General features: G+C 41.1%; 76 protein-coding genes, 1 tRNA gene and 2 pseudogenes (2 of these 79 only partly in view). 27 read left to right on the top strand and 52 right to left on the bottom strand.

Annotated elements, in window-relative coordinates:
• Positions 1-1,292, bottom strand: partial view of a sulfatase family protein gene (locus AC0L6N_RS02105; protein ID WP_473478459.1) — the 5' portion only. The gene continues 274 nt to the left of window position 1, outside the view; only the first 1,292 of its 1,566 coding nucleotides appear in the window; its start codon is at positions 1,290-1,292; the stop codon falls past the left edge of the window.
• Positions 1,293-1,617: 325 nt separating this feature from the next.
• On the opposite strand from AC0L6N_RS02105, the gene AC0L6N_RS02100 reads away from it, so the two are divergent.
• From AC0L6N_RS02100 to AC0L6N_RS02090, 3 genes are all read left to right on the top strand, one after another.
• Positions 1,618-3,195 (top strand): sulfatase family protein, encoded by a 1,578-nt coding sequence (locus tag AC0L6N_RS02100; protein ID WP_473478456.1) that lies wholly within the window; start codon positions 1,618-1,620, stop codon positions 3,193-3,195.
• Between the two features lie 67 nt (positions 3,196-3,262).
• Positions 3,263-4,738, top strand: coding sequence for a sulfatase family protein (locus tag AC0L6N_RS02095; RefSeq protein ID WP_473478454.1), 1,476 nt, complete (start codon positions 3,263-3,265; stop codon positions 4,736-4,738).
• A 145-nt stretch (positions 4,739-4,883) separates the two neighbouring features.
• Positions 4,884-5,786, top strand: coding sequence for a sialate O-acetylesterase (locus tag AC0L6N_RS02090; protein WP_473478452.1), 903 nt, complete (start codon positions 4,884-4,886; stop codon positions 5,784-5,786).
• Positions 5,787-6,208: 422 nt separating this feature from the next.
• Here the strand turns inward: AC0L6N_RS02090 and AC0L6N_RS02085 are convergent, their stop codons facing one another.
• The 3 genes from AC0L6N_RS02085 to AC0L6N_RS02075 all read right to left on the bottom strand — a co-directional run bounded on the left by AC0L6N_RS02085 (position 6,209) and on the right by AC0L6N_RS02075 (position 12,064).
• On the bottom strand, positions 6,209-7,840 hold the full coding sequence (locus AC0L6N_RS02085) for a sulfatase family protein (protein WP_473478450.1): 1,632 nt from the start codon (positions 7,838-7,840) through the stop codon (positions 6,209-6,211).
• 3 nt (positions 7,841-7,843) lie between these two features.
• Entirely contained in the window at positions 7,844-9,415 is a 1,572-nt protein-coding gene (locus AC0L6N_RS02080) for a sodium/sugar symporter (RefSeq protein ID WP_473478448.1), read from the bottom strand.
• 135 nt (positions 9,416-9,550) lie between these two features.
• Entirely contained in the window at positions 9,551-12,064 is a 2,514-nt protein-coding gene (locus tag AC0L6N_RS02075) for a glycoside hydrolase family 2 TIM barrel-domain containing protein (protein WP_473478446.1), read from the bottom strand.
• A 410-nt stretch (positions 12,065-12,474) separates the two neighbouring features.
• Between AC0L6N_RS02075 and AC0L6N_RS02070 the strand changes: the two genes are divergently transcribed.
• Positions 12,475-16,095, top strand: coding sequence for a TonB-dependent receptor (locus AC0L6N_RS02070; protein WP_473478445.1), 3,621 nt, complete (start codon positions 12,475-12,477; stop codon positions 16,093-16,095).
• A gap of 919 nt (positions 16,096-17,014) precedes the next feature.
• Here AC0L6N_RS02070 and AC0L6N_RS02065 read toward each other — a convergent pair.
• Positions 17,015-18,862 (bottom strand): alpha-1,3-galactosidase-related protein, encoded by a 1,848-nt coding sequence (locus tag AC0L6N_RS02065; protein WP_473478443.1) that lies wholly within the window; start codon positions 18,860-18,862, stop codon positions 17,015-17,017.
• Between the two features lie 378 nt (positions 18,863-19,240).
• Between AC0L6N_RS02065 and AC0L6N_RS02060 the strand changes: the two genes are divergently transcribed.
• Positions 19,241-22,072 (top strand): hypothetical protein, encoded by a 2,832-nt coding sequence (locus tag AC0L6N_RS02060; protein ID WP_473478441.1) that lies wholly within the window; start codon positions 19,241-19,243, stop codon positions 22,070-22,072.
• A 110-nt stretch (positions 22,073-22,182) separates the two neighbouring features.
• On the opposite strand, the gene AC0L6N_RS02055 is transcribed toward AC0L6N_RS02060, so the two are convergent.
• From AC0L6N_RS02055 to AC0L6N_RS02015, 9 genes and pseudogenes are all read right to left on the bottom strand, one after another.
• The gene (locus AC0L6N_RS02055) at positions 22,183-23,217 is read right to left on the bottom strand and encodes a LacI family DNA-binding transcriptional regulator (protein ID WP_473478439.1); all 1,035 of its coding nucleotides are present in this window, start codon (positions 23,215-23,217) and stop codon (positions 22,183-22,185) included.
• 145 nt (positions 23,218-23,362) lie between these two features.
• Positions 23,363-24,709 (bottom strand): MFS transporter, encoded by a 1,347-nt coding sequence (locus AC0L6N_RS02050; RefSeq protein ID WP_473478437.1) that lies wholly within the window; start codon positions 24,707-24,709, stop codon positions 23,363-23,365.
• Between the two features lie 485 nt (positions 24,710-25,194).
• On the bottom strand, positions 25,195-27,153 hold the full coding sequence (locus AC0L6N_RS02045; protein ID WP_473478434.1) for a sulfatase-like hydrolase/transferase: 1,959 nt from the start codon (positions 27,151-27,153) through the stop codon (positions 25,195-25,197).
• A gap of 9 nt (positions 27,154-27,162) precedes the next feature.
• Entirely contained in the window at positions 27,163-28,962 is a 1,800-nt protein-coding gene (locus AC0L6N_RS02040) for an alpha-1,3-galactosidase-related protein (RefSeq protein ID WP_473478432.1), read from the bottom strand.
• 489 nt (positions 28,963-29,451) lie between these two features.
• Complete coding sequence (locus tag AC0L6N_RS02035) at positions 29,452-30,855, bottom strand: sulfatase (RefSeq protein ID WP_473478429.1); 1,404 nt, start codon at positions 30,853-30,855, stop codon at positions 29,452-29,454.
• Positions 30,856-31,371: 516 nt separating this feature from the next.
• Positions 31,372-31,719 (bottom strand): annotated as a pseudogene (locus AC0L6N_RS02030) (DUF6538 domain-containing protein); the annotation flags it as partial.
• A gap of 343 nt (positions 31,720-32,062) precedes the next feature.
• Complete coding sequence (locus tag AC0L6N_RS02025) at positions 32,063-32,398, bottom strand: hypothetical protein (RefSeq protein WP_473478427.1); 336 nt, start codon at positions 32,396-32,398, stop codon at positions 32,063-32,065.
• Between the two features lie 172 nt (positions 32,399-32,570).
• A complete protein-coding gene (locus AC0L6N_RS02020) occupies positions 32,571-32,750 on the bottom strand; it encodes a peptidase dimerization domain-containing protein (RefSeq protein WP_473481223.1) in 180 nt (59 codons plus the stop codon).
• A 377-nt stretch (positions 32,751-33,127) separates the two neighbouring features.
• Complete coding sequence (locus AC0L6N_RS02015) at positions 33,128-34,528, bottom strand: sugar porter family MFS transporter (protein WP_473478425.1); 1,401 nt, start codon at positions 34,526-34,528, stop codon at positions 33,128-33,130.
• Between the two features lie 735 nt (positions 34,529-35,263).
• Here AC0L6N_RS02015 and AC0L6N_RS02010 point away from each other — a divergent pair.
• On the top strand, positions 35,264-37,036 hold the full coding sequence (locus AC0L6N_RS02010) for a ThuA domain-containing protein (RefSeq protein ID WP_473478422.1): 1,773 nt from the start codon (positions 35,264-35,266) through the stop codon (positions 37,034-37,036).
• A gap of 684 nt (positions 37,037-37,720) precedes the next feature.
• Here the strand turns inward: AC0L6N_RS02010 and AC0L6N_RS02005 are convergent.
• On the bottom strand, positions 37,721-38,617 hold the full coding sequence (locus AC0L6N_RS02005) for a hypothetical protein (RefSeq protein ID WP_473478419.1): 897 nt from the start codon (positions 38,615-38,617) through the stop codon (positions 37,721-37,723).
• Between the two features lie 185 nt (positions 38,618-38,802).
• Here AC0L6N_RS02005 and AC0L6N_RS02000 point away from each other — a divergent pair, with 185 nt between their 5' ends.
• Together AC0L6N_RS02000 and AC0L6N_RS01995 are read left to right on the top strand one after the other, a co-directional pair.
• Positions 38,803-40,590: a glycoside hydrolase family 43 protein gene (locus tag AC0L6N_RS02000; protein ID WP_473478417.1), complete on the top strand. Its 1,788-nt coding sequence runs from the start codon at positions 38,803-38,805 to the stop codon at positions 40,588-40,590.
• Between the two features lie 1,021 nt (positions 40,591-41,611).
• The gene (locus AC0L6N_RS01995) at positions 41,612-44,551 is read left to right on the top strand and encodes a TonB-dependent receptor (RefSeq protein WP_473478415.1); all 2,940 of its coding nucleotides are present in this window, start codon (positions 41,612-41,614) and stop codon (positions 44,549-44,551) included.
• Between the two features lie 1,002 nt (positions 44,552-45,553).
• Here AC0L6N_RS01995 and AC0L6N_RS01990 read toward each other — a convergent pair.
• The 6 genes from AC0L6N_RS01990 to AC0L6N_RS01965 form a co-directional block, all read right to left on the bottom strand.
• Positions 45,554-47,314 (bottom strand): sulfatase-like hydrolase/transferase, encoded by a 1,761-nt coding sequence (locus AC0L6N_RS01990; protein ID WP_473478413.1) that lies wholly within the window; start codon positions 47,312-47,314, stop codon positions 45,554-45,556.
• Between the two features lie 361 nt (positions 47,315-47,675).
• The gene (locus tag AC0L6N_RS01985; RefSeq protein WP_473478410.1) at positions 47,676-49,043 is read right to left on the bottom strand and encodes a TrkH family potassium uptake protein; all 1,368 of its coding nucleotides are present in this window, start codon (positions 49,041-49,043) and stop codon (positions 47,676-47,678) included.
• Entirely contained in the window at positions 49,040-49,699 is a 660-nt protein-coding gene (locus AC0L6N_RS01980; protein ID WP_473478407.1) for a potassium channel family protein, read from the bottom strand. Before AC0L6N_RS01980 ends, AC0L6N_RS01985 begins: the two co-directional genes overlap by 4 nt.
• A 387-nt stretch (positions 49,700-50,086) precedes the next feature.
• Positions 50,087-50,770, bottom strand: a complete 684-nt coding sequence (locus tag AC0L6N_RS01975) for a LutC/YkgG family protein (RefSeq protein WP_473478404.1) — start codon at positions 50,768-50,770, stop codon at positions 50,087-50,089.
• Between the two features lies 1 nt (position 50,771).
• Positions 50,772-52,235 (bottom strand): LutB/LldF family L-lactate oxidation iron-sulfur protein, encoded by a 1,464-nt coding sequence (locus tag AC0L6N_RS01970; protein ID WP_473478401.1) that lies wholly within the window; start codon positions 52,233-52,235, stop codon positions 50,772-50,774.
• A complete protein-coding gene (locus tag AC0L6N_RS01965) occupies positions 52,232-53,017 on the bottom strand; it encodes a (Fe-S)-binding protein (protein ID WP_473478398.1) in 786 nt (261 codons plus the stop codon). Before AC0L6N_RS01965 ends, AC0L6N_RS01970 begins: the two co-directional genes overlap by 4 nt.
• Before the next feature lie 118 nt (positions 53,018-53,135).
• Here AC0L6N_RS01965 and AC0L6N_RS01960 point away from each other — a divergent pair, with 118 nt between their 5' ends.
• Positions 53,136-54,062, top strand: coding sequence for a LysR family transcriptional regulator (locus tag AC0L6N_RS01960; protein ID WP_473478395.1), 927 nt, complete (start codon positions 53,136-53,138; stop codon positions 54,060-54,062).
• Between the two features lie 115 nt (positions 54,063-54,177).
• Here AC0L6N_RS01960 and AC0L6N_RS01955 read toward each other — a convergent pair whose 3' ends face one another.
• Positions 54,178-56,832 (bottom strand): family 78 glycoside hydrolase catalytic domain, encoded by a 2,655-nt coding sequence (locus AC0L6N_RS01955; RefSeq protein ID WP_473478393.1) that lies wholly within the window; start codon positions 56,830-56,832, stop codon positions 54,178-54,180.
• A 269-nt stretch (positions 56,833-57,101) separates the two neighbouring features.
• Positions 57,102-58,556 carry a sulfatase family protein gene (locus AC0L6N_RS01950; RefSeq protein ID WP_473478390.1) on the bottom strand — a complete coding sequence of 485 codons (1,455 nt, stop codon included), beginning with the start codon at positions 58,554-58,556 and terminating at the stop codon, positions 57,102-57,104.
• A 554-nt stretch (positions 58,557-59,110) separates the two neighbouring features.
• On the opposite strand from AC0L6N_RS01950, the gene AC0L6N_RS01945 reads away from it, so the two are divergent.
• A complete protein-coding gene (locus tag AC0L6N_RS01945) occupies positions 59,111-60,517 on the top strand; it encodes a sulfatase-like hydrolase/transferase (RefSeq protein ID WP_473478388.1) in 1,407 nt (468 codons plus the stop codon).
• A gap of 277 nt (positions 60,518-60,794) precedes the next feature.
• On the opposite strand, the gene rhaM is transcribed toward AC0L6N_RS01945, so the two are convergent.
• Complete coding sequence (rhaM, locus tag AC0L6N_RS01940) at positions 60,795-61,109, bottom strand: L-rhamnose mutarotase (protein WP_473478386.1); 315 nt, start codon at positions 61,107-61,109, stop codon at positions 60,795-60,797.
• A gap of 276 nt (positions 61,110-61,385) precedes the next feature.
• Between rhaM and AC0L6N_RS01935 the strand changes: the two genes are divergently transcribed.
• Positions 61,386-62,783: an FGGY-family carbohydrate kinase gene (locus tag AC0L6N_RS01935; protein ID WP_473478385.1), complete on the top strand. Its 1,398-nt coding sequence runs from the start codon at positions 61,386-61,388 to the stop codon at positions 62,781-62,783.
• A gap of 192 nt (positions 62,784-62,975) precedes the next feature.
• On the opposite strand, the gene AC0L6N_RS01930 is transcribed toward AC0L6N_RS01935, so the two are convergent.
• The 8 genes from AC0L6N_RS01930 to AC0L6N_RS01895 form a co-directional block, all read right to left on the bottom strand.
• Positions 62,976-63,767, bottom strand: coding sequence for a DeoR/GlpR family DNA-binding transcription regulator (locus tag AC0L6N_RS01930; protein ID WP_473478383.1), 792 nt, complete (start codon positions 63,765-63,767; stop codon positions 62,976-62,978).
• 708 nt (positions 63,768-64,475) lie between these two features.
• Positions 64,476-66,176, bottom strand: coding sequence for a purine-cytosine permease family protein (locus AC0L6N_RS01925; protein ID WP_473478381.1), 1,701 nt, complete (start codon positions 66,174-66,176; stop codon positions 64,476-64,478).
• 136 nt (positions 66,177-66,312) lie between these two features.
• Positions 66,313-67,605, bottom strand: coding sequence for an L-rhamnose catabolism isomerase (gene rhaI / locus AC0L6N_RS01920; RefSeq protein WP_473478379.1), 1,293 nt, complete (start codon positions 67,603-67,605; stop codon positions 66,313-66,315).
• Between the two features lie 23 nt (positions 67,606-67,628).
• Entirely contained in the window at positions 67,629-69,821 is a 2,193-nt protein-coding gene (locus AC0L6N_RS01915; protein WP_473478376.1) for a bifunctional rhamnulose-1-phosphate aldolase/short-chain dehydrogenase, read from the bottom strand.
• 649 nt (positions 69,822-70,470) lie between these two features.
• Positions 70,471-71,154 (bottom strand): SDR family oxidoreductase, encoded by a 684-nt coding sequence (locus tag AC0L6N_RS01910; RefSeq protein ID WP_473478374.1) that lies wholly within the window; start codon positions 71,152-71,154, stop codon positions 70,471-70,473.
• 412 nt (positions 71,155-71,566) lie between these two features.
• Positions 71,567-71,887 (bottom strand): aldehyde dehydrogenase family protein, encoded by a 321-nt coding sequence (locus tag AC0L6N_RS01905; RefSeq protein WP_473478373.1) that lies wholly within the window; start codon positions 71,885-71,887, stop codon positions 71,567-71,569.
• A gap of 17 nt (positions 71,888-71,904) precedes the next feature.
• Complete coding sequence (locus AC0L6N_RS01900) at positions 71,905-72,198, bottom strand: hypothetical protein (RefSeq protein WP_473478370.1); 294 nt, start codon at positions 72,196-72,198, stop codon at positions 71,905-71,907.
• Positions 72,129-73,085, bottom strand: a complete 957-nt coding sequence (locus AC0L6N_RS01895) for an outer membrane protein assembly factor BamB family protein (protein ID WP_473478367.1) — start codon at positions 73,083-73,085, stop codon at positions 72,129-72,131. The genes AC0L6N_RS01900 and AC0L6N_RS01895 overlap by 70 nt, the downstream gene beginning before the upstream one ends.
• A 160-nt stretch (positions 73,086-73,245) precedes the next feature.
• On the opposite strand from AC0L6N_RS01895, the gene AC0L6N_RS01890 reads away from it, so the two are divergent.
• Together AC0L6N_RS01890 and AC0L6N_RS01885 are read left to right on the top strand one after the other, a co-directional pair.
• Positions 73,246-74,226, top strand: coding sequence for an AraC family transcriptional regulator (locus AC0L6N_RS01890; RefSeq protein ID WP_473478365.1), 981 nt, complete (start codon positions 73,246-73,248; stop codon positions 74,224-74,226).
• Between the two features lie 1,781 nt (positions 74,227-76,007).
• Positions 76,008-77,480 (top strand): tryptophan halogenase family protein, encoded by a 1,473-nt coding sequence (locus AC0L6N_RS01885; protein WP_473478364.1) that lies wholly within the window; start codon positions 76,008-76,010, stop codon positions 77,478-77,480.
• A 101-nt stretch (positions 77,481-77,581) separates the two neighbouring features.
• On the opposite strand, the gene AC0L6N_RS01880 is transcribed toward AC0L6N_RS01885, so the two are convergent.
• Positions 77,582-80,632, bottom strand: coding sequence for a TonB-dependent receptor (locus AC0L6N_RS01880; protein WP_473478362.1), 3,051 nt, complete (start codon positions 80,630-80,632; stop codon positions 77,582-77,584).
• A gap of 752 nt (positions 80,633-81,384) precedes the next feature.
• On the opposite strand from AC0L6N_RS01880, the gene AC0L6N_RS01875 reads away from it, so the two are divergent.
• The 3 genes from AC0L6N_RS01875 (at position 81,385) to AC0L6N_RS01865 (ending at position 84,403) form a co-directional block, all read left to right on the top strand.
• Positions 81,385-82,005: an MFS transporter gene (locus AC0L6N_RS01875; RefSeq protein WP_473478359.1), complete on the top strand. Its 621-nt coding sequence runs from the start codon at positions 81,385-81,387 to the stop codon at positions 82,003-82,005.
• A gap of 154 nt (positions 82,006-82,159) precedes the next feature.
• Positions 82,160-83,125, top strand: coding sequence for a sugar phosphate isomerase/epimerase family protein (locus tag AC0L6N_RS01870; RefSeq protein ID WP_473478356.1), 966 nt, complete (start codon positions 82,160-82,162; stop codon positions 83,123-83,125).
• A gap of 279 nt (positions 83,126-83,404) precedes the next feature.
• Entirely contained in the window at positions 83,405-84,403 is a 999-nt protein-coding gene (locus AC0L6N_RS01865; RefSeq protein ID WP_473478354.1) for a LacI family DNA-binding transcriptional regulator, read from the top strand.
• Between the two features lie 85 nt (positions 84,404-84,488).
• Here AC0L6N_RS01865 and AC0L6N_RS01860 read toward each other — a convergent pair whose 3' ends face one another.
• From AC0L6N_RS01860 to AC0L6N_RS01825, 8 genes are all read right to left on the bottom strand, one after another.
• Positions 84,489-86,285: a sulfatase-like hydrolase/transferase gene (locus tag AC0L6N_RS01860; RefSeq protein WP_473478352.1), complete on the bottom strand. Its 1,797-nt coding sequence runs from the start codon at positions 86,283-86,285 to the stop codon at positions 84,489-84,491.
• A 112-nt stretch (positions 86,286-86,397) separates the two neighbouring features.
• On the bottom strand, positions 86,398-87,267 hold the full coding sequence (locus AC0L6N_RS01855) for a sugar phosphate isomerase/epimerase family protein (RefSeq protein ID WP_473478349.1): 870 nt from the start codon (positions 87,265-87,267) through the stop codon (positions 86,398-86,400).
• A gap of 16 nt (positions 87,268-87,283) precedes the next feature.
• Complete coding sequence (locus AC0L6N_RS01850) at positions 87,284-89,014, bottom strand: GMC oxidoreductase (RefSeq protein ID WP_473478348.1); 1,731 nt, start codon at positions 89,012-89,014, stop codon at positions 87,284-87,286.
• Between the two features lie 69 nt (positions 89,015-89,083).
• Positions 89,084-89,719 (bottom strand): gluconate 2-dehydrogenase subunit 3 family protein, encoded by a 636-nt coding sequence (locus tag AC0L6N_RS01845; protein WP_473478347.1) that lies wholly within the window; start codon positions 89,717-89,719, stop codon positions 89,084-89,086.
• A gap of 357 nt (positions 89,720-90,076) precedes the next feature.
• Positions 90,077-91,561: a beta-mannanase man5E gene (locus AC0L6N_RS01840; protein ID WP_473478342.1), complete on the bottom strand. Its 1,485-nt coding sequence runs from the start codon at positions 91,559-91,561 to the stop codon at positions 90,077-90,079.
• Positions 91,562-91,597: 36 nt separating this feature from the next.
• Complete coding sequence (locus AC0L6N_RS01835) at positions 91,598-92,815, bottom strand: AGE family epimerase/isomerase (RefSeq protein ID WP_473478340.1); 1,218 nt, start codon at positions 92,813-92,815, stop codon at positions 91,598-91,600.
• The gene (locus tag AC0L6N_RS01830) at positions 92,815-93,990 is read right to left on the bottom strand and encodes a glycoside hydrolase family 130 protein (protein ID WP_473478337.1); all 1,176 of its coding nucleotides are present in this window, start codon (positions 93,988-93,990) and stop codon (positions 92,815-92,817) included. The genes AC0L6N_RS01835 and AC0L6N_RS01830 overlap by 1 nt, the downstream gene beginning before the upstream one ends.
• 78 nt (positions 93,991-94,068) lie before the next feature.
• The gene (locus tag AC0L6N_RS01825; protein ID WP_473478334.1) at positions 94,069-95,883 is read right to left on the bottom strand and encodes a sodium:solute symporter family protein; all 1,815 of its coding nucleotides are present in this window, start codon (positions 95,881-95,883) and stop codon (positions 94,069-94,071) included.
• A gap of 262 nt (positions 95,884-96,145) precedes the next feature.
• Between AC0L6N_RS01825 and AC0L6N_RS01820 the strand changes: the two genes are divergently transcribed.
• The 3 genes from AC0L6N_RS01820 (at position 96,146) to AC0L6N_RS01810 (ending at position 99,174) form a co-directional block, all read left to right on the top strand.
• Positions 96,146-97,150: a LacI family DNA-binding transcriptional regulator gene (locus AC0L6N_RS01820; protein WP_473478331.1), complete on the top strand. Its 1,005-nt coding sequence runs from the start codon at positions 96,146-96,148 to the stop codon at positions 97,148-97,150.
• A gap of 81 nt (positions 97,151-97,231) precedes the next feature.
• Complete coding sequence (locus AC0L6N_RS01815) at positions 97,232-98,449, top strand: AGE family epimerase/isomerase (protein ID WP_473478329.1); 1,218 nt, start codon at positions 97,232-97,234, stop codon at positions 98,447-98,449.
• A 185-nt stretch (positions 98,450-98,634) separates the two neighbouring features.
• Positions 98,635-99,174, top strand: coding sequence for an NUDIX hydrolase (locus AC0L6N_RS01810; RefSeq protein WP_473478326.1), 540 nt, complete (start codon positions 98,635-98,637; stop codon positions 99,172-99,174).
• Between the two features lie 183 nt (positions 99,175-99,357).
• Here AC0L6N_RS01810 and AC0L6N_RS01805 read toward each other — a convergent pair whose 3' ends face one another.
• From AC0L6N_RS01805 to AC0L6N_RS01785, 5 genes and pseudogenes are all read right to left on the bottom strand, one after another.
• Positions 99,358-99,483, bottom strand: coding sequence for a transposase domain-containing protein (locus AC0L6N_RS01805; protein ID WP_473481221.1), 126 nt, complete (start codon positions 99,481-99,483; stop codon positions 99,358-99,360).
• A gap of 51 nt (positions 99,484-99,534) precedes the next feature.
• Positions 99,535-100,179, bottom strand: a pseudogene (locus AC0L6N_RS01800) (IS66 family transposase).
• A gap of 485 nt (positions 100,180-100,664) precedes the next feature.
• Complete coding sequence (locus AC0L6N_RS01795) at positions 100,665-101,114, bottom strand: hypothetical protein (protein ID WP_473478323.1); 450 nt, start codon at positions 101,112-101,114, stop codon at positions 100,665-100,667.
• Between the two features lie 99 nt (positions 101,115-101,213).
• Positions 101,214-101,726 carry a hypothetical protein gene (locus tag AC0L6N_RS01790; RefSeq protein ID WP_473478320.1) on the bottom strand — a complete coding sequence of 171 codons (513 nt, stop codon included), beginning with the start codon at positions 101,724-101,726 and terminating at the stop codon, positions 101,214-101,216.
• Positions 101,726-102,094, bottom strand: a complete 369-nt coding sequence (locus AC0L6N_RS01785; protein WP_473478318.1) for a hypothetical protein — start codon at positions 102,092-102,094, stop codon at positions 101,726-101,728. Before AC0L6N_RS01785 ends, AC0L6N_RS01790 begins: the two co-directional genes overlap by 1 nt.
• A 152-nt stretch (positions 102,095-102,246) precedes the next feature.
• Between AC0L6N_RS01785 and AC0L6N_RS01780 the strand changes: the two genes are divergently transcribed.
• The 3 genes from AC0L6N_RS01780 to AC0L6N_RS01770 all read left to right on the top strand — a co-directional run bounded on the left by AC0L6N_RS01780 (position 102,247) and on the right by AC0L6N_RS01770 (position 104,690).
• The gene (locus AC0L6N_RS01780) at positions 102,247-102,444 is read left to right on the top strand and encodes a helix-turn-helix domain-containing protein (RefSeq protein ID WP_033186933.1); all 198 of its coding nucleotides are present in this window, start codon (positions 102,247-102,249) and stop codon (positions 102,442-102,444) included.
• Between the two features lie 531 nt (positions 102,445-102,975).
• Positions 102,976-103,353 carry a helix-turn-helix domain-containing protein gene (locus AC0L6N_RS01775; protein WP_473478315.1) on the top strand — a complete coding sequence of 126 codons (378 nt, stop codon included), beginning with the start codon at positions 102,976-102,978 and terminating at the stop codon, positions 103,351-103,353.
• The gene (locus AC0L6N_RS01770; protein WP_473478313.1) at positions 103,353-104,690 is read left to right on the top strand and encodes a type II toxin-antitoxin system HipA family toxin; all 1,338 of its coding nucleotides are present in this window, start codon (positions 103,353-103,355) and stop codon (positions 104,688-104,690) included. Before AC0L6N_RS01775 ends, AC0L6N_RS01770 begins: the two co-directional genes overlap by 1 nt.
• A gap of 87 nt (positions 104,691-104,777) precedes the next feature.
• On the opposite strand, the gene AC0L6N_RS01765 is transcribed toward AC0L6N_RS01770, so the two are convergent.
• The 6 genes from AC0L6N_RS01765 to nlpI all read right to left on the bottom strand — a co-directional run bounded on the left by AC0L6N_RS01765 (position 104,778) and on the right by nlpI (position 111,201).
• Positions 104,778-106,559 (bottom strand): tyrosine-type recombinase/integrase, encoded by a 1,782-nt coding sequence (locus AC0L6N_RS01765; protein ID WP_473478311.1) that lies wholly within the window; start codon positions 106,557-106,559, stop codon positions 104,778-104,780.
• 98 nt (positions 106,560-106,657) lie between these two features.
• A tRNA-Ser gene (locus AC0L6N_RS01760) sits at positions 106,658-106,747 on the bottom strand.
• A gap of 322 nt (positions 106,748-107,069) precedes the next feature.
• The gene (locus AC0L6N_RS01755; RefSeq protein ID WP_473478308.1) at positions 107,070-107,663 is read right to left on the bottom strand and encodes a beta-phosphoglucomutase family hydrolase; all 594 of its coding nucleotides are present in this window, start codon (positions 107,661-107,663) and stop codon (positions 107,070-107,072) included.
• Positions 107,664-107,775: 112 nt separating this feature from the next.
• The gene (gene nadA, locus AC0L6N_RS01750; RefSeq protein WP_473478306.1) at positions 107,776-108,834 is read right to left on the bottom strand and encodes a quinolinate synthase NadA; all 1,059 of its coding nucleotides are present in this window, start codon (positions 108,832-108,834) and stop codon (positions 107,776-107,778) included.
• Between the two features lie 99 nt (positions 108,835-108,933).
• Complete coding sequence (locus AC0L6N_RS01745) at positions 108,934-110,277, bottom strand: sel1 repeat family protein (protein ID WP_473478304.1); 1,344 nt, start codon at positions 110,275-110,277, stop codon at positions 108,934-108,936.
• A 24-nt stretch (positions 110,278-110,301) separates the two neighbouring features.
• On the bottom strand, positions 110,302-111,201 hold the full coding sequence (gene nlpI / locus AC0L6N_RS01740; protein ID WP_473478301.1) for a lipoprotein NlpI: 900 nt from the start codon (positions 111,199-111,201) through the stop codon (positions 110,302-110,304).
• A gap of 213 nt (positions 111,202-111,414) precedes the next feature.
• Between nlpI and AC0L6N_RS01735 the strand changes: the two genes are divergently transcribed.
• The 5 genes from AC0L6N_RS01735 to AC0L6N_RS01715 form a co-directional block, all read left to right on the top strand.
• Positions 111,415-111,813, top strand: coding sequence for a cytidine deaminase (locus tag AC0L6N_RS01735; RefSeq protein ID WP_473478299.1), 399 nt, complete (start codon positions 111,415-111,417; stop codon positions 111,811-111,813).
• A 278-nt stretch (positions 111,814-112,091) separates the two neighbouring features.
• Positions 112,092-112,934 (top strand): PEP-CTERM sorting domain-containing protein, encoded by an 843-nt coding sequence (locus AC0L6N_RS01730; RefSeq protein ID WP_011573678.1) that lies wholly within the window; start codon positions 112,092-112,094, stop codon positions 112,932-112,934.
• 375 nt (positions 112,935-113,309) lie between these two features.
• The gene (locus AC0L6N_RS01725; protein ID WP_473478297.1) at positions 113,310-114,152 is read left to right on the top strand and encodes an Npun_F0296 family exosortase-dependent surface protein; all 843 of its coding nucleotides are present in this window, start codon (positions 113,310-113,312) and stop codon (positions 114,150-114,152) included.
• 242 nt (positions 114,153-114,394) lie between these two features.
• A complete protein-coding gene (locus AC0L6N_RS01720) occupies positions 114,395-115,069 on the top strand; it encodes an RNA polymerase sigma factor (protein ID WP_473478294.1) in 675 nt (224 codons plus the stop codon).
• On the top strand, positions 115,066-115,343 hold the start of the coding sequence (locus AC0L6N_RS01715; protein WP_473478291.1) for a FecR family protein. 856 nt of this gene lie beyond the right edge of the window; 278 of the gene's 1,134 nt are visible here — the first part of the coding sequence; its start codon is at positions 115,066-115,068; its stop codon lies off the right edge, out of view. Before AC0L6N_RS01720 ends, AC0L6N_RS01715 begins: the two co-directional genes overlap by 4 nt.

Below are 115,343 nucleotides of genomic sequence, written 5' to 3'. Positions count from 1 at the left end.
GCCGGTAGTACGTTAACACTGTCAGATGCTCCGTCTTTTTCTAACTTTGCGCCAATTAACTCAGCAAATGAGGCATATAAATCAATATGACTGAGCAACGCATCGCTTTCACCATTTTGAATTAAACCGTTTGGATAAGTCACAATCATAGGTACACGCGTGCCCGCTTCATAAGCACTGTATTTGCCACCTTTAAATCCGCCAGCAGGATCATGATCGCCCCGCAACTCTTCGGCTTGGTCATTGTAGCCGTCATCCATTACTGGGCCATTATCACTTGAGAATACTATCAAGGTGTTATCGTACAAACCCTGTTTTTTAAGTTCGTCAACAATACGCCCTGTCATCCAATCCATTTGTAAAATCGCGTCGCCTCTTGGTCCCATACCGGATTTACCGGCAAACATTTTGTTTGGCACTCGAGGAACATGGATATCATGAAACGGAAAGTACAACATAAAGGGCTGATCTTTATTTTCCTGAATAAACGAAATAGCTTTATCAGTAAAAACCAGCGGAATATCTTCATCAACCCACTCGGCCGATTTACCTCCGGCCATCCAACCGATACGGCTGATACCGTTCACAACGGTTGCACTATGTTGCAGATCAGCGGTTTGCTTTAGAGTCTCAGGTGATTCCGTTCCAACAGGCCTATGTCCGATTCTTTTTTCATAGCTGACTGTTATGGGGTCGTTGGGATCTAAGTTAACGACGTTATGATTTTCTAGAAATACGGTAGGTACCCGGTCGCCCGTAGCAGGCATCAAAAAGCTGTAATCAAACCCTAATTCAATTGGCCCCGGCTTAACATCTTTGTTCCAATCAACAAAACCATCGCCAAGTCCTAGGTGCCACTTACCTACCACGCCTGTAGTATAACCGGCTCGCTGAAACATTTTAGGCAGCGTTGGCTTAGTATGGTCAATAATAAGGGGGGCGTCACCGGGTAAAATAGCCGCATTGTTTCTAAAAGCATACTGCCCCGTCAACATTGAATATCTTGAGGGCGTGCATGTGGCAGCAGTACTATGAGCATCCGTAAACTTTATGCCCTCAGCAGCTAAGGCGTCCACATTAGGTGTTTCTATGGCAGTCATACCATAACTGCTTATATCGCCATACCCTAGGTCATCTACATAGAAAATAACGACATTTGGGCGCTTTTCACTCATCACATCATCCATCTGAGTGTGAGTCGATATTTCTCTATCAGGATTTGAACAACTTGATAACCCCATTACAGACGCAATTAATGCGCCACTAACCAATAAAATTTGTTTTATGTTCATAATTCCTCTTTAACGAATTGCGGACGAGTCTGGTTTACAGGTAAAGGACAACGATACCCCTAAATATCACATAAAAAATACAATACCGCTAGTTTAAACACCAACATTATTAACAAACCATTATTAATCGTTCTAAAACGCAAATAAAAAAATAATAAAATCAGTAGATTAAGTTATTTATTTGAAAAACATGATGTAAATAAATGCAACAAAAAATAAGGACAACGATTTACCAATAATAAAAGTAATGGTAATGTGAATGAATAAATATATTTCGCCTTGGTCACCAACAAAACTGGTGAATTAACTGGATTGAATTATCGAAATGAAAAAATTATTTTTTATCCTATCTTGCATTGCAGTGCTAAGCGTTTGCTCAAACGCACTTGCAGATACCCCGAAGCCCAGTGAGCGAGTAACCAAACCAAACATCATCATATTTTATGTTGATGATCTAGGCTATGGAGACTTAAGCGCCTATGGGGCAGAAAGTGTTACCACTGCACATGTCGACAAGTTAGCCGCGAATGGGATCAAGTTTACAGATGCCCATAGTTCAGCAGCGACTTGCACACCTTCTAGATACTCGTTGTTAACAGGTGAGCATGCCTTTAGAAAAAACATACGAATATTAAAAGGCGACGCCGCTATGGTCATTTCGCCCGAACAGCCGACTTTGCCCAAGTTATTAAAAAAAGCAGGCTATACAACGGGCGTAGTGGGTAAGTGGCATCTTGGTTTAGGCGCCGATACGGCCCCTGTGAATTGGAACGACGACGTTAAACCCGGTCCGTTAGAAATTGGCTTTGACTACAGCTTTTTAATCCCTGCAACAGGTGACCGCGTACCTTCGATATATCTGGAAAATCATAACGTCGTGAACCTAGATAAGAATGATCCTCTTTATGTTGATTACAACAAAAAAATCGGTAACAGGCCGACCGGCTATGAGCGCCCTGACTTATTACGTCAGCAAGCAGATAGTCAGCATAGTCAAAGTATTATTAATGGTGTGAGTCGAATAGGTTGGATGGCCGGCGGAAAGTCAGCTGAATGGGTAGATGAAGACTTTTCTACAGTGACCACTGAAAAAGCCAATACTTTTATTTCGGATAACAAAAACACCCCCTTTTTCTTATTCTTTTCATTTCATGACATTCATGTTCCTCGCTTACCGAATGACAGATTTAAAGGCGCGACGACTATGGGCGTGCGGGGTGATGCCATTGTGCAAATGGATTGGATTACTGGCCAAGTTGTTGAACATTTAAAGGCCAATAACCTATTAAACAATACCCTTATTATATTCACCTCTGATAACGGTGCAGTACTGACAGATGGCTACGACGATGACGCTTTAACATTAATCGGTGAACATAAAGCCAATGGTCCTTTTAAAGGTGGTAAATACAGTGCATATGAAGCCGGAACTCGCGTTCCGTTCATCGTACATTATCCCTCTAAGGTCAACGCGGGAGTAAGTGATTCACTAATAAGCCAAATCGATATTTATGCTTCTGTCGCCGACCTACTCGGTTTACCGCTTGATGAAAAAGAAGCCATTGATAGCGAAAACTATTTGCCCGCACTTTTTAATCCGAACTTACCCGCGAGAAAGACGCTAATAGAAGAAACCCCTCATATCCTTTCACTGCGCAGCGGAAGTTATAAATACATACGAGCGACAGATAAAAATGCCAGCTTCGTCGTAAAAAAGAAGAATATTGATCCCGGTACAATGAACACGCCTCAATTATTTAACTTAGTATCTGATATTCATGAAGAGACGAACCTTGCCAAGAAACTGCCGCAAAAGGTGAACGAAATGGAGCTAATAATGCAAAGCATAGAAGCACGCCAGACCCGCTTAGAATCAGGAGCAGCAACACGTGAAATCAACTAAATACGTTCTTATTCTATTATCTTTACTGATCTCAAATACTGCTTCGGCAACCGAAGGAGCCTCTAAGATGAAGTCGACTCATCCGTCGGCTAAGCAACCGAATATCATCTGGGTGGTACTAGAAGATATTTCATTAGATTTAGCCTACAACGGTACCCCTGAAGTAAAAACCCCCAACCTAGATACAATAGCCAGTGAGGGCGTTCGCTATAGCAACGCCTTCGCCACCGCCGCTGTTTGCTCTACCGCACGCTCAGCGATTTTTACGGGTATGCATGCCACTAGTATTGGCGCACAGCACCATAGAAGTCACTTAAGCGATGACTACACTTTGCCAAAAGATGTGAGAATGGTATCCGAATATATGCGTGACGCAGGTTATGTGAGCTTGTTAATGGGACCAAAGCAAAAAACAGATTTTAATTTCACACCTACAGTGAATGCATTTGATGCCCAAGACGGTGAGATAAAATATTCGGGAGGAGCTTATACTCACGCTCCCATTGACACTAAAATTTTAGATAAACCAGCCTGGAAAACCTACCAAGAGAAATATGCTGATAAACCTTTTTTTGCCCAAATTAATTATAGTGAGACTCATCGTACATTTATAGCCGACCCAGATGATCCCATCAATCCAAAAGACGTTAAATTACCAAGCTACTACCCTGATCACGAGATAACACGGCGTGATTGGGCACTTTATTTGGAAACTGTGCAAACGGTCGATAAAAAAGTAGGTCTGTTATTTGATGAACTAGAAGAAGCCGGTGTTCTTGATAACAGCATAGTATTCATTTTTGGCGATCATGGAAGAGCTATGCTGCGCGATAAACAATGGTTATATGATGGTGGTTTACGCGTACCACTTATCGTGTGGGGTAAAGGAATACCAGCAAATCAGAGTAACGATACGTTAGTGAGCCTCATCGATATAATGCCTACCAGTATGGACCTGGCGGGAATAAAGGTGCCCCAATATATCGAAGGAAAAGTGATGTTTGGGCCACACAAAGAAACCAGAGACTATGTATATGCTCATAAAGATAGGTGCGATGAGACAGATGATCGGGTAAGAGCTGTGCGCGATAATCAATTCAAATATATAAAGAATTTCTATCCTGAAAAGCCTTACACAGACTTTAATGCTTATAAAAATCTACAGTATCCAGTAATGGCTCTGATGAATAAGCTCCATGCCCAAGGCAAACTGACCCCGCAACAAGCCTTATTTATGGCGGATTCTCGCCCACCGGAAGAGCTTTACGATACGGTTAACGATCCAGATGAGGTCAATAATTTAGCGACTGATCCGGCATATAAAACGCAACTCATCCGACTTAGAAATCAACTTAGTTTGTGGCAAACACAAACCGGTGACATGGGCATGGTCGATGAAAACCCTAAAGAGATCCAATATTGGGATGATTTTTTCGCCAAGCATTATAAAAAAACCATGCTAGAGAGAGGACTAGCGCCTGATATTAGTCCCGACGATTATCTAATCTGGTGGGATAAATTCTTAACGAAACTAGGTAAATAACCCCCTCGCCAGCATCGTTACACAGCATATATCAGAGTATGCTGTGTAACGAAATATTCAGACAATAGTCCCGAGACCTTCCCATCTATGAAAAGAAATAGGCTTTATTATTCAAAGCAACTCGGAACCACTAATAGGAAAAAAGATGTCTCACAGATTGACGAAAATATTAGGTGTGTTGCTAGTTGTGACGTTTTCACTTGAAACTGCGGGGGCACCTCAAGCCGCAGGACATCCCATTCATGTCGTGCTACTCGCTGGTCAATCTAATATGGGTGGCGCAGGAAACTATGAAGAGCTTGCGTCATCCGTCATCGAGCGTATACAAAAGGTATCCTCACGCGTTAACGTCAGTTTAGGTGGCAGAAAGCCGCGGCCTTTGTCATATGAAGTATCTAAGTTTCATCAGGATAAATATGGCATTGGCAGAAAATTTGGCCCCGAGTTATTCGTAGGATTAACCCTTGCCGAAAAATATCCGGATCGAGAGTATCTGTTGATCAAGACGGTACAAGGTGGAACGTCGCTCTACGGTGCATGGAATCCTCAATGGACAGCCGAAAAGGCTAAGCGCGTAGAGCGTGGAAGCGTTAAGCAAAACTTGCAGCTTTACCCCCTTCATCTTACCAATGTGCGAAGTAATTTGGCGCGTTTAGAGCAAGACGCAAGGCTTTACAACATAACAGGAATGCTTTGGATGCAAGGTGAAAACGATGCGGCAACAGAAGTGGCTGCACATAGCTACAAAGCTAACTTACTCAGACTCATTGACGGATACCGAAGTGAACTGGAAGTGATTACGATGCCTTTCGTTATTGGACAAATTAATTCAACTTATGGACGCTACCCCAGCGGGCCAGATATGGTCAGGGCGGCGATGGCCGACGTGACTAATATGCTTCCCAGCACTGCTCTTATCAGCACATCGACGGATAGATCGTGGCATGACTATCCCAAACACTCAGATAACGTTCACTACAACACTCTAGGACAAACTCGCCTAGGCATAGCGTTTGCCGAGACATTAGATTCGCTGACCAACCCCTAATTAGATACATCAAATAAATAGCTATGGTTTGTTATATGTTGCCCGAAAAATAGCTTCTAACATGTCATTGTTTGCCAGGCTTAGAAAGTGCCCTAACGCATTGAACTCGAACGCTTGCTGCATAGACAGCGCAATACTCAAGACCAGCGTATCATTCTGCGATTAATACCCAGAGAAAAATAACAACTCAATGATGACATGTACCCATGGTTGCCTAATAGATGAGTGAGCACCGATTGGCATTAGTGAATGCACCCTACCTTTAATAATATAAAATAATCTTGCGAGGTAGCGAAGTTACGCCTTGGCGAGGGGAAACGGAGTGAGCATAAGAAAGAATTTACGATACGTTGATTCATTGCAGGATCGTACATTGATACATTTTCACCTTACAGATCCTGTAAGGTGAAATTCAGCGCATACTATTGAAAACTTTTACGATAAAGCTGTTCGATTTTGTCGTAATAGGGTTTGTTAGGCTTTGGCATATAGTCAGGCCAAGGCATTTTGTCGTAATAATCATCTCCTTTCACACCCTCTGCATCAGGGTGGCGTTTTCTGAAACTTTCACACTGCCAGCTGACACACTTTTTCCCCCAAAGATCGATAGTCTCTTTAATCGCTCGGTCTGACTCAGGGTACGCCCCTTTGTCGTCTGTTTTTGCTATCCAATCTAACAATACTTGGCGATGCTCCTTGAGCACTTTAGAGTAGTCAGGATTACCGACTAAGTTGCTAATTTGATGCGGATCGTTCGCAATATCGTACAATTCTTCAGCCGGTTTTGTGGCTGAAAAATACTCAGCTTGCACCGGCGTCAATGTGCCCGCTTCAAATGCTTGTTTGAACTCTATGCTGAAAGGTTTCTTATCTCTAAATTGAGGCTGCGAACGAGGAATTTCAGGGTGGAAATTACGTATATAACGAAAGTTTTCTGAGCGCACTGTGCGGCCTCTATCGAAACTAAAATCCATACGATCTTTGGCTGAAATAACATATTTACGTGGCGTAAGTTTAGCTGCAAACAAATCTTGACCATCGTAACTATCTGGCACGTCAATACCTGCCAATGCAAGACTGGTTGCAGGAATGTCTAATCCACTGACGAGATCTGCTCTGACCTTGCCATGTTGGTTTAGACGTTGCTCACCTGCAGGCCAATTGACGATAAGCGGTACATTCAAGCCCCCGTCATACAAATCTTGCTTATGTCTCAACATGCCCATTCCATGGTCAGAGAACCAGAAAATGGCGGTGTTTTCTAACAAGTTGTTGGCTTTGAGCGTGTCAATAATCTCAGCTAATTCGATATCCGACACAACCTGGGTTTTATAATGTTTAGCCCACTCTTTTCGCGTTGCTGGCGCGTCCACATAATAAGGCGGCAAGGTCATTTCATTTGGATCAACTTCTGGGATATTTTTTCCCTCAAAATGCGTATGTTTACCACCTTTCAATTGCAACTGGCCAAAGAAAGGTTTGTTTTTTAACTTACTCGCCCAATTAAAATCACTGCCATCTTGTGCACCTTGAAAGCCAGCAATACCATCATGAGCATTGTATAAGCGCGAACGGTCATAACTAAAGTTATAATCATCCTTGCCAATATTAAAGGTCTGATAACCGGCTTCAACAAACAGTTCAGGTACCGTTTTATAACCTTCAGGTAAAAACTGCTTATTATACCCAGAGCGAAACGAGCGATGATCTTGCAAGTTTAAAGTTGTCTGGTACTGGCCTGTGACTAAGGCAGAGCGACTTGCTGAGCACACTGGCGCTGGCTGATAGACTTGGGTGAACATCACACCTGAATCTGCTAACTTTTGAATATTCGGGGTATCGACAGTGTCATCTCCCCAAGCGTTATTCCAGGGATTCTGGTCTTCCATATAGATCCACAGAATATTTGGAGGGCTTTTGACCTCACTCTGGCTGTTATCAATTGCCACCTGTTCACTACTACTACAGCCACTTAATAAACTACCTGAAATCATGATAACTAGACTCAGTTTAGAGATGACGCGTTTATTAATGAACGATCTAATTTCCTTCATTGTTTACCCCCAAGCACTATAGAATGCCGTTAAAATTGCGATGATTCCCGCCGCTAAAATATTATATGAAACCGTCGTTTCAAAATTAACATCGCCTAGCGAGACGGTCTGAGATTCATGTTCACTGTTTTGTGTTTTTGTCACCAGCGAACACACCACTGCGATTGCCATGCAGCATAAAAATACGACCCCCACTCTGTCCATGAATGGCAATTCGGGGAAGGCCGCACGAAATAAAAACGAGAGTGCGGCAGAGCTAAGGGCAGCCGAAATAGCCCCGACAGAATTCATTTGCTTCCAAAACATACCCAGTAGAAAAATAACCACTATTCCTGGTGTGAAAAAGCCGGTGAATTCTTGAATATATTGGAATGCTTGGTCAAAATTTCCGAGTAAAGGTTTGGCACTGATCATAGCGATAATAAGCGCTAATACACTTACGATCCGGCCCACCTTTACATAATGAGTTTGGCTCCTATTCTTTTTGATATGTGAATAAATATCCATCGTAAAAATCGTCGATACGCTATTACACATAGAAGCCAAAGACGAAACGATAGCGGCTATGAGTGCGGCGAATATTAGCCCTTTTAGCCCTACAGGCATCAATGTCATCAAGCTAGGATAAGCTTCATCCGCACGGTTTAAGTCAGGGAAAAGAACAACGGCGGCAATGCCTGGCAACACGACGAAAAACGGCACTAAAATCTTAAGATAAGCAGCAAATGCAATACCTTTTTGGGCTTCTTTTAAATCCTTAGCGGCAAGGGCTCGCTGAATAATATACTGATTGAATCCCCAGTAACTTATATTCATGACCCACATTCCCCCAACAAGCACAGAAATACCGGGTAAGTCAGCATAATGGGGGTTATCAGAGCTGAAAATCATGTCAAACCTACCAGGCAAATCCTCAGTGAGCACTGCGAACCCAGCGAACATGCCATTGCCTTGTGAAACTAAATCTAGGCTTATGTAAGTCAACATTAGGCCACCAAAGATCAACAAAACAACCTGAATAATATCCGTGTAGGCGACGGCTTTAAGGCCACCATATGACGAGTAGGCAAGTGAAAATAACCCCAGAAAAATCATGCCCGTTGCTAGATCAACACCTGAAATAGTATTGATGGCTAATCCGCCTAACCACAACACTGCGGTCAAATTTACAAACACATAAACTGCTAACCAGAAGACCGCCATAATCGTTTTAACGCGCTTATCAAATCGTTGCTCTAGGTACTGGGGCATGGTGTAAATATTGTTTTTCAAAAAAATGGGCAGAAAATATTTACCGACAATAATAAGAGTAATCGCCGCCATCCATTCGTAGGACGCAATAGCTAAACCCAAGACATATCCCGAACCTGACATACCAATGATTTGTTCTGCCGATATGTTTGAGGCAATTAATGATGCACCAATTGCCCACCAAGGCAATGATTTACCTGCAAGAAAATAATCTTCTGTATTACGTTCGTGCTTATTTTCATTGCGAGAAATGTAAAGCGCCAGCGCCAGCAACGCCACGGCATAGATAACAAAAATGCTGATATCAATAGTCGAGAGATTCATGATGAGTTTTTCCGTGTTTCTTAGATTTAATCGATTGAACAGCTAAAGAACTGTGTCTTTCGTTGGGAGCCAACGCCAAGTAAAAAATTTCCTTTACTTGGCACGTCTCAGAACATCGCGATGCTCACCGCAGCATTACTGACTAATCACTTCGGTAGTTCCATCACGCAACTGATCTGAATAAGCTCTAATTTTGATGTTTCCTGGTTCACCGGTTTTACTTTGAATAATTAGCATCGCTTTACCGCTGAAAAGCCGTCTATAGCTAGCCTTGAATGGTTCCACAGTGGAAGAGTCACCATTTCCAACACCCGCAATGGTTGCCGGCCCATCAACAAAAAATTGTATTTTGTTATCTGCATTTGGTACTGGATTACCATTTTTATCTTTTACGATGACAGTGACATAAGACAAGTCGACACCGTCTGCTTTAATATCAGTACGATCAGGCGTCAATTCGATACTGTAAGGTGCGAATGCTGTTTTAATGATTTTAGTCGCCACCACTTTTCCGGCATTATAAGCCACGACTTTTAGCTCACCGGGTTGATATGCTTCATCCCAGCGCAAGCGGTATTTAGATTCGAACGATTTAGTCTCTTTATCTTCTCGAAGATCTACCGGTAAAGTAACGGTGTCGATACCTTTCACCTTACGGCCTTTAGATTCACCATTAATAAACAATTCGACCTCTTGGGCATTGGTATAAACAAAAATAGGAACAACGTCACCAACCTTATTTTCCCAATTCCAATGAGGTAGTACATGCACCATAGGCGTTGCAGTCCACTCACTTTGATACAAATAGAATCTATCCTTGGGAAAACCAACTAAATCTACGGCACCAAACGACGAACTTCTCGCAGGCCAATCTTGATTCCAATAGGCTTTGTTTCCATGATCCCGCCCCCCATAAGGTGTCGGTTCGCCCAAATAATCAAATCCAGTCCAAACAAACTCCCCCATCACATTTGGATTATTTTTTAAATTCTCGAATTCAAGATCGGGTATGTAAGCCCAAGGTGGCGTTACTAGATCGTAGCTAGTCACATAATTTGATTCATGTTTGCGGTATTTTTCTAACGGAAAGTGGTAAATACCTCGGGTACTAACAACTGAAGATGTTTCAGTCCCTAAAATCAACCAATCACTATTTCTTTTGGTGACTTCACCATACTTGTAGGCTTTGTAGTTCAAACCCACAATATCAAGCTCATCGGCTAGGCCATTATCCAGTGCATCGGGGTACATGCTTAGCCCAGCAGTTACTGGGCGCGTTTTATCTTCATTTTTTACGATATCGGTAAGCTGTTTCGTTACTTTCCAACCATCTTTCTCTTTTTGCTCCATGATTTCATTACCGGTACTCCACATTATGATCGATGGGTTATTGCGGTTTTGGATCACCATGTCGCGTAAATCTTGCTCATGCCACTGATCGAAGTACTTATTGTAGCCGTTGATAATCGTGGGCTTTTCAATCTTCCACATGTCAAATGCTTCAACTTGCAGCAAAATCCCCATTTCGTTGGCTAGCTCGACCAATTCAGGTGATGGTGGATTATGTGATGTACGCACCGCATTGGCGCCCATCTCTTGCATAATCTCCAATTTTCGTTGAATTGCTCTGCGATTAGCGACCGCGCCTAAAGGACCATTATCATGGTGTAAACATACCCCTTTGATTTGTACACGCCTGCCATTTAACCAAAAACCATCATCCACTTTAAATTCAATTGAACGAACTCCCAGCGGCGTAGAGTATTCGTCGACAAGCCGGTTATTTTTCCAAACCTCACTTTTAATGGAATAAAGATGAGGATTGTCGATGTCCCATAAAATAGGATTAACGATGTCAAACTGGCTACTCGGCGTAATAGTTGATTGTGCATCCATACGATATTCGCCAGAGGATTGAGCAACTAGATTTCCCTTGGCATCCTTAATGTAATGGATCACTTTGGCAGTATTAGCATTGTCGCTAACGTTAACTAAGGTTGTTTTTAGTTCAACTTTAGCCAACTCTTGAGTGACAACAGGTGTGGTGACAAAAGTGCCCCACGGCTTGATATGCAGAGGATCATTGATTTCTATCCACGTATTTCGATACAGGCCTGCCCCCGAATACCATCTTGCGGAAAAATTTTCTGGGGACAATTTAACCGCGATAGTATTTTCGTCACCTGGCGGCTTAAGAAGCTCAGTAATGTCATAGTTAAACGCGACGTATCCAAACGGTCTTTTACCCACTTCATGCCCATTTACATACACAGTAGAGTTATCCATTGCACCATCAAAAGTGACTGAAACACGCTTATTCTTTGCATCATTGTTCAGTACAAAATGCTTTCGATACCAGGCAGTCCCAAAAATGGGTAACCCACCATTTCGCGCATTGTATTTTTTGTCAAATGGACCACTTATCGCCCAATCGTGAGGCAGTGTGACAGGCTCCCACGACTGATCATTATTTGTTACCTGCTCAGCACCCACTTTGTCGCCTTTATAAAAGTGCCAATCCTCATTAAATAATTTTTTGGTTCCTATACCACTGTGAGCAAGTCCATTTACCGAGTAAAAAATTATACACAAGCCGACAATCAAGCTTGTCTTCGTTTTACTACTTATTAGTTTTAAAGCAGGAATCATTTCATATCACCTAAGAAAGAATAGCTGTAAGTACGAGCCTTACTTTTTGTTATCAACCCGAAAATATTGCTGCTAAGATTACACCCACCAAAACAATTAGGCAAACGATGCCACAGATATAATTTATAAATAATATTGATTATTTTGTCTGTTAGTTCACCTTGAAAATAAAATAAAATTATAATTACCGTTAAAAATCAATAATTTATACCAAAAAATAAATTTAAAACCTTTAATCCCTCTTATGTAAAATGATTGTAAACAAAAAGTATTGGCTTTATCTAAAGAAATAAACTAGCATTATTTAGGACAACGCGGTCCCAATTAAACAAATTTTAGTTAACATGCATGAAAAGTTACTCTCTATGTGTGCTAACCACATAGTTATGCATAAGAGCCGGAGAAGCCCAATGACACACAATTTGAAATTAAATGTCATCTCAGCTGCCGTTATTGCCTCGCTATCCTTAGCGGTCGCATACCCAAGAGCAGCCATTGCCCAAGATGATCAACAGCAAAACAGTCAGCCCGCACAGAAAAGTAACGGCGATTCAACTGACGAAGATATTGAAGTAATAGAGGTGGGCGGGTTTCGCTCCAGCTTAACGAAATCAATAAATTCCAAACGTTTCTCAAACGGAGTTGTTGATTCGATACACGCTGAGGACGTTGGCAAGTCTACTGATCAAAACATTGCAGATGCTCTCTCTAGAGTTACCGGGGTGACAGTTCAAGAAACAGATGGGGAAGGCACCAAAATTTCTGTCCGTGGCGCAGGCTCCGCATTGAACCAAATTTCAATAAACGGTGTGGCTGTGACAAGTGGTTTAAGCGGTGATGGTGCTAACGCCACTTCCGATCAAAGTGTTGATTTAAGCTCTTTTTCATCAGATATTTTGTCGTCAATTGATGTACAAAAAACATCTGCAGCAGACCAAGACGAAGGTTCTCTTGGGGCAAATATCGTCTTGCGAACAGTTCGGCCTCTGAATTTAAAGAAACCGAGAAAAACAATTGAAGTACAAGGACGCTACAACGACTATTCTGGCGACTTCAATAGAAAGCTGTCTGCGAGCTTCGCTGACAAGTATGTTGATGATACTTTAGGTGTTATTTTCACTATCTCTGATGAAACTCAGAGTACACGAGTCGATGAGCTTTCGCTTGATTGGGATTCTCAAGTTTATACTGCTCCAGCAGGGCGTGCGAGAGACTCAGTCACCGGTGAAATAATAACCGAAGACGTCCAATTTATTACACCGGGCAGCGGAGAATATAGTCTGTCTACGAACCAAAGAGATAGGTTGACTGCCACCGCGGGGATTCAATATATTCCGTTCGACGGCACGGAATTACAGCTGGACTTAAATTATTCAAAACAAGATATAGACATCGATAATCAGCGATATAACCTGCAGTTAGGTCTAACCGATCCAAATTTAGATACTGATCCCCAGGAAGATTGGTGGATTGTAAATCAACAAACAAACACATTGGAAAAGCGCTTAATGCGTCGTTCCAGAGCTCGTCTTTTTAGACAAATCGATGGTCAAGAAGTCGAAAACAACATCGCTTCATTGAATATTAAACAAATCATTACCGACAACTTTAGCGCTGACTTTACCTTGGGTTACTCGAGAACAACCAGCGATGCTAAACCCAATGCGACGATACTACTGACACCAGCAGCCAACACTAACAGTGTACCACTAGTATCCAATTCTCCAAACGTACCAAGCTTGGAACCTTCAGGCCTTGACTGCTCTTCTGGCTCTTGCCATTTGGTTGTGGGAACAGGGTTCGCAATCGGCCCGCCAGGAGCAATAGATCCCAATGATATATTAGCACCGAGTCTCTCCAATCCATTAGACACAGATCTATTTACGGTTCAAAATATTAACCAAGACATAGAGTCAAATTCGGATACCAACAAATCTGCATTCTTAGATTTTGACTGGGAAGTAGACTACTTGGGCGTTACTCGCGTAGAGTTTGGTGGAAAATACACCAATCGAGTAAAAGATGTTTCTTCACTGCGTAACATCATTACTGATGGTCAAGTTATTCTCGATGAGAATGGCGATTCATTTAGCGTTAATGGATTATCAAGCGTTACATTAGCAGATGTGTTGACCACGAAAAGTTTCCCAGTTGATGATTTTATGGAAAGTATCATTAGTGACAGAGCACCATTTCTCTCAGGTTGGGGTGATATCGATCCGTTCAAAGCACTAGAAATAGTCAACCCCAGCAATGGCAGCGAAGGGAAAGATATTCGCTCTCGTCAAGACCCATCTGGTTCAAGAAAAATTGAACAAGAAGTCAATGCATTTTACACCAAGGTAAATTTTGAATATTTCGACGGCTTTATCACAGGTAACCTAGGCATGCGTTACGTTAAAACAAAAACAGATGCCGAAGCTTACAGCGAATTTAGATACCTAGGAAATAGCAACTTTTATGATGTTTACGATTTAGTCTATAACCGACAATTAGCCAATACTGATTTGCCTGAATGTGGCTTTAATAATTCTGATAATGCCCCCGCCTACCCCAATGGTGATCAAAATCAAACCCCCACCAACTTGCCCGCTTCCGGCACGTGCCATGACCCCTTATTGATTTATAACTATCACAGATCCGACTTAGTTGATGGCCAAGTGCCGCCAGAACTGCAAACACCAGAAAATCAAATTTTACAAGTGCAATACGATGAGCAAGGTCAGGTTGTGGCCATCTTGGCCAACGGTTCTAACCCGAACGGTAGAAACGGTCGCTTCCCTTTTGGGAGCAGTGCGATAAAGGCTTGGGCTGATCGCTCAACAGGAATTAACAATATCGTTAATGGAGAAGAACTAGGCTCTGTCGCCGCCCAACGAAGTGTCCTAAATCATGATTCAGCAAGTAATAGTTTATGGTTGCCCAGCTTAAATTTAAATTTCAAGTTTGACGATGACCTTATTGGTAGATTCGCTATATCTAAAACGATGGCTCGTCCTAATTTTGACGACACTCGCCCCAGCGGACGTATAGTAGAAAGTCAATTCAATGCTTTTGGTTCAGGGAATATTAATAATGTTGGGTTGAAGCCTCTCGAGTCGAAGAACTTAGATGTTTCTTTGGAATGGTACTTTAATCCTACGGGCTTATTGTCTGTCGCTCTGTTCCGTAAAGATATGACCAACTTTACCGAAAGCATTGCTGAGACTTATCTATGGGCTGACTTAAGAACTAATTATGACCTCGATGGGGTGGAAAGTCTGGACGACGTGCTTATTGTTCCAGAACCTGTTATTGATCCATCGACTGGTGAGCAGGCCAAAGATGAATTTACAGGCTTACCTATGTGGACCCAGACCGTGGGCAACACACCTGAAGGGGGTATGCAGTGTATGCCTGATAGAGTGGTGCATGTTGGCTTACCTAGTGCTCTAACATTCAATTGTCACACACTGATATTAGATGTAAAAAGAAATGGTAAGGGGGCTGTAACGCAAGGCCTTGAGTTTAACTATACGCAAAGTTATGACTTCTTACCTGGTATGTTGTCCGGTTTAGGTGCGAGTCTCAATTACACGTTTGCAGACTCAAAATCAGATGAAGAGATATCTTCCACTACAGGTATTGTGGTTAGTCCGCTTCCTCAACCCTACACCCCGAGACATTCTGCGAACGCCACGATCTTTTGGGAAAAGGATGACATCATGATGCGCCTCGCTGCGCGTTATACCTCGGTACAACTAATCAATCGGAATACCGCGTCAGGCTTTGGAGCCTCTTGGTTAGAGGCGACTACTCGATTAGATTTTAGTTCTAGTTACTCTTTCAATGAAAACATCCAGTTTACCTTTCAAGCCCTAAACCTTACTGATGTTACGAATCGTAGTTTCTTAACCAGTACTGCTTTTGAAATCAATGGTGAACGCTTAGATGAAGGAAATGCCATGATTGACACCGTGACCACTAGCCGACTCTTATCTGAATATAAAACCGGCCGCCAATTCAGGTTTGGTATTCGCGGTACATTCTAAATCATCAATGATTAAGACGTGCCCAGGCAATCTGTAATTTTCCTGGGCGCCCGTATCGGCCCCATTAATATTTATTTAATGATTTTACAATAACAATTGAAACTGAATAAAACAGGTCCTGTAATACCGTGCTACTAAAATGTACCACTCTGCTTTTTGTGTGGTTCGGTATTGAGCGAAGTGAAAGAGGATAACCTTCTTTCACTTCGCTTTTTTATGTCAGCAAATTTTCACTTTAGGTACAAAATACGCGTTCTCTAACAACAACATTACTAATCGAATATGATGGCTCTACAACATGATTGCACTTAGCTTATTGCCGCCTAGAAATTGAATTATTCCCTGAGTACCGCAGATACATTTAGTCGTACATGCAAATTTAATCGCTCAGGTAGCACTGTGTAATTGCTCATAATATAGACAGCTTTCAACTAAGCCAGCCAACAAAAATAGACTTGATATGCAACGTAATAGAACGAGTCTTTAATGCTACGCGGTTAAGCTGTATAACGTCATTGCAAGTATGTAGTCCCCTTGCGTGTTGGCTTTGTTCTGTTGCACTACATTAAGCCCAAGGCATCTGCACGCAGGGGTTAATATTCGTTTTTATAGCAGAGACGTCCAGCGCACAAATAGAGCCCTGGATGTATCTCTAGAGGGTAATGGAACGTTGGGAAAATAGAACGGCTCAATAATTTAGCAACTAAATTTTGTTTACAGCGGAATATAACTATCGTGGAAATTTAACGGTTCAAAGTGTTCAAGTAACGCTTAATTGCATTGGTTAGCAATCAGTACAAACACACTGGCTTGAAGTGCCCTGATCAGAAGACGATTAACACGTGTTGATATGGGGCGACATCATCTGATTAACGTGCTCCCATACAATTTAAAGTTCGTACACCAAGGGTCATCAGCCCTAATCAAAGCCAAAAAACTGATTATCTTCGATAACGACATCTTCACTGAATCGCGTTCTAAAAAACTCAGGCGTTTTTAATGTCCTAGCAGGGAAGAAGTCTGATTTATTTATCTTATTATTCTTAAACGTGACATGACTGACAGAAAACAAATCTAACAGTAATCCTTTGTCGTAAACATGGAATATATTGTCCTCTATCACGATATTTTTGTTGTAACGTGACACCTCCTGGAATTCTTTATCAATTCCTGCGGCAACTGCGATTATAGCCTTTCCCCAAACACTAAAATGACTATTATCAAATGTGTTACCTCGAATAGTGACATCCCTTACCCCCCCCTGTTCGAACCAATTTATTGCATCGCCCTCAAACAATATTGCGGCACCAGGTACATGAAAATAATTGTCCTCAACCACGGTTTTTCCGCGACTATTTAACAACATCCCCCTAGCTCGGTTGCGTCTTATGATGTTGCCTTTGATTAATACATTGGCGTAGTCTCTTACTTCTGCGATTGAGTCGCCCACCATCATTTTAGGGTCAATTGGATCACCAAAGGTCACTTCATAAATTTCTGTATTGAGTTTTTTGACCTTAGTGACGGTATTGGTTCCATAGGTGATCAAACTCTTGCTTTGCACCAACTCCATGGTATCTCCGGCATCAATGAAATCGAATCCCCATTGTTGCGGGTGCTGTATTTTGATAAGCGCGGTATTAGGAGATTTGAGTTCAAGAAACATGGCATAAATGCCGTGGATATTCGTTGCATCATCTTGCTGATTTTCAAACAAGTTGTTAATGAGTTTAATATTCCCTTGGCAATTATTAAAATGCGTTGCATCCGCTGTTGCACTGATTATTCGTCCTTTCGACGGGGTTACCTTACTATTTTGAATAGTAACGTTGCGACACCGCTGGCCTAAAACACCCATTCCACCTGCATGAAATATCGTCACATTATCCAATAAAATATCATCGCTATCAGAGATAACAATGGCAGGATATTTTCGGTATTTTGCTGAAAAGGTCATAATGTTACCCACCGTTCCTTGCAGCTCGGAGTGGTAAATACGTATGTTATTTTTGCCCCCAAGCTGCTGTGCCCGTAACCAAGATCCGGTTTGTATATCAGACGCCATATAGGCGGTTGCTCGTGTATTTACATCGTACTCTAGTAGTCGCTTAAAGCGATAATCATAAGCATGAAGGGCATCTTTTCGACGCTCCAACTTCTCATTTATGGGATAGTATGACGGATATTCTCTTAGCCCCTTAAACTCTAAAATACCAGCACTATTAATACTGTATGGGAAGGCGTCAGGAATATGTATGTCCATAAAGCCATTTCCCACAGCGAGTATAATTCCTTCACTGTGAAATGCTCTGTTGAAGTCAATACTGAGATTTTTAATTGATATATTATTGGCGTCTTGAAGAATGAATGGGTTGATACCACCGTGCATCGTAAATGCAGAGCCTTGGCCATCAATAGTCAGGTTGCTGATATTCTTCAAATAGATTGCAATACGTTTAAGTCCCTGATCATTGTTACTAATAAACGCATAGTCTTCAGTCGCGAGCCCAGGATAAAAGTGATATTCACCAGTGGCGAAAGTAACTTTCGTAATATTGTGGTCTTTTATATACGTTAAAAGCGCTGCAACTTTGGCAGTATTGTCATGGCGCCCAGGTTTCACACCAAAGGTAGCTGCATTTAGCTCGTTATCAAGTAGCAAGGTTTCTGCATTTGCTTCAAATACGATGAGACAGGACGACAAAAAGCAATAGAAATATGCCGTTATAAAGGCAGTATTGGCAATGGAACTCAGACTCTTTTTCATACCGTTTTTTCTCTTCTAAATAAATCCAAGCGCATAATTTTATTGCTGTAACTTGGCATAGACATGGACTCGCTTACCTGCCATGTAAATAATATGTTGCGTTTTAACATTACGTGCATTTAAAATCAATTAAATGGCTACGATATCCTCAATGAAAATTTCATTTAACAATATGTGTTATGAACTACACAATGAGAAAATATTACAATTAAAATATTTAAAATCAGTTAGTTAATTAAATTAAAATGAGTAAATACAAGTAAGAAATTTACATGTAATTAAACGTAAAGAAATGCAAAGTCGATTAATATTGCAGCGGAAAACTTGAAAAAACACAAAACAAGGGATAACGTTTTACTAAATTTTTAACGGCACATTATGATGATTAAAAGCAATACCTACAGATTGATTTTTAACCGATTTTTTATTTTCTTCTTGGGCCTGTTCTCAATGTCGAGCTTAGCGTTAGACCGAGCAATAGTGAGCTTTGATACTGGCTACACAATCACTAACGTACGCTCTGTGGTAAATGAAAAAGAGCCACTAGTATTCGCTTCTACCTATGAAGGTACCCTGCTCGTCGTAACGCAAAGTGGTGAGATCAAATGGAAAAATACACTTTCAGGCTTCATGAATCATGATATTTGGGCGCAAGATATTAATAATGACGGCGCAAGCGAATATTTCGCTGCAAATGCCGACGGTGCAGTGTATGCGCTCGATCATCAAGGGCATATAATGTGGCGTTTCGCCCCTACTGAAGCGCCTATGAACGCAGTAACTGTCATTACGGATGGAAAGGCTCCTGTGGTGGTTGCTGGGGGCTACGACAACAGCTTTTATTATATCGATGTGAAAGGACATCTGATTTCTGAAGTTAAATCGGCAGATTATTCCATCAGCAAACCAAAATATAAACACACCAGCTCATTTGACGAAGAGGGCGCCCGAGAGCCGAAGCCTGAAAGACACGCAATCAACTTCCTAAGGCCTATTAACAGCAGCGATGGAACTCAATCGCTTGTTGTTCAAACCGCCATCAATTCGATGCAAACCTCTGGCAGTCTATATTTATTCGATTATCTCGCCGAAAAACCAAGCTACGGCCAAGACATTAGTGCCACGAACACACCGATAGGTGATTTAAAAGTAGTCGACATCGATAATGACGGTAATGACGACATATTGATGGGCAGTACAAAAATAAAGCAAAATGGTTTAACCATTTTTCAACCTAGCAACCAGAAACAGTACATTTTCACCCTCGAAAAAATCAGTAAAAAGCTTAAAGAGTTTGGTTATCGTGTGGCACAACCTGAAGTTGTTGACTATCAAGGTAAAAAAAGTTTCTTTCTTTTGTATGGCAACAGGCTTGCGATATTTCCTGTGGATAGCACAATCCATGACGTGACAATATTTACCAGCCACTACTCATTCAATGACATGTGGCGAATAGAAAATACCAATAAAATCATTCTGGCCAGCGTGCAATCTGGCGGTAGTGAAATCCATGTTATCGATTTAGACAATAATCAATGGAGTGAGGCATTTGAAGCGCTTGAGCCTAGTGGCAAAATGCAAACCGTTAATCAAAACGTACAAACGCTAAAAGAACAGGTAAGCGCATACCTACCATATTATCAGAATAAGCCTGTTTACCTTATGTCTGACAACCGCAAGGCTTCCCCTGATGTCATCGAACATATTCGCGAACATTATCGGAGCCCCGTATTCTTGAACTACGGAAACTTAGGTTCCGAAAACTATGATCGCAGCATCATAAAAAATACAGCCTATAGACTCAAAAAGGACAAGAGACAAAAGTACAATTTATCTCAGAAAGAGATCTTAGCAAAAGCCAAAAAGCTATTTGAAGACCGGGATGGCGTGTCTTTTTGGGGGGGGCATGGCAACGATCCTCACTTTCGAAGTTTAGATACTCACAAGAAGACTTTAGATTTAGCCAACGGCGCAAAAACAGTGATGATCTTCCCTGAAATTGCACATTACAATCGCGATTTCGTCGAAATGCTGGACGACTTTTTCTATCCTCTCGCAGAGTATACCCAGCAAAAAAATGGAATAATTTTCCTCAGAAACAAACATACTTTTTGGCAGTCTCAAGTATATCGTGCTGGCTGGTCCCGCTTACTGTCAGGAGAGTTTGCTGATGTATTTGTTCCCGCAATGGAAGAAACAACAGACAAATCGATGGAACTGAGTTTGTCAGCGCGCATGGGCTTATGGGCATCGGGCTCTGTTAATGCATGGGGTACGCGTTTTTCACGAGACAACACCAGTTTTGACCGTTTGCGTCAACGCTCGCACCAAATGGTGCCCAACCATGCTCTTCGCCAATTTGTTTACCATCTCGCGAGTGGAGCTACCTATATTAATAACTTTGCTTATGACTCACAGTACATGGAAGTACTCTGGGAAATGATTGCAAAGGGCATCATTTATGTGCCCAGTATAAGTGATATTGTCAGCTTTTCCCCAGTGCACCTCAGTATGTTACCTCCTGACGGGCATTACACAGATGAAGGAAACAATGTTAAATGGCTCAATATGTTCGATGCCAAAGTAGAGGAAGAAAACAAATCTGTATTTAGTCGACTTAATGGAACTTGGCCGGGGGCACCCGTTACCAATTACGATTTTTCCCGTTATGCTGCGGGGGTGAAAGACAGAAGATTGAACTTTTTACCGCCATACAGCGATGGCCTAGTCTTAATGACTCCGCCACAAGAAGGGCCTCACGCGGACAAAGAAGTAAATCGCCCCCCATTGAAAGCTAGTCTTAATCCTTTGTATGCAGATATTTTGCAAGAGTTTTATACCGATGGACGAAATTACTACTCAAAAGATGGCAAACACGTTTTTGCAGCCGACCAGTATTACACCGTCATAGAGCAAGCAATTAAGCAGGCCGCAAACGCATTACCGATAAGGGTAACAGGGGCAGTGGCTAGCGTAACGGCACAAATGAGCCCGGAAAAACTGAGATTAACCCTTATCGATAGCGGCTATATTAATCCGTCAGACAGATCCGTTACGCTTCATTTCAATGACAAGTTACAGATAGACTCGGTGGTGGACGTACTCACTGGCGAGAAAATAAAGGTAGGGTACAAAAAAACTACGCTCGTTGTTCCTGCCGGCTTGTTTAGGTTTATTGACATTAATCTGAAACCAAAGAAAGGTGAATAAGTTCAGTAACACGTTAACGTGATCACTCTCGGCCCTAGGCTAAATCATTTTTTAGCCTAGAACGGATGGATGGATTCATCTAACCCTGACTAGCATTGCCTATATACATTTTATACGTTGACCATATCCAAAACTGAATCTCGTTCTACGAGTGTTGGCATGAAAAGGTGTGTTCTGTTGCCTACGGCCTCTTTTTGGGTGGTCAGCTGTACTGACAGCTCAGTAGCATAAAATGCCATATCATGAACAGGATAGAGCATGGTCGTTAAGTTAGGTCGACATATTTGAGCGAGCAGAGAGTCGTCAAACCCAATAATGGATACATCTTCAGGTATTTTGTAGCCTAAATCCTGCAATGCATTACTTGCGCCGATTGCCATTACATCGTTGTAGGCAATAAGCGCGGTGAATTCGACTCCTGCTTTCACTAACGCTTCAGCGGCTTTATATCCGTTCGCTAAACTGGGGCGCACCGTCATAATATTTTCAGCCGGTATATTTATATTTGCGCGAGCCATTGCTTTTTGAATGCCGAACAACCTATCCTCAGCATCCTGGTTATCTCTATCACATGCGATGACAGCAAATTTAGTATGACCTTTTTTCAATAGATGCTCTGCGGACATTCTGCCACCTGCAACATTATCTAACCAAACACATCGCTCCGCGAGAGAGTCGACCTGACGATTGATGATGACCAAACCATCGATATTTGCAGCTAGATTTTCTAACGTTTCTTCAGAGGATAATTTGCTATGTAAAATTATGTTTGAGCAACCGTGCTCTCTAAGCGAATTTATTGCTTCAATTTCAGTATCAACGTCACCCAATGAGTTGCTCATCATGACTTTATAATTAGCAGCTTTTGCAGCAGCAGCTACGCCTGATGCAATACTTCCAAAAAATGGACTAGCAAAATTTGGTGTCACAATACCGACCATTTCGGCCTTTTGGCTAACAAGCGCACGGGCGTTGACGTTAGGATAGTAGCCCATTTCAACAATAACACTCTGCACATGAGCTCGGCACTTTTTACCTACTTTTCCCGCTCCGCGTACAACCCTAGAAACGGTTGAAGGTGAAACCCCAGCAACCTTAGCTACGTCTTTAATCGTCACCATTTTATCTGTGTACCCAATGTTCATATTTCATATCTTTGCGACTATTTTGCTAGTATTTTTTATCTAAGTTAACCAATGATATAGTATATCACCACACCAAAAATAAACTGTTAAAATACTGCACGTTAGCGTTTTATTGCATGCATATTTATTACAAGCACCTCAAACATTAAAGTTTGCGTAGCCTGCTGTTAAATAACAAGAAAAGAATCAATAACGCAATAAACGCGGTACCAAAACTTAATGTTATCCTCATCATGTAAAGCGTATCGTCGCTTTGCATAGAGCCTAGGTTGGCGTCAAAATCGATGGCATTCAAAATGATACCCAAAGCGAGTAGCGCCATCGCTTTGCTGATGTAATTCACCCAAGAGTGCATAGAGATAAAAATTCCTTTGATATCGTAGTGACACTGCTTTTCATGTTTTGCGCAAAGATCTGCAATTAATGAAGGGATTATTAGCGCATTACCCGTCCAAACGAAGTTCGAAAACACTGCGTCTAAAACAATCCACCAGCCAATCGATGGAACAAATAAAAACCACTTCACTAAGCCACTCATGGCAGCTATCAAAAAAATGAGTTTCAGTGCATTTAGCTTTCCCATTTTACGCGTCATATATAATACTACCGGTATATATAAGATACCGAGAAACGCATACGCGCTCGATAGCGCGCCCTTTAAAACCGCTCCTTGGGCTATGTCTCCTTCGCTAACGAAATACACCAACAAGTAGTAGTCCATCGACACTGAGCAACCTATTCCCAAGACGATAAGCGTAACAAGCAGCATCAAATAGAGGAAATCAGGATTACGCGAAACCGTTTTAATCTTGGTGACAAGGCTTACTTCTGTTACGACTTGGGTCACCGGTTTTTCCTTGAGGAAAAAAACGGGTATTACGCCCATCGTCACAATCAGCAATAATCCAATTGCCCAGCCAACGATTTTAACACCAGCAAAGATTGAACCAAATATCGCCAGTTGCGTCAGCGGAAAAGCCCACTGATAAGTCATACCACAGACTCGGCTAAATATATTAGTAACCGCAAAAATACGCGTTCTCTGATAACTACTATCACTCGCCTCGAAGGCCATGCATTTCAGGGGGATACTATAAAAAGAGCCTGCAATATGAAAGAGTAACGAAAAGCCACCTAGATACAAGAATTTGTGATTATCACTCCACTCTAACGGCACACTCCAGAGCACACCATACAGGCAGCCACTCGCAATTGCTGCACAAAACAAAAAGGGCTTTCGTCGACCAAATCTTGAGTTAAATCCGTCCGATAAATGTCCTATCCAAGGTTTTAATGTCGTCGCAATAACCATAGGGATCACCGAACATAAACTCAGCAAAAATGGGTCAAGGCCCAGTGTCATCTGATAAAACGGAATAGCAAAAAGCAAAAAGCCTTGATTGCTATAGAACATGGAGACATGTCCAAAACCCAGTGCAAGCAATGTTTTATTTTTTACAGTGCCAGGCTCTGCAGATTCGGCAGTCGACATTTTTGATGCTCTAACGTTGGTAATAGATTGATTGCTCACGGATTTAATTAACAGTCTGCAAAGTAAGCAACCAGTGTAATGCAATTATTAACGTTTTATCCACGGCTAATTCATCATCCGACAGGCTGAGTTTGCTAGCGCCAACGCCAGATATAGACTTAAGCACACGCTACACAAACGGATAAGGAAAGGTGATTATAAACCGAGAGATAAAGCTAAAATCTGATTTAATAAGTCACTCCATGTTTATAATCTAAATAGCCAGTTGCCGATGGTCAAATTAGCTATGCCACGACATTCAATCGAACAAACAAGGTCGAGAGCATCAAGGCAGATTAACCTGACTATCACTTGGGCATTTCAGGGCGAAACGACCTTAATTGTTTTTGTGAACGTATTTTAGAAGTAACATGATGCGAAACTTTCTTCAGCAAGAGGCGGTTTACATTAATCAAAAATGTAACCGAATCAAATGCTTAAAAATACTAATTTTCAGTACTAATGTACTTCCATCTAGCGGTTAACCAAGTGTCCATCATGCGGTAGCCAAGCGCTCTAACAGACAATGTTTTACGTCTTTCTGGCATGAGTGTTTCAGGGAAAATCCATCCTCCCGACTCATGAAAATAAGTCGCTATATTTAGCAACTCTAGTAACGCAATATCACTTGGCGCCTCTGCAAACATTTTACCCAGCGTGACAACGGGGTCAATTTTGCCCACAATTCCTAGAAACTCTGCCGCTCTGCCTCTAACCAAGAGATTATCGTCATATTCTAGCAACTTACTGGCAGATTGAATAAATACATCCGCTTCGTGACCAAATGAACTCAGCACGATTAAGGCCCAATAGCGTTTCCACGGGTTTGTCGATTTCAACAATGCTGCAAGCTGCTTTTCGACCACATCAAACGACTGCAACTGTAGATTAGCAATATCAATCAATTCTGTAATTTCACCCTTGTGTTGTTGTCCAAAAGCAACTGGGTTATTCGTCGCATTCTCGAGTAAATAAGCTTCAGGATAAAAACTTAAGTCAGGCATGGATTTAAGTTGCTTATTTAGCATTGCCCGCAGTTTAACAAGCTCGTCGTGATACTGAGGGTCATCGGCTAAGTTGTGTAATTCATCTGGGTCTGATGCGATATCATAAAGACGTTCTGGCGATTTAGCGCGGAAAAATGCCGATTGAGTATTTGCTAGCTTACCGTTGCGATACAACTCTTTCCATTCACGATAAGCGGCTTGCCTATATCGATACTCGGCGAACATGCCATCAGGATAATAAGGCTGGTAACTACGAATGTATTTGAAGTTTCCTTTTCTAATCGCGCGAAGTAGATCGTATTTTTCATCAAAACGATCAGCATATGAAAAGCTATAATCTCGGGTTGCCAATGATTTTTTACTGACGTCATTTCCTAGAAAAGCACGTCCGTCATGTTGGGGGGATGGTTTAATACCGGCCAATTTTAATAATGTAGGCGCAAAGTCGATAAAGTTTACAAAACCGTCAAGTCTTGTGTTTTGTGCATCTTGCATGTCGTCAGCGAGTAAATATTTGAAATGTTCAGGAATACGAACCACTAAAGGCACATGTAAGCCCCTTTCAAATAGATAGCCTTTACTCGCCGGCATGACACCTCCATGGTCCCCAAAATAAAAGATAAACGTATCTTCTAATAGGCCCTCGTCCGCTAACTTATTAACCAGCTGGCCGAGTTTATTATCGATGATAACGTGGTTATCTAAATATCGCTCTAAGGTGTACCTAAATAAAGCCGTGTCAGGATAAATTGGAAATCTATCCATATTTTTGATGCTGTGGTCATTCGTGTGAGTTGTTAGGTCCTCAATAGGAAAATGCAGCGTATGCTCATGGGTATCTTTCCAGGTCTGCATATGAAAAAACGGCTGATCGGCTTTACGACCGTTCCAAGAAGAAGTTTTACTGGTATCGTTCCACACGGTTGTTTTAGTTTTTTCGGTAAAATTAAAATCGTTTTTAGCATTATTAGAGGTGTAATAACCCGCCTCTTGCATCAGCTGGCCAATAGATTTTACGTCATCGGGCAGCGTAGCAAGTTTATAGGGTCGATGAAATTCTGTGCCAATACGAGGCCCATAAGCACCGGTCGCTAGAGTCGTTCTGGCCGTAGAACACACGGGGGCATTTGAAAAAGCGCTATTGAAGATAAGTCCCTTGGCCGCTAATTTTTCAACATTGGGCATACTGACGCCAAAGCCATCAGGATTATCAGGGTTATACAGTTTTAGGAATTCAGCAGAGTTATCCTCAGAGACAATCCACACAAAATTCGGACGTTTTTGATTAGAAGTTTTAGGGCTGCTGTATGCCATGTTAACACCTAAAAGCAAGAATCCAGCGAACAAAGCCAAGGTGTTAGTGAGTGATTTCTTAAATGTATTAAATTGACTATTCACAAAATAACCTTATTTTATCGATTTGTCGTTTTGCAATGTTTTAGCTGACATTGAGTCTACTTTAACAGCTGTTTTATAGTCGCCCTGATAGCGATTATTCTTGAGCGTAACGTTCCGGCTATGCATAAATTCGAAAACTGGCGCATTTGGATACAACTGCTCTTTATCGATATTTTTATCAATAATGTTGTTTTCGATCAGCAACCCATCAACCCTGTCAGCCCAAACAATTCGTCCCCCATGAGTGTCTATTTTGTTATCCACAAAACGTATGTTTCGATCATAGAGTTGCTTTTGATTAAAGCTTTTACCCAATTTAGGGGTAACATATAGCACTGCTTGTTCACCACCAAAGTAAGAATTGTATTCAAAATGGTTATTACGAATTAACACATCACCGACAGCCCCGGCTTCAAACCACACAAACGTTTCACCACGAAATAGGATTGATGCCATCATGGAAGAAAAGTAGTTATCTTCGATCACCGTTTTCAATGGCGTTTTTATAACGACATTTCTCGCCCGATGATTTTTAATACTGGTGCCTCGCATGGTGAAAGTCGGATACCATGTTTTGTTTTCTATCATATCCCCTGGCTTCAAATCCTTGGGTAACACATTCGAGAAAGTGAGCTCAGAGTAAGTTTGGTTAATAACATTTACGTTAGTAACAGTATTGACTTGCTGACGGTCGGTATTTGGTTGTTGAATAAACCACACCTCATCTCCCCTATCAGCAAATTCGTAACCTAATTGCTCCCTGTGTCCAAACTTAAATCTAACCGTTTTATCGCTAATAACTTTGTCAACAATGACGTAAGTACCACGAAGATTGGTGCCATCATCAAGCATATTTTCAAAACGGCTATCTTCTATCAACACATGACCTTTACAATTGGCAAAATGTGTAGCATCGGCAATAGTCGATATCACGCGGTCACTGCCATCGCTCAAATACACACCCGCTTTATGTAAGGTTATATTTTCAGTGCGCTCAAATAAAAATCCCATTCCTAATGCGTGATGAACCACTACATTGTTTAATTCAACATTTTTTGAGTTTTTCACATGAAACGCAGGTGCATACCTGTGTAGGTCGCGATCCCCTTTCGAACTAACTAGACTGCCAACGGGTGGAAAGGCTTTTAATTTCTCATGTATACGTAGCAAGCCATTATCTAATTTCTCTACCTTATTAGGTCGACTCTTTGCATCCTTGATACCAGGATAAACACGCTTAGTATCTGGCTCCCAAGCCAATGAACTACCCAGTTCAGAAAACGAGAAACCATCTACGTTAGGAAAGGTTATTTGTCCATTTTTAATCGCCCACTGATGACTGCCGTTGATTGGCTTCACATCACGCCAAGCCTCTTTTTCATTTACAGCTACAATTTTAGCTAAAAATGTAAAAGGAATATCCCAGTCAATAGACACGTTTTTTATCGTGACATTCTGGCTATGATAAATCTGAAAAGGCGCTACCCGACCATGAAATATGAAGTCGGAACCGTTGCCGTCAATTTCTACAGATTTAAAGTCATCTAAGGGAAATACGACTTTCTTTAAGCCATTACCATGATTGGTAATTGTACTAAAACGCTCAGTGGCAAAGTCCGGCAGAAATCGATACTCGCCTTTCTCGAACACAATCTTAATATTTTTATCGTCTGTGGCGTTAAGCGCTTTTAATAGAACAGGGGTCATATCGCTCGCAGAGGGGGATAATCGTATCTCAGTGGTTGCTTGAGCATTCGCCGTGAACGCTATTACCAGACAACCTACAATCAATGCCATCGTCTTCTTCATATTACCTGCCTACCGTAAAAGTGATTAAATTTACATTCGTTGTTTAGTAAATTGATAGCGCACATGGTGCCATTAATTTCAAAACAGGGACTACGTTATCCCTAATACTAACTAAAATATTTTAAATAAGCACTAAAACAACAAAATAAACACCTCAGACTCACACTTGCTTTACATCTATACCGATTAACAAGAACGAGAGGAATACGTCCTCTGATATCAACCCGCGACAAATAACATTTTAGCGAACATAGCCTAATGTAGGCTCGCCCAGTCGCTAAATGGAAGGTAGAAACATAGAGTGTGTAATCGTAGAGGAGCTAGTTTTTTATATTTTCCTAGCTTGAAATGAGAATAGACGATGTGCTGATACTGTGGCTTACATTAGTGATTATGCTTCCATGCAAAAGCAGCAAAACACATTAATGCTCGCTGCCATGTCCTGGCAATCTTCAACTCAGAGCATATTATCAGTTGTACTAGAACAGATTACTTGACGCCAGAATACTGCTCTACTCCCATCTCTTGTTCCCACAGTTGAAGTTTCTGTTTTAAACGAGCAACTTTTTCAGGGTGCTTGTCAGCTAAATCCGTAGCCTCACTAACATCATCGGGAATGTTATAAAGTTTGAGCGTCCCACTACGATAGACGATCAATTTCCACTCTTTTTCACGCACTGACGCATATAAATCCTGATACGCACGATATCCATAGATGGCATCCCCACGCGTTAATTCAGTGTTATTTTTAATGGTACTCACAAGTGATACACCGTCCAAATCTTCAAAGTTGCCAGGCTCTAAGCCTGCGAATTCAACGATGGTGGGGAAAAGATCCGTCGATTGAACAATACTGTTATTCACAACTCCTTCTTTAATGACACCCGGCCAACTAACGATAAAGGGGACTCTCGCTCCCCCTTCATAAAGGGTATCAATACGTTTTGTCCCACGAAGTGGGGAGTTATCAAATAAGCCACCTTGATCCGACAGCAACATGATGATGGTTTCTTTTTCTAATCCCTTAGCACTAAGTGCTTGACGTACCTTGCCAACTGATTCATCGATAGCACTGATCATTGAAGCATATTGAGCATCCTCTTCAGACATGCCTTTTAACTTGAAATGAGCGACTAAATCTTTACGACCAACAACAGGGGAATGTATTCCGTAATACCAGAGCGACAACATGAATGGTTGTTCTTTATCATAATCACCAATGAAATCGACTGCTTCGCGAGTAAGTCTATCAGTCAAATACTCATCTTTTCCGTCTGCTAGCGTACTAGAAAATTTGAAATAAGGAGGATAATAACTTGATGGGTGACCGAAGTTGGAAGTACCAATTTGCTGATCAAAACCTTGATCAATAGGGTGATATCCTTCGTGGCCTAAATGCCACTTACCAACAAATGCGCTATAATAACCAGCCTGCTTTAATGCCTCTGCATAGGTGATATATTTTGTGTCAAGCCAGTTGGTACTTGGCATTTTAGCCGGATCTTTTTCCCACAAATGTGTTTTTTGCTTAGTACGTCCATATTTATCAAAACCATATTGAGGCTTTTGCGGAATATGCCTCACCATCTTTAGCCTAGCTGGATGCAATCCAGTGAGGAGCGTCGCACGACTAGGGCTGCAAGTCGGCGTTGCAATATGCATGCTATCGAACTCCATACCTTTAGCCGCTAGTTGAGTGATATTAGGTGTTTCGTATTTTGGCGTTCTACTTTCGGTTGCCATCCACCCCATATCATCAACGAACAACATAACAATGTTTGGTTTTTTTACATCTTGCGCTTCAACAACTTGATCGGCATAACAAAATGATAAAATTGAACTGGCAATATACAAAACGGCAATACATGGAAGCTTTCTATTGTCTGAAATCATACTCTATCCTTAATTTACACTCTTTGGATCCTCAACTACCGACGGTTCAGAAAGCGTTCTTCATTCGCTTTCAACCAATAGCCACTCACTTAGCAAGTAAAAACTAGGTAGTCGTCAAAGTAAAAATGTCGGAGTAACATGTCTTCCCTCATCGGATCAATAAAAGCTATTGAAACGCGTTTAAATTGGACTTTTAATTAACTTTCATTCGGAAAGTTGCTAGCGACCTAAAAAAAAGGATAACGATGTCCCTACAGCTTGTAAATAAAAAGTTTTATTTGTGGATTTTCCTAGGTTTCCTTAACTACTGTTGGTTCAATATAAAAACCACCTTTCATCGTTAATACGCTTAAAGGCCTATTAGAGTTATTTGTATTGAGTCACTTAATAGTATTGCGAATGACCCCTGAAGCAATTATTAGCGTTAGAACAGACATGGCAATGCCTGCCATTACAAGGCGCCTTTAAAATAGGGGCTTATTGGATTTCAAGACTTTTGAACATTAGCATTTCAGATCAAACGAAACAGTTGGGATAGATATCCCCATCTCTAAAGTCTCTACCATTAGGGTTCCAATGAAGGTTTTCATTTTCCTTATTGTGGTACACAAGGAAGTCTTCATAGTTATCTAAAGCTTCAATCTTGTCTCTTGTATGAACATACCAACGGTTAGCTATGATCTGACAGTCTCTTAGACTTAGCTCGTTGCAGTTATCACCTTTGAGTTGCAGGTCTGCTAGTCGTATTTGGCTATCAGCATCTGCAAGTAAGGGGATGATTAGACTTTTGGCTTCAGTTAAATCTTTAGTATTAAGTGATTGCTTAAATACAGCTTTCCCAATGATAGGGACTAGACGTTTTGGTACGCCTTTTCTGAGCTAATAAATGCCGGATTTTGGATGTTTGAAAGGAGAACTCATTATACTCATTTGTACCAACCTTTTGTACCAGTTGGCACGCAAGGTCAATCCGCTAAACCCTAGAAACAACAAGGCCCTGCGTTATGCAAGGCCTTGATGGTATATGGCGGAGAGAGAGGGAATCCCCGCCATACCGCTAGAGGCCACAGAACTCGTACTGTTGAGTTCGCATAAAGTAAATGTGACAGAGTTTTGTGGCAGAGTAAAGTGGATAATTAAACTGAATTTAAAAGCGCACACACCATCAAACTCTGAGTAATTGTCATACCAGTACTTCATAATGAATCTATCGGCTCAATCGATAAATCAAGATCGCTGCTCTTTTGACTGCTGCTGGTAACGACGATAAATCCAAGCGCTCGCTAGATGAGTGACTACCGTCGCCATAACCTCCTAAGCCTGCCAACGAGTCCGTGTAAGGCGCAACAAACGAGATGTCGGATGCACCTCGGCGTAACGGGTCCAGCACCGACATTGCCTCATAACCCAAAGATTGATTGATCTCTGAGGGCATGCTGTGAAGGTAGAAGTTACTCTCTGTTGACGCCATCGCAGGGTCGCCCGAATCAAACGTCAATGTTGCCTTGATTTGTGGTAAGTGCTGCTCGACAATTGCTTGCATGGCGAGTGTTACTCGCTCGGTCTGGTCTACCGAAAGTGTGCGAATCCCCCTTAACCACAACTGTGTTGGGGATCACATTTGGCTTGCCAAAAATAACGCTGTTCGGATCATCACAACGAGTATCTATTTTAGTTCCACCAGCTATGGTACCGGCGTTGAACGTCAAGTACTGCTAGCCCCGCACTGTTTCATAGAAACCATGCAGAATTCTAGCCGCCTCAAAGATGGCACCGGCACCAAACTCTTTGTTAAATATCAGCGAAGAATGGCCTTGCTTGCCGGTAACCTCTAGGCACCATCCGTTATAGCCTCGCCTTGAGACGGTCGCCCACTCTCCTTGGGAATCCCTGATACCAGCCTCGAACTCCAGCGCAACTGCCTCTTCTTTGAATTCCTTTGGGTACTGCTTATAACTACGTTTCTACGTCATGTTCACGCCTTAATATTTGACGGTTAATTGTCTCTTGTTAAAGCCTCCGATGCTATTTAATCAGAACAACAAACAAGACGCATTGAAATAAATCAAATGAGTATCCTGCTAACACGCAATCAACGTATTTACATGGGTATAAATATGATAGGAAGTGGTGGCGCGAGATATCCCAGGTGATCCCTCCTAAATCTATAGGCGTTTATTACTAGACCTCTTATTCAGAAAGAGTACGAGGTCTAATAAGTTAAATGATTAACACTATTTTAAGGGCGTTAAATACCGAGAATACCCCTTAGCTATCCCTGCATTTCCTCTAGTGTTTTTCCTTTGGTTTCGTAAATATATTTAACAACAAAGAAGATAGAAAGCAATGCACACATCGAGTAGAATCCGTATGCGCCAGCAAGCCCAACGCCTGCAAGTAAAATTGGAAATGTCATCGTTATAATAAAATTAGCGCCCCACTGTGCTAGTCCGGCGATAGCAAGCCCCGAGCCACGAATTTGGTTAGGAAACATTTCCCCTAACATGACCCACATGACGGGTCCCCATGAAAGGTTAAAGAAAAACACATAAGCATTAGCGGCGATCAGGGCTAAAGTACCATAGCCCCCCATATCTAAATCACCCGACGGTAGAACATCTGAATTTAAAAATGCATACACCATCAAACTTAAAGTAATTGTCATACCAACGGACCCAGTTAACAAAAAGGGTTTACGACCCCACTTATCAATCATAACCATTACGATAAGGCATGCGGCAATACTTACAGCGCCACTAATAATATTGATAAGCAAAGCGTCTCCTTCTGAAAAGCCGACGGCTTGCCACAATACGGAGCCATAATAAAACACGACGTTGATTCCGACCATTTGTTGAAATACCGCGAGCCCTATACCCACCCAAACGATAGGTCTGACTTTAGAGGTTGCCTTGTCTATTAGATCCGATAGCTTTGGTTCGTGCATATTTTCTGATAATGACGTCTTGATTTGATTTAGTGTTTGTTCACCCCCTTCCCTTCCATACAATTTACGCAGGATCTTTAGTGATTTTTCTCCTTTTTTATTTAGCATCAAGTATCTAGGGCTCTCAGGTATGGTCATGAGCAGTAGCAAGAATAAAGTCGCTGGAATAAGTTCAATCCAGAACATCCAGCGCCAAGCCTCAAACCCCCACCAAAATTCAGCTGTTGATGCTCCTGCTACCTTTGCTAAAAAAAAGTTACTAATAAAAGCACAAAACAACCCAAATATAATAGCGACCTGTTGAATTGAAGATAATCTGCCACGCAAATGGGCTGGTGCAATTTCACTAATGTACGCGGGAGCCATTATTGAGGCAGCCCCTACCGCTAACCCACCTAAAATTCGATAAAAAATAAAACAACTCGATGACTCAGCAATCCCCGATCCCCAAGCACTAATAATAAAAAATGCAGCAGATATAAGAAGCAAAGATTTACGACCAAATTTGTCCGCAAGTCGTCCTGCTGTAAAAGCCCCGACAGCACATCCTAGTAGCATACTTGCAACATTAAACCCCGTGCCGACGCTGTCTGATTCGAAAGCTAATCTAAGGCCATCAACTGTCCCATTAATGACACCACTATCAAAACCAAATAAAAAGCCACCTATAGTGGCAACACAGCTAACCAATACAATGAACAGAATATTATTCTTGTTATCACTCATTTTCATTTCCTCGAATTCAATTAGCTTAATCAACAGACAATGGATGAATGCGATTTATTGCCTTTCAGCCGTCATGTTGCTATACAAAACATCAATATTTCTAATTCACTTCCCACACGAATGTGATGTACTAAGCGCCATGTGCACAAGGTATGATCAGTATCAATCGCAATTAGTAAGTGACTTTACGCAATAAGCTTCAGTAACTGACGGAGAAGCGTTGCTTCATAAACATTTTTTACTCCACTTTTTCAGATAAGGGATTGTGATGACTTAAGTGTCTTGCCCTTCGTCCAATCGAACCAAATATTTGGTAGGCCCACGATGACACAATACGACTAATTTTGATTGATTAAGCTTATTGCATGTTAATTTTTAGTTCAAGCATGTTTAATAATAGTTAAAAACTTCTTTAGCCACACCCTGGATTTGGATAGAGCCTTACGCTAAAGTGCAAGACTATTAATATAAAAGAAAGATAAAGCATTGATTTTATTAAAGAAATAAACAAAAATGCTGATTTATACTTATGAATTCTGCTCTGAGTTTAGTGACTAGATTTTCAGAGTTGACAAAACACCCCACCCATCAATAACAATCACAATAAATCAAAAAGCATTGTAACTTACTTTTAGTTAGTTATTATGAGGCTTACTCCTTTCCTTTGTTTAATACATGAGCTCATAAGGTTTAACTTGAGATCTGAGGCTATATAGACACCATGATGGTAAAGATATGTACAATATTTCTATGCTCCCTAGCAAAATAAAACAAACAACTATGTTCTTAGGCTTAATGTGTTTAAGCCACTTAGTAAGCGCAATACCTGATAAAGGTATTTCTGTGCTTCTCGTAACTGGCCAATCCAACATTGCGCACAACTGGCGAGTCAGCCATAAAGTTTTAGCTGCGCAATTACACGACGCCAAAATATTTTCGGTAAACATTCAATCTGCATATTCATTAGAGAAAACAGTCGAAAGTTTCTCACCAAATTGGTCTGATTATGATGTTGTATTGTTAGATTACGAGGGCCCAGAATGGTCTAAAGAAACAGAGATAGCATTTGAAACCTATATAGAAGCTGGCGGCGGTCTAGTGCTTGTTCATGCCGCAGACAATGCGTTTCCGCACTGGCCAGCCTTTAACAACATGATTGGCGTAGGCGGTTGGGGAAATGCGAATTTACACGAACCGAAGCTATATCCAAACCAGCCCAACAAGCAAAAAGGTCGCGACGAGACCTCCGGTCCTAGAATATACTGGGAAAACGGTCACGTAGTTAGAGACGACAGTAGTGGCGGAGCTTTTCATCCCACCAAGCACGATTTTTTGGTTAGCGTTCGCGCCCCAAATCATCCAATAACTAAGGGGTTACCAGATAGTTGGTTACAAGGAGCCGACGAATTGTATTCTAATCTCAGAGGACCTATTGGTAATCTCAAAGTTCTGGCTACCGGCATTGCTAATCCCAAATTTGCAAAAGCCGATCGAAAACACGAACCTGTGGTAATGGTTTCAAATTATGGAAAAGGACGAATATTTCACATGACATTGGGCCATGTAGGGAAAGCGGACGATGAAAATACTTTATCAATGCGCAATGCAAGTTTTACGACCTTGTTAAGCAGAGGAACGGAATGGGCAGCAACGGGCTCAGTTACTCAACTTGTTCCAGATGACTTCCCTAACGCATACGCAACGTCTTATCGTCCAAGCGCCATTGCAGGCTGGGACGACTTACTTGATGCTAAACTCAGTAAGTTTGAAAAATTCATTGGTATTCCGCATACAACGGTTAAAGATTTATCTCTAAATACGTTTCAGGCTGAAGATGTGCGTACAGGTATACCTCTGGGGTTAAATAATGATCCTAAAGCTGTATTTTCTACCTACCAAGAGAATGGCAAAACCATTTTAGCTGTCAGTGGCGAGATATACGGCAGTCTAACCACCACAAAAAATTATGAGAACTACCATTTTCAAGCTAAATACCGTTGGTTAAATAAAAAGTGGGAACCTCGATTACAAAAGCCAAGAGACAACGGCATTCTGTTTCATAGCTATGGTAAACACGGAGACTTTTGGCACGTCTGGAAAAAAAGCTTAGAGTTCCAAATTCAGGAAAATGACAATGGAGATTTTATTACTATAGGTGGTACGTCTGCAAAAGTCCCTTATCAGTCAAAAAGTGGTCAACGAGGCATTTACGATCCATACAAACCCTATCTCGAATTCCAAGGCTACTTGAGCGCTTACCCAGAGCCCGATCGCCCCAATGGAAATTGGAACACGATTGATTTATACACTTTTGGAGATAAAGCAATCTATGTGGTCAACGATAAAGTGGTTATGTCTTTAAAGGATGCGAAAAACCATCTAGGAGAAGCACTTCGTAGAGGTCAAATTCAAATTCAGTCAGAAGCTGCGGAAATAGAATATAAGGACGTACGTATACGTGATATTGATGAACTGCCGCCCTTGCTCGAGCTAAAGTCTAAACTATAGGACTGCCTCATTAAGCCCTAAATACCACAACCCTTTCTGAACTAATTCACTACATAGAACGCATTTACGGGTTAGTTAGAATTGGTAGTCCCACACATGAAGATTAGATATTAATCACCGGAGTGCCCGAGTATCGTATTAATTTAAGCTGGGTGCACTTGCGGGCAAATCTGAAGTATATTTAAAAATTTAATATCTAAACAAGCTAGCGTTGGTAAACATAAGAGACCAAATTGTGGCCTTCTATGAATAGATATTTTTCTTTCGTTAAATACAGTTCAATTATGTATCACAATGCCTTCTACCATAACTGTTCAGAATTTTACGGCTTGGATGTGGCAATTCTGATGTCATCGATACAGCCTATTTCATCATGGGTTTAGCCAACTGGAAGGTACGGTTGACTAGTTTAATTTTTCTAATTGGTCATATAGGTTGTGAAAATAGATTTTTGATATGATACGCCGGCTTCATGGCGAGGTTATAAGTTGATTAATACCAATGCTAATTCTCGGGCTAAGTATCTAGAGCGCGAATTAAGAAAAGCTGCTGATGAGAATTAATTTTTTTCGAAAAGCTCTTAGCTCAAAACTGAACTAACATCGCCATTTTTAAAAGGCTGACTGTCAGGTCTTAGCAGTCAAACTACAACTAAGCATTAGTCTCTGTTGCCTAGCTCGCTTACTAATTCTTTCGCAATAACAATGGTTTTAAGTCACTTGGTGTCGCAGCTTTAGCGCCACCTTTATCAGCACCTGTTAACCACCAATAAACCATACCGGCATCTGAACAATCAAATTTACCCGTCTGAAAAGGCACGACACCATCTTGTTCGGCATACGAAAGCATTTCCCAAATGAAAGATAAACCATGTTCGCTATTATTTTTTGCCCAATCCCACGCTTCGATAGGGGTCTGTAAACCAACGTTTTGGTCGCCGATTTGATACTCCTCAATTCCAAAATCTAATATTTGCTGCCACGTAAAATAGTCTCCACTATTGTCATTAGCAGGGTGGTGAGATACAACCTTCACATGTTTGCGTTTTTCATTCTTGGCTTTTGCTAGGGCATAGCCTATTAAGTCTGGCTCACCAGCTTCTACTATCCAAAGAGGAGAATCTTGTGATGTCCTGTTAATAGCATTTACTAAGTCCTCGATTGCAGTTTCCTGCTCTTTTCTGCAGTTATATAAGTGTACAACACTGTCAAATGGGCCAAAAAGATTGAGTGACTCGTTAATTGAGCTTCCCAGAACCCGCTGGCGCCGGCTTTCATTTTCAGAGTTAATTTGGTATGTCGCTTTGTTTCTAAAAGGATCGAGATCACAAGAATGCGATATATGAACTAAGCGATTTGCAGCTCCTGCACTTTGCAATAGCTTAAGCATCACAGGCGTCGCTCCGATGTCATCGGGATCTGGCGAATTACCATCAATCACTATTGCAAGATGGCCTTTTGGTATTTTAACTTCAGTAGAATAGTTAAATTTTTCATATTGCTTGTCTGTTTGGCTTTCAAGTGGGGAGCTACAGGCAGTAATTAATAAAGTCGTAATTAATATCAAAATTAGTGCTTTCATGCTTTCTTCCTAAGAATTCCATACGTATGTCGCACAAATAGTATTGTGCAGCGGGAAAGGGCCAAATAGCTAAATGCATCAAAATGATCAGTTGTGACCAAATAGTTGCCAATAGTAATCATAATGTGTCACGATGTAAATCTTGTTAATTAAATAAGTCCTGCTTTTAGGGTGCGTACAACGATATGATGAAATTGAAAGTTATGAATTATAAATCAGTTGGCTTTACTGCCATTTTGGTCTCTGTTTTGACTGCTTGTCAGACTCAAACCAGTTCCGTAGTCACGAATGAAATAGACAAGGACCCACAATCTCAAACGGGTAGTTTTGGGGATCAGGGAGACGGCACGTACATAAATCCTATATTGAATGCAGATTACCCTGACTCAGATATTGAGCAGGTGGGTGACACTTACTACATGATCACCTCAAAGCAGCACATGTCACCTGGTATGCCAATTTTAAAATCTCAAGATATGGTTAACTGGGAAAATGTCGGACATGCGTTTGCTAATTTATCTTGGGCGCCTGAATATAATTGGGACCGAATGAATGGTTACTCATTTGGTGTCTGGGCTGGGGACATCGCTTATCACGAAGGTAAGTGGTACGTGTACCAGATAGACTACCAACATGGCTTGATGGTAACGACTGCAGATAATATAGAAGGCCCTTGGAGCGAACCAATTATGATGCTCCCTAACGCTGATGTTCTTGATGACCCTGGGGTTTTTTGGGATGAGGATACTAAAGAAGCTTATGTAATTATTAACACAGGTACCAAACAAAAAAGTGATAGCAATAAAATAGAAGGTAACGAGAATCGAATATATAGGATGAGCTGGGACGGCACTAAGATCCTCGACGAAGGAAAACTCGCATATACCGGCGTAGGCGCTGAAGCCGCAAGGGTTTATAAAAAAGATGGCTTCTGGTACATATTTTTAGCGCAATGGACAATAGGTGATCCTTCTACCAAGCCTGGTGTCAAAAACCCTAAGAACGACAGAAAACAAATAGTTCTTCGTTCTAAGGATAGTATTTATGGGCCCTATGAAGTGCGTACTGTCTTAGAAAAGGGCTCTGCATTTGGTAACCGCAGCGCGAGCCAAGGCGCTTTGATGCAGGCTCCCGATAAAAGTTGGTGGTACATGCACCAGCTTATTCAGAACGATGATATTCCATTTCAAGGGCGGCCGCAGAACTTAGAGCCTGTTACCTGGATAGATGATTGGCCGATGATTGGCGTCGATGAAGACAACGATGGAATAGGAGAACCAGTAAAACGCTTCGAAAAACCAATCAAAGGTTATCCAGTCACCGCGCCGAAGTCTGACGATACCTTCTCAAATACTAAGCTTGGACCACAATGGGAATGGAACCATAATCCAAGGAATTCCCACTGGTCTTTAACAGAGCGTCCCGGCTGGCTGCGTTTGAAAGCAAGTAAAGTATTACCGCAAAGTGCTCAGTATGGCCCTAAAATTAATGAGTGGACCAACAACGACGGCTCAGACGGTGATTTCTGGCGTGCTAATAATACACTCAGTCAACGGATAATGGGCACTACAACAGGAACGGCAGTTGCTAAATTTGATATCAGTGGAATTGCTCCGAATCAGTTAGCGGGCTTCGTCAGATATGGTGGTACATTTAATTTGCTTGGAGTAGAAGGCTTAGATAACGGTAACAAACGATTGTTCTATATGGATGGAATGAGTAACAAAACTGAAGGTCCTCTAATAACGAGCGAAAAATTATTCGTTCGAACTTCAAATGCAAGAAATCAGGCAACTTACGAATACAGCACCGATGGCAAAATATTCAATTCATTCGGCCCCACTTTTACCATTAGTTTTGGAAAGTGGACTGGCGACCGGCTAGGATTTTTCTCATGGAATGAAAACCAAGACGCTGGTCATATCGATGTAGACTGGTTCAAATACGATTATGATGGACCGAAGGGTAAATAACGCGTTGATATTATAAAGCCTAGTAAGTAGCGGAAATTTTTTCGCTGCTTAACCCTGTTGATTGGTAATGATGATTGCCTTCTGTAAAAAGTCACCTGGACCTTAGACCTATTAACATGCAATTGTAAATTGCCTTTAACCAATAGTTATTGAAAAGTCGAATTTATCTATACCATATATAATTTAACCACTCCGAATGACTGATAATGATTGGTAAGAATTACTCTCTATTTAGACAGGAAGCAATTATCCAGAGTACTCCATGGTAAAAATAGAAATCTTAAAGGCTATTCGTGGGCATATAAATAACAAATCGGTATGGCATGAAGTCCTCACTTTGATCGAAAATTGCTAAAAGCCAAGTCTTACTCAAGGCAACATATCTTCATTGTTGATCATAACAAACTCGCTCACTGCATAGCTTTTACTGTGGCGTTTGAAGCGACAAATCTACCTCTATTTATTCTGATTATAGTAAATTAGGTTCATGTAATTCGGGAGATTGCGCCAATTTATTATCCTTATTTACGAGAAAAATTTTTAAAGTAGCTCCTACCTTATTACTCTTATAATCACGTGCTTTTCAACTACCTCAAGTGTTCCAATATAATTTTTCCCTGACCGTTTTTTAAAGATATAGGCTGTAAAACAAGTTTATTAATCTTCGCTACTAGGCAAGATATGTAACTATCAAAATTTCCGACTCCAAACATACTTAATGAATATCAATAAGAAGACAAAAGCAACATTTTGAGCGATTATGACCAAAGGTGTTTACATTTGATTTAGTACTGGTTAAAGTGCAACGGTATTGTTAATTAAAAGTAAACGGTACGTGTTTGAAATTGGTTAAAAGAAATGAATTAAATCTGGTGGCGAGTGGTATCTCACTTTCGCTCAGTACTAATTTTTGAAGGTCAGCACAGAAACCTATTTTCTGAAGGCATGATCGACAGTTGGTCTAGGGAAATACCTAATCTCAGTTCATCAGGCATTAACAAATGTCTCACGAGGATAAAAAATGCAACATACTCTAAAACACAAACTATTATATCTGGCCTGTTGTTCAGCATTTGGCACCACTGGTAATGCTGCAGCTCAAACTGAGACTGCAAACCCTGACGTTGAAGTTATTCAGGTTCTTGGCATCCGTTCTTCTTTGAGCAGCGCCTTAGACCGCAAACGAGAAGCGCCAAATGCAGTCGATTCAATTACAGCTGAAGACTTAGGTAAGTTTCCCGACCAAAATATAGCAGAATCGCTACAACGCGTTTCAGGAGTATTTATCGATCGGCAGTCAGGAGAAGGCTCAAAAATCACCGTTCGAGGGTTCGGGCCCGAATTTAACTCCGTTCGTTTGAACAATCGAACAATTGCCACGATAGATGTGGGAGAAGTAGATATATTTTTTTCCAGTGTAAATTTATCTCGTGCATTCGATTTTCAAGCCCTTGCAGCTGAAGTACTCACCGGTGCTGACGTAGTGAAAACGCCTACATCTGACTTATGGGAAGGTAGTCTAGGTGCGAGCATTAATATGCGCACTGCTCGTCCGTTAGATAATATCGGCTTACATATGTCGGGATCAGCACAAGGACGATACCAAGATTTGGGCGAGGAATGGGGACCGCGCTTTTCAGGAATTGTAAGCAATACGTTTGCTGACGACACCATGGGCCTGTTAGTAGCAGTTTCATATGAAGACCGAAGTTCTCGACTAGAGGAGTATAGAGGTGGCCCATGGACATATTATAATGGTCCTACCGTAGACTCTGACGAGAATGTTGAATTTCGATTTCCACAAGGAATGGGGCAAAGCTTCACCATTGATGACCGGAAACGATTAAGTATTAGTAGTACATACCAGTACGAACCAAATGAAAACATGGGTATGACGGTTGACGCACTTTATGTGGATTTTAACCGTGAAACAACGACTCAAGGTATCAACGCACCGTTACAATTTCCATTTTTCTCAGACGTCGAAATTAATGAGAATGGCACGGCAACATCTTTTACTAAGACATTTGGCCCAGTTGACTATCGATTTGAGGAAGGGGGCGGCGACAGTGAAACAGTCGCACTCGGCTGGAACGGATATTTATATTTAGACAATGGCCTATCTTTTACCGCCGATGTATCTTGGTCTCGCGCAGAAGCGACCAATGCCGCCACTCGATTACAGGCAGCGATAAAAGACAATAATCCGTGGAACAATCCATTACAGCCAGGAACGATTGATGATCCATTAGCTGGACAAACTAGCCCTGATTTTCGTAACAACATTATTACTTGGACAAATGGAGATGTACCATCTTGGTCTACGTCTCTCGACTTAGCAGATCCAGCAAATGCTAGAGCTCATGTTGCACTAACCCCGTCAATCCAATTAGAAGATGAAGTACTTGAAGGTCGATTTGATGTTAAATATGAGTTGGATTATGGCTCATTAAGAGGCCTCAAGAGTGGGGTGTTTTACAGTGAGCGTACAAAATCAGCATTACCCTTTAACTCTGGAATTTATCGCCCAACGAACCCTGATGGACCATTCGATCCAGGTTATACTTCAGCAGGACCATTGTTTGCTGACAATAACTTCGTCGCGCATTTTGACCCTACTGACGGCGTTCAAGCTCCCTGGGAAGCCATCAACGTACCTAATGGTCCTCGACCAAATATAGGGGGTCGTTTTTTCTCTTTACCTTTCGATATTTTCACCCCGGTGTCAGTTCCTGACTTGTTGAGTGATTCGGGCGCCGACTTTCCGCGCTCATTTCTGTTAACAGATAAGGAGGGTTATTGTCAGGCAATAAGAGAAGGCTCAGGCAACAATGATGTTTGCTCTTCCCAGGCTCGCCCTGATCTTGCCAGACGTGTTCAAGAGAAAACATATGGTGCATATGTAAGACTAGACCTTGATGGTGAATTTCAAGATCTACCTTGGGCAGCAAATTTCGGCCTTAGATATGTTGAAACTGAAACCACGGCTTCAGGCCCGTCTGTTGAGTTAATTCGAATCGATCCCGTTGATGCTGATGGAGCCACATCTGGTTTAGACTACGTCACTACTGAAAGGCAGCAACTTACAGCAGATAACTCTTATTCAAATATATTACCAAGTGCAAATTTCAAGTTGTCGCTCAGTGATAGTGTCGATTTTAGAGCTGCAGTTTCAAAAGTCATTACCCGCCCTAATTTAGGTTCAATCACTCCAAACCAGAGTTTTAGCGGATTATTTGGACTTTCCAACCGTTCATCGAACAATACAGATCTCAAACCATTCGAAGCTTGGCAATATGATGGTTCAATAGAATACTATGCTGACAACGGTAATGCTTTTTCAATATCCTTATTCTATAAAGACATTGATACATTCATTTCTGAAACAACAGAGCTTGTTCCATCTGGTTTCAGTCATCCTGCTTTTGGCGAAATTATCTTTAGGGATACAGCTGACCGGAATCGTGATGGGGGATCAATTCAAGGTTACGAGCTTGCTGGGCTAGCATATTTAGACTTTTTACCAGGTTTTCTTAGTAAAACGGGTATTCAAGCGAACTATACATTTGTAACCGGTCAGGACGATGAGGCCGCTATAGGTAATAATAGTTTACCCTTGGCAACAACTCCAGGCTCTGGTCTCGAAGGATTCACCCCCCATTCTTATAACTTGATTGCATTCTATGAAGACGAGAGTTTTTCAACGAGGGTATCTTGGAACTGGCGCGATAAATTCCTTGTTCGTCGTTCAGGCGGTGCCGGTATTGCAGAGCACTTTGATGAATACGGGCAGTTGGATTTAGGCTTTGGTTACACGGTAAACGAAAATATCAAACTGACGTTTGACGTCAGTAACGTACTGGACACTAATACAATTAGGTATGCTGATGTTCGAGAGCGTGTCATCCTAAATGAGTACACTGGACGCCGTGCTTTACTGGGTGTTCGAGCTACCTTTTAGCCTTAAAAACTAAACCTGTATAAAGGCTCTGTAAACTAATATTTTACAGAGCTTTTATGTTTCTGAAGCGTAATCATACGCACGACGTCTCGCTGTTAGATAAGCCAAATGAGAACAAGGAGATATACCATAAGCTAACAAAGCAGTTTTAAATAACTCAAGAGTAAGGTGTAAAGCAAGCCACCTAATCCAACCAAATTTTTTATAAACCTAAACCGCATCTACCTGTTACTAATCATACTATTTATTAGCAAATAACATGAAACCACCTTAGAGCTTGTGAAATACAGCCTAAGATAGTTAACGCTAATCAAATCAAAGTACTTGAATCTAAGATAAAACTTCTTGGACCCATTCGGTTAAAGTATTCTTTTAATGTGGGCAACAAACATTTATTACCCAAGATGCTTATAATACATGTTTGATATTAATCACAGTGTATTCTACAGCTGGCTAGAGTAGCCTAAACCTGCCAGAAAATGGCGGGGCCTCGCAGGAGAGTTCAGCATTGATTATTTGCACAAACTGATGCTGAAGGACGTTATTTGCTAAAAAGCCGAGACGACGAGGCGAAAGTCATCACTTCATTATACTTAACTTTGTACAGCGACAGTTGTAATACATCTGCCCTGAACATCCCATACGTGAAAAATGCCCCCCGACCTTTCCCTAGCTCAGGCTCATGGTAAATGCCTATATCCTGCAGTAACTCTAGATTAATCTTCTTGATGTGTGCTGAGTTGCCAATGCGGTATTTATTGATTAAGCAGGTAATCTTAATCGTGGTAAGAATGGTGCTTGGAATAAAGCTGCTACTAATAGGGTGATACGTTCATTTTGATCAGGATATTTATACAAATAACTACGCCCAATCGCCTGAAACAAGATTATTAATTTATCTTAAGTTCACCTAACCGCTGCGAATAATAAATCACTTGCATGCGGTTAGGCGGGTTTAAAAGCTATTTCGAGTTTAGGTTACTGGATTGAGTTAGAGCCACGTTATTTTTCATAAGTACGTATGCTAATTTTGCTCTCTTGAAAGCCAATCCGATGCGCAACGACTTTCAACTTAGTTCCATCCTCAATAAAAAATGGGCTCTTATATAGCTCCCATTCTGATGGTTCTAAACCTTTATCTATAATTTTGTACGCTATTGTCGCACCTCTCGTTGGGCTAAGGATTGTTACGATCCCACCAATGATATCCACTTTAGGAGTCTGAGTTATAGGTTGAGTATCATGGCCATTCCACAAGTTTTTAATTAGCTGCCGCTCTGGAATATTTGGCGTATCACCAATGTCGCCTAACCAGCGATCCATCTCGGTACTCAATTCAGCAACCTTTTCTTTATACTGGGACATTCCAGCTAGATTGTGCAACTCGTCAGGATCATTTTTCGTGTCAAATAGCTCTTCTTTTGGCTTACTTTTTCTAAACCATTGAGACTGATATTCATTTAATTTCCCCTCATCCCTTAAACGCAATAATTCCTGCATGGTTGGGATTTTTTCACGGTATGCGACTGGTAAATAGTAACCCTGTTCAGGGCGATAATTTCGAATATATTTGAATCGCTTATCTTTTACTGCACGAATAGCATCGGTAAATCCGTCAAATCGATCTGCGGCTGCATGAATATACTTGCGTTTAGGGCTTTTGCTGTGAATGAAGTTACGACCTTGTATGTAGGCTGGTATTTGGATTCCAGCTAGCGCCATAGTGGTTGGAGCAAAATCTACAAAACTAATTAATTGATCATCAACCGTTGCTGCACTTTCAGCATGAGGATAACGAATAATCATGGGAACTTTTAAGCCACTGTCATAGATTAAGCGTTTTTGGCGAGGTAATGGCCCGCCATGGTCAGAGTAAAATACGATAATGGTATTATCATATAAACCATCATCTTTTAACTGCTGCAAAAGAGCTCCCATTTGTTTATCCGTTTCTGCAAGATTATTATACATTTTCCACATATCTCGGCGTACAGTCGGTGTATCTGGTAAATACGGCGGAATATTAAACGCAGTATCTTGAGGCAAGTAAACAGCTGTTTCGCTTTCACTCGTTTTTGTTAACTGATGCTGGGGTAGCTTCGAGATCTTGTCTGCATCATCAGAAAAATAGTAACGTGATTCTATTTTTCTGAATCCATAAGGCTCAAATAGTCCAGATTCATGAGTTGTTGTGAAATTAAACACTGAGAAAAAAGGTTTATCTTTAGGACGGTTTCGCCAATGAGCATAAGGACTACTGTCATCCCATGCCCCCTTAGGGGCCTGAAATTGATAATCAGTTTTGAGGTTATTCGTTGTATAATAACCATTCTCACGCATGTATTGACTAAGCATTTTAGCATCTGAGGGTGGTATCGCTTCGTATTTGGGCAGACCTGTTTCTTCAGTATTCGATGTGGTCCGCATATTATTGGCCCCGAAAGACGTTGGGTACATTCCCATTGCCAATGCTGCTCGGCTAGGTGAACATACGCCTGAAGTAGAGAACACGTTAGTATATTTCACCCCTTGCGCCGCTAAACTACTAATGGTCGGTGTTTCAATAGTATGGTCACCATAATCTGGAAGAATAGGACTCATGTCTTCCAATACTAACCACACTATGTTTGGCTTTTTTTTATCAACTTTTGTTATATTTTCAGTACTTTCAGGGAGAGTTTTACTATCTGAACTTGCGTGATGAAAAGCAGCCACCCACATTAAAACTGAGATAGTAGCGCCTATAAATAATGACCGATTCATATGTCACCTTATGTATTGTTGGCTATCTGGAATACGCACCTAAAGTGCCTAATATATAAAAATAAGCAAACTGCTCATTTAACATCAAATAATACCATCATTAAAATCATTATTGGTCAATATAAGTCACAATAATCTTAACAAATCTCACAAGTCCATAACAAAATTTCACTTATGACTTTATGGAACTGCCGACAAAATGCGTAAGGGTTAGTTTATTGATTTAAGTTAAGACCTCGTACTAAACGCTAAAGTAAATTTTGATTGTTACAAATATCAATATTGGCAGGCCTTATTCTTTGACCTTAATTAACGTCGCAGCGAAACTATAAGATACAAACAAGTAAACGTACTTTTAATTTCAACCAACTTGGATTTCAGCATCAGCGTAACGGACTTTACGGGGTTTAGGAGTGGCTAAAAAGTAAGCGAAACTTAATGGACCGACGCGGCCAACTACCATCATGAAAATAATTACGACTTCTCCAGTTTCACTTAATTGCCCAGTTAGCCCACGAGACAAGCCTACTGTACTCAGCGCGGACACAACTTCAAATACGATATCTAAAAATGGCGCATTTTCAATAACCGCCAATATAAATGTTCCTATAAATATCATGCCTATCGATATAATTGCTAAAGATAAAGCTTTAAGAACCTGTACTTGAGGTATGGTGCGATTTAACACTGTTACTCGGGTTCTTCGACGTAAAAATGTGTAAGTAGTCATAATTAGAACGACGAAGGTGCCGAGCTTTAAACCACTGGCTGTACTTAACGAGCCTCCGCCGATAAACATCAATAAAATGGTGAGGGTTGTACTAGCATCGGTGAGTTGCTCAATAGGCAAAGTATTGAAGCCAGCCGTGCGAGGAGTGACAGCTTGAAACCAAGCGGCGATAGCTTGTTCCATTAAAGGTAAAGCCCCTAACGTATTAGGATTTTTTGCTTCGAGAAGCCAAATAAGAAAGAATGCAATGACATTAATCACAAGCGTTGCTAATAATACTATGCGTGTGTTTACACTTAGTTTTCGCCAGCGCTTATTGGCTTTAATATCGATTAAAACAGCAAAACCAATGCCACCAATAATGAACAAAACAGTGATGATCACGTTAACCGAAATATTAGCGGAATAAGCAGACAAGCTATCGCTGCGAAGAGCAAAACCTGCATTGTTAAATGCTGATAATGTATAGAAAAAAGCTTGATAAGCAGCTTCAGTGAAGCCGTACTCATTGAGCCACACAGCGGTGAGCAAAATAAAGCCTATCAGCTCAATGACGATTGAGTAACATAAGACAAATTTGGCCGTTTGAATAACTTTTTCCATGCTAGTTTGATCCATGGCCTCCTTCAACACGATCTGCTGATTTAAGCCTAATCGCGCACCTAAACTAATAGCCGCGACTACAGCAAAAGTCATAAACCCTAAGCCGCCGGCCTGAATGAGTCCAGCGATCACCACCTGACCAAAAGTCGTGAAATGACTACCCGTATCAACAACAACCAAACCAGTTACGGTCACTGCAGAAGTAGCAGTAAAAAGTGCTTTAATAAAGGAGGTTTCGACCGACGATGCAGCGGGTATCATCAACAATCCCGCACCAATAAAGATCAATACTATGAAACCCAAAATAAGTACTGCCGGCGGACTTAAATTAATATTTAGTGCTGAAGACTGCTTGCTTTGTTTGTAAGGCTTTACACTCGGGTCCCAAGGTTTCATTTGGTATAAAATTCTGGAGCTAATCTTTTCAAAGCAGTGAGGGGGCCACTTAAAATAAGAGAATCTCTGTCCTGCAATAAAAAGTCATCATCAATATGTTTCAATATTTCATTGTTACGACGAACTAGCATTGGCTCAATACTAGAACGTGCTTTGCCTAAAAGTTTTTTCACCGACAAATTAGGGTGCTGAGATTTGATTTCAACTTCCACTATATATAATCCATTCCCAATAGACATATATTGATTCATCATCGGATAATTTAGCGATTGAGCAACCCTTAGGCCAATTTCTTCCTCTGGATGAATAATCCTTGAAACCCCCAGTTTACTTAAAATAACGTGGTGAGGTTGAGTAGTTGCCTTTACCCATATTTCTTTTATATTTAGTGACTTAAGAAGAAGCACACATAATATACTGGCTTCAAGACTATCACCAATTGCAACTAAAACCGCATCGCATGATGCGATATCTAGTTCTTTTAATGAGTGTTCGTCAGTCGCATCTGCGACCGCTGAAAGAGTCAACTTATCTGACACTCCATTAATCAACTTAGGATCTAAGTCAACTCCGACAACGGAGTTCCCTAAGCGCATTAATTCCAACGATGCCGCTAGTCCAAATTGACCTAAACCAATTACTGCAAATTGACTCATACTTCACTCTTTAATTTACGCCATCGAATGGACAGCGATCTTAGTATATTAGTCGACAGAACCCAATAAGCATGGCAGACAAAAACATCACGAAATGTGACCATTTTTTCGAAATTAATGACCTCTATCCCGCATACCTTTATTTGGCATCGAGATGCTATTTTATCGGTTAAAATAATAAGCTGAGCCCCCCGATATACAACCCCCTAATCATGTCAGAAGCAGCTAGCCAAACACTTGATTAATTCTTTGCGGAGCATAGCCACCCTCAGGAATTATCAGGGTAATTTGATGAGCACATAAATGTCGATATTTTAAGTAATACTGACTTTCTCGTGCTTATTATTTATCTAACCTAAAATTCAGAACGAGATAGCCGTTCCTTTATTAGCTATTGAGTAACAATACTATGAGTTCTTTTGGCCCATGAGCACCATATGCGAGTGTTTGCTGGATATCTGCGGTCTTAGAAGGCCCGGAAATTAGCAGTACGTTAGTGGGTAACTTGTCATACCAATGCTCTTGTGAAATTAGGGCTGCAAAGTCGCTTACCATTTTTTGAGCGTCGACAAGAACAAAATGTATGGGCGGAACTAACGATAATGTGCGAGGCTCCTCAACAGAAGGCCATAGAACAATAGTACCTGTGGCAGCGATAATGCATCTAGAACTCGTAAAACTAGCTGGACATTCATCAAATAGCACATCCTTGTTATCATGTAGTAAGAAGTCAAATTGCCGCAGTTTTACCTCTGTTCTGTGCCTAAAATAAACTTCTATTGACTCGGAATGCACACCTTTAGCGCCGTATAAAAGAGAATCAATGTTTCTCTTCTTTAATTGCTCCTCTATTACGGTAGGAAACGACTCTATCGTTACAGGTAGAACGTCAGCATGATTGCTTTGTAAAGTCGTGATGAAGTGCTGAATGGCTTTTTCGTGCGACATTGTTGGATACTGGTACTTTGGTTCGTCAGGGAGTTTTTTATAATCAGCTCCAGCAACGTCTGACTTGAGTTTGGATAGAATTTTATTTCTTGATGTCTGGCTGTGGTATTTAATCGAAGTCATATTATTCTCCTATATCTCGGCGTTCGTTGATTAGTTCATGCAATGTTTTCTCCGCTATATGCGGTGCAGTTCTAACTGACGTCCAAGGACCTATATTGCTAGGCACTAATTTACGAAATCGTGTCACTAACCACATGGATACTCGATACAATACACTGTAGCTATGCACGATACTCCACACTTTCCATACGAGGGCTTCAGACGTTTTACGATTTGCCCCCTGCCCCCTCATCGATTGAGGCTTGTCTGCTTTTGGCCTAACACTTTCTTGCCTTAGGCGTTGTAATAACTTTGGAATAGGTATTTTAACTGGGCATACCTCACCACATGCACCACACATTGATGATGCCGTAGGTAAATCTTTGGTAGCATCTAATCCAAGCATGTGTGGTGATATAATTTTTCCAATCGGTCCTGGATAAACAGTACCGTATGCATGTCCGCCGACTCTTGTGTAAACAGGGCAGTGATTCATGCAAGCTCCACAGCGGATGCACTGTAACGTCTGTCGTAACTCATCATCTGCAAAGGCCTGGCTGCGACCATTATCAAGCAATACTAGATGAACCTCTTCTGGCCCATCTTTTTCTTCTGCCTGTCGAGGTTTGCTGATCATATTGAAATAGGTCGTGATTTGCTGACCCGTAGCGCTTCGCGTAAGAAGGCTCAACAGAGGGGGTATATCATCGAGCAACTCGACTACTTTCTCGATACCTGTAATTGCAATGTGTAAGTCAGGAACCGCTGTGCACATTTGACCGTTACCTTCATTCTCAACTAAGCAAAGTGTGCCCGTTTCTGCAACAGCGAAATTAACACCTGTAATACCCACATGAGCATGTTTGAATTTGTCTCTAAGAACCCGTCGCCCTTCATTGATCAATTTGTCAACGTCAGTAGTTCGTGTGAAGCCTGGGATTTTGTCGGCAAAAAGATCCGCGACTTGTTCTTTATTTTTATGAATGGCTGGAATAATAATATGCGACGGGTGCTCCTTCGCTAACTGAACTATATATTCCCCCATATCAGCTTCTAGGCATTCTATTTGCCGCTTTTCTAAATAATCGTTAAGCGACGTTTCTTCGGAAACCATCGACTTACCTTTGACTACTTTTGTGCCATTTTTTTGTTCAATTAGCTGAGCGATAATGTGGTTGGCTTCATCTATTGTCTCTGCCCAGTGCACATTAATGCCATTTCGAGTTAGATTTTCTTCAAGTTTTTCTAATAGATAAGGTAATTTTAATAAACTACGTTGTTTTATTAACTTGCATTGCTCTCGCAATGTCTGCAGTTCGTTATCATCAGGGAACGCAGTTCTGCGTTTATCCATGAGATAGTCCATCGCACCACGGAAATTACTACGTAATTCAGGATTGGCTAAGTCTCTCTCGACATTAGAGCGAAACTGTCTAGCTGTTTCAGCATATTTGCTTTCGTTTGGGTTCACTTGATGTACGGTCATAGCTCGTCTCCACCTAAAGTTGGATCCGTGCGTGAGAGTAAGTAGCTTGCTATATGCTCACCTCGCATTGATTGGTGCTGATATTCCAACGCACCATTTATATTCATCATGCAGCCATTGTCCGCTGTGATATATCGTACAACGTCGGCGTCTAACAAGCTTTGTGTTTTATCCGCGACCATCGCACCTGATATATCAGCATGCTTCACTGAGAACGTGCCGCCGAATCCGCAGCACTCGCTTTCATTTTTATGTGTAATGAGCGTGACATTGCCGAGCTGTTTCAGTAACGACTGACCTGTGATGTGAACCCCCATTTCGCGCCTTGCGGCGCAAGAGGTATGCAAAGCGACTTTCTCGTGCGGTCCATTATCAGTGAGTCGAACTTTCAGCACATGAACCAAGAATTCAGTGAATTCAAAAATGCGTTCACAAAATTTATTTACATCTATTTTCCCATCTAGCAAATCTGGGTAGTGATGACGCATCATACCGCCACAAGAACCGGAAATAATGACAATTGGAATATCTAATGGAAATTGTTTTATTTGTGCAAGGGCGACCTTCCTTGCTTCATCCTGATATCCAGAATTATAAGCAGGCTGCCCACAGCAAGTCTGCCCCATAGGATAAATCACCTCAATTCCTTGTTGTTCTAGAAATGTAATTGCGTCAATACCAGAATTGGGAAATAAAGTGTCAGCTAAACACGTTCCGTATAAGTACACTTTATCTGGTTTAACTGGATAAACCCGCAAATGTTGGCTATTGAGTGTTGTCATTATATTCTCTTAGACCTTGTTTCGTGTCGGTGAATTACAAATATACTCCCCTCAAATTTAACTGTATATTGACAGTAATAACATAAACTATTTCCAAAACAAACATAATGAGAGTGTGATGATTGGTGCATCTGAACTAGCAATATTTGCGGCTGTAGTCGAAGAGAAATCTTTTAGTCGAGCGGCAAAAAAGATTGGGTTGTCAAAAACAGTAATTAGTAAAAAAATATCAACACTTGAAATTGAACTCAACACTCAGCTCTTATACAGAACCACTAGGAAGCTCAGTCTTACTGACGCCGGTGAGACCTTGTACCAACACTCTAAGGGGATAAACCAGCAGGCAATCGATGCTCTCGCAGCGGTCAATGAATTATCGAGCGATATTTCAGGACATATAACTATGTCTGTACCCACAATATCAGGGGAGCTACTTTTAGCTGATGTAATTACAAAATTTTGTCATGATTACCCTGCCATCAGCATCGAACTGCGCTTAGAAAACAAATTAGTTGATCTGGTAGAAGAAGGAGTGGATCTTGCGATTAGAACAGCCGAGTTGGAAAATTCATCTCTAATTGCCATCCCATTATTGAAGTCGACATGGGTTGTTTGCGCATCACCGGGCTATTTAGCCTCCAAACCTAAACTTCGAGTAGTCGACGACTTATTGGAACATAATTGTCTATGCTATGACTTACAGACGATCGGAAGTAATGAGTGGCGCTTTTTAGACAAGACCATTTTGAGCAATGATGATAAAGCGATTAAAGCTATTAAAGTAAGGGGTAATCTTTCTTCAAATAATGCATTTACCTTAAAGAAAGCAGCCCTAAATAATGCTGGCATTATTTATGTACCCAAGTGCAGCGTGCATGATGAACTAGTTTCAGGTGCATTAGTTAAACTACTAGATCAATACCAAACTCGTCGCTTAGGAGTCTTTGCTGTTTACCCTTACACTAGGTTAAAACCAAAAAAAATCGATCTCTTAATCACACGAATAAAGTCTGCGTACGAAGAACTTCAACACTACTTCGAATAAAGTGATGAGGTGACATATATTGCAAACTACACATATCACCTAATATTTCTTTTCCGTATAGTAATTTCTATCAACCTGACACTATTACGGTGACCATATACATTATTAAAAACTGTTAATGAATAACGATACTTGCATTAATCTTATACTCACCCGGCGCCAAGTTAGTGATGTTCGAGTGTTCCTGCAAGCTGCCATTTATAGTAACTTCGCTTGCTGACTCAGCTGGCAATACAATATCAGCAGTGGTATTTTTAGGTATCGTTACTACCATTACCAATTTAGAATTGTTAATACGCCATTCAACAGCGACCTTACCCTGCGGGGTATCATAATACCCACTAGCCGTGGTGAGCTTTTGGTTGAATTGAGGTTCGATACGAATATGTTTGAAGCCAGCTTCAGACGGTGTAATACCTAAAATCCCTTCGTAAAACCACCTTGAAACGGTTCCATAAGCGTAATGGTTAAGAGAATTCATACCCTCTGAATTAAAGCCATCTTCGATGGAGTATGAGTTCCATCGCTCCCAGGTAGTGGTCGCACCATTATTAATAGAATAAAACCATGATGGATAGGATTCTTTAAATAACAAGTCATACATTACATCGCTTTCACCAGCACTTTGTAACACGCTAGTGAGTAGTGGAGTACCTAAAAAGCCAGTCCGCAAATGGTTATTCGCGTCACTGATTAATGCCAGTACTTTTTTCTCAGCAACTTTCTTCTCTAGTTCGCTAAAGAGATCAAATTCGATAGGCAAAAGGTAACTGGTTTGAGTAGGGATACCGGATTTGAGATTTAGCTGGTCATCAAAAAACTCCGCTCTAAACGCTTGTTTTACTTCTGTATAATGTTCGCTCAAGGCCTCTATGTCTTTTGCTTTACCTAAGACTTTTGCTGATTTAAGCGTCAACTCAATAGAGCGTGCGTGATAAGCAGTACCAATCAAGCTAAAATTAGTATCGCCTCGATTGCCGCCTTCACCAGGGGTTTCTGTTTGCGGGTAAGGTTGCAGCCAATCGCCAAATGTTCCCATTGATGAAACATGGTTTTTACTTTTTGAGCGGTGGAAATCTATCCATTTTTTCATCATGTCATAGTTATCGGCGAGGATTGTTTTATCGCCGGTCATGACATATAGCTCCCACGGAATAACGGTTGCAGCATCTCCCCAACCAGAAGATTCAAAATTTAACCAGTCAACAAACGGGATATACAGTGGAATCATCCCATCTTCTTTTTGCTCCTCTCGCATACTTTCAAGCCAAGCCGCCCAAAAACCGTACACATCAGCCATGTACATTGAAGGAGTGGCGAAAACTTGTGCATCACCTGTCCACCCCATGCGTTCGTCACGTTGGGGGCAATCGGTAGGTATATCTAAAAAGTTCCCGCGCAATCCCCAAACAATATTGTCAGCAAGTTTATTCAGTTTAGCACTCGAACTTTTAAAATTAGCATGAATATTAAAATCAGAATGCTGAACATACCCTTTTACCCAATTAAGATCTGGTGCTTTGCTCGCATCGTATCCAGATAATTCAATGTAGCGGAATCCATGAAAGGTAAAGGTAGGTTTGTAAGTAATGTTGCCACTTTTATTTGGTAAATAATGGTTGGTCGATTTTGCTGAACGATAGTTATCGGTGTAAAACTCACCCATGTTTAATGCTTCAGCGTATCTAACGGTCACTTGTTGGTCTTTGATAACAGGAATGGATATTTGCGGGACGCCCACCATATTTTGTCCTAAATCAAATATCGCTTTACCATTTTTTACACTAACGAGTTCAATCGCTGGCATAACGCTAGCATTGATAACGGGTGTATGACGTTTGGGCTTAAGCTTTACTTTACTTTCTAAGGGCTCGGCTAATGTATTCACCCAGTCTGAATCGTTAAAATCAACTGTGTTCCAACCCGGTATTTCATAGGCTTGGTTGTATTGCTCCCCATCATAATTGCTGGAAAAGCGAATGGGTCCATTTTGGCTGGCATGCCATGAATCATCGCTAACGATGACGTCTTTTTCACCATTAAGATAAGTAATTTCAAGTTGCGCTAACAAACGGGCCGGTAGCTTATTATCTTGCTCATAAAGTTCATAGACACGGCCTGCGTACCATCCACCTGCAATGCTGGCCGCCAAAGCATTCTCGCCGGTTTTAATTGAATCGGTTACATCGAAGGTAAGGGTTTCGATCCGCTTGGCATAAGGGGTCCAGCCAGGGGTCATGACATAATCGCCGACTTTGTTTCCGTTTAAATAAGGTTCAAATAAGCCTTTGGCAGTTATATAAAGCCGAGCTTGCTGAATATCTTTTTTAGCGACAAACGTTTTACGCAAGTATTGAGCAGTGGCCAAAGTAGAGGTTTTTGGCTGACTGTGGGAAATATCGGTGGCCGGATGACCAATCCATTTAGCTTGCCAATCCTGATTGTTTAACAGGCCAAGTTCAAATGTATTGATTTCACTCCAATCAGAAACGTGATCGTTTTCATCCCAAAATCTTACGCGCCAAAATGACTTCTGGCGTGAGGTTAGTTCGGCACCTTGATAATTTACCCATGACGTTTCGCTGGACAGTGTTTTTTTACTATCCCAAAGCCCTGATGATTGCCCGAGAGTTTGTATACTACTGGCAACTTGTATTTGATAAGCGCTTTGACTCTTTGCTTTAGCTTTAGCAGATATCTGCCAGGAAAATCTTGGCGATGACTCATAGTATCCAACAGGATTAACAAATCCTTCACCCACTTTTAGCATATGTGGCGCTAGTATTGACGATTTGTCAATATCGACGTTTTTGGCTGTACACGATATGACGAGTAATAAAAGGCTTAAAAAACTTACATTTCTTATATTTATCAGTCTTAACATTTTAATATGTATCTCTTTTCGGTTAATGCTAGGTTTTAGGCCTTAATAAATCGGGGAGATTACCTATACTCCCTATTAATTCATTCAGTCAAATCGCGGCGATGAGGTTGTAGCGTTAAGCGTTTTTCAATTCATCAACTAAACACGACAATCGTTTAATTCCTGACATTATTAAACGATTTTCGTTGTTTAACTTCCTCACTTCTTTGCGCCTCATAACGCTCTATGTAACCGTCCGTTTTAAGACTTAACATTTTTAATGTTGATTGATATTTAGGTAACTCAGCTAAATTAAATTTCTCTTGTGGATCGTTACGTAAATCATAAAGTTGTTGGAATCCGTTTTTATAAAAATCTACATACTTCCAATCTTCTGTTCGAATGCCTACTGTGGGAGGAATGGACACTCGTTTAGGTTGATACATATGCTCGAAGAAAAACTCAGTACGCCAATCTGTAGGTTTATTGCCGTTTAAAAATGGGGTAAGACTGCGGCCCTGATAAGAATCTGGTGGATTAAGACCGGCTAATTCAAGAATAGTCGGTGCAATATCGATATTCAAAACGAGATTGGTATTCTCTTCGCCCTGCGCAGCTTTATTGCGTGGATCGTAAATAATCAGTGGAATACGCAAGTCCTCTTCCCAACCAAACCATTTACCAGCGAGCTGTCGCTCATTAATATTATATCCATTGTCACCAGCGTAAATGATGATGGTATTGTCAGCTATACCGGCTTTTTCTAATTGCTGTCTAATCATTCCCACTGCTTTATCGACGCCACTAATGGCACGATAATGACGTTTAACCATTTTTTGATATAATTCATCTGTGCTATAGCGATATTTCCAACGCACATTACCTATCGATTCTTTTAAGAACTCGGGGAGTTTTTCAAAGGTATCGTCTCGTGAAAACTTAGCAGGTGGGATCGTAACATCGGCGTAATAGTCCTCAAACTCTTCTGGATAATGATACTGGTCTTGTTGGTCAATATCGTGGGCATGAGGGTCCCAAAAATTTACCGACATAGTCCAGGGTTTACCATTATTTTTTGATTTTTTTATAAAGTCTTTAGCAAGTTCAGCGATGTAATAGCTTTGTGGGAGCTCGATACCGTTATATTTGGCAGTTTCAGCTTGTAATAGAGGCTTATAGTAATCAAAGTGCTCTTCAGCTTCTTTTGCCAGTATAATCTCGTACTTGCCGACAAAAGCAGATTGATAGCCGGCTTCCTTTAATAATTTTGGATAGATATTATTTGATTCAACAATCCCAGTTGACGGCTGCTCAAAGGTATAGTCGTGAGTTCTTTCTGTTAAACCTGTGAGTATACTAACTCGACTAGAGGCACAAATTGGAGTGGTGACGAATGCATTTCTAAAAGCAACTCCTTTTGTTGCTAGCTCATCTATTGTTGGTGTTTTGATGATCGGATGGTACTTTCCGATCAGATCCCAGCGGTGGTCGTCCGCTAAAATAAATAATATATTCGGCTTTTTCGGTTCGCTCTTAAGCGCTATTTGCTCGTTCTTTTCTTTTACGCTGCAGCTTGTGATTAAGATCACACTCAAAACGAGCAAGTAAAATTTTCTATCTATTTTTTTCATTTTTCACCAACAAATAGGCCAATAAGCTTTATTAGAAGTTATATTCATATTCATCCCGCAATAACATAACCACCAACTTCAATCATAATACTTCACCAATAAGCATGAGATGTCAAATAAAAACACTTTTTTTGTTAAAAAATTATCAATATTATAAGCACCATCGAAGTGGTCTGTAGCAGAGCTCCTCTTAAGCAATCAAACTATAACCAATTGATAGTAAATGATTAGTGCTAATCTAACCGCACTATATCGAAGTAATCCAACAGGAATAAAATCGATTTAAAATCAGGAATTGTTAAAAATCATATCTTGAAGCATCATCAAGTTAGGTTTTTTATATTGTATTTTTGGGAAAATCGTTATTAAATTAGTCAAATGAAATCATATTAGCTCACCAAATTGAGCCGCGATTGAAAACCACCGTCAAAGAAGCAGTTAATTGATTAAGTTAGGGACAGATTAAATATAAGCATCTGTATCTACTATGTGAACTTTAAACTTCAGTCTTGTTTGATAATGCAAGATTGAATATGACCAGCCGAGGTAAAATAATGAAAATCAAACATCGTAAGCTAATGCTTTTATTATCCAGTTTAGCATTGGGGTATTCAGCCTCAAATTATGCCGCAGAAAAGCCGAATATTATTTTTATTTTGACTGATGACCTTGGTTTTAATCAAATAGGTGCTTATGGAAATACGCCAATTAAAACGCCTAATTTAGATACTATGGCGAGCAATGGTATTCGATTTACTCAGGCATACGCTGGCAACACAGTATGTTCACCTTCAAGAGTTTCATTATTTACCGGGCGCGACGGGCGGTATATGAGCAATAACTCAAACACTGTGCAACTAACCGAGATAGATATAACCGTCGCACATGTCATGAAATATGCGGCTTACGACACAGCTTTGTTTGGTAAATACTCTATCGGCTCTCAGATGGGAGTCACAGATCCTTTAGCAATGGGTTTTGATACATGGTTCGGCATGTATTCAATTTTGGAAGGTCACAGGCAATATCCTCAGTTCTTATGGCGAGATGGTCGAAAAATTCGTATTACAGAAAATGAGGGAGGAAAAAAAGGAGCTTATGCTCAGGAGTTATTCACTGAAGAAGCCATAAAATATATAAAACAAGAGAGAGAAAATCCTTTCTTTATGATGTTAACTTTCTCATCTCCTCATGCAGAGTTAGCCGTTCCAGAAAAGTATAGTAGTCAGTATGCTCTGCAGGAAACCCCCTATTCAGGTATGTCTACGGGCACACCAAGTGATAAATACGCATCTTATTACCCAGAGGCTGTTGAGAAACCGAATGCCACTCTGGCAGGTATGGTCACAGCTTTGGACGACTACGTGGGCCAAATAATAGATGTATTAAAGTCGAAAGAAATGCTAGACAACACAATCATAATATTCACGTCGGACAATGGTCCTCATGACGAAGGTGGAGCAAATCCTGAGTTTTTTAAAGCTGCATATCCATATAAAGGTCAGAAACGAGATTTATATGACGGTGGTATTCATGTGCCCATGATTGTTCAATGGCCTGATAGGATCAAAAAAGCACGTGTAGACGATACCCCTTGGTTGTTTGCTGATATATTGCCAACACTTGCTGACATAGCTGATGTTGATCTAAATGTAGTCCCACGAGTTAGGACTAATGGTGTGTCAATAACCGGACTTTTAGGCGATGATCCGCTAAAAATGCCTGAACGTATACTTTATTGGGAGTTTTCTAAACAAGTAGGGGATCCGAATTCAGGAATTATTGGTGATACTTTCCAAGCGGCCCGCAAAGGCGATTGGAAAGCAGTAAGATATGGCTTTGATGCACCCGTTGAATTATATAATATTACTAAAGATCCCCATGAATCTAATAATCTTGCTAGTACCGATAAAGAGCGTACAAAAATGTTTTTAGATATTTTTAATAAATACGACGACTAAATGAAATAGGGAAATTCGGGCTACGAATGACTTCACATTAACGGAGCTGTAGCCCTTCACTTAGCGATATAGTCTGAATTAATCTCTTTGCTTAAGGTTAAAGTTGATTTGGGGTGTATGTTTTTATTCTGAATCTTTCTTTACTAACTCTATTTTTGATATATCAATTCTGTGCAAAGTGATGGCATTCTAGCTTTTTCTGAAGTGATTTTTTAAGCTTAAAATATCTCCTCGTTACTAACTTTTTTTATTTATCTAAATGCAGAATATACTTTATTTATTCTAAGTGAAATACCAACTCGATAGGCTCAGATAAAGGTGAATTGTCCTCGTTGGTTTGCATGATATCAGCCATATAGGCCCACCACTTTTTTACAATGGGCTGAATCGATAACGTATCCATTTTATGATCTGATGTTCTCTTTAATACAGCAAATAGTGTATTGGAAGTACTATCAAAAAAAATTGAATAGTCAGACACGCCTGCCTTTCTCAATTCAGTGACCAATTCAGGCCAAATATTGTCATGTCGTCTCTTGTATTCATCCTCATACCCAGGGAGAAGGGTCATGATAAAAGCTATTTTTTCCATCCTAATTCCTTAAAAATGATAATACTGTGTTTAGCGTTTTATTTACGAAATAACAAAAGCTGTAGAGATATCCCATTTCGTGATTTAGACCAATAAAAATCGCCTCTCAATGCTTGATATTGAAACATTATGATTGATTATGCAAGGTTAATTATTTATTCTTAAACGGTTATAGAACACTGTATTCGAGAAGAGACGTCCAAATAAATAGACCTTTAATTATTTTCGGATCAACGTCACTTTTACTAAATGTTGTTAACCACCCGAGAGTGAAACATGTCAGAACTCAAGAACCAAAATACTATTGTCGTAGATATTGGCAAAACACACGTCAAAATACATCTTTTAGATAGAGACTTTATATCGATCTGCTCTAAGCAAATGAAAAATATTGTCGTCAAAGGTGAATATCCAAGTGTTAATGTCGAGGGGATCTGGGAGTGGCTCGTTGTTAACCTACGCGAACTAAACAAACAATATACAGTTAAGGCATTAACCTTTACCACACACGGCGCAACAGCGGCGTTGATTGATAGAAATAGTGAAAGTATCGACGGACTGGTTTTACCAATATTAGATTATGAGTATGATTGCGCTAAAGACGTTAACGCAGAATATGCTGCTTTAAGGCAAGACTTTACCAAAACATTTTCTCCTAACTTACCCCTCGGATTGAACTTAGGTAGACAGCTTTTATGGCTGAAAAAAAACTATTGTGAACAATTCTCAAAAGCCACTGACATTTTACTTTATCCACAATATTGGGCATGGCGGTTCACTGGTAAACGTCAATCGGAGATAACATCCTTAGGTTGCCATACCGACCTTTGGTCTATTGCAGATAATAATTATTCTTCGTTAGTTACGAATTTACAAATTAAAAATTTATTTCCATCGATTAAACCTGCCTATTTTGATTGCGGCGAAGTCCTTCCTGAAGTTGCTACCAAACTAGGTTTAAATACTCAATGTCGTTTTTTCAGCGGTATTCACGACAGTAACGCAAGTTACCTTCGTTACAAATTGGCAATAGAGCAAGAAGAATTTACGGTTATTTCAACGGGTACGTGGACTGTTCTAATGAACTCTCAAGCAAAACTTGGCAAGCTTGATGAAAATAAAGATATGTTAGCAAACATCGACGCAATGGGTTCGCCAATCGCATGTGCTAGGTTCATGGGCGGCCGTGAATTTGAAGAAATTTGTGAAAAAGCAGGCTCTTGGCTTGGAGAACAATTCAATGAATCTGACGTGCAATCTATCATCGATTTAGAAGTTTTTGCGCTACCTAATTTTAGCGAAGGAAGTGGCCCATTCGGCAAATGCGAAGGACATTTTATCGGGCCAGTGGTGAGGATCAGCGGTATCGCATTAGCCACGTTGTATTGCGCGCTAATGATTGATTATCAGCTAGAAATGCTTGCGGCAAAAGGAAAGATTTTCGTAGAAGGCGCTTTTCTAAAAAACCCCATATTAACGTCTATTTTATCTCAACTCAGACAGGAGCAAGAAGTCTTTTTATCACAAGATTCAACAGGAACCGTCTACGGTGCAGCGCAATTAACAGATTGGAAACAAAAGAAATGTGAGGTAATTACCGAAAAAGCATCCGTAACACAGCTAGTTAATCTACAGGCTTATCGTAGTGCTTGGCGCAACTTGATTAATCTATAATAAACATAAAATACCATGTCACTACAGCTCACACTTACAACTCGAACTTGCAGTATTGAGAGTTGTAAGTTCCCTGAGCAATTCTTAACTCAATAATCCTATTATTAGCAGTGCGAGGATGCATATTATACGGCGAGATAACTCAAACTACTGACTAACGTTTAATAACAATGTCATACCTGAGTCACCTTATTAATCCCTTTCATCCGCAGCTTCAACAACAATAACTTCAATATCATGGGATTCAAAATACTTGATGAGTTCATCGTCAGCACCTGAATCGGTAATAAGTACATCTACATCGGATAACGGGCAAAATATGAAATTGCTTCGAGTACCTATTTTGCTGCTATCAGCAAGAATGACTAGTTTATCGGTTTGTTTTTTCAGTTTTTGCTCTGAACGAATTAACAATGGGTCAGATTCCATCACCCCAAATTTTCCGATACCAGGCGTCCCCATAAACATCATAGAACCATGATAATTTTCGGTAGTATCTTTTTCGTAAGAACTAAGAATGATACCTTGCTCACGATAAAGCTCTCCACCGGGTAGTGATATTTGATTATCACTATTTTCAGAAAGATAATTCGCAAGGACAAAAGAGTTAGTCAAAATATTCAACTCTAATTTAGCTAAATATTCGCCCATCATATAAGTAGAACTACCACCGTTAACAATAATTGCATCGCCGTCAGAGCAAAGTTCAGCAGCCCTCTTCGCAATCAATTTTTTAGTATTAACGAATTTATTTTTATCCACCGAAAATGCTGAACTAGCCAAATGTGGTTTTTTTGTGGATTTATTTATCGACTCAGCGCCACCTCTAATCTTTGATATTTCACCACGCTTAGACATTTTAATGATATCGCGTCTAATTGTGGCCTCCGACGCATTTAACTTTTCAGTCAAATTACGAACACTAGCAAATTGTTGCTGAGCGAGAATATCTTTAATAAGTTGCTGTCTATGCTTTTCTAACATAAAAGAGTTTATCCTTCTCAATATGTTGTTTATGAAGGGATCAGTGCTATTGGTCAAAACCACTAACTTGCGGTGTAAAATAATACCACATTATGAAGTAATTTGATTGTAAATGTATAAAGTTTTAATCATTGTAAGTTACTAGAAGACCATCTGAAAAAATGACCTACAGCGTATGAACACAGACTAGCCTCGTGAAGCTTAAGCACCGTGTCCAATTTCACTTTTTGGTATCATCTGCTGACTGTGCACTTCGTTGACGACTAAAGTCAGTCGCTGGCCGATTCACTAGATATTATGGAAGGATATGCTCTGACGTTTAATTTCAAGCATCACACAGAAATCTAGTCGCTTTAGTCTTAGGAAGAGAGTGTGTTTTACTTTATAACTGTGAAGGTAAAGAATAAGTGACCTACTGTCCCCCTATTCACCGCAGCCTAAAGTTTTAATGTCTGAAACTGCGGATGAAGACTGTCATCATTTGTGGCTCGATAGTCACTTCAACCTAGAGGTAGGTAATCATAAACAGAATAGAAACGAGTTATTTACTAGGTAATATTATTGCTCACCAAAAATCCTCGTTAATAAGGTGTTCTAGCACGCTACTTAAAAGGCGATTTACCTTTCCTTCAAAGTAGCTTACTTGTGCCAGAAAATATTATCAGAGTAGTATCTAACCGATAATGATGTTTTAAAATATAATTATAACTAATCTGAGCTTAACTGCAGATCATCGCCTACGCGTGGATACTTAGCTTTGCTTATCTCAATATATGAATAAGTAGCTGTAATAAAGTAAATCAATGTTGGAAGTATCAGCCACGCTGTCACCAATCCAATACTGTTAATGGCGTATGACATAATCCCCAAGCATGCACAGGCCATTAACGCAGCCCAAGATATATATTTAGCCACAATAGCATTGAATGGAGCATCGCTAGATACTGCTTTCAAGCTAGCTTGGGCAGACGCTAGATAGGCTAGTTCTGCTTGTTTTCGCGATAGTTCCGTCGCTTCGGCTATAACTGACTCAGGAAATATTTTAGTTGCTCCCATGCTGGCAGCTAAAGCAATATAGAGAAAAGTGGCAAACGTCCACAGTGGTACCAGTATGAAGAACAAATGCAGTAAACCCGAAGTCTCCAAGGCTATTCCCACTAACATAGAAACAATCCACGTAATGAACGCTGCCCAGTTCGTTGAATTACCTTTATAAGAAGACCAATATCGAGTAAAGCCAATTTTAGGAAAAAGCCAGTGCTCTGCGACAATAATAGCGCCAACTGGGGCTAGCAGTAGGCCCATATAGCCCACAAACCCAAGTAAACCCGAAAATACAAAAGGAGAACACGCGATAATAGTCGTAATTACGCCTACCACTGTCGTGACTTTGCTGCGACTCCAAGAGTGATTCAAAGAACTAAATGCCAAACCAGCGCGGTAAATCGTAGGGTTGGAAGTAGTCCAACCTGCAATAATAACGGCAAGTATACCCGAGGCCCCTAACGCTTGATAAGCTACGGTTCCAGGATCAATAGAAGTGATACTGGTTTTTAATAAAATTGCAGCGCCAGCCCCCATGATACCGGCACAAATCCAAGCTAAATAGTGCCCAATAAACATACCCAATGCTGAAAAGTAACCATATTTAGCGCTTTTGGCGAATCTGAGTAACGTCATGTCTCCCAAGCTACCGTGCATGGCTAAATTAGCCACCCAAGCGAACGCTGCAACGTGCAAAATGCCTATGCTACCGTCGGTATCTTTCCAAATTGATTGATTTGCTACATATAAAAAGTCATTAAAACTATGAATTCCATTAACTCCAGCAGTAGCAGCTACGGATGTGGGAAGCATCACTAATGCACCAACAACGAACATTAAAATCATCCAAGGTGCGCATACTTCAGCAAATGCAGCAAGTTTTTTAAAGCCTTTGACAGCCATATATACCACCACTGCTCCCACACCTAAAACAACTAAAACAAATCGAAAGTCAGTTGGAAAATATCCAACCTGATCATCAATACCGAACAAAATCCTCACGGCAGAAGCAGAAACAGTGATCATTGCCCCGGCCAATACGCAGAACAAAACACCGTTCACAACGCTATATAATTTGATTGTCCCAGGCCCGGCAATTTTTTCTAAATAAGCATAGAGTGTTAAACGAGTATCTGTAGCTATAGGTGCGGTGATTAAGGCCCAAGTAAGTACGGCCAGCAAATTCCCAAATAATAAGCCGATTAACACATCTGTAGCGCCGACCCCCCAAGATACGAATAAAGCGCCGATAACGAATTCCGTACCGGCAACGTGTTCACCAGCATAACTAGCGGCGAATGTTTTCGCTGATTGTAATTTCGCAGGACTAACGGGTGTAGTTTCAAATTCTTCAGCTGCCGACATTTTACCTCCAAAGTATCGACATCTTGCTTAGTTCTTAAAAAGATAGCCGACATTTATTATTCTTATTTTTTATCAATACCAAGCAGCAAAGACAGCTGTATATCTTTACTGCTTGCATTGTTGGATAAAGTGATACTTAAACGATACCTGAACCGCTGCCACCACTTGATGGGCGTTTAACTGCTACCAATGACCGATAATTGGCTTTGCGATAGGTAGCAATTGGGTCAATCGCGCCCCCTTTCTTCATACGAGCCATCGCTAAGATAGGAGAAACGTCAATATTAAATGCATTCTTAAGCGTGTTGCTAGCCATTAACGCGTCATTATTAGCCTGATACTCAGCCAATTTAGCGCGGTCAACTAATAACGCAGAAACGTAAGAACGCTGTACACTTGCCGCAGAATTCATCAGGCTTTCAATCGGATCGGTGACATTATGTGACTGATCTAACATGTAGTTTGGTTTGAACCCTTCTTGGTTGCGGAATTCAGCATCAACCAATTCGTTGAAAATCAAGAATTGTTGATAAGGGTGCAAGCTGCCGCTGTCTAAATCGTCATCTCCGTATTTGCTGTCATTAAAATGGAAGCCACCTAACTTTTTGAACTGAATCAAACGGGATACAATCATTTCAATATTAACATTTGGTGCATGGTGGCCTAAATCAACTAGTGACTTGGCTTGCTCACCTAACTCCATCGCCGCTAATATATTGCTACCCCAATCTTGGATCACCGTTGAATAAAAAGCAGGTTCAAACATTTTATGCTCTATGTGCAATTCCCAATCATTAGGTAAGCCGGCATAAATCTTTTTCATGCTTTCTAAGTATCGTTCAAACGCATGTTGAAAATGTTGCTGACCCGGATGGTTTGAACCATCCCCCACCCACACGGTTAAGGTTTTAGAACCGAGCGTTTCGCCCCATTGAATGCAATCGAGATTGTGCTGAATCGCCAATTCACGAGATGCTTCGCTAGTATTGCTTAAGCTTCCGTATTTGAAGCTATGTTCTTGGCCGGGTTGATCTTGAAAGGTATTCGAATTAATCGAATCCCATTTCAAGCTTAAACTGTCAGACGTTTGCTTTAATTCGGAGAAATCATCCACTTTATCCCAGGGAAAATGCGGAGAAACACGCTCAGTACACTGAGACAAATCATTAATGACCGCGCAGTCTTCTAACTTTTCCCAAATGTTACGTGGCTCACCTTCACCCGGAAAACGTGCGAAACGTGTACCACCTGTCCCCGTACCCCATGAAGGCACTGCGATTTGGAACTCTTCAGCTTTAGTTGTGATATCGTCAATATTAATATTCGCACGTGCTAATTTGTTGCCTAGCGCTTGGTAATCTTCTTGTAAATCGGCCACTAAGGTCGCGTTTTGGTCAGCAATGAGAGTTTTATCGATACGTTGAGTCATATTATGTCCTATTTTATTTGGGCTTAGCGCAGGAAAGCTTCATGAAGACCACCATCAACAGACAGTACCTGCCCAGTTGTCTTGCTAAGCTGACCTGAAATTAATAGATAAGCGGCTTCAGCTTGATCAGCTGGCGTAATTGCTTGCCTGGTTAACGTTCTTAAGGCGTAAAATTCGGCCAATTTGGTGCGCAGCGTTTCAGTATCTTCTGATTCTGCAAAAGCGATGTCGTATTTGGTCAGTGATGCCATTACGCGGTCGCGAGGGAACATAGTGCTGCCTTTAACCACGGTCGCAGGCGCAAGCGCATTTACATTAATTAAAGGCGACAGCTCAATAGCTAGTTCGCGGACTAAGTGATTTGCAGCTGCTTTGCTTGTGTCATAGGCGAGAGATCCTTTCTTAGATACCGCCGCGTTGACACTAGTCGTTAATACTAACGAGCCAGAAAGCGCTTGAGCTTGCCAAATTTTATTCGCTTGAGTAGCGACTATGTATCCGCCTTTCACGTTGACATCAAAGCTAATATCAAACATTTCATCGTTTTTATCTTCGTCAGCACCCGGTGATAAGAAAACACCCGCAGTAACAATGACGTTATCAATACCACCATAGGCAAGCAGCACATCATCAAACATGGCTTTTACGCTGTCACGTTGCGTGATGTTGACTGCTAGCGCTATCGCAGGACCACAACCTGAGATCCCTGTTCCAGCCACGCCAATGCCTTGCCCATATATTGCCGATAACTCATCCGCTGTCTTTTGGGCTGCTTCGAAACGCAAATCTGCACAGACTACATGAGCTCCTTCTTTGGCAACTCGATGTGCTGTTTCTTTCCCTATGCCGTCACCCGCCCCCACTACAACAACTACATTACGGGCCAATGGTGCTTCAACTGGCATACGTTGCAACTTAGCTTCTTCTAATGCCCAGTACTCAATATCAAACGCTTCTTGCATTGGCAGTGCAGTATATTCACTAATGGCTTCTGCGCCGCGCATCACTTCAATAGCACAGTTATAAAACTCTGTTGTTACCCGTGATTCACTTTTATTTTTACCCCAGCCAATGACCCCCACCCCTGGAATCAGTATAACGGTTGGGCTTGGATCACGCATCGCTGGAGAATCATCGCGCTTACAAGTGTTGTAGTATTCGATATAATCTAGGCGATATTGCTCGATACCCGCTTTTAGCTTATCAACAAGGGAATCAAAGTTGTCCGCCTGTGGGTTGAAATCAACATACAAAGGTTGAATTTTGGTACGTAAAAAATGGTCGGGGCAAGAAGTGCCAAGTTTCGCTAGTCTTTTAGCATCAACACTGTTTACAAATTTCAATGCATTGTCGTCGGTTTGCACAGTCGCAATAAACCTAACTTTGTTTGATAACAGTCCTCGCGCCACTGGTAAAAATTGGGTTAATAAATCTTTACGTGCTTGCTCAGTCAAGCTTTCATATTTAGCCCCACCAAACGTAGCATCGCCTTTGTCGTGAGATTCAATATACCGAGCGGCCGTTTCAATAACCCAAAGAGAAGTTTCGTAACAACTTTTACTTTCACTATTCCAGTTAGTGTGACCATGCTGTCCTAGTAAAATACCTACAGAGTCAGGCTTTGCTGCATACGCATCTTCACATACTTTAGCGGCTTCCCAACCTGGGCGCATCCAAGGCACATAGGCCATTTTTCCGCCCCAAATAATCTCAGTCAACTCTTCTTGCGCTTTACACGATGCAACAGCAATAACCGCATTTGGATGCAAATGGTCAACGTGTTTATCTTCAATCATTGAGTGAAGCGGCGTATCAATTGAGGAAGCGCGGGGGTTTAAACAAAAATTACAATGTTTGTACATTCCAATCATCGCGTCTTCACCGGCAGATTTGTATCCTTTATCGGGAAATGCTTGATAAGTCGCATCCAACGCCTGCAATTTCCCTTGGTATAAAGACGAAAAATTCTCTTTTTTAGCCGTGCGTAGATCACCTCCGGACCCCTTAACCCATAGAACTTCAACTGATTCTCCAGTAAGGGGATCTTTTTCCATAAGCTTTGCAGAAGTATTACCACCGCCTGTATTGGTTATGCGCTGATCTGCGCCCAATATGTTTGAACGATAAACAAGACTCTCAATCGGCGTTAACTCATTTGCTAAAGAATCATCCCAGCTATAATCGACATGTTTAAAATCTTCTTTTTTGCTCGGCATCTTGCGTATCACTCCAATCAATTAGTTTGAAAGTACTTATTTGAACTTTGTAACATAAATATTACATCGATAACAAACACAGTCAAGCATTTTTAATCATAATCAATCACAATAAGGTCAATTCAAGTCAAGAAAATTTATCAGATATTAAATGCAACCGATCTTTCTAATAGAATCCGATTATTCGAAATCCCGGATCCATATTTCCTAGTCGAGCATAAAAAGTCACTTTGATGATAATCGAAGAACTAATCCTGTAGACAAGTTAGTAAAGACGCTTCAGATATATAGGAGTGTGATATGAATACTTATTTTGCGCGTGGCACTTATTTATTGCAGAAAGTGCAATCCTATTTATTAGCGAGCGAATTTCAATGAGCGGAAGGGTTTTTGCACTTAATAGGAATATACCGACATTCGGTCTCTAACATATGCTTCCTGTATTTTATAACGTAGGTGACTTCTGCTGGAACGATAAGCCGTTCCATCGCAGCTTTCATGAGTTTGAATTGAACCTGAGGATAACGCCCTTGCGAAGACCCTAGTGCGATAACCCATAAGTGCTCATCAAACTTTCCAGCCATAAAGCTGTGATAGATCCCAAGCTTTTCAATGTTATAAGGTTGTACGAATGAATTATTATCCGTATTTACCACTCAACCTGTTTGCCTTCCCAGTCAAAAAATTGTCCCGTTTGCTCTAGTGTCAAATCTTTAGCCAAAGTAACAATGCCTGAAGCACTTTCATAAACTGAAATATCCGCGTCAGAACCTCCCATGTCTGTTTTAACCCAACCAGGATGAACGGGATGGACAGCCACACCAAACTTTCTCAGCTCTAAAGACATTAACTGCATGACCTTGTTTACGGCTGTTTTGGAGCTGCGATAAGCATACAATTCTGTGCCCTCATTTTTCAATGACCCCATTTGGCTTGAAATTGTAATAATTCTTGGTTTTTTAGATTGCTTTAAATTTCTGAGTAATGAACGACTAACCAACAATGGGGCTATAGTATTAACGGCGAAGGTATTAAGCCAACCTTCAGCTTCGATTGTTTCAAACTGTTGATTTTCAGGATGAATTGTTCCTGCATTATTGATGAGGATGTCAATCGTAATATTTTTTAGTTTATTTGAAAGCATCGAAATAGATTTTTCATTTGTAACTTCGAGTTCAAAAACAAACAAGTTATTATGTGAAGATAAGTCGCTCAACCCATTAGTTTGCTTTCCGCGATAGGTGGCAATGACTTTATAGCCCAGGCCAATAAATTGTTTGGTTAATTCAAGACCAATACCTCTAGAGGCACCAGTTATCAATACGGTTTCCAAAGTTCATCCTCCATTATCGATGTTGACCTTTCGAGTTTTTGCCATATTTATACTTTGACTTGAGATGTAGTGATGTTATTCGAAAGAGTAAAGGACGGCGATCAGTAGCTATTCAATGTATAACCTAATAGACAATAATCGCAATCCTAGGCGCCTAACTAGTGATCATTTTGGCGGGTAATAAAACGACATGGCGCTAAAGAGAGCACGTCCGATTAAATTAGCATTATTTCGTTCGGATATAAAAATGTCCATGTAAAAAACGTCTTATAACTTAAATCGTAACACTAGATAATTTTAGAATATTATTTTTGCTATTAAATTCGATGAAACATTAATAGCCCATTTATTTATTAAAACTGAGAGCGTTCAAATAAAAATTTATCTAATTGGGGCAACATCAATGACGTTATTAACTATCTAATCCACCCAAACAAATGTATTTCATATCTGTATAATCTTTTAAGCCATATTTGGAGCCTTCTCGACCGTTACCTGATTCTTTCATGCCATCAAAAGGTACCATTTCATACCCTATCGCAATTTTATTAATACCGACCATACCGTATTCAATATTTTTTGTCATTCGCCATGCAACCCCAATATTACTAGTGTAAACATACGAAGCTAAGCCAAACTCAGTATCATTAGCCATTTCAGTAGCGTGCTTTTCATCCTTAAATTTAAAAATTGGCGCGACTGGCCCGAATATCTTTTCCCTAAAAATATCCATTGTGTTATTCACGTTTGTTAAAATTGTGGGTTCAAAATAACAAAGGGCTCAGCGGACAGGAATTCACCCGTTTCGCGGTCAAGCACATAGAAAAAGCCATTCTTCGGCGCTTGCATAATGACTTTGCGTTTCTGCCCTTCAAGCTCCAATTCTGCAAGGATCATTTGCTGAGCGGCGGTGTAATCCCAACTTTCACCCGGTGTGGTTTGGTAATGCCAAACATATTCACCTGTGTCTGGCCTTACGGCAACGATAGAAGATAAAAATAAGTTATCTCCCCCCCCCCTGAGCTGCGTATTTGTTGATTCCAAGGAGAGCCATTACCGACACCCACGTACAGTAAATTAAGATCTGAGTCGTAGGCCATAGAATCCCATACCGTGCCACCGCCGCCTAGCGTCCACCATTCACCTTTCCATGTTTTGGCTGCCATCTCCAGAATGGGATTTTCGAAAGGCTTCGCAGGGTCGCCTGGCATTGTATAAAAGCGCCATTTCTGTTTCCCTGTGCGCCCATCATAAGCTGATACGAAACCGCGCACACCAAACTCTCCACCTCCATTGCCAATAATAACATTTCCCTTTACCACTCTTGGCGCGCCGGTAATTGAGTAGGGTTTGTCAGTGGGTGTGGTTTGAACTTCCCAAGCGAGCGAGCCATCTTTAGCGTTAACTGCGACTAATCTACCGTCGAGAGTGCCTACATAGATCTTATCTTCCCAAACGGCGACACCTCGATTGACGACATCGCAGCACAGATGAACCGCCCATTCAGGAGGCACCTTAGGATCATACTTCCATAGCTGCTCGCCCGTAACAGCATTAAGAGCGTACACTTTGCTCCAGTTACCTGTGAAATACATTACTCCGTCAACCACGATCGGCGTAGCTTCTAAACCGCGAGTTCCTTCCAAATCGAAAGCCCATGAAAGACCAAGCTTTGAGGCGTTACCAAGGTTTATTTTGTCTAAGGTGCTGTAACGCTGCTCCTTGTAAGTTCTACCATGAGATAACCAGTTTTCTGACTCTGACTCAGCGTTAACCAAGCGCGTATCTGACACGCCTGAAGAAGAGACACTTTTAGCAGGTACCGGCTTTATTTCTTCAGATGCTTTACACGCAGTGGTTACTAAAAGCATGAATATCATCATGCAATAACTCGCTGTTGAAACGTTTGTATTTAATGGTTTATCGGCCATGTGTTCCTCGATTATTTATTAGAATAATCGTTAGAACACTAGGGGATAATTCACACGCTCACTATCCGAATAAACGCGGGACTATCCACTTTTGATATTTATTGACAAGATAAGTACATTCGGGTTACTAAAAAAGAAAGCGTTTTTAACTTGTGATGAAATGAATCCCATTTTTCCCCTTAGCCAATTTTCCAAATTCTCGTCTTCAAGCGTAGATGAGGCCCAAAGAAATGTGGCGAATATTTTTTGTCCTCACCAATTTACGCTACTCAATAGAAGCAACACATTTTCTACCCAAGTCAACGAAGCCCCCTTCGGAAAATCAGCGTTAGTGTATATTTCATATGGTACTGCGGTGAAAATTGAAACAGAACAAATAAGCAATAGCTTTTTGGTTCAAGTCCCTTGGAAGGGAAGCGACCAAGTAGAAGTCGCAGGTAGCAATACGATTATCAGACCTGGTTTAGCGAGCATTATCTCGCCAAATCAAGAGATGAGAATGCTCTGGTCACAAGATTGCGCTTTTTTTACCGTCAGACTCGACAAGAAAAAGATAGAAGAAACACTTGTGAATATACTCGGGTGTGCCCTGCCCATCCCATTGGTATTTGAGACAACGTTTGATCTGAACAGCCCTGAGGGCAAGAGTTGGCTCAATGCGGTTCACTTTATATCTCAGCAGTTAGAGTTATCGTTACAGCCACAGACAACATTCGTTCTGTTGCAACAGTTGGAGCATACGCTGTGTTTAATGCTGCTAAACTTAACTCGACATAATTACAATACACGGCTATTACAAGAAACCGTTAGCGTAGCTCCAAAAACGATCCACCGCGCAAAAGATTTTATTCACCAAAATATTCAGCAACACATCACCTTGGAAAAACTAGCTCAAATCACTGATGTTGCCCCTGCCACCTTAACCAAACATTTCAGCCACTTTGTTGGCTTGTCACCAATGAAGTATGTGCGTAATGAAAAGCTCTCTGAAGTGCGTCAGATTCTGCTTTCAAATCAGAAGAATATCTCGGTCACCGATGTCGCATTAATGTTCGGGTTTAATCATTTAGGCAGATTCGCTGAATACTATAAAAACCGCTTCGGAGAACTACCCTCAGAGACTTACCAAAGACACAGCTGACTTTGTCTTATTCAACATTGTCAGAGCAAGTGACGATGTGGCTACACCTCCTCCCCAAAAAAATGGAACGACTCTCTACAGATGAGCAAGCGGCCCCCAGCTAAACGAATCATACTGAACCCAATTTGTACAAATCTATGTGCCTTTCCTGAGAGAACGGATCATGAATTTTTTATACTTCAACTGACGTAATTTTGCTCTTACTTTGCGCTATGAAATTTTAACACGAGAGACTTCACAATGTCATAAAAGTGCTCGATGAAAAACCATCAACAACTTAGATGTCAAAAGCAATCAACAGAGCGAATTTTCTACTCATTTTATTATTAAAGTAAAATCGTAAAGCCCTTACCAATCATGGTGAATTTTACTACCCTGAAAACAACTAATTCAACTGGAATTTGAAGTGTTACTCCTAAAAAGGAAGATGCGTTACTCCTAACAAAAAAAGTTAGGAGTAACGGGGGGAGGCGGATCAAAATTTTAGATCTTCCTTTTTAGGAGTAACGCATTTTGCTTACGCTGCGAGCCCGTTTTTTGACTTGCAAATAATCTGTAATGCAGAACGCATAAAACTCGATGATTTCAGCGTTTTTTTGAGGTTTAATCAAACTGTGTAGCCCGACTTTTAACGCTAACGAAAAATGGCCGATTTGAGTAAATGAAATGAGTTAAATAAAGGTTCAAAAAGCTATGTTACTCAGTCAAAAAATTGCTTTAAACGACTCTAAAAAGATGTACAAAAAAGTAACTTTTGCCGTAAATATAAAGCTCTTTTTGATGCTTAACTTTCTTTAACAAAGTACACTTTTGCTAGACTTTCTTCGCTGATAAAGAAGTCATTTAGTTTGCTATTCAAATCACGAAAGTAGCGTCTACACAGTGTAGAGCATGCCCCAAACGTTCACTCTTTTTCGAAGCAAAATAGGCAAAAAATTCTTAAACCGAAATTTTATAATACCCCATTTTAAGCAGCAGCCATTTGTAGAAAATCTTTAAGCCGCTCTCAATAATTGCTCAGGTGCACACTACCTATCGCCATAATAGGTTTTTCATTGTTGCTGATCCATAGCCAACCTGTCGCTGAATTTTGTGATTTCTCGACACTTTTAAACATATCTAAGGCTAGCCACTCATGCCAAACAGTGCGATTAAATTGTTAAACGTAGGCATTTTGTGTAGATTTTCCGCGCCATTCAATCACTTGCCCTAGCGAACAAATAACTCTTGCATTAGGTATGGATAAATCCACATTAATTGCTAGATCTTACGATTTTAATCGTCTATTTCATTAGACGTTCTCATCACCCTTCGCACATAATAAAGAACGATAAAAAAGATACTTTTTAACGAAAATTTTGCACGTTAACTCGCCCAATATGAGATAATTTTCTATTTAGAGTTATAAAAAATCAAATTTTTACATCAATCCATGTCATTCTAGATCTCTCAATTACCCATAAAATCTAACTAAATATAACTTTAAACGATACGAAAAAAGTTTCGTAAATAGTTTTCAAAATATACTAAAGATCATTAGTTACATAACCGAAAACTCAGATAAAAATATATTTATTTCAACTGTAAATCCGCGTTTTCAACACACGTAACAATGTAAACTCCCATTAAAATCCCCATCAATCCAAAACAAAATAAAACAAAAACCCATTTCATTTTTAATAGAAAATAGGTTTCCCAATTATAAGTTTAAGGCTAAATTACTGTTTAATGATTAGTTTTAATTAACTATACTTTGATAACCATATTTTTCTGGATTAGACATGAAAAGCATAATAATAGTGGGAGGCGGAACATCCGGATGGATGACCGCAAATATACTAGCTCATTCATTTAAAGACATAAATATCACTTTGGTCGAGTCACCAGAAGTTCCAATTATTGGGGTAGGAGAAGGTTCCACTCCCGCACTAAGAAATTTTTTCGATTTGTTGAACATACGAGAAGATGAATGGATGCCAGAGTGCAATGCTACCTATAAAACTGGGATCCGTTTTAATAACTGGTCTACAGTTAAAGATTATGAAAGTTATTTCCATTCATTCCCATCAACTATAGATCAGCACATACAAAACAATTTTTTTTATAATGCTCAATTAAGGGCCACTGGGATAGATTTATCAGCTAACCCAAGCAGCTTTTATTTAGCTGCAAAAATATCGGAGCAAAAAAAATTACCTATTGCTAATGAAAACTTTCCATTCGAGATAGATTATGCCTACCATTTCGATGCAGGCTTGCTAGGGAAGTATCTCAAAAAAATAGCTATGGGGAATGGTGTCAATTATAAAGTGGGTCATGTCAAAGATACTGAACTATCAAAAGATTACGATATTAAGGCAGTAATATTGAAAGACAATCAAAAGATCGCAGGTGATTTTTTCATTGACTGTAGTGGTTTTAAGGGGCTTTTAATTAACAAATTACCCCACATTGAATTTATTAGCTATCAAGATGAACTGTACAACGATTCAGCTGTTGCTATTTCGACGCCATTAGATAGTGATGCGATCGGAGCTCAAACTGAAGCCACAGCGCTAAAATATGGCTGGGCTTGGAAAATTCCCCTAACCAATCGCAACGGTAATGGGTACGTTTATAGCTCTAGATATGTTAACAAAGAACAAGCTGAACAAGAGTTAAAGAAACATTTAGACATTACTAATAGTGAGCAAGAAGTACGTCATTTATCATTTAAGTTAGGACGAAAAAACAAGCACTGGAAAAACAACTGTTTAGCTGTAGGGTTATCACAGGGTTTCATAGAGCCTCTAGAAGCTACCGCTTTGTTATTAATTCAACAAACCGTCGGAAAGTTTGTGGATGCATACCAGCAGGGCGGATTCACGAATAAATTCCAAGAAAAATTTAACCATCAAATTAATTCTGATTTTGACGGAATTAAAGACTATATTGTTTTGCACTACACTCTAAATTCAAGAGATGACTCTGAGTATTGGAAAAATAACAGCAACAATTTAAAAAACATCTCACCTAGATTACAGAAATTATTACAAGGCTGGAAAAGTGGATTAGATATTAGCCAGTTAGTGTTAAAGTTGGGATTACAGGAATATTACCCAATACCCTCTTGGTACGCTATCTTAGCTGGCCATGGTTATTTCCCTATAAAATTAAAATCACCAAGCGATAAACATCAAGTTCAAGGTTTAGACAAATCACGAGAATTTTTACGTAGGAGCTTATTAAACTACCCTAAATACTTAATCAAATAAATAAAAAATATTATTCAATAGTTCAATCTTCTAACTTTTATTTATCATATAAAAAGCCACTTCTCTTGAGATAAGAAGTGGCTTCTATAATAATCAACTAATTATAAACGACCGCGGACACCAAGAGTATATCGAGCTTCATTGATAAACTGTTTCTGGCGATTATCTTCCCACTGCAGATATTGAGCTTGAGACTCCTCAGTTATATTTGTTCCTTGCGCATAGACCGATATATTTTCATTAATATCGTAACTGACCGACATATCAACATAACTTGTTGGCTCGTTGTAATGGGCAAATGGTCGGCTCACTTGAGCTCCATCATCCCATATGCTGGTCACGCCAACCAAGGATTCACTGCGATAGTTGTGAGCCACTCGGACCGCTAAGCCATTTTTCTCCCAATATATTACGGTATTTGCCTGATTTTCAGAATTATCACCAATGGGTAACTCGTCACCATACCAATCTGTGTTGGCACTATCACTTGGTGCATAGGTGTAATTAAACATCATGCCTAAACCATTTATGGCTTCGGGGAGAAAGTCGAATGCTTGTTGATAACTAAATTCAACTCCTTTTATTTTACCTCCATCTCCATTTAGGATCGTACTTGTGGGTACGCTTGTGTTGGTTACTTGTCCGTCTGAATCTGTTATGTCACTACGTATCACAGTTCCATTTTCAATGAATGATTCGATATCCATACTGAACACACCAATACTCACTAACCCTGTTTCGTTAAAATACCATTCATATGAAGCATCAATGTTAGTAGAACGCCAAGGCTTTAAGTTTGGGTTGCCATTGGCAGATGCTGATTGTGCCTGAAACGACCCATCAGGTTGTATCAATCGCGTCACACTCAGTCCTCTACCTAAGTTATTGGCATCATGAGAGCTCAACGTTTCGTTATATGAAAGGCGGAAAATTTGGTCATCAGCGATTTCAAACGAAATATTTGCGCTAGGCAGAAAGTCACTATAATCATTGCTAGTGGTTGTTTCGCCACCGTCTAAATTCTCAGCCCCAGGCCCGAGCAAATAAGTCTTATTATTAAAAACAGCGGTCGTGCCCGATACAATTTCGTGCTGCGTGATTTCCAGATCTGTCTCTATATAGCGAAAACCTAAGTTTGCATTGTAAGGGACGCCCAATTCACCACTGAAATTTGCCTGAGCATAAATAGAAATCGTTTCTTCGTTCACGACAAAGGTATTGTCCGGGTTTATCGCTTTAATATTGGAGCCATATAACTTGGTATTAAAGTCCGCGGCGTTGTCCAGCGCCTTAGGATCAAGAAAATAGAGGCCACCCAGCCCTGTTGCTCCGCCAAAGTCACTTATTTGGATGATGTTATCGGCGATACGCGGGTCATCAAACGATATAGGGGGAATGTAAGATTCACCAGTAACAGGTGCGCCTGATGCAGTATCTTTCCACCGAGCAACAAAATCATCTCCATTCCCATTTGTGAACTCGGCCAACCCATTCCAGTTAAATCTTTCAACTTCACGTTCTGATGCCCGAACACCAAAATCTACAGACGCAAGGTCACCCAAATCAAATATATAACTACCATCGGCCCTAACAACATCTAGTGTGGCGTCAGTTTCATTTCCGTTGTTGTTGATGGACGTGGCTGCATATCGACTACTATTTGAACCTAACACTTCGCCATCAATCGTGGGTAATTCCCAGTGCTGATTATCACCTGAATAACGGATCCCCACTGGGATTTGTGTATAAACGGGAGCTCCGTCTAAATCTAAAACTGGTTGAGATGCTGCATCTAATGCGGGCTGGCCTGCATAGCCCCAAGGATTTACCGCACTTATCACTTCACCACCGGGGCCTTTAAAAGTTGCACCTACTTGAGAACCATCATTGATGTAGTTATCCGCAAATCCGCCATATTGATCATTCTTTGCACTGCCGTGTACATAACGAACACTGCCTGAGAATACCCCACCGTTATCGAACTCTAATTCAATATTTGTATTTAATGAGTCTCTGTCAGAATATAGCGTTTCAGAATGAGACATAGTACGACGAGCCTGAAGCTCGGCAGCTTGGACTGAATGAAAGTCCCCTCCATCCGCATCGTGTATATCTGGGCGGGCTACTGTTTCAATAGGATTAAACCACCCCCACTTACCTTGCCACGCATTGCTCGCAATAAATGCTGCCGAGCGCTGATACTCTTCCATTTGTGTATAAAACACGTCAGCCGTTAGTACAAAACTATCTGATAATTGCGCCTGAAAAGAGGCATTGATACCCAACCGCTCACGATCCGTAAACTTATTTGCCGCTTGGTGCCCTTGGAAAGACTGGAAACCGTCATTGAAGTCGCCGTCCCCGTTTATGTCATCGGGAGAACGAGCAAATCGCCCTCCACCAGGCCCGTCTTCAGAAGCTCCACGAAACCAACCATCGCCGGCCGAGCCTAACGTATAATCAGCTAAGTTGGATGTTTGATAAGCCACGTTTACTGTAGCGCCAATGGTGCCCGTATTAATTCCACCAAAAATAGAAAGTCTTCCATCGGTGTCATCTCCCAACGAGCCCTCGGTAAGTTCAGCTAAACCAGCGAAAGTAGTGCCTTCATCAAGATTAAAACCTCTAAGAGTTTTCAGGTCTACAGTGCCTGAAATACCGCCGCTGAGTACACTAGCCGTGTTCGATTTAATCACGTCCATACCAGACACCATCGTAGAAGGTATGTCAGCAAAGTCAGGTTGCACTGTAGTTATTGAACCAGCAGCTAAAAACTGTTCACCATTTAGTGTTGTATTAACCTGTGGCATACCTCGAACGTTTAATCGGGCGCCCTCACCTGCGGAGCGCGTAATCTGTACCCCTGAAACGCGCTGCAACGAATCTGCAATAGTCGCATCTGGTAACTTTCCTATATCCTCTGCCGAAATTGAATCAACAACGCTAGCAGCAAATCTTTTCGTATTTATTGAACGGATCTGAGAGCCCTTAATACCTCTAATTTGAATCACTTCTACTGAACTATCAGTTTCGATTTCACGCTCTACCTCAGACGTTTGTTGAGCAAAGAGTGTGTTGGATGCTAGGGACAGCCCTGCTAAAACACTAGCCGACAAAATACTGCGCTTAAAATTTGTATTTTCAAAAAGCATATTTTATTTCCTGTTTCTTATTTATATTCTGATACGTAGCTTAGGTTGCATCCCATTCACCTATAAATATTCAGTGCCGAATAATTACTAACTTAATATGTGCATCCAAACCAACAAAGTAACCGGTTACACATAGATTTAAAAAAAATCGCAACCAAATAACTGAGTGGAAGCTTAACGTAACCGATTACAAATGATCAACATTTTAATTACATAAATACTGAAAAAAATGCTTAACCAACTGATTTAAATGAATATAAAACTCTAGAACGCACAAATATTCGCCACTTCTTTTGCAAAGTTATACAAGCACTAAATTAGGCTCTCTAACACTCCGCCTTCTGCAGCTAACGAGAATATTCAGACTCGTTAGCTCTGAAAGATACGAAGTGAACTTTGGGAAAGGCTATCCAACACACTCATAATTTTAATAAGCAAAACAATACCCTCCCTCTCAACAGGCCCCTCCCCTGATAACCCTAAACATATGAAAATATGAGAGCGAGAAGTTGCAATACCAATTGTAACTGGTTATTTTGTGACAAATTTGTTAACTTAAGAATCATTCAGTATAAAAGTAGTAAGCTCTGAATGTGACTAGGTACGTTTTAAATGTAACCGGTAACTTAATTCGTGAAGCGTGAGTTTAACCCATTGTTAAAATAATGAACTTACGCATCTCATAACTTCTCTTAGCAAATACTAAAGGGAACGTATCAATGCACTATGGCTTAAAAGCGCTGAGCAGATTCGTGACAGTATTTAAAACACAAAAAATCATGTACTCGTCTGTCGCAGTCTCGCTAGCAGGCTTATTTTTTAGCTTTGATACCGTAGTTATATCTGGAGCAGAGAGACCTATTCAAGAGTTATGGGGGCTGACATCTTACGACCATGGTTTATGGATTATGCCTTACGCCCTATGGGGAACTGTGATTGGTGCCCTATTTATGAATATTCCGTGTAATAATTTAGGACTCAAGAAAACACTGATCTTAGTGGGAATATTAATTTTGATCTCGGCACTTGCGCCCGCCCCAATTCCCTTTTCAATGCTAAGATTCATTGGTGGTATGGTCCCAGGAATATCATCAATCGTCGTTCCTGAATATATTTATGAAATTGCAGCTGCTAATCATAGAGGTAGGTTAGCGACGATGTATCAATTTCAAATTGTCTTCGGAATATTAATCACTTTTATATCTAATTGCGTCATTTCGCTGTTAGTAGGATTGGAATCGCGCGTTATGCAGGCCCTAGAAGCAGTACCCGCACTCGCGAATCTTTCAACGTCACTTTTATCAGTCGATTTACCCCATGAGTCATTTTTGGGTTCTATATATGATGCCGAAAACAAAAGGAAAATCACTTGAGGACCTAGCCTAATAGTTTGCTTAAAAAGTCTAAAGGAGTCTCACGGAAAATATGTAAACATAAATTGAAATCTTAAATTTTGACTATAAAAATCTTTTAACTTCCCTACGTATGTTATGCGCAAAACAATAGGGACACAGATAGGGCAATACCATGAACCGACGTCAATTTAACCTTATGGCTCTGGGGAGTATGCTGATGCCCAATGCAGCGATTAGCGGTAGTGACTTCAGAAATTCTTCGCGATTTGATATTTCCATTTCCCAATGGAGCTTTCACAGAGCAATGTTCGGAGCCAGTAGAGATGATAATGCAAAATTTAAGCAAACGCTGCATTCAAATCCTGACGAGGTATTAATGGGTAATATGGACCCAAGAGAAATCACCAAGGTGGCACGAGACTTGGGAGTTTCAACGGTCGACCTGGTAAATGTACTGTGGTTTGGGCACGCTCAGGATAAGGCCTGGTTGAAAGAGTTCAAGCAACGAGCTGAGGACGATGGAATTTCGTTTAAGCTATTAATGTGCGACGAAACCGGGTCGATTGGAAACAGTAACTCCAAGTTGCAAAAGCAAGCCGTTGAAAACCATATTCCATGGATGGAAGCTGCGGCAGAACTAGGCTGCACCCAACTTCGTGTAAATGCTTACGGTGACGGTACCTATTTGGAGCGTCTTAATCAATGTGCGGAGGGCCTTTATGACTTGTCGGAAATTGGGCTTGAATATGGGTTAGAAGTACTTGTTGAAAATCATGGATATCAATCAAATGTTGGAGCGTGGTTGGCGATGTTAATTGACAAAACAGCCCATAAAAATTGCGGAATATTCCTAGACTTCGATAACTTCTTTATGGGTGGGTGGAATATTGAGCCACCTCGTTGGTATGACAGATACCAAGGCATTATGGATCTCGCGCCATACGCAAAGGGTATCAGTGCGAAAGCACACGATTTCGACGCATCTGGCAGAGAAACGACTATCGACTATGACCGATGTATGGATATTTTGTTTGCTGCAAATTTCCAAGGTACTTATAGTGCTGAATTTGAAGGGGATCGTCTTTCAGAGTACGAAGGTAGTAAAAAAACAATTGAATTATTGAAACGCTACCAATAAAGCTAAAGGATATAAAGCTGTGCGGATTAAGCCGCACAGCTGCAAGCCAATATTCGCTTAAACCTCATAGTTATAAAATTTTCCATATAACCAAATGGTAAAACATCTTCAGCTAGCTTTTCTTACTATGGTTTCAGTAGTTCTATGTAACTGGTTACGAAAAATTTTTCATTACTATATAATGAGTTAATATTTGTAAATATCTATTATACTTACACAAAAGTAACCGGTATTGCACTTATCAAAACAACATAGTGACATTAGGAGTGAATCAGCGCTGTGACAACAATTAGAGATGTTGCTAAAGAGGCAGGCCTTTCAACGGCAACAGTTTCACGGGCGTTAAGTAAACCTGAAACATTATCAAAAGAAAACTTAAAGAAAGTCCAGTTAGCGATAGAGAAATTGCAATACCGGCCAAATATGCTTTCTCAAAAATTTCGCAACAAAACAGCTAAAAGCATCGTTATTTTAGTGCCTAATATAGCAAATTTGTTTTTTACTACTGTCATCCGAGGCATCGAAACAGTAGCTCAAAGAAGAGGTTTTAGCGTGCTGTTAGGCGACACAAGAGACTCTTCAAGCCGTGAAGAGGAATATATCAATCTAGTCGAAACTCGACAAGCAGACGGTATAATCCAACTTAGACCTTATAACGATTTTGATTCCGCTCTACCTCGTTCCCAAGTGCTTGCGGTAAACGCCAGTGGTTGTGAAAACACTCCGTACCCCTCGGTACGAATCGATAACATTGGCGCAGCTAAAGAAGTAGTAAAATACCTCATCTCAATCGGACATTCTCGTATTGGTGTGATTACCGGACTAAAAACAAACCCACATGCAATCGAGCGCCTAGAAGGGTATAGAAAGGCATTATCTGAAGCCGCAATCACTTATGACCCAAAGTTAGTGCTAGAGGGCGACTTTTCATACTGGTCTGGACTTAATGCTTCTGCTCTATTTGCAACTATGGATTCACCTCCAACCGCTATCTTTTGCATGAATGACCAGATGGCTATAGGTGCGATGAAAGGCTTCAAAGAAAGAGGTATGAAAATCCCTCAAGATATATCTATTACAGGCTTCGATGATTTAGAAGTATCACGCTATTTAGACCCCCCTTTAACAACAGTTGCTCAACCAGCCGAGAGAATCGGAGAAAAATCAGCAGAACTGCTATTTCAATTGATAGACGAGCTCAACCCTAGTCAAACAGAATATGTCTTACCTATCGAATTTGTTTTACGTGGAAGTACTGCCGCCCCGAGAAATAAATAGGCTATTTTTATCCGCATTTGAAATAAATAATAAATATTAACTCAATCGATCCGCTACAACTAAGTAGCGGATCATGTCTGACCGACTATAGCTTAGTCATCGATAAGTCTTTCACTTCAATCCCTTGCGTTCCTGGATTTGATAAAATCTTGATATGGAGCTCTTCCTTCCCTTTAGGTAGGTTAATACTTCCAAGATCGACCGTTGCCCAAGTTTGTTCAAAAACTGAATACCTTGGAGCTCGATCACTGGCAGGTAACGCTTTGCGTTTGTGAGACTTAGTAATTTTAGTATCAATATGCTGATCACCAATCTCTACTCTCACAATCATACCTTTGGCGTCTTCATTTAGCGCGTAGCGCATTGATAAACTATAAGCTCCGGCATCGACGACATTTATATGCCATGTCATATAAGCTTCGGGATCAATCCAATTAGTTACCCAAGAATGCGCCCAACCGTTGCCTCCGGCGTAGCCAATACCTGTACCTGTTAAATAAGCGTTAGCCCCTTCAAGCATCACCACGGGATAACCTTTGTGACCGATATCAGCCGGTATAGGGTCAAACCCCGCTGACGTCACATCTTCAAACCAAGAGAAGTAGGCCTTAGACATTTTTTCCAACTGAGCGGGATATTCAGTAGCGAGGTTGTGCTGCTCTTCGCTATCATTGACAACGTCGTACAGTGACCAACTACCTTCCTCAAGCGTAGCTAGCCACTGTTGAGTGCGCACTGCGCCAGGAGAAGGTACGACCTCGCCCATACTCCACCTATGTGTATACAGCATCCTTGATGGCAGTTCGGTTTTTGCGGATGTAAGTAGCGTAGTTAAATCTATTCCATCTATATCTAGATTTTGAGGTACATCAACATCAGTAAGGTTAAGAAGAGTTGGAAACAAGTCTATATGCTGGGCTATGTCCTGAACAACCTTGCCTCCCTCTATATGATTTGGCCAATGTATATATAGTGGCACTCTCACGCCTCCTTCGTGCACACTACCTTTGCCTGCTCGCATACCTCCGTTATAACGGCGTCCTCCTACATTCTCACTTTGGTGAGGCCCGTTGTCAGAAAGAAAAACAATAATAGTTTTATCACTTAAGCCTAAGCTATCTAGCTCAGACAGAACCCGCCCAATATTGGTATCGATATTTTCTACCATCCCATAGATTGAGGCAGTTCTATCGTTTAACCCCCTAGCTTTGTATTTTTCAAAATAGGTATCAGGGACCTGATAGGGGCTATGTGGTGCGTTATAGGGGATGTAGGCAAGAAAAGGCTTATCTTTCTGCTTACGAATGAAATCTATCGCAGCATCAGTGAGCACGTCGGTAATGTAACCAGACGTCTTTTTCATCACACCATTGAACTCTAATTCTGTATCAAAATATTCACTCCAGTGCCCTGCGGTAAATCCCACAAACTCATCAAATCCTTGTCCTAGAGGGGTATTCGGGAAATATGCACCGTTATGCCACTTTCCAAAAGCACCAGTTGCGTATCCCTTGTCAGCTAAAACTTCGGCTAACGTTACTTCTTCAGCCCTCATCGCTTCTTCGCCCCGCGTAACATTGTGAACCCCCGTTCTTAAAGAGTAACGACCGGTCAATAAGCTAGCGCGGGTGGGTGCACAAACAGGGTTAACATAAAACCGTGAAAACGTAGCGCCCTGTTTCGCTATTCCATCAATATTTGGGGTGTCGATCAAATTATTACCGTTATAAGCCACATCACCCCATCCTTGATCATCCGTTAAAATCAACACTATGTTCGGTTGAGAGGTATCTTTTTCCAACTGAGTTTGCGCACAGACCACTGTAGAAAAAATTAACAGTACGCTGATTAAAATGCTATTAATCGCCGTCGAGTTAAGCATATATTTCATTCCTAAATATCTAGTACTACATTTCTAGCGACAAGCCCAACAGAACATAACAATTAAACAGAACGTTCCTACGGGCAAAGTAGCCAAATCGAGTTACCTGTGATTAAAGATCTTGTAAAAAAGAATCTAATCCACTTTTAGATACTTTGACCGCTTCAAGAGGGGTCAAGCCGTTAGGGTATGTCTCTTGTTCGACAACGAGCCACTTAGTCCCACCAAACTCAATATTCGCGTCAATGAGGTTTGCCCAATCAATAGTGTCTTGGCCAATTAGGGGCAATTTCCCTTGAGTGCCTTCAGGTAGTTCTACCTTATAATGCGTTGTGAGCGTGCGGCCAGGATAACGTTTCACATATTCAATTGGATCCTTACCTGCGTAAGTCGTCCAACCCACATCTTGTTGCATGACGACATTCTCATTTGTATTTTTGGCGATATAATCCCAAAACGTTGTATCTTTATGAACACCAAATTCTTGCGCATGATTGTGGTAGCCAATCTTCATACCCAAAGGTGCCAGCTGAGCAGACAATCGGTTTAAGTCTGCGATAAGGTTGTCAACTTGGCTATCATCAAATGCTCTTTTATCAAAAGGAATGATCAACGTGTCACATCCTAGTGCGCGATAAAAACGAGTGGTTGCACTAAAATTCTCCGAGTTTAATTTTTCAAAAGGAAGGTGCGCTCCACTAACTTGTATCCCAATACCGTCCAAAAACGATTTGAGTGCTGTTGGATCTTCTTTGTATTTGCCAAATTCACCGGCAAATTCCACACCATCAAATCCCATATCTGCTAATTCACTTAATGTTCCTTCAAAGTCACTTTTTACGGCGTCTTTTACAGACCATAGCTGAACGCTAACTTTTGGTGTGAGTGATTGTTCAGTATTATTCACACAACCGTTTAGCAGCAATAAAATAGAAACTATACTGCTGATCAATACCTGCTTAGACCTAAACTTGGTAAACATTAGTTTTACTCCCATTTCAAATTCGTCCGTTTTTAATTTCTTTTACTGCAAAATCGACAGCTCTGACAGTCAAAGCCATGAACGTTAACGACGGGTTTTGAACTGCTGAGCTACTAAAGCAAGACCCATCGGTTACAAATAAGTTGTTGATATCGTGCGATTGGTTAAACCCGTTAAGAACTGACGTTTTGGGATCACTTCCCATTCTGGCGGTGCCCAATTCATGAATAGCTAAACCAGGTGGCTTTTGTGTCACGGTTTTTTTGATGTTCTCAATCCCTGCAACCTTTAGCATTTTTTCAGCTGTATCTGCTGCATCTTTCATCATATCGAGTTCGTTGCTAGACCAACGACAATTAATATCTAATTGAGGAATACCCCATTTGTCTTTCAAAGTAGGGTGTAACTGAACTGTGTTCTCATATCTAGGAAGCATTTCTCCTTGAGCGCTAAGATTAAACTTCCATTTACCTGCGTTTGAAATACTATCTTTAAAATCACGGCCAAAGCCTTTATTACTGGCATTTTCTTTCCAACCTTCTCTATATGCGCCACCTGCTAATGCGTACCCCCTTAAGTATTTCTTGCTGCCTTTTTTAGGTTCATATTGAAAATTTGGTATATAGATCCCACCAGGGCGACGACCTTTGTAATACTCCTCTTCGTATCCCGGAATGTCTCCATAGGCTTTAGCGTTATAATTATGGTCCATTAAGTAATGACCCAATACGCCAGAACTGTTAGCAATGCCATTGGGGAAAGACTTTGAAGTACTATTTAGCATTATTTGCGTGGAGCCTAAGGTTGAAGCGCAAAGAAAAACAACTTTGCCAAAATACTCACGCTCTTCAAGCGTGTCATTATCAATAACGCGAACACCTTGAACTTGTTTACTTTTTTCATCATAAATCAGGCTATGTACCACGCTATTTGGGGCAATATGTAAATTGCCTGTTGCAGCGGCAGCAGGCAACGTTGAACTTTGCGTAGAAAAGTAAGCGCCAAATGAACATCCTTTCTGGCATTCGTTCCGTGCTTGGCACTGAACTCTACCTTGCTGAATGTGAAGCTCGGTCGGCTTTGTCAGATGAGCCATACGTCCCATTATCATTTTACGATCGGGGAACGCTTTTTCTATAGCAGCCTTTATATCAATTTCGGGCTTTGTCATTTCAAACGGAGGTAGAAAGAAATCGCTATCAGGTAACTGTTCCAATCTTTCTTTGGCACCACTAATTCCCGCGTGCTTCTCCACATGCTCGTACCACTTTGCGATATCCGAATATCGAATTGGCCAATCATTTCCGTAACCATCGTGGATATTTGCATTGAAGTCGAAGTCGCTTAACCTAAAGGACTGTCGATGCCATAGCAATGACTTCCCGCCGAGCTGGTTCGCACGTATCCAACTAAATGTGGTCCCCTCTTTAGTGGTATAAGGTAAATCTCTATCGTTACCGAAGAAATGCTTGGTAGCGTCATTAAAGGCATAGCACTGCTTTTGGATTCGATGACGTTGCTCGAGTAAGATATTGTCAACCTTTCCTCGCATCGGCATTTCCCAAGGCGGGACACCTTCTCCAATATAATCCTTCCTGTGCTCTACAACGCGTCCTCTTTCTATCATTAACGTTTTCAAGCCACGCTCGCAAAATTCTTTTGCCGCCCAACCTCCTGATAAGCCAGAGCCGACGACTATCGCGTCATACACCTGATTGCTTTCTTTAATGTACATTTCGTTGTTCATAACATTGCCCTATTAGAAAATCTTTACGCTAAACGTTTTGTCTCAAAAGCCAGATTGCTAACTTTCAGATTAGCCAAACCAAGCTTTATTTACGGAAGAGTATGGGATAGACCCTTTGAAACCGCCGGGTACTGGTAAATACGCCAATTCTTCAGTTGCGCCAATTTCAGTCGTAAAGTAGCCAAAGACAATTAATTGTTTTAGAAAAGCAAAATGTTCAGCATCGTCTGCCAAAAAACCGTTTTTTGCATTTTCAATCGACGTTAAAAGGGATAGTTGTTGTTGCTCGCTACTCTGAATGAAATTCTTCTTGAATTGTTTTTTGGCTGACGAATCCATTAATTTTAATAACTTTACCGCTCGCAACTGCTCGTCGGCGCGATGGCAACGAACTAGTTGATTATCAATAAAACCATGCGTATCTAGGTCGGCTGCACCTGGAGTATCGGTTTTGGGAATAACGAGCTGACACACGTCACGCAGAATTTGCATTTGTCCATATGTGAATAGTCGTCCCGCTGATTGAGCGCCTTCAGAGTGCCTTTCATAGGCCATGGCAACACCTAACGCGTTTCCACCAAGTATTTTTGAAGCACCTGCACTGCCGATGATTGCGCTGAGGCCAAAAAGAATAGACCGTCGTTTCTTATCTTCGATTAGCGGCTCAGATCTCATCTCATTGTTGGTTTTTAATGGAGTTTTCATAGTCAAAATAACCTGTATTTAAATATAGAAGCGCGACCAAATAGCCGTCCTTGCAAAGCTGAAAATGACGAAAGGTCTATCTACCTGAAACTTGCACCAGATATCCAATCAGGACATCCATAACTATGTTCAGCATTTAATAGTTTGCAGCTGAAGTCGGCAAGACCTCAAATGTAATGTAACCGGTAACCACTTAATTTTAATAGGACCGAAAACAATTCAACAAAATATTAACGTAACCGGTTACATTTAGTCAACGACTAATTTCTTACCATCGTTTACCTGACTTACTAAGGAAAGATTATTAGGACGACAGAACTGTGCCTTATTTGAAAACCTAATTGCTCAGATCAGCGACTAAGTACTTGTCGTGACGAACAGTGCTTGAATATTGGACGGTAAAGAATCTCCCGATTCATTGCTAGCAATCACGCGGTACAGGTATGTATGATTTGGTTTCAACTTTGCTTTATCTTGAAATAGATTGTTATACCGCGAGTCATATCGATTTCTGCCATCACTTATACCCTCACCAATAATTTTCCACTCTTTCGCTCCAACCCTCTTTCGTTCGATTCTATACGCTCTCCCAACCGGCGAGCCCAACCAATTAATATATTGCCCCTGCTTGATAGCTCGTAAATTTGGAGCTTCCGGTAAAGGTAATGGCACAAGCTCTGCTAACCCAAGCATATTTGCCTGCGCTTTTCTTACTGTATCAATGACTGCTATTTCATCATTACCATTTCCCTCCGGAAAACCAGGTAAATGGTAACTGTAAAATTCAGTGCTTCCTTCCTTATGCCAATAAAATCCGCCGTTATGACGTCGGCCTCTAAACCCCCACACCAACGCACCAGAAGTTTGAGCCCCGTTTACTTTTGCACCTACAGCGGTTTGTAGAATAGTTTGCATTTGTTTGGTAGGGATCAACCCAAACTCACCAACTATGTAAGCCTTTTTACCGCCAATAGCATTTAAATCGTCAACAATAGTCTGCGGCTTATTATTATGATTAACGGAATAGAAGTGATTACTAATGATATCTATATTCGGATCGTTGACAGATGACTGCAGCACACTTAGATAATTACCATCAACAACCAACTGATGTGGTGCTAGTTTCTTTATTAAAGCGGCCGTGTGAGTGACAAAGTCAGTCGTACTGTTTTTTAATTCATTACCTGTTTCCCACGCCATTACAGCCTTTTCTTCTGAATATTTTCGCCCCGTTATTGTGTTAGTGCGGGAAATGATTTGCTTTATAACAGATAAATAAGCTTGATAGGTTTTACTATTAATATTATAAAAATCCTCAGCTGTTTCCCCATAAAACGCGGCAAGTTCGGTGCGCCCTCCCCACCAGCTCCAATGGTCTATAAAGGGAACAATAATTCTTAAGCCTTCCCTGTCAGCTATCGCCAGCATACGATCAAACACCTTCATTGCATGCTCGTTTAACCTTGGAGCATCTTCAGGAGTAAGAGGAGGTAGAATATGTGCTTCTCGTTGACATGCCACATCATCAGGATGAGCTACCGAAAACACATATATTCGAGTGGCTTTTTGCCCACTTAGAACGAGAGAACGGATCCAATTTTGCTGCTCGTCCTTTGTAGGCCACTTCGAATAATGTCCCCAGCCTCGGCGGTCCGCTTTACATACGCCTCGTTCGTCATCTTCTATTCGATGTAATTCAGGGGCATGCATACCAGCAAATCGTAACACTTCATTGCCGTCCTTCAACACACTACCTTCGCGGGTAATAAAGTGATTAAATTTACTATGCGCTAAATTACTCGTCAGCATCGTGCACGTTGCCAATATCAAAATTTTTAACATTATCTATTACTCAATAGCTAATTGATTTATCACCAATTATTCAGTCATTAGGTCAAGTATCTGCATCATTGCACGCCCATTATGATATGGAGCTTTCCAAAAGCCTGCCTTATAAATCCGATTCTCGGGACTGTGGTCCTTGCTAGCAAGCCAATGCCACTCGCCGTGCACAGCGTCAATATGATAGCGCTGAATAAAAGACCAAATGGGTTGACATGCATCCTTGAAATCTTGATTGCCTGTTATGGTAAACGCATTCATAAATCCAACTAACGCTTCTGCCTGCACCCACCAATAACTCGTCTCAATTCGTCTTTCTGAATTGAAAATATACTCGTCGCAAACCTGCCCCTCTGGGCCGATGGCTTCATCCAAACAGACTTGGGCTAAATCAACCACAAGGGGTTTGAACTTAGCCTCAATAACATCATCACCCAGAATATTTACAGCTTCCCAGAGTAACCAACTTGCTTCAATATCATGCCCAAAAGAGTAGGTTAAAGATTCATTTCGCCAATGCATGTCAAAAAATAACTTCAGATGCGCATTCTTTCGACAGTAAATATGATATTCGAATACCTCAAGAACATGCCGCAAGGCTTCTTCCGTTTCTGCGCTCTTATGCACTGCATAAAGCGCAGAATAGGCCTCGAGGACATGTAGATGAGTGTTCATAGATTTAGGTAAATTCAGATCTTTATCGCTTAAGCGATAATCCTGAATATCAGACCACGTTTCACTGCAGGCTTCTATATAACCGCCACACTCCCAATCTCTAGCATGCTCTTCTATTAATTTAAAATACGTGAGTGCCTTGTCTAGCGCTGTCTGCTCACCAGTAAGACGAAAGTAGTTACAAAGAGCATATATGCAAAAGCACTGAGCATAAGTTTGCTTTTTTGCTTGGAGCACGGTGCCATCAAATGCTAATTCCCAATACGCCCCTCCATACTCTTGATCGTCGAAATGATTCATTAGGTAATGAAAAGCCCGAGTGGCAAGCATCTTATATTCAGCATTATTTTCTCGCCGAGCTATTTCACTAAAAAACCATAATATTCGACTATGAAATACAATGCCTTTACTTGCATGAGGGACAACTTGAGCCGCATAATCAATTTCCCCTACAAAGCCTCCATACTCAAAATCAACACTGTACTCGCCCCACCACGCAGCAATACGGTTTAATTCGTGCTCCACTGTCTTGGAGTCAAATTTATCGTTCGAGATTTCACTTTCTAATGCAAGGCTCACTACAGTTCCTCATTCGCGTCGATCAAATCGAGTATTCTACGAACCGATTGATGAGAATTGTAAGCATCCGCCGGCGTATTGATACAGTAATCAAGCAATTGACTCACGCTTGAGGTGGCTACATGTAGCCGCGTATCACTCGAGCCATAATAGATAAAGACTTCGTTGTACTCATTCACAACCCAGCCATTACTAAAGACCACGTTAGATACATCGCCAATACGCTCGCCACCTTGCGGAGCAAGGAAGTGACCAGCTGGTTTGTGCGTGATTACCCAAGGTTTATCTAAATCAGTTAAAAACATGTACAACACGTAGCGTAACCCAGCTGCTGTATTTCGTACTCCGTGAGCTAGGTGTAACCACCCCTGTTCGGTTTTTATCGGTGCCGGCCCCTGTCCGTTTTTAACCTCAGATATAGTATGGTAAACCTTGTGATCTATGATGGCTTCATTGGTTATTCGAGCTTCTTCCATGGAATCGCAAAGTCCCCAACCAATACCACCACCGCCACCAACACTAATAAAGCCGTCTTGTGGGCGTGTATAAATTGCATACTTGCCTTTTACAAATTCGGGGTGCAGCACGACGTTACGCTGCTGACCACTGAGTGTTATTAAGTCTGGTAGGCGCTCCCAAGTAATTAAATCTTTAGTGCGTGCAATACCGCACTGAGCTATTGCGGCAGAAGTATCATGGGGTAACGCAGGATCCTTGCGCTCAGTGCAGAACAACCCATATATATGACCATCCTCGTGCTCAGTTAATCGCATATCATATATATTTGTATCTGGTTCATTAGCTTCAGGCATTTGGATTGGTTTAGGCCAGAAGGAAAACCCATCAACCCCATTGTCGCTTTGTGCTATAGCGAAAAAGGACTTTCGGTCATTCCCTTCAACTCTAGCGACAACAGTATATTTTCCTTCGAACAATATTGCTCCAGCATTCAAAGTGGCGTTGATACCAATTCGTTCCATAAAGTATGGGTTACGTTCTTGGCTAAAATCATAGCGCCACGAAAGCGGGGTATGATCAGCTGTAAGAATAGGATTCTGCCAACGTTGAAATATGCCATTGCTAGATTCCGTAGGCTTGTTTATCGCGTTAATTAACTCGTTATGTCTTGTTTTGACGTCTTTAAAGCGAGTATCAAATAAAGATCCATTGTTCATAATAAGTGCTCTCGTTCGCTATGAAAATCCTTCCCCTTGTTAGCAGAAGAATGAGTGTAAAAGTTGAAGAATGAAACGTTAAGTCTGTGGCTCATCATTTAACGAGTTCCACCAATAATGCTTGAGCAAAAGGCTCGAAAAAATCGCTATGCCGGTGGCAACAGTGAGTCCTTCCCAATGCTTGATTACCAAGAAAATAGGAGCCGCAGTTAAACTGGTATGCCAAATGAGGCCTATCACTACATTAAAGGCGTCTTTCTTGAATTCCTTATTTGGAGCGATACTCGGATCGTCTTTTTGTACAGCTAAAATAATTGGGCCCCATAATCCCCAGGGTCTAGTTTTTAAATAGAAGTTTTTGACTACTTCAATGTCATCAGGGGCAGTGATGTAGCTGACAATAACGCACGTTGCTAAGCAGGCAGCAAACATAAAAGGGAAGCTATAAAGTGGTGAAATATCAGTAAACATCATAGGAACAGCTGCAATGATCCCTGCTGACATCCCTGCAAAGTAAGCAGCTCCATTAAAACGCCACCAATACCATTTGAGAAGGTTAGAAGCCGTGTAACCGCCATATAGTGCAGAAACGAGCCACATAACTATAGCGTTCAAGGAAGGAATAAAGAGACCTATTAACGTGCCAAGTACAATAAATACAATCGACACTAAATAACTCATGTTTACATAGGTTTTAGCGGAAGCGTTGGGATTGATATAGCGTCTGTATATGTCGTTTACAACATAAGCTGGGGCAGCATTAGTGGTAGCCGCAAAGGTAGACATGAATGTCGCTAACAAACCTGCAATGATAAGACCCAACAAGCCACTAGGAATAAAATTGGCTAGGGTAAAGGGCAAAATCTGTTCAAAGTCTACGTCTGGTCCCATTGCATTAAGTTGTGGCATAAAATAGACAAGAGCGAGTACTGCCAATCCAGTAATCATCATATAACGAGGCACCAGCAGCACTAAACTTACAAAGCCACTCATTTTAGCCGCATCACTTGGCGTTCTTGCTGAGAGCACTCGCTGCATATCAAAGTTTGGTGCCGGGCCAGCCATGCTCTGTAAGATACCTTTGAATAGAACCAGCATGATAAATACAGAGAATAACGACCATCCATCACTGACAATACGTTCGTTCGCTTGGTCTAATATATTGGTCCAATCGAGATGTAACTCCCAACCGAACGCCATACTGTCCCATCCTTCAGGGGTGGCATTTGCTAACAACTCAGGTGACACTTTCATCATTGCGACAATACCAATTGCAATGCAGGCAACCGTCATAATCACAAACTGTAAAACTTCAGTAAAAACAACACTCACCATACCGCCTTTGACAACATAAACTGAAGTCAAAGCAGTCATTATTAGGCCGTAATACACTTCATTACTTCGGGAGTCACTGGATAGTTCCCAAGGTAAAAAAGCCGCTGCAAACTTTCCAATACCGATAAACCCATATGCCAGAAAGCCTAATACGCTTAGCAGAGCAAATAGCACCACAACAAAGTGACTTAGCGTTGCCCCCCTGCTTTCACCAAAACGAAATCGGATCCATTCAGCTCCTGTCATTACCCCTGAGCGGCGCAGCCAAACAGATAGAAATACCATCAAAAAGATTTGGTTAAAACTAGGCCAGAGCCAAGGGATGTAAACGCTTTTGAGACCATATATAAAAAGTAAATACACCATCCACATCGTGCCACTGATATCAAACATACCCGAGGCATTCGACAGTCCTAGCATTTGCCACTTAAGTTGATTTCCTCCCAAGAAATAACTCTGTACATTCTTGCCGGCAGATTTCGATATATAAAGCCCTAGCAACACAATAGCGAGCAGGTAAGAAGCAATAATTGATACATCGAGTACGGATAAGTTCATAAATCTGTTTTCCAGTTGTAGGTATAGATACAACTTTCAGTGTGAATTGAGATTACCACAATAAAATGAACCGGTTCACTTGGCAACTGGTATTTTGCAATTTATTAACAATTACAAAATATCGTAACCCCTCTTTTTAAGATGCTATGGCGTTAAACATGATAATAAGTAAACTAACTCGGATTATTTTATTCATGTATTAGCAATAATGGTTTCCATACGAAACCAAAGCGTACTTAAATTTTTGTTAGAAGGTAGTGAAGTGACAACTATAAGAGATGTGGCGAAAGAAGCAGGTTTATCTACCGGGACTATATCCAAAGCCTTGAGCAATCCAGAGCGTGTATCAAAAAAGAATTTAGAGAAAGTCCAAGTGGCCATTGAGAAGTTGAATTACACGCCCAATATGTTGTCGCAGAAATTTCGTAGCAAGACGGCTAATACAATCGTTGTCTTAGTGCCTGATATCGCCAACTTGTTTTTTGCAAAAGTGATTAGCGGTATTGAATCTGTTGCGCAACGTGCCGGATACAACGTACTACTCGGTGATACCAAAGACTCTTCAAGCAAAGAGAGTGAGTTCATTCGTATGGTAGAGACTCGTTTAGCTGATGGGGTCATAAACTTAAGGCCATATGTAAAAAATGACTCACTTTTACCTAAGGCTAGCGTATTTGCAGTGAGCGCTAGTAGTTGCGAGGGCACGCCATATAGCTCGGTTCGCATCGATAACATCGGCGCTGCGTATAAGGTAGTCAGCCACCTAATAAAATTGGGGCACAAACGCATCGGCGTGATCTCAGGGTTGAAAGAAAACCCCCATACACTGGATCGCATGAAAGGCTATCAAAAGGCTTTGCAGGACCACGATATACACTTTGATAAATCACTTGTCATTGAAGGAGACTTCAATTACTGGTCTGGTATCAGTGCTGCTGAGCAATTCTACAATATGGAACAATGCCCTAGCGCTATTTTCTGCATGAACGACGAAATGGCTATAGCTGCCATAAAAGGCTTTTATGACAAGGGAATTAAAGTTCCTCGAGATATTTCGATAACCGGGTTTGACGACATGGACGTGTCAAAATATATCGTACCTACATTAACAACAATTGCGCAACCAGCCGAAAAAATCGGTGAGAAATCGGCCGAGATGCTTATCGATTTAATTCAAGGAAATGAAACAGAGCATAAAGAATTTGTTTTACCTTATGAATTTATCATACGAGAAAGTACAGCAAACTATAAAGACGTGAAAAAGTAATAAATATTAGATACAAATTGAACCGGTTCATTTTTTGTGTGATATTTAATTTCACACAGTCGCATTTTGAGTAAATTTACGATGTTAACCGGTTTAAAATATTCTGAGACTATTATTCATTCTACACATCCAGTCCGAGATGCTATTTACCGCCTGGACGAATGGCTAGGTAAAGGTGTTCTACCCTACTGGGCAGAAAAAGGATTTCTGTCGAACGGTAGTGCGATCGAAAGCTTCCTGTCTTCTGGTGAAGCTGACTTAAGCGCCCACAAGCGAATACGTGTGCAAGCTAGACAAATGTTTTGCTGCAGCTATGCACATAATCAAGGGTGGTTAGAAAACGCTGCACTCCGAGTACACCGATTAGATGAATTTGTACATAAGCATGCGGAAATTAATAACAGCGGTATGTTTAGTCACGTACTAGATCATCAAGATAAGGTCATCGATGGGCATGTAGATCTTTACGATTGCGCCTTCTTTCTACTCGCTTATGCTTGGCGCTATGCAGTATTTAATGACTTAAACGCTCTAATCAAAGCTAATAAGCTTATGGACAGTATTGAGCAGAGGTTGAAAGGCTCTTCTGCGGGTTGGCTTGAAGGTGATTATCAATATCAGTGTCGACGTCAGAACCCTCATATGCATTTATTTGAAGCCTTTCTAGCCCTATACAACGCCACTCACAATGCCAAGTGGTTAGGCTATGCAGGCGAAGTTTTCGGACTTTTTGAAAGTGTATTTTATGATCACGAAACAGGAGTGTTAAGAGAATTTTTCAGCGATGACTGGCAACTGTCAAGTTCAAAAGGTGATATTGTCGAACCTGGCCATATGCTAGAGTGGGTATGGCTATTACAAGAGTATCACAAACATACCAATAAACCTGTGGCACAATACTGTCATACTCTATATCAAAATGCGTTAACCCTTGGTCTAGATAATATAGGTAATAAAAAAAACCTCGATAAACTGAGTAAGCAACACTTGCTGTTTGATCAAGTGGAGCTTAAAACAAGATCATCGACAAAAACAAAACGTTGCTGGCCAATGACCGAATGGATAAAAGCGAGTCTCGCTATGGCTAATATGGAACCCGATCCACTCCCTTATTTAGATGATGCAAAAATCGCTATTGAAAATTTGCAGCATCACTTCCAAAATCAAATTCTGCCAGCACTTTATATCGACCAGCTCGACGCTGAAAACAAAGTTATTAACGCATCAGCACCTGCAAGTACGTTATATCACTTACTTATGGCCCATGGTGAAACTATGAAGTATCTTTCAGGAACTTAACCTATTTTCTGTTTGGCTTTTATTGTTTGCAACCGATATTAATAGCCTCGTAGATTATAAGTAGTACTGAATTTTCACCTTCTTGGAGGACATAAAATAGCAGGCTATGTAATTAAATGTTCTTCACCAAGCTCTATTGATACAACCTGATGTATCTCTCAGATTAATACTAAGAGAAATTTGTTATGTTCCCCCTGCCCCCAGATATATTTCACTGCTGTCCAAATTGTAAAAGCACAAAGATAACCCTCACGGATGAAGTGCGTTTTTCATGTGCAAATTGTCAATTTGTCTACTTTCACAATACAGCCAGTGCCGTAGCTGCAATGATACTCGTTAAAAACGAAATATTGCTCACCAGACGAGCCAAGGAGCCAGGCAAAGGACTACTAGATTTACCTGGCGGCTTCGTGGACCAGTTTGAAAGCTTAGAACAAGCGTTAACAAGAGAACTACGTGAAGAACTCAGTATTGAATTGTCAGGCTGGCAGTACTTTATTTCATTTCCCAACCAATACTTGTACATGGGTGTTAATTATCACACTTGCGACTCAATTTTTACGAAAACGTTGCCAAACAAACCCGAACTTAGTATTCAGCAAAGCGAAATAGCATTCGCAGCATTTTATCCGTTATCTGAGATACCTCTTGCCGATATAGCATTTGATTCAATTCGTAGCGCAATCACTGAACTAATCAGGTTACGCGTGAATAAAAAGCTCTAGCAATTCCACTATTAAAAACTCTGCTTACAGAAACTTTCAGGTTGACCTATTGAATATTCAGAGATAACAATCTAAGCATCTGAATTTAAACAATTCGACAGACACAAAACCGCGGCGTGTACACATTTTCAGTTTCAAACTTTAATAAGCTCGCACAGTTTCGTATCCGTCTGCCAATCCCACCTAGCGCTTAGCAAACTGCCATGGTAGCAATTGTTCTATATTTACATTGGGCCGGCTGAGTACTTCAAGGCAGGCCATTAAATACTCGAACACATTTAGGTCATTGGCTTTTGCCGTTTCGACGATGCTGTAGAGAGCCGCACTGGCGTTTGCGCCCGTGGCCGTTTGGCTAAACAGCTAGTTTTCCCTACCTATGACGAACGGCTTAATCGCGCGCTCAGTGCAATTATTATCGATACTCAATAATCCATCGAGTGTATAGTGCACTAGTTTTTTCCATTGGTTTAAGCAGTATTGTATCGCTTCCCCCAACTTGGTTTTGGGTAACACTTGTTGAGCCGATTTCATTAGCTGCGTATGAAGCTGGCTCAGCAGCGGCACACTATTCTCTTGTCTTGTAGTGTATCGCGCCTCTACCGTTTTATCTTTTAACTGGGTTTTTACGCGATAGAGCTTTTGGATGTGATTGAGTGCCCAGTCCGCTTTGCCACTGCCTTTCTTACCCGCGCTTTTTTGGCTTCCATACACTTACGGCGTGCATGTGTCCCAGCAGCCAATGAGTGTGGCTTGCGTTTGCTCGTAGCCTTGATAGCCATCCACTTGTAAGTAGCCGTTGTAATCTTTCAGGTAATTTACGGCGAATTGCCCAGCGCGACTATTGTGATAGTTGTACAGCACGATATTAGGTGTCTCTGTACCCGGGATATTACCGATAGGTGAGTCAGCGCTACTGGCGTACAACCACATATAGCTATTCACTTTCTCAGATTCAACGACCTTCAGCGTGGTTTCATCCGCCGCGATAAACAGTTGTTTTAGGATATGTTGATGGAGTTGGTCGTAAAGCGGTTTAAATAGCTCAGCGCAGCGGATTATACATTATTGATGCATCTCAATGTCCCGATGATATGAAGTCCACCATCAAATCACATATTGCGGACAGGCTTGCCCGAGTGTCACGTGCTTAGCCACCAAAGCCTTGACAGTAGAAGTATCCGAACACGCCAGCCTCATAACATCACTAGACCTATCGATTCCCTTGTCACGATGACTAGCTCTTGCTTTTTGTACGCTATAACTTATAAAATTGTCAGCTCTTCAATCGGCTAATTTTGATCTCTTTTACCTCGTTGAGACACGGAGATTTGAACTTTTAGATTGTTGTTTGGATAAACATGTTCAAACTTAATTTGGGCCGACAATGATGAGATTACACACACTATTCAAATCACCTCTTGATGTGAAAATTTACTTTCGTCTATCAATATAGCCTTCTGTGAAGACAGAAACGTTCAACAAGTAGGGCATCAAGCGTAACCTCCCTGACTTATGCTCTCAATGTAATCGATAAGTTCATTGAAGAAACCAGATTCGACAGCTGATTTCGCTGTCATACCAAATGCAGAAATCGTTTCAGTTTCATACCAATTTAGTGCCGATTCATCACTCCCTGCCCACATTTTAACGCGATTCAAAATGAATTCCTGCTTCATCGTGCCTTTAACGCTTAACCGCCTAAGAGTTGGACATCCTGGGTATGAGAGTGTGGTCCCATCAAGCATAAACTGCCCACTTTGATATAGCTCGCTAACGGTTTCTCTGATTTTATCTACAAAACGCTCAACAGGCCTTGAGTCATATGCACCTTGTCCAATATACATAGCGATATGCAGATTATCATGCTGATCTAGCGCGACTATCAATTTGTCAGATTTTGAGTATTCCACTTGTATTTTTTTTACGACGTCGACATCCATTTTAGTACCTCTTTCAAGTTTAACTTTTCTTATCACACTGCGAGTTTCATTTTTCACTCGTGAACCTGTCAGTAATCAAAGCAATAGACAAATATCAGCCTATTGCTCTAAGCAATGCTCATCCTGCCTTATATCGATCCACGTAGAGTCCAACAATTGAATATTCATGCTATGTGTCAAGATGAGCTCATCATCCTGCAGCATCGTTATTTTGAGAGGGCGCGCAATTTTCACCTTGTGCTCTGTGTGAGCCCCTCCCTTATTTAAATTGGCTGGCAAATGTTTCATGACGTCCCACACGACTACATCATCATGACCATGATAGCTAATGACATGCAATTTTAATGTGTGGTTACCTTCATTCAACGCATAATGCTGCCTAAGGTGAAAAATACAGTTGTCGATTGTGACAACGCATTTACTTTTTGCAGAAGCAAAACATAGAACACGTTTTTCTTCAGACAGATATCGCGCAAACGGGGTTTGCATCTGCAAATCATTAAACAGTGGAGCGGATTCGTGCTCATGACTATTGCGATAGTTTTGCAAGTCCCAGTAATAATCATAATTTAATCCAAACTCACCTTTTCCTTCAAATCCTAAACGAAACATTATGCTTCCACCTCAGTTGACAGAAGTTCATCACGCATGATTTCAACGCAACTATCAGCCTGCACCCCCAGCTTTAAGTGTCCTCGTTTAACATCTAGAAAAGAACAGCCAACATTAACTGGGCTACCTAATTCATTTTTCAGACCCAACACTTCGAAATTGTTGCCGGAGTGGTTGATGATAACCGGCTCATTGGAACTAACGCTTACTATGGTCAATCCGGTGTCTATTTTTACTGCACCTGAAGCGTTGTAGCAGATTTTGGCTCCATTACTCGTTACCTTTCTAATAACAAGCTGAACAAACTGGTTCCCTGCTCTCAATATCAGAGATTCGCCAGATTTACGTGTAATCACTAAAAAGCTCATTCAATACTCCTAAATATGTTAATTTAAGCAGCAAATAACAACTTATAAGAACGTTTTGCCACCCTGAATGACATTATGTAATTATAAGCAGCTTGGGTCAACCGGAAAATGTCATTCAAAGTGACAAATAGCAATATTAGGTATCAAAAAGAATGATTAAATGCCATTTAGCTCGCCTAATGGGCGAGAGAAAAATGAAGGTGATGGACGTCGCACGAGAAACCGGTTTGCACAGAAATACAGTGACACTCCTGTACAAAGAAACAGCGCAGCGTATTGATCTAGATGCGATCGATAAACTATGTGAATTGTTTGAATGTGAAGTCGGTGAGCTCTTAGAAAGAAAATAAAACGCACCAAATTTTATGGCGGCTAGCTAATGTTGTATTAGCCAGATTTGTAGTGGTTCAATCCTCCTACCCAGCGCCTTAAGAAAAACTGCATCTCAGCCAGCTGCTTAAATTGCTGATTGTTTATAAGTATAAGTTCCGTTTAGATCTGACATTCTGTAAATGTTGATTATAAACAAATCCGAACGAAGGCTATGTGCCAAACTCGACCTAGCAGTACCCCTTACTATTATATGATTTTGTAGTGCTCTATTGTTGCTCTCCAAATCGCTATCTTGCACTGAATTGCTATATCGAAAACTCAAAATCTTTAGAAATGGGCTAGCAAGTGAATTTAGGATCTATTTCTTAATGAGCAGGCAGGCGCAAAAATCCCTATAACTGCAAATTTATAATAGTGAAAATAAACAATGTACTGCTAATTTTAGCCACATAACAATGCTTATTTTCACTATTAATGGATTTGCACAATAATGCTTTTTTACACTATAATGTCAATATTTAGACACAATAATGGAAGTTTTCACTATTATGGAAATTGATAGAAAAAGTAATGCTGCTATCTTGGAAATGATAGGTAAGCGATTCTTGCAGGCGCGTCTTAATGAAGGGTTGGAGCAACAAGAGTTAGCTGATAAAGCTGGCGTAAATGTTTCAACTGTTCAGGGGTTAGAGGGCGGTAAGCGAAGCGTGGGAATGTTAAAGGTGTTGGCCGTATTGCGTGCCTTGGGTAAGTTACATGAAATTGATAACTTTATGCCGGAGCCGCCAATTAAGTCAGCGTCATTAATTACAGCTAGAAATGAACCGCGTAAGCGTGTGGGAAAGCCAAAGGGTGGGGGAAAGCCAACAACTGGTTTTGAGTGGAATAAAACGATTCAACAATTACATGGAGATAAGGACAAGTAATGGCAGAAGTAGTCGAAAAGGCTGATGTATATCTGTGGGATACATTGATTGGCTCTGTGATTTGGCAAAAAGGTTTAGGGTTCTTTGAGTATTCGAATCACTTTCAACGTTCGGGGATAGAGTTGTCGCCAATTAAGATGCCACTAAGTGGTAAGTCTTACTCGTTTGGTGATTTATCAGAAGAGACCTTTAAAGGTTTACCAGGAATGTTGGCCGATAGTTTGCCGGACAAGTTTGGTAACCGATTAATTGACCAGTGGTTAGAGCGCAATTATCGTGATCCAGAGTCATTCAGTCCAATAGAGCGCCTTTGTTATATCGGCTCTCGTGGTATGGGTGGTTTAGAGTTTAGGCCGACTGTTGGCGAGATTAAAGAAAACGTGTCCGAAATTCAGTTAAGTGAGCTTGTTGATTTGGCTAATAAGGCGCTTCAAGAAAAGACTGAGTTAAACGCGACATTTGATCATGAAAGTCCGGATGCGCGACGCGAAACTGTTGAGCAGATCATTTTAGTTGGTACATCAGCTGGTGGTGCGCGAGCAAAAGCGGTTATTGCGTGGAACAAGGAAACGAATGTTATTAAAACTGGCCAAGCTCCAGCTGGTGCGGATTTCGATTACTACTTGTTAAAATTTGATGGTGTGGATGGCAATAAAGATAAAGAGTTGCTTTCAGATCCGAAAGGTTTTGGTTTGCTTGAATACGCATATTACTTAATGGCTTTAGATGCTGGCGTAGAAATGAATGAATGTCGTTTGTTTGAAGAAAATGGGCGCTCTCACTTTATGACTAAGCGCTTTGATAGGCTTAATGGTGGTGACAAGATTCATATGCAATCGTTGTGTGGTATGGCTCACTATGATTTCAATGTCTCTGGTGGATACTCATATGAGCAGGCGATAGGTGTAATGCGTGAGCTTGGTTTATCGGCTAAAGAAATTGAGCAGTTCTATTTGCGGATGGTTTTCAATGTGGTGTCCGTTAATCAAGATGATCACACAAAGAACATTTCGTTTTTAATGGATCAGTCTGGAGTTTGGCAACTGTCGCCAGCTTACGATATCACTTATAGCAATGGTACTGGCTGGACAAGTAAGCATCAAATGACCATTAATGGTAAAACACGAGATATTCAGTTGGGCGATTTATTAGCTGTGGCGCATTTTGCTGACATTGGTAAAGCGAAAGCTAAAAAAGTGGTAAAGGCTGTGGTGCAGACCGTTTCTAATTGGTCACATTACGCGAAAGAATCCGGTTTGGTGGCCTTTGGCGATATGGATGAACTTGTGGCCGAAGTTGGTAAAGCTCATCGCCTTTACCTGGGGGATGACTTATAGTCTTCAATAAGGGGAAAACCTAACCCCGCGTGACTCTATCAACTAATTGTTGACTAAGTTGATAGAGTGTTTACCCATCCATGTTAACTAAGCTTTTTCATCTAAATGCCATGTTAAATTGTCATCTAACACCTTTTTCAACAACGCCAGTGATATATCTTGCACGTCTGAATATACGCCAAGCGTAACTTGGTCGTCCTGTGCATGCCCCACTATTCTCTTGACTAAGTGTTTTTGGGCCCCCCTCTTAACACACGTACTAATCACTGTGTGTCTAATACAATGGAAAACCACATTTGTTTTGTTGCGTTCCTCCGTTTTAACATCGATACCTATATTCTTGAGTACAGAACGGTTAAACCACCTGCTTATTGGGTCTCCCCAGCCAGCTTTGCCAGGGCCTTTTTTCCCTTTTCGTATCTGACTAAACAGATATGTTTTCTTAGCTCGTTTTAGCCGATAGACGTACTCTAACAGACCGATATCCAGCAAATACTGCGCTATAGGCACTAGCCTGCGTGACGAAACATTTTTTACATTTTGGGAGCGTAAGTCGAAACACCACACCCCCTGCTCTTGTTTTATATCATCTAGCTGTATTTCAGATACCTCGTTGAGTCTCATTCCTGTATAAAAAGTAATGGGAACAAACCAATTAGCATCATCACGAAAAATTTTAGCTTCAGAGGCATGCTGTGGCGTATAATCTAATAGCTTGGTTACTTCATCAGGGGTAAAGGGTCTGCGGTTAATACGAGATAACTCGTTGTCTTTGACTGATACATCGGCAAAAGGGTTTTTCTCTATCCCCTCGACATTCTTTATTAACCAACTAAAGAATGTACGGTAATTGGATAAGTAACCATTGATAGTTTTGGCATTTAGGGACTTTTTATCGCATCCCTTAGTTATATTTGCAGGCCTAACCAACAACATATTCTTTACTTCTTGTACTTGCATTTTACCAAAAGCACGACAATCAAAGTCACCTGGGATGGTTTCAAATAGTAACTTAAATCGGCTTCTGTAATCATTTATCGTCTCGGCTTTCACTTTTCTTGACTGCTCGAGAAGAAACATGTCCAGTTGGTTCCCAAGTGAGTAAAAGTCCGCTGCCTCATTGGGAGCTAATCGTTGAGCTTCATCAATTTTAGCTTTTATCGTTTGATGTTGAGCAAAAGCAATATTGAAGTTGAAGAGATCATTTGTGTAAGAGACCCTCGGACTAGGCTCCACTTCGTAAGCATCTAATCGATTACGATACTCACTCAACTGGGTCATTAATGAATCCAGCATAGTGACGTATTGAATGTACTGGTCACCTTCTCCCGTTAGAGTATCTGCAGTGTTTTCGCTGATCCATTTAAGGGATGCTAGCTGCTGTTCAGGCGAGATAATTTCACTTGGATTGGCGATTATGGCTTCTCGTTGGGAAGCACTAAACGGGGTAAATGAATCGAGTGGGCTATCACCGCTGAACTCGATTATCTTTTTTCCAGCACTGAGTAAAAGGGCAAACTTTTCGCGTAGAGCTCGTTTAAAAATAGCCTTCTTATGAAAAGTAGACAATGTTGCGGTACTTTCAATCGCTTCAATATTGAGCTCATCACAATACTTTGCACCAACATCATGCTTAGCCTTAACATTTTGATCGATCTCTTCCATGAGCTGATCCTCCATTAGATTCCGTTTAATATATAGCGCTAACCACCGCGAATCCTCCAAACATGACGTTTGCAGAGAAGCTACAAAGTAGGCACCTTTTGAGGGATAGTAGTCGAATTTTTCAGAATTTTTTAAACGTGTACGAAAAAAATAGTTAGCAGAATTGCTGTACTGGTATAAATAAGTTGGAAGGTTGCTTTTCATGTCTCTGCCTTTTTGTGACAGAGTTCTGTGACAGAGTTTTTCACTCTTTAAACTGTATAACGCTAGAGGCCCCGATATACGGGGCCTCTGCGATTATTTGGCGGAGAGAGAGGGATTCGAACCCTCGTTAGGTTTAACCCTAAACACACTTTCCAGGCGTGCGCCTTCAGCCACTCAGCCACCTCTCCAAAACTTTAATTTACTCTTCGAAAAATTATCGAAGTTAACACGTCCATGATGATCAGCACCCAGTCCGTTCAGTCGGGCGGTGCTATGCACCTAAAGAGGCCGGCTTCACCCACCTCTCCAAAACTTTTCAGACTGTGCTTGCCAACCTGCAATAACAGCGCATTGCCTCTTACTAGTAAAGTCTAACAAGCTTTTCAGCAGGCGCGTATGTTAGGGAAAACCTTTGGCCTGCGCAAGTGTTTAGTTTGATTAGGCGGTTAAGACGCTCATTATCTAAACGATTAATACTAAATAAGCGTCATAAACCGGGTTAACTAGTGTTTAAGCAACAGGCAGCTCTATCTTGCCATTGATGACCATGATGCAATCCATTCCTGCATGTTGTGCGGCTTGGCGGCCAATTTCAGTGTCTTCAAACACGACACACTCGTCAGCATTCAGGCCCATGTTTTTAGCGACGGTTAAGAATGTTTCACCATGGGGTTTACCATGAGTGACATCTGACGCCGTGACGACCGTTTCAACCCTTTCAAGCAGGCCGGTTTCGGTCAACATTCGAATGGCGTTTTCCCGCTCTGAGCCAGTGCCAACGCCCATTTTCAGGATGCCTTTGTAACGCTGCATTACGTCAAACGTATCTTGGATCACGGTTAGGTTTTCATCTAGCGCTAGCCAAGCTTGGCGCTTAACCTCGGCAACTTCATCTAAGTTGTGATCCATGCCGTGCTTTTTATTCAGTAACTGCGCTATTTGACGCGTGGGGACTCCCCCTAAGTCATGAATATATTGAGCATCGTATGGATAACCAAAATGTTCACAGGTTTGTTGCCATGCAACCGCGTGGGAGCCCATTGAGTCGATTAACGTACCGTCCATATCAAAAACGATCCCTTTGTAACGGCTTAAATCTGGCATGATTGCTCCTAAATAGTCGAATTAAAACATAACACTATACTGTTTATGTGGACGAAAAATGAAAAAGCCAGCATTCGCTGGCTTTCAATCAGGATTACTAACGAGAAACGAACTAGGCGTTGCCTGTGACCTTCATTTTCAGCTCAGCGGAAAAATCAAGCATTCGATCAAGCGGTACTAAGGCCTTTTTACGTAGTTCATCGTCTACAAATATTTCGTGACCTGTCGTCTCGGTCAGCGCTTTGTATATCGCTTCTAATCCATTCATTGCCATCCACGGGCAGTGCGCACAGCTTTTGCACGTTGCACCATTGCCTGCAGTGGGTGCTTCTAAAAAGGTTTTGTTCGGCTCTAACTGTTGCATCTTATAAAAGATGCCTCGGTCAGTGGCGACGATAAAGGTGTCATTGGGCAACGTGCGAGAAGCATTAATAAGCTGGGTCGTAGACCCTACAGCGTCGGCTAACTCCACTACACTGGCGGGTGACTCTGGATGTACAAGCACAGCAGCGTCCGGGTATAGGTGCTTCATGTCGCGCAGGGCTTTGGCTGAGAACTCGTCGTGCACGATACATTCGCCCTGCCACATTAACATGTCAGCACCGGTTTCTTTAGCTATGTATGACCCTAAGTGACGATCAGGCGCCCAAATAATCTTTTTACCTTGGGCGTCCAAATGCTCAACGATTTCAAGGGCTATGCTTGATGTTACCACCCAATCTGCACGCGCTTTTACCGCAGCAGATGTATTGGCATACACCACAACGGTATGCTCAGGATGTGCATCACAAAACGCCGAAAACTCGGCTTCTGGGCAGCCGATATCCAGTGAACAAGTGGCATCAAGGGTTGGCATAATTACGGTTTTGTCTGGGCTGAGTATCTTTGCTGTTTCACCCATAAAACGAACACCTGCAACAACAAGTGTTTGCGCATCGCAATCACGGCCAAAGCGCGCCATTTCTAAGGAGTCAGAAATGCACCCTCCCGTTTCTTCAGCTAGCGCTTGGATTTCATGATCAGTATAGTAATGCGCAACTAACGTGGCATTCTTCTCGATGAGCAATTGTTTAATTTTGTCGATGTAATCTTGTTGCTGAGCAGAAGTTAATCGCGCTGGTTTTGCCGGGAACGGATAATCCACCGTACCGATAGAAAGTGCCTGATTCATAGTGCTTATTTGGTTACCACAAACATCATAATTAATCCGCGTAGTATACCGATAGTGTGAGCAAAAATCACACTTCCCGTTATATTCAATCGCACCGTCTTAATCTGCTTGCAAGTACTGCTGGTAACGATCGCGCCAATACTTGCCACGCGCAGACTCACCTTTAGCCTCATAGCCTTGATATAAATTAATGTAAGCAGGCGTTAATAAGGGCTTTTCCAATAAACGTTCGGCCCACACTTTTAGATAATAAGGTGGGATATAAGCGATGTCGTAAAATTCCATAAACGTCATTTTTCTACTTGGTTTGTAGCCTTGCGTTGGGTGATTATCACAAGTGCGAGATTCACTCATTGTCGTGGGAGCAGTCATCCCTAAAGTTTGCCATTGCTTTATATTCGGTTTTTTCGCCGCCTTGCTCACGATTAGATTTGGTGCATCATTCGAATTACAAATGCTGTTCGCTAATCCTGATGACAAGGGATATTCATCTACAAAACCAGCAAAATGCGCGAGTTCATGTACAAAAACGTTGTAATCATCTTTGCTATCTAAAAACATAATCCCATTGTGTACATTCGCTTTGCCCTTATCCGCAAGCACCACTATATGGGTAAAACTCTGCTTAATAAGAGGAACACTTAATGCGGTAATATCGCATCCTAAGCGCTGAGCACCCCGCCAGTTAGCTGAGCAAGTGAGTTCGTGTGATGTAAGCCAAATAGGTTGATTAATACAGATAGGCAGCTCTTTTAATCGAGTGTCTTTTTCAAAACGAGTTTTAAAACGCTCTCCCTGTAAAACGGAATGAAGTGTGCCAGCCACCATTTGCAGCTGCTGGGCACATTCTTGCGACGAATTACGCCCAGAGGAGGCGAAATTGTTCTCAAAACGTATCATATTAAGTAACGCGGTTGCACGACGACTACCAATTTTCTTAGCTTGTCTCAACGCAGCAACAGCGTTTTCTTCTTCGCCAAGCAGGGATAACCATTCAGCATAGTACACCGCACTGCCCGCATCTTGCTGCGCAGCTTTTGCCAACCAGTATTGCGCTTTTTGCCGTTGATTCTTGACGATAAAATGATGATAAAGCGCTACCTGAGCATCTACATCACCTTGTGATGCGACGTAGATAAATGCCTTTTCAGAAGCGCGACTGCGTTTTCTACTTGCTTGTAAGTGAGAAAAATACTCCTGAATTTGGGGTGAGCCAGCTAATTTTGAGAAGTGTAACCAATATCCATTGTCAGATTCGATGGCTACTTGGCTTATTCTAGATAACGCTGTCGGGTCGCCATATTGATGAGCTTTATACAAAAAATGGAATGGATTCGATTGTACGGCCGCTTGCGCATTTAGAAAGGCTAAGTAGTAAGTTGAATCACTGCGCCCGGCAAACAGCCAAACCACACAACAAAGCGACAGGCCTACCTTTAGCACTTGTCGTCTCTTAAGCGCAAGCTGCTATTGTGGCCCTTCACTTTCAGCAACGGCTTTATCGCGCAGCATATCAAGCTCAAGTCGCGCATATCTGTGTTCAACATATTCAAATACGTTGGTGCTCAGAGCTAACTTGAAGTAATTCGACGCCACACCGCGGTTACCCAAAGCTGAGTTATATTTTCCCAGATAGAAATACGCTTCACAAAGGCGATCCGTCAACTCTTGCTGACTTTTTACCCCTTGAATTAGGGCGTTTAATAATGCCTGTTCATCTATACGTCCTAGATATAGGTCGACTAAATGTGTCGCCCAGTTGTCTTCGTCTAAGTTTTCACGATTATTGCTTAACGTAATTAATGCATCTGCTTGGTCAAGTTCGCTATGGGCAATAAAGGACCAAAGTGCACGATAAGGATCGGATTCATCATTTCGGTAGAATTCACTAAAATCATTCACGGCTAAATCGGCACGGCCACCGTAATAAAGCGCAATCCCACGATTCAAAAATGCAAATTCATAATCAGGATTAATGTCTAATGTGGCATCAAACGCTTCATAGGCTTGTATAAAATTCATTTGCTGGATGTAATGTACCCCCAAAGAATTATACGCCTCCGCCATATCTGGTTTAAGACGTATTGCATGATCAAAATCGTATTGGGCTAAACCAGCAAGTCCAACGCTGTCATACAACATGCCGCGTTGATGGAGTAACTCTGCCCTTTCTTGATCTTCTAACGGTGCTTTCTCAAGAATTTGGTTATATCTAGCAATCGCCATTTGCGAACGCACGCTCATGGGCGCAGGTTCAGCGAGTAATAAGTTACTCATCTGTGCTTGGCTTTGCTGAGCTTGATTGCTACTAGCACAACCACTTAATATCAATCCTAAGAATACCAGTGAGAAAAATTTATTTTGCATTGTAATTAGCATAAGAGTAGGCAACGCTCGGTCTAAAATGTGATGGCGATAAAAATGCGGAATCGGCCAGGAAATGAAGCTTAGTAAACAGTCAGGGTGGCGTATTTACCCATAAATGTAAAGACAACGAGAAGGCGAAAATTGCAATCTACTGTATCAAGTTGTAAAAATAATGCACACTAGCCGGCTATTGAGAAAAAAAGCGATACCATTTTGAATAAGCAACAAACTGATTTACAAAGCCTCTTTAATGCCGCTTTGGATGTACAAGCCAAAGCACACGCTCCTTATTCTGATTACAGAGTGGGCTCTGCCCTAGTGGCAGAAGACGGTCAAACGTATACTGGCTGCAACGTAGAAAACGTATCATTTCCGCTAGGTCAGTGTGCCGAAGGAAACGCCTTAGCAGCAATGGTGGCAGGTGGTGCGAGGCAAGTCCGTGAAATTTTAATTGCCAGCCCAAATGAACACTTTTGCTCACCGTGTGGCGGGTGTCGTCAGCGTATTTTTGAGTTCGCCAGCAAAGACACTTTAGTTCATATGGCCACCAGCGAAGGTGAAATTAAAACGCTTTCCATGAATGAAATTTTACCCTTTGCATTTGAGCAATAAAAACCTCGTTAGCCCTGACGCCTGATAAAGAAAATATTTGCACACAACAGCATTGATTAAAAATCAACCACCGTTATAATGTGCCGAGTTTCGAAGCGTATCTAGTTAGAAACGCTACAAATTAAAGCCTGTCTACTTTTTTTACACTGACTATTGAGCGTCAATTAGCCAAAAGTCTAAGATGTTGAATTAAAAGGATTAATGAGAAGTGGCTCAGTTTGTGCTTTATCGACAATACATATCACAGTTGCAGTTAGGTCGTCGTACAGGAGTAACCTATGACACGTTTATTTAAGAAAGCAAAATTCATATCAGCAGCCGCTTTACTAGCGCTAACTGCATCGCAAAACATTAGCGCCGCTACTATTACCTTAGGTGGTCAAGCAGCCACAGACGGTTCTGGTAAGACAAGCGCCAATGTTAACTCGAACAATACTATCAATGCCATCAGCGACGGTTTCTTTGTAGAAACGTTCGATAGCGCCACCGCAATTCCAGGGCTACCGACTGCAAATGATACAACTTATAATGTGGCAGGCAGTTCTACTGGTTGTGCAATCAACTCACCATTACTTGTTCAACCTAGCTCCACTAACGTGTTAAATGTACGTACAGGTTCAGTGAGAAATGTAGCAGCTGCACCTGCTGGTGACACGACTTGTTATGCTTACACCACACCTGAAACGGTTGGAACTGATAGTTACGTAGACATCGATTACACCAATTTCTTAGCCAACATCGGTACAATAGATGCGTCTTTAGCTGGTTCAAGCATTGACTACCTAGGCTTTTATTGGGGATCAATCGATACCTATAACACCTTTGAGTTTTACTCTGATACTGACCAATTAGTGAAAAGCATTGCTGGTCAAGAAATATTAGATCTTGTTGGTGGTGTTGAAGGTGACAGATTATCTGATAAGTCCAATGTTTACGTGAACATAAACTTCAGCGTTGCTGAAGCTTTCACCCGCTTACGTGTTGTTTCATCTGGCGTAGCCGGTGAGTTCGACAACATCGTGGTTGGTTTATCAAATCGTAATGTACCAGCACCAGCTGGTTTGGCTTTCTTAGGTCTAGGTCTAATCGGCTTCGTATTGCGTAAAAAACTTCAGAAGTAATATTAACAATTCATAAAAAAAGTCGGCTCGCCGACTTTTTTTATGCCTGAAAATAAGCCGTATTAAAGACAAACGCCAACAGTTAAAAAGTCCTCTATTCAGTCCTATTAAGTTGTTAATAATGGGCTGACAAGTTTTTGCTTTACGCAAAGCTTCAATCCCTTGTTTAACGTGTACTTAGTTGCGATTCTCCCCTTAGAAAACTTTACACTAAGCGTGTAAATTTCGTACACATTAGTCACCTATTTTTACGCTTTCGGTATAGATATTTACCGCTCAGAATGCAATACCATGATAATGCTCAATAATTTGTTCTGGCACGGCTTATGCTAATACTTTAGTAGCAGTAACTGTAGCTGCATAACGGAGTTACACATGAAAAATTCAATGACTAAAAACAGTATAAAGTTATTTAAAACTACCTTAATCGCTTTGGCAGTTAGCCAGTCTGCGCATGCGGCGGTTATTTCCTTTGAGGGCCAAGCCGCCACTGACGGCTCTGGCAAGACGAGTCTAAAAATCAACGCTGACAACACGATCAATTCTTTGTCCGACGGCTACTTCGTAGAAACGTTTGACAAAGCCACCGCTATCGATGCGCTGCCCTTGACCCAAGATGAAAGCTACAACGTTGCTGGCTCATCAAACGGATGTGCCATCAACTCACCATTAGCCGTTACAGCCAGTGGTTCGTCCGTGCTTAACGTTCGTAAAGGGTCAACTAGGAACGTTGCCGCGGCACCTGCTGGCGATAATACTTGTTATGCTTACACAACGCCCTCCACCGTGGGTGTGGATAGTTTTGTAGATATTGATTACACAAGCTTTCTAGACAGTATAGGAACAACCGTGTCGTCACTTGCTGATTCTCGCGTTAATTACTTAGGCTTTTATTGGGGCTCGGTAGACACCTATAACTCTTTTGAGTTTTACTCTGACGATGCACTCGTGGGCAAAATAACTGGCGCTGAGCTTTTGGCCGAACTAAACGGCACCGCTGGTAACCAAGTCGCGGATTCATCAAATGTCTATGTCAACATAGCCTTTGGTGCAAACGAAGCTTTTAACAGACTTCGAGTTATCTCTTCTGGTGTTGCAGGTGAGTTTGACAACATCGTTGTTGGATTAGACAAGCGAGACGTGCCCGCGCCAACCAGCCTTGCTATCTTGGGTTTGGGGCTATTAGGTCTTGGCGTTGGAAAACGCCTCAAGAAATAATGAATACACTTTAAATCAAAGCCGGCTTGCCGGCTTTTTTTATATCCATTTGTTTATTTTTCTTTCACCCTTGAACACTTTGTGCAACGAGCCTATGCAGAAAAGCAAATGCACAGCCTGTGAAGTCCGTCATGAAAAATATGAAGTTTTTATGAATATTAGCCCAAAGCCACCAGCTGTCATGTTTCTGTTTTACTCCGCGATTACTATCCGTCCATTTTTAGCGTGTAAGAGTAAACACAATGAGCAAAACGCTACAAAAGGCTTCGCTGTTTTTTCTAAACTCCCATGTAAAACCCCAAGCTTTAGAAATAACGTCCCCTGCGTCTAAACCAAAGAAGATACAAGCCCCTAACGCAATCGATAAGCTGTTCAGAGATCATTGGCGCGATGTGTGCCGCATACTGCACAAATGTTACGGCTCAGGTCCACCAGAGCCAGAAGACGTGGCCCAAGAAGCGTTTAGCCGTATTGCCCAAATACGTGATTTTGAACAAATAGAAGACCCCAAAGCCTATATCATCAAAATAGCGATGAATATTACCCTCAAATCGATAGGGCGTTTGTGTAAAACTCGTGAGCTCATTGCACAGCATACTCAACTCCCAGAAGATCAGTGTGATGACGTTTGCCCCGAAACTATTTTGCAGGGTGAGCAACGTATTGCTGCAATACAAAAAGGCACAGAACAGCTAACTGAGAAGCAACGCGACATTTTGATGCGCGCCCGGCTCAAAGGCCAAACGTATTCTGAAATATCCTCAGATACCGGCTGGAGTGTTGCAGATATCTGCCGCCAACTAAACGCGGTAATGGCAATTTTAGAGCGCATTGATGAGCAGGAGAATAACGCCAACGACCAAGCTTTCTCATCACATATCTCGCCCCGCAATATCTCAACAGAGCCAACGTCATGACACATATAAAGAGCAATTCTAGCGACAACGGGCTAAACAATAGCAATCGACCAAGTGTTAAAAAAAGCAATGAGCGCTGCGCAAATCATGAAGTGAATGAAAGCAGTGAATACGAGCAGGCTTCCAGCTCATCCTCGCCTCAAGCCAGAGCCAGAGAATGGTTAACGTACTTACATTGCGGACATACCAGCGCAGACAAACGCGAAGAGTTTGTTGTGTGGCTCAATAGCAGTGACGATAACAAACAAGCTTTTAACCACAGTCAAAAGATCTG

The sequence above is a fragment of the Paraglaciecola sp. G1-13 genome (assembly GCF_055809255.1).
Note: the sequence above shows the minus strand (reverse complement) of the source record. Positions and strands in the feature narration are given on the sequence as shown.

What these genes read in the sequence shown, in the direction of transcription:
- AC0L6N_RS02100 (WP_473478456.1), top strand. Translation starts at nt 1,618, where the DNA reads ATGAAAAAATTATTTTTTATCCTATCTTGCATTGCAGTGCTAAGCGTT.
- AC0L6N_RS02095 (WP_473478454.1), top strand. Translation starts at nt 3,263, where the DNA reads ATGAAGTCGACTCATCCGTCGGCTAAGCAACCGAATATCATCTGGGTG.
- AC0L6N_RS02090 (WP_473478452.1), top strand. Translation starts at nt 4,884, where the DNA reads ATGTCTCACAGATTGACGAAAATATTAGGTGTGTTGCTAGTTGTGACG.
- AC0L6N_RS02085 (WP_473478450.1), bottom strand. Translation starts at nt 7,840, where the DNA reads ATGAAGGAAATTAGATCGTTCATTAATAAACGCGTCATCTCTAAACTG.
- AC0L6N_RS02080 (WP_473478448.1), bottom strand. Translation starts at nt 9,415, where the DNA reads ATGAATCTCTCGACTATTGATATCAGCATTTTTGTTATCTATGCCGTG.
- AC0L6N_RS02075 (WP_473478446.1), bottom strand. Translation starts at nt 12,064, where the DNA reads ATGATTCCTGCTTTAAAACTAATAAGTAGTAAAACGAAGACAAGCTTG.
- AC0L6N_RS02070 (WP_473478445.1), top strand. Translation starts at nt 12,475, where the DNA reads ATGACACACAATTTGAAATTAAATGTCATCTCAGCTGCCGTTATTGCC.
- AC0L6N_RS02065 (WP_473478443.1), bottom strand. Translation starts at nt 18,862, where the DNA reads ATGAAAAAGAGTCTGAGTTCCATTGCCAATACTGCCTTTATAACGGCA.
- AC0L6N_RS02060 (WP_473478441.1), top strand. Translation starts at nt 19,241, where the DNA reads ATGATGATTAAAAGCAATACCTACAGATTGATTTTTAACCGATTTTTT.
- AC0L6N_RS02055 (WP_473478439.1), bottom strand. Translation starts at nt 23,217, where the DNA reads ATGAACATTGGGTACACAGATAAAATGGTGACGATTAAAGACGTAGCT.
- AC0L6N_RS02050 (WP_473478437.1), bottom strand. Translation starts at nt 24,709, where the DNA reads ATGTCGACTGCCGAATCTGCAGAGCCTGGCACTGTAAAAAATAAAACA.
- AC0L6N_RS02040 (WP_473478432.1), bottom strand. Translation starts at nt 28,962, where the DNA reads ATGAAGAAGACGATGGCATTGATTGTAGGTTGTCTGGTAATAGCGTTC.
- AC0L6N_RS02035 (WP_473478429.1), bottom strand. Translation starts at nt 30,855, where the DNA reads ATGATTTCAGACAATAGAAAGCTTCCATGTATTGCCGTTTTGTATATT.
- AC0L6N_RS02025 (WP_473478427.1), bottom strand. Translation starts at nt 32,398, where the DNA reads ATGCAAGCAATTGTCGAGCAGCACTTACCACAAATCAAGGCAACATTG.
- AC0L6N_RS02015 (WP_473478425.1), bottom strand. Translation starts at nt 34,528, where the DNA reads ATGAGTGATAACAAGAATAATATTCTGTTCATTGTATTGGTTAGCTGT.
- AC0L6N_RS02010 (WP_473478422.1), top strand. Translation starts at nt 35,264, where the DNA reads ATGTACAATATTTCTATGCTCCCTAGCAAAATAAAACAAACAACTATG.
- AC0L6N_RS02005 (WP_473478419.1), bottom strand. Translation starts at nt 38,617, where the DNA reads ATGAAAGCACTAATTTTGATATTAATTACGACTTTATTAATTACTGCC.
- AC0L6N_RS02000 (WP_473478417.1), top strand. Translation starts at nt 38,803, where the DNA reads ATGATGAAATTGAAAGTTATGAATTATAAATCAGTTGGCTTTACTGCC.
- AC0L6N_RS01995 (WP_473478415.1), top strand. Translation starts at nt 41,612, where the DNA reads ATGCAACATACTCTAAAACACAAACTATTATATCTGGCCTGTTGTTCA.
- AC0L6N_RS01990 (WP_473478413.1), bottom strand. Translation starts at nt 47,314, where the DNA reads ATGAATCGGTCATTATTTATAGGCGCTACTATCTCAGTTTTAATGTGG.
- AC0L6N_RS01985 (WP_473478410.1), bottom strand. Translation starts at nt 49,043, where the DNA reads ATGAAACCTTGGGACCCGAGTGTAAAGCCTTACAAACAAAGCAAGCAG.
- AC0L6N_RS01980 (WP_473478407.1), bottom strand. Translation starts at nt 49,699, where the DNA reads ATGAGTCAATTTGCAGTAATTGGTTTAGGTCAATTTGGACTAGCGGCA.
- AC0L6N_RS01975 (WP_473478404.1), bottom strand. Translation starts at nt 50,770, where the DNA reads ATGACTTCGATTAAATACCACAGCCAGACATCAAGAAATAAAATTCTA.
- AC0L6N_RS01970 (WP_473478401.1), bottom strand. Translation starts at nt 52,235, where the DNA reads ATGACCGTACATCAAGTGAACCCAAACGAAAGCAAATATGCTGAAACA.
- AC0L6N_RS01965 (WP_473478398.1), bottom strand. Translation starts at nt 53,017, where the DNA reads ATGACAACACTCAATAGCCAACATTTGCGGGTTTATCCAGTTAAACCA.
- AC0L6N_RS01960 (WP_473478395.1), top strand. Translation starts at nt 53,136, where the DNA reads ATGATTGGTGCATCTGAACTAGCAATATTTGCGGCTGTAGTCGAAGAG.
- AC0L6N_RS01955 (WP_473478393.1), bottom strand. Translation starts at nt 56,832, where the DNA reads ATGCTAAAAGTGGGTGAAGGATTTGTTAATCCTGTTGGATACTATGAG.
- AC0L6N_RS01950 (WP_473478390.1), bottom strand. Translation starts at nt 58,556, where the DNA reads ATGAAAAAAATAGATAGAAAATTTTACTTGCTCGTTTTGAGTGTGATC.
- AC0L6N_RS01945 (WP_473478388.1), top strand. Translation starts at nt 59,111, where the DNA reads ATGAAAATCAAACATCGTAAGCTAATGCTTTTATTATCCAGTTTAGCA.
- rhaM (WP_473478386.1), bottom strand. Translation starts at nt 61,109, where the DNA reads ATGGAAAAAATAGCTTTTATCATGACCCTTCTCCCTGGGTATGAGGAT.
- AC0L6N_RS01935 (WP_473478385.1), top strand. Translation starts at nt 61,386, where the DNA reads ATGTCAGAACTCAAGAACCAAAATACTATTGTCGTAGATATTGGCAAA.
- AC0L6N_RS01930 (WP_473478383.1), bottom strand. Translation starts at nt 63,767, where the DNA reads ATGTTAGAAAAGCATAGACAGCAACTTATTAAAGATATTCTCGCTCAG.
- AC0L6N_RS01925 (WP_473478381.1), bottom strand. Translation starts at nt 66,176, where the DNA reads ATGTCGGCAGCTGAAGAATTTGAAACTACACCCGTTAGTCCTGCGAAA.
- rhaI (WP_473478379.1), bottom strand. Translation starts at nt 67,605, where the DNA reads ATGACTCAACGTATCGATAAAACTCTCATTGCTGACCAAAACGCGACC.
- AC0L6N_RS01915 (WP_473478376.1), bottom strand. Translation starts at nt 69,821, where the DNA reads ATGCCGAGCAAAAAAGAAGATTTTAAACATGTCGATTATAGCTGGGAT.
- AC0L6N_RS01905 (WP_473478373.1), bottom strand. Translation starts at nt 71,887, where the DNA reads ATGGATATTTTTAGGGAAAAGATATTCGGGCCAGTCGCGCCAATTTTT.
- AC0L6N_RS01895 (WP_473478367.1), bottom strand. Translation starts at nt 73,085, where the DNA reads ATGGCCGATAAACCATTAAATACAAACGTTTCAACAGCGAGTTATTGC.
- AC0L6N_RS01890 (WP_473478365.1), top strand. Translation starts at nt 73,246, where the DNA reads ATGAATCCCATTTTTCCCCTTAGCCAATTTTCCAAATTCTCGTCTTCA.
- AC0L6N_RS01885 (WP_473478364.1), top strand. Translation starts at nt 76,008, where the DNA reads ATGAAAAGCATAATAATAGTGGGAGGCGGAACATCCGGATGGATGACC.
- AC0L6N_RS01880 (WP_473478362.1), bottom strand. Translation starts at nt 80,632, where the DNA reads ATGCTTTTTGAAAATACAAATTTTAAGCGCAGTATTTTGTCGGCTAGT.
- AC0L6N_RS01870 (WP_473478356.1), top strand. Translation starts at nt 82,160, where the DNA reads ATGAACCGACGTCAATTTAACCTTATGGCTCTGGGGAGTATGCTGATG.
- AC0L6N_RS01860 (WP_473478352.1), bottom strand. Translation starts at nt 86,285, where the DNA reads ATGCTTAACTCGACGGCGATTAATAGCATTTTAATCAGCGTACTGTTA.
- AC0L6N_RS01855 (WP_473478349.1), bottom strand. Translation starts at nt 87,267, where the DNA reads ATGTTTACCAAGTTTAGGTCTAAGCAGGTATTGATCAGCAGTATAGTT.
- AC0L6N_RS01850 (WP_473478348.1), bottom strand. Translation starts at nt 89,014, where the DNA reads ATGAACAACGAAATGTACATTAAAGAAAGCAATCAGGTGTATGACGCG.
- AC0L6N_RS01845 (WP_473478347.1), bottom strand. Translation starts at nt 89,719, where the DNA reads ATGAAAACTCCATTAAAAACCAACAATGAGATGAGATCTGAGCCGCTA.
- AC0L6N_RS01840 (WP_473478342.1), bottom strand. Translation starts at nt 91,561, where the DNA reads ATGTTAAAAATTTTGATATTGGCAACGTGCACGATGCTGACGAGTAAT.
- AC0L6N_RS01830 (WP_473478337.1), bottom strand. Translation starts at nt 93,990, where the DNA reads ATGAACAATGGATCTTTATTTGATACTCGCTTTAAAGACGTCAAAACA.
- AC0L6N_RS01825 (WP_473478334.1), bottom strand. Translation starts at nt 95,883, where the DNA reads ATGAACTTATCCGTACTCGATGTATCAATTATTGCTTCTTACCTGCTC.
- AC0L6N_RS01815 (WP_473478329.1), top strand. Translation starts at nt 97,232, where the DNA reads ATGTTAACCGGTTTAAAATATTCTGAGACTATTATTCATTCTACACAT.
- AC0L6N_RS01810 (WP_473478326.1), top strand. Translation starts at nt 98,635, where the DNA reads ATGTTCCCCCTGCCCCCAGATATATTTCACTGCTGTCCAAATTGTAAA.
- AC0L6N_RS01795 (WP_473478323.1), bottom strand. Translation starts at nt 101,114, where the DNA reads ATGGATGTCGACGTCGTAAAAAAAATACAAGTGGAATACTCAAAATCT.
- AC0L6N_RS01790 (WP_473478320.1), bottom strand. Translation starts at nt 101,726, where the DNA reads ATGTTTCGTTTAGGATTTGAAGGAAAAGGTGAGTTTGGATTAAATTAT.
- AC0L6N_RS01785 (WP_473478318.1), bottom strand. Translation starts at nt 102,094, where the DNA reads ATGAGCTTTTTAGTGATTACACGTAAATCTGGCGAATCTCTGATATTG.
- AC0L6N_RS01780 (WP_033186933.1), top strand. Translation starts at nt 102,247, where the DNA reads ATGATTAAATGCCATTTAGCTCGCCTAATGGGCGAGAGAAAAATGAAG.
- AC0L6N_RS01775 (WP_473478315.1), top strand. Translation starts at nt 102,976, where the DNA reads ATGGAAATTGATAGAAAAAGTAATGCTGCTATCTTGGAAATGATAGGT.
- AC0L6N_RS01770 (WP_473478313.1), top strand. Translation starts at nt 103,353, where the DNA reads ATGGCAGAAGTAGTCGAAAAGGCTGATGTATATCTGTGGGATACATTG.
- AC0L6N_RS01765 (WP_473478311.1), bottom strand. Translation starts at nt 106,559, where the DNA reads ATGAAAAGCAACCTTCCAACTTATTTATACCAGTACAGCAATTCTGCT.
- AC0L6N_RS01755 (WP_473478308.1), bottom strand. Translation starts at nt 107,663, where the DNA reads ATGCCAGATTTAAGCCGTTACAAAGGGATCGTTTTTGATATGGACGGT.
- nadA (WP_473478306.1), bottom strand. Translation starts at nt 108,834, where the DNA reads ATGAATCAGGCACTTTCTATCGGTACGGTGGATTATCCGTTCCCGGCA.
- nlpI (WP_473478301.1), bottom strand. Translation starts at nt 111,201, where the DNA reads ATGCAAAATAAATTTTTCTCACTGGTATTCTTAGGATTGATATTAAGT.
- AC0L6N_RS01730 (WP_011573678.1), top strand. Translation starts at nt 112,092, where the DNA reads ATGACACGTTTATTTAAGAAAGCAAAATTCATATCAGCAGCCGCTTTA.
- AC0L6N_RS01725 (WP_473478297.1), top strand. Translation starts at nt 113,310, where the DNA reads ATGAAAAATTCAATGACTAAAAACAGTATAAAGTTATTTAAAACTACC.
- AC0L6N_RS01720 (WP_473478294.1), top strand. Translation starts at nt 114,395, where the DNA reads ATGAGCAAAACGCTACAAAAGGCTTCGCTGTTTTTTCTAAACTCCCAT.